Raw genomic sequence first — 115,343 nt, forward strand, 5'->3', positions numbered from 1 at the left:
GGCAACGGCGAAGGCAGTGCTCGAGGTTCGATACGCATGGGGTCTTGGGTAATCCGTGGAAAGTCAGGTCAGCCGCGCTCACCGAGCAGCCATTGCAGCTGCACTTCGTGCTGGCCGCGGTCGTCGGTGACGAACACCGTGCCTTCGCTGATCATCACGTCCCACTTGATCGTGCGCGGCATGTCCTTGGCCAGGGTTTCCAGCACCTCCTGCGGCACGGCGGCGATGTTCAGGTTCTTCAGCGACTTCACCGCGCCGACCACCTTGGTCTCCCAGACGCGCAGGCTGCCATAGGCCAAGAGGCTGGTGCGCTCGGTACGGCGCGAGCACCAGGTCAGACGCTCGGCGTCGGGCTGGCCGACTTCGATCCAGTGCAGGATGCGATCGTCCAGGCTCTTTTCCCACAGTGCCGCCTCATCGACGTCTGACAGACCGCGACCGAACGACAGGTTTTCGTTGTACCAGAGCGCGTAGGCCAGCAAACGCACGGCCATGCGCTCTTCGGTTTCCGAAGGATGGCGGGCGATGGTCTGACGGACGTTTTCGTAAACGCCTCGGTCGAGGTCGGTCAGGTTCAGTTCGAATTTGTAGGTGGTTGACGGCTGGGCCATAGGAAGGGCTTCGTGCTCGATGTAAAAAAAGTCCGCCAGTCTAACCGATCGCGACCGCCAGCGGCTGACCGTCGACCCGACCGCGCCGTGCGGTACCGGCTGGTCGCCGCCTGTGATACAACCCCCCGCTCTGCCCCGCCGCCATGGAACCGCGCATGTCTACGCCCAGCAAACCCCTCGCCGGCCTCAAGGTCATCGAACTCGGCACCTTGATCGCCGGCCCTTTCGCTTCGCGCATCTGCGCCGAGTTCGGCGCCGAGGTGATCAAGGTCGAATCCCCCGACGGCGGCGACCCGCTGCGCAAATGGCGCAAGCTCTACGAGGGCACTTCGCTGTGGTGGTTCGTGCAGGCGCGCAACAAACGCTCGCTGACCCTCAACCTCAAGCACGAGGCCGGGCGCGAGGTGCTCAAGCGCCTGCTCGCCGAGGCCGACATCCTGATCGAGAACTTCCGCCCCGGCGTGCTGGAAAAGCTCGGCCTGGGCTGGGACGTGCTGCACGCGCTCAACCCGCGCCTGGTCATGGTGCGCCTGTCGGGCTTCGGCCAGACCGGGCCGATGAAAGACCAACCCGGTTTCGGCGCGGTCGGCGAATCCATGGGTGGGCTACGCTACATCACCGGCTTCGAAGACCGCCCACCGGTGCGCACCGGCATTTCCATCGGTGATTCGATCGCCGCGCTGTGGGGCGTCGTCGGGGCGCTGATGGCCTTGCGGCACCGCGAAGTCAACGGCGGTGACGGCCAGGTGGTGGACGTGGCGCTGTACGAAGCCATCTTCGCCATGATGGAAAGCATGGTGCCGGAGTTCGACGTGTTCGGCTTCATCCGCGAGCGCACCGGCAACATCATGCCGGGCATCACCCCCTCGTGCATCCATACCAGCGCCGATGGCCGCCACGTGCAGATCGGCGCCAACGGCGATGCCATCTTCAAACGACTGATGCACGCGCTGGGACGCGCAGACTTGGCCGACGACCCAAGCCTGGCCAGCAACGATGGCCGCGACCTGCGCCGCGACGAGCTGTATGGGGTGATCGACCGCTGGGTCAACGGCCTGACGCTGGATGAGGTAATGCGCGCGCTGAACGCAGCCGAGGTGCCGGCCAGCCGCATCTACTCGGCCGAAGACATGTTCGCCGACCCGCAATTCCTGGCCCGCGACATGCTGTTGCAAGCCACCCTACCGGATGGCAAGCCGTTCAAGATGCCGGGCATCGTGCCCAAGCTGTCGGAAACGCCGGGTGGCGCCGAATGGGTAGGGCCGGCCTTGGGCGAACATACCGACAGCCTGCTGAGCGGGCTTGGCTTCGACGCAGCAGCCATCGCCGCGCTGCGCCGCGACGGTACGATCTGAGCACTGACGCCGAGCTTGAAACGCGGACAAAAGAAACCCCGGTCGCTGGGGAAAGACGACCGGGGTCGAAGCCAAAGCCAAGTTTGGGCTTTGCGTGGACGTCGGGCCGGCACCGGAGCCAAGTGCCGTACCGACGACCATTGATAAGTCTGACGGTGCGCTCAGGCGAAGGTTCCCTGCGGCACTTTGCATTGTTGCAACGCCGCGATCACGCAAGGCTGCAAGCGGCCTTCTGCGATCTGCAAGTCGCGGTGCAGACCGTCGACCAGGTCGACCAGCAGGCGTTGGTCCTGCAATTGGTGTTGGCTGACGGTGCGGCTCAGCGTCTGCTGGCCTTGGCTGTTGAGGACGGTGAGCAAGCGCTGGCCGCTGGCATCTTCTGCGCCGAGCTGGGTGTGGTAAGGCGTCAAGGCATCGTTGAGCAGTCTGCAGATTCGTTCCATCCGGCGTACTCGCTTGTTGTGTTGGATACAGGGTAGAGACCTGCAAGCGAAGCGGAAAGTTCGCGTGCCGCGCGCTAGAGCGGCGCTGTCGGCGTTGAGCGAGCGGCCTTGGCGAGTTTGCGCGCATGGCGCAATGCGTGGCTGAGCGCCGGGGTGGACAAGGGCCAGTGCAACTCCCCTACCACACACAAGCCCTGCTCACGCGCCAGGTGCGCCAAATCAACCTGCTTGGGCCGCGTTCGCCCTACGAACAGCAGAGCCGGGGCACGCGCTGCGCTGCGCAGTCGTTCGATCAGCGCCTTGGCCGGTTGCGCAGGCATGGTCTGGTCAAGAATGAGCAGGTCTGCGGGAGGGCCGGCACGCAACGACTGGGGGGCCAACAGGGGGTCGTCGAGCAGACGCACACGGTAGATTCCCTGCGCATTGCAGGCCTGGTGCAGGGCGATTTGGTGAAAGGGATGCTGCTGATGGATCAGGACGCTGAGCCGTTGCATGGATCGCTCCGCATGCCGCCTGCGCGGCGAGAAAGACGCGCCACTTTAGGAAAGCATCCGGGGTAGATATATAGGAAATTACTTAATCGGCGATCAGAAGCATCCCATACCCCAGAGTGGGTATGGGACGTCTGCTACCAGCGCAGCTCAAGAACCCGAGGCGCGACTGGCATCACCACACAGGGCGCATTACACCTATGTGTGGCAGCACCCGCTCCGAGGGTTGGAGCGGGTCTGATTACAGTGGCTTGCCGCGGTTGCCGTGCTGGCTGACGAAGGCCTGTACGGCCTTCAGATCGTTGGCCAACACCGTGCAACGCTCTTCCCGGCTGAACAGGTCGCTCAGGTGCGCCGGCAGTTCCAGGGCCTTGTCGACACCAGCCTGCTCCACCGCTTCAGGGAATTTCACCGGGTGCGCCGTGCCCAGCACCACCATCGGCGTGCTCAGGCTGCGACGGCATTCGCGCGCGGCATGCACGCCAATGGCGGTATGAGGGTCGAGTACTTCGCCGGTGCTGGCGAACACCGAAGCGATGGTTTCGCAGGTCTGCTCGTCGGTCACTGCCAGGGAATCGAACAGCTTGCGCGCTTCGGTCCAGCGGTCTTCTTCGACGCTGAATCCACCGCCTTGGCGGAAGTTGCCCATCAGGTCGGCGATGGCGGCGCCGTTGCGCCCGTGCAGGTCGAACAGCAGACGCTCGAAGTTCGACGAGACCATGATATCCATGGACGGCGACAAGGTGGCGTGCAGGGTTTCCTTGACGTACTGGTTGCCGCTCATGAAGCGGTGCAGGATGTCGTTGCGGTTGGTCGCGACCACCAGCTGGCTGATCGGCAGGCCCATGTTGCGCGCCAGGTAACCGGCGAAGATGTCGCCGAAGTTGCCGGTCGGCACCGAGAAGGCCACCGAACGTGCCGGGCCGCCCAACTGCAAGGCCGCGTGGAAGTAGTAGACGATCTGGGCCATGATCCGCGCCCAGTTGATCGAGTTGACCGCCACCAGGCGCGTGCCCTTGAGGAACGACTGGTCGGCGAAGCTGGCCTTGACCATCTCCTGGCAGTCGTCGAAGTTGCCCTCGATGGCGATGTTGTGGATGTTGTCGCCCAGGATGGTAGTCATCTGCCGGCGCTGCACTTCCGACACGCGCTGGTGCGGGTGCAGGATGAAGATGTCGACGTTGTCGCAACGGCGGCAGCCTTCGATGGCGGCCGAGCCGGTGTCGCCGCTGGTAGCGCCGACGATCACCACGCGCTCGTTGCGTTTGGCCAGCACATGGTCGAGCAAGCGACCCAGCAATTGCAGGGCGAAGTCCTTGAACGCCAAGGTCGGGCCGTGGAACAGCTCCATCACCCACTCGTTGCCGTCGAGCTGGCGCAGCGGTGCGACCGCCGAATGGGCGAAGGCGCCATAGGTCTCTTCGAGGATCTTCTTGAAATCGGCGTCGGCGATGCTGCCCTCGACGAACGGGCGCATCACCCGGAAGGCCAGCTCGTGGTATGGCAGGCCGGCCCAGGAGGCGATTTCCTCCTGGGTGAAGCGCGGCAGGTTTTCCGGCACGTACAGGCCGCCGTCGCTGGCGAGGCCGGCGAGCAGCACGTCTTCGAAGTTCAGGGCCGGCGCCTGGCCGCGGGTACTGATATAGCGCATGGGTGCAAACCTTTGGTGGGTGGCTGGCGTGTCACCGCAAGCGGCAAGGGGATCGATGTCGCCCTGGCACGCTGCGGCTGTCCGCTGCCACGAGTCTTCACGGTATGAAGCCTGCGGGCGGCGCTGCTTCGAATGCAGCTCGCAGCCCGAGGCTTGCCACTTAATTCAACTGTTCGACGCGAATGCGCACGACTTTGCCGACCACGTCCTGCAAGTCTTCGAGGGCGACGATGGCGTCGTCGATGCCTTTCTCGATCACGCGGTGGGTCAGCAGGATCATCGGCACCAGGCCGTCCTGCTCCTCGGCTTCCTTCTGCATGATCGATTCGATGTTGATGCCACGCTCGGACAGGATGCTCGCCACCTGGGCCAGCACGCCCGGGTGGTCCTTGGCCTGGATGCGCAGGTAGTAGGCGCTTTCGCAAGCCTCGATCGGCAGGATCGGGTGCGCCGACAGCGAATCGGGCTGGAAGGCCAGGTGCGGCACGCGATTTTCCGGGTCGGAGGTCATGGCGCGGACCACGTCGACCAGGTCGGCCACCACCGACGAGGCGGTCGGCTCCATGCCGGCGCCGGCACCGTAGTACAGGGTCGAGCCTGCGGCATCGCCGTTGACCATGACCGCGTTCATCACGCCGTTGACGTTGGCGATCAGGCGGTCGCTGGGGATCAGGGTCGGATGCACGCGCAACTCGATACCGGCCGCCGTGCTGCGCGCCACACCCAGGTGCTTGATGCGGTAGCCCAGGGCTTCGGCGTAGTTGACGTCGGCGGTGGTCAGTTGGGTGATGCCTTCGGTGTAGGCCTTATCGAATTGCAGCGGGATGCCGAAGGCGATGGACGCCAGGATGGTCAGCTTATGCGCGGCATCGATGCCTTCGACGTCGAAGGTCGGGTCGGCTTCGGCGTAGCCCAGGGCCTGGGCTTCGGCGAGCACGTCGGGGAAGGCACGGCCTTTCTCGCGCATTTCGGTGAGGATGAAGTTGCCCGTGCCGTTGATGATGCCGGCCAGCCAGTTGATGCGGTTGGCCGACAGCCCTTCGCGGATGGCCTTGATCACCGGAATGCCACCGGCCACCGCCGCTTCGAAGGCGACGATCACGCCCTTCTCGCGGGCCTTGGCGAAGATTTCGTTACCGTGTACGGCGATCAGCGCCTTGTTCGCGGTGACCACGTGCTTGCCGTTGTCGATGGCCTTGAGCACCAGGTCGCGGGCGATGGTGTAACCACCGATCAGCTCGATGACGATGTCGATCTCGGGGTTGCTGGCGATATCGAACACGTCTGCGGTAATGGGGGTACCGGTAATCTGGCAGTTCGGGTTGGGCGAGCGCATGGCGATCTGTGCCACTTCGATACCACGCCCGGCACGGCGGGCGATCTCCTCGGCGTTACGCTGAAGCACATTGAAGGTACCGCCACCGACGGTCCCCAACCCACAGATGCCTACTTTGACCGGTTTCACTGTGAACTCCCCATAGAACGGCCGGCGCCCTGCGCCGCCCGTGAAACGTGCCGTCGCCCCATAGCGACGGCGTGCTGAAATTATTTGGCCAGGGCCAGTTTGGCCAGTTGCGGCGCCGGCTGGTAGCCCGGAATCACCTGGCCGCTTTCGAGGACGATGGCCGGCGTGCCGTTGACGCCGATCGACTGGCCCAGCTCGAACTGCTTGCTGACTGGGTTGGCGCACTTGGCGGCCTTGATGTCCTTGCCCTCGACCATCTTGTCCAGCGCCGCACGGCGGTCGCTCGAACACCAGACCGCCTGCAACTGCTTGTCGCCGTCCGAACCCATGCCCTGGCGCGGGAAGGCCAGGTAACGGACTTCGATGCCCTGGCGGTTAAGCTCGGGCACTTCGGCGTGCAGCTTGTGGCAGTACGGGCAGGTGGTGTCGGTGAAGACGGTGATGTGGGACTTGGTTTCGCCCTTGGCTGGATAGATCACCATCTCGCCAGTCGGAATGCCGTTGATGAGCTTGGCGACGCCTTGGCGCTCGGTCTTCTCGGTGAGGTTGACCGGCTTGCCGTCCTTGATCTGGTACAGGTAGCCCTGCATGACGAACTGACCGTCGGGGCTGGCGTAGAGCACGCGGCCACCTTGCAGCTTGACTTCGTACAGCCCGCCAACGGGGCTGGCGGCCACGCTTTCCACGGGCACGTCCAGCTCGAGTGTTTGCAAGGTCTTGCGGATGGCCTGCTCAGCGCCTTGGTTGCTGTCGGCAGCGGCCGTCGCAGCTGGGGCCGCGACGGCAAAGGTGCTGGCCAGCGCCAAGGCGGCGGCAGCGAAAATCCGGGTCATGCGCATGGATACTCCTGAGATCGGACGGGGCGTGCGGGTGTGGCCTGCGCACCTGGCGCGACGACCAAGCGGCCCCTGCTACAAAACCGGCCAAGCCTACCACACTGCGCCCGCGCTGGCTGTGGCCGCTGGCGCCGCCTGGCCGAACATGAATTTCGCTCACCCTCGGGGGTGATGCTGGGCGTGCAGCTGTTGCAGGCGCGCTTTGGCCACGTGGGTGTAGATCTGTGTGGTCGACAGGTCGCTGTGGCCCAGCAGCATCTGCACCACGCGCAGGTCCGCGCCGTGGTTGAGCAGGTGGGTGGCGAAGGCGTGGCGCAGGGTGTGCGGCGACAGCGGCTTGTCGATGCCGGCCACCCGCGCATGGTGCTTGATGCGGTGCCAGAAGGTCTGACGGGTCATCTGCTCGCCGCGCAGACTGGGAAACATCACGTCGCTCGGCCTGCCATTAAGCAGTTCGGCGCGGCCGTCGCGCAGGTAGCGCTCGACCCAGACGATGGCTTCTTCGCCCATGGGCACCAGCCGCTCCTTGCTGCCTTTGCCCATCACGCGCAGCACACCCTGGCGCAGGTTGACCTGGTCGAGCGTCAGGCTCACCAGCTCGGTGACGCGCAGCCCGCAGGCGTACAGCACTTCGAGCATGGCGCGGTCGCGCTGGCCGATGGCCTCGCCCAGGTCTGGCGCACGCAGCAGAGCCTCGACGTCAGCCTCGGATAGCGATTTGGGCAGTGGCCGGCCCAGCTGAGGCATTTCCACCAACAGCGTCGGGTCGACCCCGATGTGCTTTTCCCGCAACAGGTAGCGATAGAAGCCACGCAGCCCGGAGATGAAGCGCGCGGTCGAGCGTGGCTTGTAGCCTTGATCGAGGCGCCAGGCCAGGTGATCGAGAATCAGCGGGCGGTCGGCATCGGGCAGTCGCACGCTACGCGCGTGCAGCCAGCCGTTGTACAGGGTCAAGTCGCTGCGGTAGGACGCCCGGGTGTTGTCCGACAGGCCTTTTTCGAGCCAGAGGGCGTCCAGGAATTGGTCGATCAGAGGATGTTCGAGGGTGGGCATGGCAAGAAGCTAGAAACCGAATAGCTGACGAGTGTTTCACAGGGCAACCGCCTTGTCTGCCTTGCCGGTATATACGTGCAGTAAGAACCGTAACCCAAACGTGCCCATGACAAGCTGGCCGCTGGTAGCCCGTAGGAGTCGAGCGGCTTCTAGTAATGGACGCAAGGTGCTATGTCAATGCACCGGAGGTTCGTCGACGATCTGCACGTTGAATGCATAGTGCCGACCCGTTTCGTCTATGCCGACTTCGTAAGTGACGGTTTGACCCTCACGAAGCTGCTGACCGACTTCGGGCAGTAAGTCCACTTCTTGCGCTGCCGGCTCGGTCGCTAAGCCGGGAACTGCGAGTGACAGGTCTGGCTCGACATCTTTTCTGGACATGATGGCATCTCCATGCGGCACGCCCTCGTTCGAGCGTGTCTCGGATGGGCAAGGGATGGACATTACTTGATCAGTTGAACCTGGGCAGCCTGCATACCCTTTTGGCCTTTTTCAGCGATGAAGCTCACCTTCTGGCCTTCTGTCAAACTTCTGAAACCGTCCGCTTCGATCGCTTTGAAGTGAACGAACAGATCCTCACCATCGCCCGCTCGCGTAATGAACCCATAGCCTTTCTCATCGTTGAACCACTTCACGGTTCCTTCTTCTCTATTGCTCACGTCGCTCACCTTTGTCGTCTGAAGATCGGATAGCTGACAGCGTCGATGCCAGGCATCGTCCAGCCGTATGCAATCCTGCGCTCGAAGCGACCAGGCAGCTACTGGCATTTTTATCAGTCCAATCACGCGGCTTTGGCAGCGACGAGCAGATGTCGAACCTAGGGCAGCACGGGCACCGGCCGCTTGTCCTCGTCGATGGCGACGAAGCTGAACACGCCGTGGATCGCCCGCTCGCGGCCATCGAGGTACATGTTCTCGACGAACACATCCACTTGCACCTGCAGGCTGGTGTTACCGACCTTGACCACCGTGCCCACCAATTCGACGATGGTGCCCGCCGGGATCGGGTGCTTGAAGTCGATGCGGTCGGTGGACACGGTCACCAGCGGCAAACGGCAGAAGCGCGTGGCGGCGATGAACGACACTTCGTCCATCCAGGCCAGCGCGGTGCCGCCGAATAGGGTGTTGTGGTGGTTGGTGGTGCTCGGAAACACCGCTTTGGTCACACGGGTGACCGACAGCTCGGTGCGGCGTTGGATTTCCTGCTCTCGGGGAGTGGTCATGGGCTATTCCGTGTTAGGTAGGCGGGCCAATGGTGATTGGGGCTGCTTTGCAGCCCATCGCGGCTAAAGCCGCTCCTACAGGATTGTTGGAGTGATTGGGGGCCGCGATGGCTGCAAAGCAGCCCCGATTGCTTAACTGACCGGCATTAGGCCATTGGCCGCGTTTTCGTGCGTCGGTCGTCAGGCAAATCGCGCCCACAAAAAAGCAGCCCGGAGGCTGCTTTCTCTTTCGCATGGCAACCTGGGTTGCCGGTCAAACTGCACTCAGGACAGTTTTTCCTTGATGCGAGCTGCTTTACCGGACAGGTCACGCAGGTAGTACAGCTTGGCTTTACGCACGTCACCACGACGTTTCACGGCCATGCTGTCGATCTGCGGGCTGTAGGTCTGGAAGGTACGCTCAACGCCCACGCCGCTGGAGATCTTGCGCACGGTGAAGGCGCTGTTCAGACCGCGGTTACGCTTGGCGATGACGACGCCTTCGAACGCCTGCAGACGGGAACGCTCGCCTTCCTTCACTTTGACCTGGACGACAATGGTGTCGCCCGGTGCGAAGGTTGGGATTTCCTTGCTCATCTGCTCGGCTTCGAGCTGCTGGATGATCTTGTTGGTCATGCTGTGCTCCTAAGATGGATAACTTTATCCACCATCGATACGTTAACTATCGTTCCGCTCGCGGAGGTATTCCTCGAGCAGCTTTTTCTCTTCTCCAGAAAGTGAGCGACTTTCCAGAAGATCGGCGCGTCGGTCGAAGGTCCTACCTAAGGACTGCTTCAAGCGCCACTGCCGGATGTGTGCATGGTTGCCGCTGAGCAACACGTCGGGTACACGCTGATCCGCATACACCTCAGGTCGGGTGTAGTGCGGGCAATCGAGCAGGCCATCGGTGAAGGAGTCTTCCTCCGCCGAGCCTACATGCCCTAAAGCTCCGGGCAGCAGCCGTGTAACCGCATCGATCAGGACCATGGCTGGCAGCTCGCCACCAGACAGTACATAGTCGCCAATCGACCACTCTTCATCGACATGAGCTTCGATGAAACGCTCGTCGATGCCTTCGTAACGACCGGCGATCAGGATCAACGATTCCTGTTCTGCCAGGTCTTTGACCGCTTGCTGAGTCAGCGTGCGGCCTTGTGGCGAGAGGTAGATCACTTTCGCCGCTGCTCTGGTCGCCTGCTTGGCGTTGGCCAAGGCATCCTCCAGAGGCTTGATTTTCATCACCATCCCCGGACCACCCCCGAAAGGCCGATCGTCCACCGTATGGTGACGATCCGTGGTGTAGTCCCGCGGATTCCAGCAGGTCAGTTGCAACAGGCCCTGCTTCACCGCGCGGCTGGTAATGCCGTACTCGGTAATGGCCGAAAACATCTCGGGGAACAACGTGATGACGTCTACGCGAAGGTTACCCATCGTTTAGAAGTCCGCGTCCCACTCGACCCGCATCACACCGGCTTCGAGGTCGATGGCCAGCACACATTGCCGCGTATAGGGCAACAGACGCTCGCGATCATCCAGGCTGCCTGCGCAAGGCTTGACCACTACTACATCGTTGGCGCCGGTTTCCAACAGGTGATCGACCTTGCCGAACAATTGTTCGTCTTGGTTGATGACGCTCAGACCGACCAACTGGTACCAGTAGTACTCGTCGTCGTTCAAGTTGGGCAAAAGGCTGCGCGAGATACAGATCTCGTAACCGCTCAGAAGACGCGCTTCGTCACGATCGTCTAGCCCTTTGAGTTTCGCGACCAGGTCCTTTTTATTGGAACGGCCACTCACCAGCTCGACCTGCTTGACCGACCCTTCGCGCCGAAGCGTCCAGTGGCGGTAGTCCAACAGGTTTTCAATCGGATCGGTAAAGGAAAAGACCTTCACCTCGCCGCGAACGCCGTGAACCGAAAAAATCTTGCCAACGACGATCAGGTCGTCAGCCTTTTCTGGCGTCGCGTTCATACGGTTCAGGCTGCAGCCTTGGCCGCTTCCTTCAGCAGCTGAGCAACACGCTCAGACGGCTGCGCGCCGACGCTCAACCAGTGAGCAACGCGATCTTCTTTCAGGGACAGGCGAACTTCCTGACCACGAGCGACAGGATTGAAGAAGCCAACCTGCTCGATGTGCGAGCCGTCACGCGGGTTGCGCGAGTCGGTTACGGTCAGTTGGTAGAATGGGCGCTTTTTGGAGCCGCCACGGGCAAGACGGATGGTTAGCATTGAACATCGTTCCTGTAGTCGGTGCTGCAAATCGTGATCCTTTCAGGCACACGGGCGCCCGAAAGGCCGCATATTCTCAAGGAATACACGGACATTTGCAAATGCCTTTTGCATCGAGCAAAGGCCTGCATGACGATCTGCACGGTAAACTGCCTGCCGGGGCGGGCAGCGATGACCCCGCCGAAACGGGGGGTTCCGGGCCTGGCGGCGAACCACCAGCGCCCTGAATGGGTTACAGCTTCGGCATGCCACCACCGGGCATCATGCCGCCCAGGCCACGCATCATCTTGGCCATGCCACCTTTGGTGGAGAATTTCTTCATCATTTTCTGCATTTGCTTGTGCTGCTTGATCAGCCGGCCGACGTCCTGCACCTGGGTGCCGGAACCCAAGGCGATGCGGCGCTTGCGCGAGCCGCTGATCAGCTCGGGGTCGCGGCGCTCGGCCGGGGTCATGGAGCTGATGATCGCGTCCATCTGCTTGAACTGCTTCTCGGCGGCGCCCTGGGCGTTGCCCATCTGCGACAGGTTGACCCCACCGATGCTCGGCAGCTTGTCCATCAGGCCGCCCAAGCCGCCCATGTTCTTCATCTGTTGCAGCTGGTCGCGGAAGTCTTCGAGGTCGAAGCCCTTGCCCTTCTTCAGCTTCTTGGCCAGCTTGTCGGCCTTGGCCTTGTCGATGGTCTGCTCGGCCTGCTCGATCAGGCTGAGCACATCGCCCATGCCGAGGATGCGCGAAGCGATGCGGTCGGGGTGGAACGGCTCGAGCGCGTCGCTCTTCTCGCCCATGCCGAGGAACTTGATCGGCTTGCCGGTGATGGCGCGTACCGACAGCGCCGCCCCGCCACGGGCGTCGCCGTCGACCTTGGTCAGCACCACGCCGGTGAGCGGCAGCGCTTCGCCGAAGGCCTTGGCGGTGTTGGCGGCATCCTGGCCGGTCATGGCGTCGACCACGAACAGGGTTTCGACCGGCTTGACCGCGGCGTGCAGGGCCTTGATCTCGTCCATCATGTCGGCGTCCACGTGCAGACGGCCGGCGGTGTCGAGGATGACCACGTCGATGAACTTGAGTTTGGCTTCACGGATCGCCGCTTCGGCGATGGCCACCGGCTTCTGCGACAGGTCCGAGGGGAAGAAGGTGACGCCTACTTCGTTGGCCAGGGTTTCCAACTGCTTGATCGCCGCCGGGCGATAGACGTCGGCCGAGACCACCATCACGCTCTTTTTCTTGCGTTCCTTGAGGTGGCGGGCCAGCTTGCCGGCGGTGGTGGTCTTGCCCGCGCCCTGCAGGCCGGCCATGAGCACCACGGCAGGCGGTGCGGCGTTGAGCGCCAGCTCTTCGTTGGCCGCGCCCATCAGGCTTTCGAGTTCGGCCTGGACGATCTTGACGAAGGCCTGGCCCGGCGTGAGGCTGCGCGAGACTTCGGTGCCGACCGCGCGTTCCTTGACGCTGTTGACGAAATCCTTGACCACCGGCAAGGCCACATCGGCCTCGAGCAACGCCATGCGCACTTCGCGCAGGGTGTCCTTGATGTTGTCTTCGGTCAGCTTGGCCTTGCCGGTAACGTGGCGCAGCGTCTGTGACAGGCGGTCGGTCAGGTTTTCGAACATGGTGATCCTTTCAGGCCCAGTTAAAGCCGAGGGTGGTCAGGCGTCCGGGGGCAAGGTGGACATGCCCGAGGCGCAGCAAGCCGGCGATTATAGCGCAGACCTGGGATCACGCACAGCGTACAGCCGACAGACATGCCCTTCACTGATCCAGCCCCCGTAAGGCGTGCGCAGCGCCGGCGCAGACTTCCTTGCCCGCTACCTTCTATGCCACACTCCGCTTCTTTCAGGGCTTGGCTCCCAGGACTTATGCTCTCTTCACCCAGCCTCATCCCCAATCTGCTCGCCGCTGGCCTGTACCTACTCGCCACGCTCTACCAGGCCTCACGCATCCGCCAGGGCACGCTGGCCGACAAACGCCTGCTGGGCCTGTTCGGCGTGCTGGCCGTGCTCGCCCAGAGCGGCGCACTGTTCTTCCAGCTGATCACGCCCCTGGGCCTGAGCCTGGACTTCTTCAGCGCCGCCAGCCTGATCGCCGTAGCGGTGATCGCCCTGACCCTGCTCGCCTGCCTGAGCATTCCGGTGGAAAACCTGCTGGTGCTGCTGTTCCCGCTCGGCGCCATCACCGCCCTGATGTCGCAGTTCGCGCCGGCCGGCACCGTGCCACTGATCAACGAAGAGCCGGGCATCCTGGCGCACATCCTGCTGTCGATCCTGGCCTACGGCCTGTTCACCATCGCCGTGTTTCAGTCGCTGCTGCTGTTGCTGCAGGACCACCAGCTCAAGCACAAGCATCCGTCCGGGCTGATCCGCAACTTCCCGCCGTTGCAGACCATGGAAAGCCTGCTGTTCGGCTTTCTCTGGGCCGGCTGGATCCTGCTCAGCGCCTCGCTGCTCTCGGGCTGGCTGTTCCTCGACAACCTGTTCGCCCAGCACCTGGCGCACAAGACCCTGCTCTCCTGCGTGGCCTGGGTCGTGTTCGGCGTGTTGCTGTGGGGCCGCACCCGCCTAGGCTGGCGGGGCCACAAGGCCATCCGCTGGACCCTGGCCGGTTTCTGCCTGCTGATGCTGGCCTACTTCGGCAGCAAGCTGGTACGTGAATTCATCCTGCATATCTGACGATCGCCCATGACCACCCTGCCGCCTGCCACCCTGTACGGCATGCTCGCCCTGGCGCTGCTCTGGTCAGCGCTGTTCACCGCTGTCGACACCGCCCGACGCGCGCCAAGCGCCAGCGCAGACGACCAGCGCCCGCAGCCTGCCCTGCCCGCGCAGGCGCTGGTGTTCGGCGCGTCCCTGGGCAAATGGCTGGTCCTCTGCCTGGCCTGCCTGCTCGGTTACCGCCGGGCCGGCGAACAAGGTTTCTGGCTGGCTGGGCTGTGTGCAGCCCTGGTGCTGCTGGTGCTGGCCGAATACCTGCCGCGACGCCTGGCACGCCGCCATACCGTAGCCTGCCACAGCCTCGGCACGCACCTGCTCAAACCCCTGCTGGTGGTCATGCAACCCCTGGCCTGTGTGCTCGACGTTTGTGCCCGCCTGGCGCTGCTGCCGTTCAAGCGGGCGGCGCAAGCCCGTGATGCGACAGGGCTTGCGCAAGACGACGCGCTCGAAGAGGAGCCACTGCCAGTGCCCAAGCGCACGGGCCTGAGCGATAGCCTGCAAGCCCTGGCGCGGGTCACCGTGCAAGACATCCTGATTCCGCGCAACGAAGTCGACGGCATCAACCTGGACGATCCCCTCGAGCTGATCGACGCTCAATTGCGCGCCAGCCGCCATACCCGCCTGCCGGTGTTCCACGCCGACATCAACCAGATCGAGGCCGTGCTCAACGTCAAGTTGGTCAGGCACCTGCTCGATGCCGGGCAGTTGTGCAAGGACAGCCTGCGGGCAGCGTGCCATGCCCCCTACTTCATCCCCGAAACCACGCCCCTGCACTTGCAGTTGCTCAATTTCCACAAGCAGCAGCGGCGCATGGCGACCGTGGTCGACGAATACGGCGAGGTGCTGGGCATCGTCACCCTGGAGGACCTGCTCGAAGAAGTGGTCGGTGAGTTCGAAAACGAGCAGACCCTCGAAAACCCGCACATCGCCCTGCAAGACGACGGCCGCTTCCTCATCGACGGGCCGACCCCACTGCGCGAGATCAACCGTTGCCTGGGCTGGCACCTGCCCTGCGACGGTGGCCCGAAGACCCTGAACGGGCTGATCACCGAAGCGCTGGAAAGCATTCCGCAAAGCGCGGTATGCCTGAGGATCGGCAAGCATCGCCTGGAGGTCTTCGAGACCGAGGACAATTGCGTCAGCAAGGTGCTGGTCTGGACTGCTGAGCGCTAGCTATACTCGGCCCACGCTTATCCAGCCCTGCCGTCCCGCCCGCTACCCGCACCCGGCGCCCCACGGCCAGCCCGCTTCGCTGACGCCCGTACGGTCCTGCTTCAATACCCCGAACAGCACCCACCCGCCCCCATCCATCTGGGCTATCGTCAGTTCGGCGAGCACGACAACAACAATACGCTCCGGCCTTCGCCCACCCGCGCCCGTCTTGCCTTGTCGCAACACGCCTGTGGGTAGATCCGCGTAGCGAATCCGACCGTCAGGGACCTACTCGATGACCATCAGCGACACCTCCGTCCGGCCGTCCGCGCCAGTCAACTCACCTGCCCGCGTGGCGACCGCCAGCTTCATCGGCACTGCCATCGAATTCTACGATTTCTACGTCTACGCCACCGCCGCAGCGCTGGTGATCGGGCCGATCTTCTTTCCGTCCGGGTCCGGCACGGTGCAGATGCTGGCGGCCTTCCTCACCTTCGGCATCGCCTTCCTGGCCCGCCCCTTGGGTTCGGCGCTGTTCGGCCATTTCGGCGACCGCATCGGGCGCAAGTCGACCCTGGTCGCCTCGCTGCTGCTGATGGGGGTATCCACCACCCTGATCGGCGTGTTGCCAGGTTATGACAGCATCGGCGTATGGGCGCCGATCCTGCTCTGCCTGCTGCGCTTCGGCCAAGGCCTGGGCCTGGGTGGCGAATGGGGAGGCGCAGCCTTGCTGGCGACCGAGAACGCACCAGCGGGCAAACGTGCCTGGTTCGGCATGTTCCCGCAACTCGGCCCGTCGATCGGCTTTCTCGCCGCCAACGGTCTGTTCCTGACCCTGGCGCTGCTGCTGAGCGACGAACAGTTCCGCTCGTGGGGCTGGCGCATTCCCTTCCTGCTCAGCGCAGCGCTGGTGCTTGTGGGCCTGTACGTACGCCTCAAGCTCGAAGAAAGCCCGGTGTTCGCCAAGGCCGTGGCGCGCCAGGAGCGAGTCAAGCTGCCGGTGGTCGACCTGTTCGCCCACTACTGGCGCCCGACCCTGCTCGGCGCCGCCGCCATGGTGGTGTGCTATGCGCTGTTCTACATCTCGACGGTGTTTTCGCTGAGTTACGGCGTGACCACGCTGGGCTACAGCCGCGAAACCTTCCTCGGCCTGCTGTGCCTGGCCGTGGTCTTCATGGCCCTGGCAACGCCGCTGTCGGCCTGGCTCAGCGACCGCTATGGGCGCAAGCCGGTGTTGATCGTCGGCTGTCTATTGGCCGTGGTGTCAGGCTTCACCATGGAACCGCTGCTGACCTCGGGCTCGACCACGGGCGTGGCGCTGTTCCTGAGCCTGGAACTGTTCCTGATGGGGGTGACCTTCGCGCCCATGGGCGCCTTGCTGCCCGAACTGTTCCCGACCCATGTGCGCTATACCGGCGCCTCGGCCGCCTACAACCTGGGCGGCATCGTCGGGGCGTCGGCGGCACCGTTCTTCGCGCAAAAGCTGGTGAGCATGGGCGGTTTGAGCTGGGTCGGCGGGTACGTGTCGGCGGCGGCAGTGCTTAGCCTGATCGCGGTACTGTGCCTGAAGGAAACCCGCGACACCGAGCTTTAGGCCGAACCGGCACGAGGCGTTGCACCTGGTGCCGGTGATTCGGACGAGTTTCAGAACTCGACGTTGACCGCCTGCGCGGCGCGGGTCGCCTTGGCCCGCGCAGCCTCGACCGACTCGTCACGCGCCAGACACACGCCCATGCGCCGCTGGCCGTCGATCTGCGGTTTGCCGAACAGGCGCAAGACGGTGTCGGGCTCGCTCAGGGCTGCGCCCAGGTTGGCGAAGGCGGTCTGGGTCGAGGTGCCCTGGGGCAGGATTACCGCCGAGGCCGACGGGCCGAACTGGCGCACTACTGGAATGGGCAGGCCGAGGATGGCCCGGGCGTGCAGGGCGAACTGCGACAGGTCCTGGGAAATCAGGGTCACCAGGCCGGTGTCGTGCGGACGCGGCGAGACTTCGCTGAACCACACCTGGTCGCCCTTGACGAACAGTTCCACGCCGAACAGGCCACGCCCGCCCAGGGCATCGGTCACCGCCTTGGCCACGTGCTGGGCGGCGGCCAGGGCCGTTGCGCTCATCGCCTGGGGCTGCCACGACTCTTGATAGTCGCCCTTTTCCTGACGGTGGCCGACCGGCTCCAGGAAGGTGGTGCCGCCCACATGGCGCACGGTCAGCAGGGTGATTTCGTAGTCGAAGTCGATGAAGCCCTCGACGATCACCCGCCCGCCGCCGGCACGGCCGCCTTCCTGGGCATAGGTCCAGGCGCTCTGCAGGTTAGCGTCGCTGCGCAGCAGGCTCTGGCCCTTGCCCGAGGAGCTCATCACCGGCTTGACCACGCACGGATAGCCAACGTCGGCCACGCCCTTGGCGTAGTCCTCGTAGGTGTCGGCGAAGTGGTAGGGCGAGGTGGGCAGGTCCAGCTCTTCGGCGGCCAGGCGGCGAATGCCTTCGCGGTTCATGGTCAGCTGGGTGGCGCGGGCGGTGGGCACCACGTTGAAGCCTTCGCTCTCCAACTCCACCAGGGTGGCGGTGGCGATGGCTTCGATTTCCGGGACGATGTAGTGCGGCTTCTCCGCCTCGATCACTGCGCGCAACGCTACGCCGTCGAGCATGTTGACCACATGGCTGCGGTGCGCCACCTGCATGGCCGGGGCATCGGCGTAGCGGTCGACGGCGATCACTTCCACGCCCAGGCGCTGCAGCTCGATCACCACTTCTTTGCCCAACTCGCCACAGCCACAGAGCAGTACACGGGTCGCGGTCGGCGACAAGGGGGTTCCGATACGGGTCATCACAGGTTCTCCAGGTGGATAGCGACGCTCGCCCAGGGGCGAACGCGGGATGCGAAAGTATGGATGTCGCTTATGACAAGGCCGCGCCACGCCGCGCGCGCCAGGTCATGGCCAGCCACACGGCGGTGACGCCCGCGAACTTGGAAGCCATGGCCGTGCCGATCACGGCGGGCGTCAGCGCACCGATCATGCCGAAGAAAATCAGGGTGTCGACCGGAATGCTCAGCGCCGAACTCAACCACAGACGGTCACGCAGCGGGCGACGGGTGATGCTGAAGACCAGCCAGTCGATCAGTTCGGAGATGAAGAACGCCGTGGCACTGGCCAGGGCGATGGCAGGCTCGGAAGTGACGTACGACAGCACCAGCGCCGCCAACATGGCCAGCAGCGCGCCATGGCCGTAGCGGGTCTGCACCATGTCGCGCAGGATGAACACCAAGCCACCCCAGGCGGACCAGATCACGTCCAGGTGCGGGGCACTGGAGAAGGCGAAGTTGATCAGCACGACGCTGCCGATGTAAGCGATGAGAAAGAGCATGCACGTAGACCTTCGGACAAGCCGCACAGGGTACTAAATTTCCCTGGGCAATGCAGCCGGCCCGGGTTGCGGTGGCGTTGCGCATCGACTGGCGACAAAGGGTGAAGCGAAAGCTGGGCAGCTCAGGAGAACACCAACCCTGCCGCGACCGCCCGCTCATGACACATCACCAAGACTGCCCGCCGCTCGTCATCGTCCATCTTCGACCAGCGAGCGATCTCCGCGACGCTGCGCTGGCACCCGGTGCACACGTCTTGCTCGTCCAACGCGCAGATGTTCACGCATGGCGAAGCCACCGGCCGCTCACTCATCGTCGGCCACCAGCTCGGTGGCATAGCGCTGGGCGTTGCTCACGTAATGCGCGGCGCTGGCTTCGAGCATCTGTTTCTGCGCGTCGGTCAATTCGCGCACCACCTTGCCGGGCGAGCCCACCACCAGCGAACCGTCGGGGATGTCCTTGCCTTCGGGAATCAGCGCGTTGGCGCCGATGATGCAGTGCTTGCCGATGCGCGCGCCGTTGAGGATCACCGCATTGATGCCGACTAGGCTGTAATCGCCGACCGTGCAGCCGTGCAGCATGGCCTTGTGGCCGATGGTCACGCCCTTGCCCAGGGTCAAGGGCGAACCCGGGTCGGTGTGGATCACCGCGCCATCCTGCACGTTGCTATCCTCGCCGATGTCGATCAGCTCGTTGTCGCCGCGCAGCACGGCGTTGAACCAGACGCTGGCGCGCGCTTGCAGGCGTACGTTGCCGATCAGCGTGGCGCTCGGCGCCGTCCAACTGGTGGGGTGGGCTTCGACCCGCAACGGGCCCAGGCGGTAGCGCATAAAAGTGTCCTCAGGTTGCACGGCTGGCGGGTGGTCCCGCTCAGATAGGGGTGAAGCGCGCAGGCGGCTCATGCAGGCTGATGCCGGCGTCGAACAGCAGGTTGACCAGTTCGACGATCATGATCGCCGACAGCCCCCAGATCTTGTAGCCGCCATAACGGTAGCTGGGTACGTACCAACTGCGGCCCTGATAGTCGATGCGATGGGTGTGCTCGCGCGGGTCCTGGGCGAAGAAGGCCAGCGGCACGCTGAACACGGCGGCGATTTCAGCGTCGTTGGGCCGGTAGTCGACGTAATCGGGAATCAGCCCGACGAATGGCGTCACCTTCAGACCGTGCAGCGAAATCAACGGGCTCAGCGGACCAAGCACTTCCACCAGCCCGGGCGGCAGGCCGATTTCCTCTTCGGCTTCGCGCAATGCGGTGAAGACCAGGTCGGGGTCTTCCGGGTCGCGCCGGCCGCCGGGAAAGGCAACCTCCCCGCCATGGGTGGAAAGGCCTTGGGCGCGCAGGGTCAGGACCAGTTCGGGCGCTTCGCCGCGGGTGATGGGCAGCAGCACCGCCGCTTCCGGGAAACGACGGTCCGTTTCCACGGTGACGGGGGTATGGCTGCCCATTCGGCGAACAAGCTCGTCCAACATTTACGCACTCTCGGTTGCATGGCCTTCCCAGCATGATGCACCAAAAGCCGTCGGCCGCCCAAGCCCTGGCAAGGCCCGCTTGCCGAGCCTGCCTGCGGCGCGCCAAGATAACCGCACTTTCGAACGACGGCCATCGACATGAATTTTTGCAGCGCCTGCGGCAACCCGGTGATCCAACGCATTCCCGAAGGCGACAGCCGTTTGCGCTTCGTGTGCCCGAACTGCCACACCATCCATTACCAGAACCCCAACATGGTCGCCGGCGTGCTGCCGATCTGGGGCAGCCAAGTGCTGCTGTGCCGCCGCGCCATCGAGCCGCGCCGCGGCTTCTGGACGCTGCCGGCCGGCTTCATGGAAAACGGCGAGACCCTCGAACAAGCCGCGCGCCGCGAAACCGAAGAAGAAGCCTGCGCGCGGGTCGGTGCGGCCAACCTTTACCAGCTGTTCGACCTGCCGCACATCAACCAGGTGCACGTGTTCTTTCGCGCCGAACTGCAAGACCTGGATTTCGCCGTCGGCGTCGAGAGCCTGGAGGTGCGCCTGTTCGAAGAGCACGAGATTCCCTGGGACCACTTGGCGTTTCGTACCGTGGCGCGCACCCTGCAGTGCTACTATCGCGACCGCATCGAGCAGCACTACCCCGTGGTCCATGAATACGTGCAGCCGATGAACCTCGCCTCTGCCAACCCTCTTTCCCGGGAATAACGTTTCATGCGTCGCTTGCTCGCCGTGCTCTGCCTGTGCCTGACCTCGACGGCCCAGGCCGCCTTCACCGAAGTCATCATTCGCAAACCGCTGACACCCGCCGCCGCGCCTGCGGTGCGGCCAGCCGCGGCGGTGGACAAGATCCTGGTGATCAAATCCGAGCGCCGCCTGCAACTGCTCAGCCGCGGCGAGCCGCTCAAGACCTACCGCATCTCCCTGGGCAAGCAGCCCAAGGGCGCCAAGCTGCGCGAAGGCGACAAACGCACGCCCGAAGGCTTCTACTGGATCGACTGGCGCAAGAACAGCAGCCGCTACAACCTGGCCATGCACGTCTCCTACCCCAACGTCGCCGATGCCGCGCGTGCCAAACAGGAAGGTGTGTCGCCCGGCGGCATGATCATGATCCACGGCACACCGATCGACGAGCAGTACCCGGAGTGGTACTTCCACACCCTGGACTGGACCGAAGGCTGCATCGCCATGCGCAATGCCGACATGCGCGAGGTCTGGAGTTTGGTCAAGGACGGCACCATGGTGGAAATTCGTCCGTGACCCTGTGGTCTCGACGTGATCGTGAAGAAAACGCCTACAGGCTTTGCACATCTGCCTGACACCTCATGTAGGTGAGGTACGGCAGCGCGCCGGCGATCTGCACTCATAGACTTTTGCGAACAAAACGTACTGACACGTACGCCGTTTGCGGAGTCGAGCGATGTTCAAAGCAACCCGTTTGTGCGCACAGCTAGGCTTGACTGCGCTGCTATTGGGTTTGACGGTCGCACCCTCGACCCGGGCCGAAGATCTCGCCACGCGCCTGCTGCGCGAACAACAGCAGACGTTGCAGACCGAACAGGCGCGTCAACGCCTCGAGCGCTGGCAACGCCGACACGCGCCTGCCGAAAACGATCCCGAACCTCCTCAACGCACCGATACCCAGTGTTGGTACCACACAGGCATTCGCCTGCACGGCAACCGACGGTTCGATGAGCGAACGCTGCGCCAGGCGCTGCAACCCTTGCTCACCGCCTGCATAGGCGTCGAAGGCATCAACCGGATACTGCGCGCGTTGACCCAGCGTTATGTGGCAGCCGGCTATCCGACCAGTCGACCGACGCTGTCCAGCCAGCCCGAAGATGGCGCGCCGCTCGACATTCTCATCGACGAAGGCTTCGTCGAACGCATCGAATTGGCCGATCCCACCGCCGCAATGTCGCTGCGCGGCGCCTTTCCCGGTGTCCTCGGCGAACCGCTGTACCTGCCCGACCTCGAACAGGGCCTGGATCAGCTCAATCGCCTGCGCGCCTTCGAATTCGGCCTCGACGTGCTGCCAGGCGAGCTGCAAGGCGGATCGCGGATACGCCTGCACAACCGACAGCCCGACAAGCGCTGGCACCTGGACGCCAAGCTCGACAACCGCGGGACGGCACTCGGCGGCCGGCATCGACTCAATCTCACGCTCGGCCTGGACAGCCCGCTGGGGCTCAATGGCGACCTGCGCCTGTATGCGCAGCGACTGGTGTTCCAGGCGCCGGGCCAGAGCCTGGCCTGGGGCGGCTCCTACAGCCTGCCGTACGGGGCCTGGACCTTCGCCGGCTTCGTGGCGCAGACCCACCACGAAACGCCCATTCCACACACACGCCTGCGCAGCAACGGCGACACCCAGCTGCTGGGCCTGAATGTCGAACGGATGCTCTGGCGTGGGCAGCGCGGTTTGCTCAGCAGTGGCCTGCGCGTATCGCACAAACGTTTGCACAGCGATCTGAACGGCTGGCGCATCGACGTGCAGAGCCCGCAACTGTTGACCGCCGACCTTGGGGTGAACCTGCTCTGGCGCGGCACCGGCCTGTGGTACGCCTCGCTCGGCCTAGGCTACGGCCAAAGCGTCAGCGACGATCCCAAACGCCGTGGCGCCGCGCCGCGCTTCAACCAGTACCGCGCCAGCCTCCTGCACCGCCGGGCACTATCGGCCGACGCCAGCCTCAGCCTGCAAAGTCAGATAGACGCCCAATACAGCCCCGATCCACTGCCAGCCATCGAACAGTTCGCCCTCAACAGCGACACCGCCGTACGCGGCTTTCGTGAACGCAGTGTGGCTGGCGCCAGCGGCCTGAGCTGGCGCAACGAGCTCAGCCAGACCTTCTCGCTCGCTCGATGGCCTGGCCTGGCGGCACGCCCCCATGTGGCCCTGGACATCGGCTGGGCGCGCCATCATCGCGCCGCCCATCTCCAGCGTCGCCAGGGCGAGGTCGATTCGCAGCGGCTGATCGGTGCGGCCGTGGGCTTGGACCTGCAACTGTCTGCCAAGCAGCAGCTGCGCCTGCGATACCAACGCGCCTTGCACGCCAGCGACCTTTCCCGCCATGCCCTGGAGCCCGGCTTCTGGTCCGTGGAGTGGCAACTGAACCTCTGATTCACCCACAAGAGAGCATCACCATGAATGAAGCCCGAGCATCCTTGAGCCGCCGCCCCGACGTACTGCGCTGGACCATCTTCCTGTGCCTGGCCAGCCCTGGGGTCGGCATCGCTGCCGATGCCCTGCAAGCCGTCGGCGGTCCCGGTGGCACACCGTTGATAGACCTGGGTCATGGCGTACCGGTAATCGACATCGTCGCGCCCAATACCAACGGCCTGTCGCACAACCAGTTCCTCGATTACAACGTCGGTCAGGCGGGGGTAGTGCTGAACAATTCGCTGAGCGAGGGGCAGTCGCAACTGGCCGGCGCCCTGGCCGGCAATGCGCAGTTCCAGGGCCAGGCGGCGTCCACCATCATCAACGAAGTGGTCAGCCGCAATGCCTCGCTGGTCGCCGGCACCCAGGAAATTTTCGGCCGCCCTGCCGACTACATCCTGGCCAACCCCAATGGCATCACGGTCAATGGCGGGCACTTCATCAATACGTCGCGGGCCAGTTTCCTGGTCGGCACCCCGGTCATCGAAGACCAGCGGCTCAAACGTCTCGACACCCTGGAGGCCACCGGCCAGTTGCATGTGCAGGAAGGTGGCATCAACCAAAGCGGCGGCGCGCTGGACCTGATCGCGCCGAAAGTGACGAGCAGCGGCCAGTTGCTCGTGGGCGGCGACCTCAACGTGCTGGTCGGACGCAACCGTCTGGCCAGCGATTCGCTCGAGGTGCTGGAGCATCTGCCTGGCGAAGCGGGCAGCGTCGATGCCAGCCTGTTCGGTGCCATGCACGCGGGACGTATTCGTATCATTTCCACGGCCGAGGGCGCCGGCGTGCGCATGGGCCCTACGCAAGCGATCGCGGACAAGGAACTGACCGTGCGTTCGGCCGGAGCCTTGACCGTGGAGGGCAGCGACCGCGGCTACAGCCGCTTGCAGGTGAGCGACGGCGACCTGACGTTGGTGGCCGCCGACGACCTGCACTTGAGCGCGGTCAGCGGCAGCGCACGCACGATCGAGGTCGCGGCCGGCAAAGCGCTGACCCTCGACGGCAAGATCCGTGAAGAAATCAGCCGCAGCCGCGACGAGTGGGACAAGAAGGCATGGTTCGTCACTACCGAAACCTACAGCAAGCAAGACACCCGTACCCGTCGCACGCACTTCGGCGTGATGCTCACCGCCAAAGACGACATCAACCTGCGCGCCGGCGGCGACATGCGCCTGACCGGCAGTGAACTGGAGGCCGCCGCCCAACTGCGACTGGAAGCCGGTGGCCAGCTCGACCTTCTCGCCGCCCGCGACAGCGACCGGCAGCAGAGTCAAGTTCGCCACCGCAAGCACCTGTGGCGCGGCGACAGCGACAGCGACCAGTACCGGGAAACCGCTGCGCCCAGCGTGCTCGAAGGCGCCAATGTGCAGCTCGGTGCAGGCGGCGACGTGCACATCACCGGCAGCCAGGTGCTGAGCAAAAACGATCTGCAGATCAGTGGCCGCCAGGTGCAGATCGACGCCCAGCGTCTCAACGAGCGTGACCAGAGCCGCGACTATAGGGGGGACCTGGTGTCCGGCACCTTCTTCGGAGACCGCCAGGGCCATGACGGCGACGCTGGAAAGATGGTCGGCAGTAAAGTCCGCGCAGGGGGCGTGCTGAAGGTCAGCGCCGAGCAGGCTGGCATCAGCGGCAGTGAAGTGTTCGGCGAAAAGGACGCGCTGCTGCACAGCACGGTAGGTGCGCTGGACGTGACGGCGGCCATCGGCGAAAGCACCCAGACCCGCACCGCATCGAGCAGCAAGCTGTTCGGCGCGCTGGGCAACAGCAGCGCGCGCACCGACCGCGTACAGCAGGTGCTGTCGAGCGACATCCACTCGCGCACCAATCTGCGCCTGGCCAGCGCCGGCGACCTGCGTATCGAAGGCGCCCGCCTGCATGCCGACCAGCAGTTGACGGCCGAGGCCGGCGGCGACCTGAGCATCGTCAGCGCAGCGAGCCGCAGCGACAGCCAGCAAAGCGAGCAGCAACGCCGCTTCACCGCGCACGCCAAACAGACGCGTGAGGCCGAGGGGGAAAAAGCCGGCTCGCGGCAGTTCGATGCGGGGGTCGGCTATGAGGTGGCGAGCACGGAAAAAGACAGCAATGCCACCCGGCAGACCGCCAGCGAGCTCAGCGGTGCCAGCGTCGCGCTGCGCAGCGGTAGCACCCTGCAGGTCAAAGGCTCGAAGGTCAGCGCCGAACAGGGCGATCTTACCCTGGCCGGACAACAGGTCGACCTGGGCGTGACGCGCAACGACAGCAGCGAACTCACCACACGCACCGAAAGCGGCGGCGGCCTGAACGTGACCGGAGGAATCGACCGGCTCGGCAGCGCGTTCCACGGCAAGCGCGACCAGACCACCACCGAACACAGGCAGAGCCTGGTCCAGCGCAGCGAGCTGAGCGCAGGCGGCGAAGTCCGCATCGATGCGACAGATGTGCTCAACGAGGCCACCCTGATCAAAACCGGCTCCAACCTGAAAGTGGTTGCCGAACGGGTGGAGAACCGCGCGGCGGACGACATCGAGCACACCGACACCCGTACCCAGAACTGGAACGCCAGCCTTGGCGCGAGCCTGGAGTACCGCGACATCACCCGGCCCATCGAACGCCTGGTGCAGGGCGAAGAAGCGGCGCGGTTCCAGCAGGCATCTCCCGAGGATGCGATGGCGCCACCCAGCATCGGCGCCGACGCCACGCTCGCCCACGTCAGCAGCCAGCGCCTGGACACCCAAACCACGGCGCAAGTGACCGAGCTGGACGCAGGCGCCATCGCGCTCAAGGCCGACACTCTCTCCGACGTCGGCACCACCTACAAGGCCAGCACTGGTCAGGTGGCGATCGATGCACAGCAACATCATCTGCTTGCCGCGCACGACAGCCGGACGGTCATCGACGACACGCTGAAGGTCGACGGCGGCCTGCGCGTCGATACCAGCACCGGCACCGACGTCAACGTGCGCGTCACAGGTGCGGTGGAAAAGGACCGCAGCCACCTCGCCACGCGCACCGCCAAGGTTGGCAGCTTGCAGGGGCAAAACGGTATCCAGGTGCAACTGGGTAGTGATGGCCTGTACGAAGGCACACGCCTGGACGGCGGCGACGGAACGATCCTGATCGAAAGCGCAGGCCCATTGACGGTCAGCGCCGCCAGCGACTCGGTAGACAAGACCAGCAGCGAGCTCGACGCCAGTTTGTGGAGCAAAGGGGGCAACAATCCTGCCAAGACCGGTCTGGACGCCCGCGTCTATGGCGATTACGCCACCCACCAGTCCAGCGACCGCAAAGCCCAAGTCGCGCAGCTCGACGCCAAAGGCGACGTGACCTTGCGCAGTGGTGGCGACCTGACCCTCGAAGGCGTGAAAATCGGGCGCCGCGAAGCGCCGGTCGGCGAAGTGACGCTCGACAGCGCTGGTGTGCTCAAAGCCGTAGCCGCCTACGACACGCACCAGGCCAAGGGCAACGTCCTCGGCGGTGGCCTGGAGCTGGCAGGCTCGCTTGGCGCGAGCAGCGCAGGCGCGCTGGGCGGCCACCTGACCTCGGGCAAGGTCGACGAAGATAGCCGAACTGCCCAGGACCCGAGCGTGCACAGCCGTGGCACCCTGACCGCCGCCAGCCAAGCCCGCGAAGACCAGGCCATCCACCTGCAAGGCTTGCAGGTCAATGCTCAGGCACTGGCGCTGGAGGCTGCCAAAGGCGGTGTCCTGGCCGAGGCTTCGAACAACTATGACCGGCGCGACAACCTGGCGATCACCGCCGGCGCCGGTTTCAATCTGAGCAAGGCTGCCCTGGCGGCCGACGACATACGCGGCCTGCATGGTCGGGTCAAGGTCGAGCTGGACAAGCGCGACAACCTGACCTGGAACGACAGCGCCTGGCGTGCCGACCAGGTGACCCTGAACAGCGCCGGCGCTACCCGCATCGAGGGCGTACGCGTCGAGGCCGAACGCATCGGCGGCACCATCGACGGCAACCTGACGGTCGCCAGCCGCAAGGATCATGTCGACAGTACCCACGTGCAAGTGGATGCGCGCTTGAGCCATGAGAAGAACCCGCAGGGCTACCTAAATGCCGCCACTTCTCTGGCGGGGCCGGCGGGCGGCAAAGTCGAGGAGAAAGCCGGCTCGCTCCTGAGCACGATCGACCCTGGCCTTTCGCCGACGCTGAAGGTCGATGCCACGCGCATCGCCCGCGACAGCGTGGCCCAGCAAAGCGGGCTCAAAGGCAGCGAAGGTATCGCCTTGAGCGTAGCCGGCGACACGCAACTGGTCGGCGCCCGTCTCCAGGCACCACGCGGCAGCGTCGACCTGGGCGGCAGCGCCATCACCCAGCAGACCCTGCGCGGGCAGGACTACCGCCGCGACGTCGGCATCGATGTGTCCAACTCGGCGCCCGATCTCGGCACGGCCATCGCCGAGTTCGCCAAGCACAAAGGTGCGGCAGACGGCGAAAACGCTCTGGACCTGGGCCTGCTGCGTACCAGCGGATACAACCGTGACGGCGAATGGGCCGCTTCGATCCAGCAGCAAACCGGCAAACCCTGACCTCTACCGGCAAACGACCAACGGCCCCTAGCAGGCCGTTGGCGTTTCTAACAGCAAGGCTGACGTCACAAAACCATCATACTGCGGCTCTACAGTCGCCCTTCTCCCCCCTTCATAGGAAAAAGGACACCCGATGAGTCGAGCAAGTGGCGACAGCGTGGATCGCAACAGTAGTGGCAACCTCAGCCTGGACCGAATCATGGACGCTCGCCTGAGCCGGCGCAGCGTGCTGCACGGCAGCCTCGGCGCCGCTGTCGCCATGATCGCCGGCGTGGGGCTGGGTGGCGGAGCCATGGCCCATGCTGCAGAACCTGCCTTCGCTCGTCGACCACTCGGCTCTGCCGCTGCTCGACCCGTGGCGCTGGGCTTCGAATCCATCCCCGGCTCGCGCACCGACGGCTGTGCCGTAGCAGCGGGCTACAGCGCCTACGTGCTGGCACCCTGGGGCACACCGCTCAACGAGCGCGGCCGTCCCTGGCAGCGCGACGGCAGCAACAGCGCCGCCGACCAGGCCAACGCCATGGGCATGCACCACGACGGCATGCACTTCTTCCCCATCGACGGCAGCGCCGAGGACGGCCTGCTGGCGATCAACTTCGAATACATCGACCCCGCCGCCCTGCACCCGGCTGGCCCTACCACCACGGCCGACGGCAAGCGCCCGGTCGAGGAGGTGCGCAAGGAAATCAACGCCCACGGCGTGGGCGTGGTGCGTTTGAGCAAGCGCCAGGGGCGCTGGCAAGTGGTCGAAAACCACCCGCTCAATCGCCGCTTCACCACCGCCTCGCGCATGCTCATCGCCGGCCCACTGCGCGGCAGCGATCATGTGAAAACGCGCTATTCGCCGGACGGCAGCCAGTGCCGCGGCACCAACAACAACTGCGGCAACGGCCATACGCCCTGGGGCACCTACCTGACGTGCGAGGAGAACTGGCCGGCTATCTTCGTCAACACCGCCACCCTCAGCGCCGACCAGACGCGTCTGGGGGTGTCCACCAGCACCGGGCAGTACCGCTGGGAAAGCGCGGCGGGCGCGGCCGACGAGGACCAGGACGAGTTCGCCCGCTTCGACATCACGCCTCGCGCTGCCCAGGCCACCGAGGACTACCGCAACGAAGCCAGCACCTACGGCTACATCGTCGAAATCGACCCCTACGACGCGCGCACCCTGGCCACCAAGCGCACGGCCCTGGGGCGCTTTCGCCACGAAGGCTGCTGCCCGGGCCTGGCCCAGGCCGGCAAGCCGCTGGTGTGGTACATGGGCGACGATTCCAACAACGAGTACCTGTACAAGTACGTCTCCGCTGAGCCCTGGGACCCAGCCGACGCCAATCCGGCCGATCGACTGGCCACCGGGGCCAAGTACCTGGACCACGGCACGCTTTACGTCGCCCGCTTCGATGCCGATGGCAGCGGTCTGTGGCTGCCGCTCGAGCCCGCCAGCCCCAGCACAGACGGCAGCACGCTGGGCGCACGCTTCGGCGACTTGGCGGGCATTCTGCTCGATACCCGCAGCGCCGCCGATGCCGTGGGCGCCACACCCATGGACCGTCCCGAATGGACTGCCGTCAACCCGCTCAACGGCGACGCCTATGTGACCCTGACCAACAACAGCGTGCGCAGCGCCGAACAGACCGATGCCGCCAACCCCCGTGGGCCGAACCGCCACGGCCACATCGTCCGCTGGCACGATGCAGACGATCAGCGCAGCTTCACCTGGGATATCTTCGTATTCGGCGCCAATGCCACGGGCGATACCGAACTCAACCGTTCGGGGTTGACCGCGCTCAACCAGTTCGCCAGCCCCGACGGCATGCGCTTCGATAGTCGCGGCGTGCTGTGGTTCGAGACCGACAACAGCGAAGCGAGCGTGGCCGACCACACCAACGACCAGTTGCTGGCCGTGGTGCCGCAGCGCCTGGTCGATGCGGCGGGCAGGCCGGCCTCGATCAACCCTGGCAACCAGGCCGAGCTGCGGCGTTTCTTCGTCGGCCCCAACGGCTGCGAAGTGACCGGCATCGCCTTCACGCCCGACAACAAGACCTTGTTCGTCAACATCCAGCATCCAGGCAACTGGCCCTACGGGGACAGGGCCACCGAGCCGACCCCAGCCGGGCAGCGCGTACGGCCGCGCTCGGCGACGGTGGTCATCCAACGCGACGACGGTGGGGAGATCGGGACGCTATGAGCTGACGCTGCCCAGTGGAGTGCATCGCAGCGGTGCAAATCCATCAGGCTGGCCGAGATCGGGCTGGCGCTGGCCGAGCCTGAACGGACACCGGCGCTGTTGCTGAACATGCTCACAGACTTTGCGCAATACATCAGCTGCGTGCTGGACGACTACCAGGCGCAGAGCCAAGGGGGAATGCGCTTTCGTCGCCCGTGCCGAGCACGTCCGAAACGACGTCGCAGGCTTTTGCCCAAACGTTGCTGTTCTACAACACGCCGGCGGTCTCGGGCACTGAATTCGCTGTGTACGAACAGGCCGGGGCTACCCAGGCCTTACTCTTGACGCTACCCGAGCGAGATCCACCAGAGTCTTCGCGCTTTTCGGCAGACAATGGGCGCAGGCCAATGCGCAGAAGGTCGAACAGCGGACTTCGCTCGAGACGCTCCGGACATTGCAGGCCGAGGAGCTGGATCACACCCTCGAAGAAATCAAGAGCGCATGGCAGGCGGCCGAAGAGCACGTGCAGGAAATCGAGGAACTGACCAATACCAGTTTCTGGAGCTTTGCCAATCCTCGTCCGGACGGTCCGTTCTGATGGCGTTTGCATGACAGCGAGCGCTGTCTTCGGGGATCAGAAGTCCAGCAGGCGCCAGACTTCGTAGGCAGGGGTTTCGTACGGGTGGTGGGCTTTCAACGCGGCGATCGCCTGAGCGATCAGCGCATCGGCCACCACCAACTCGACCTTCCACTCCTCCACCCGTTCGACCTGGCCCTGCCGCCCGGCGAACGGCTGGCTGCCGTCCAGCGGGCGGAACTGGCCATGACCCAGAGTTTGCCAGGCACAGCGGTCATAGCTGCCGATGTGTCCGCCGCCGGCGGCGAACACAGCAGTCTTGACCGCTTCGACGTGGCTGTCGGGCACGAAGAAGGCCAGCTTGTACACCCCTTAGTCCACCCACACCCGCGCATTGCGGAACATGCGCATGAGGGCTGCGTCTTCCTGCCAATCGTCCGGGCGCCAGGAGTTCTGCACTGCGCGGAAGACCCGCTCAGGGTGCGGCATCATGATGGTCACACGGCCGTCTAGGCTGGTCAGGCCGGTGATCCCGCGCGGCGAGCCGTTGGGGTTGGCCGGGTAGGTTTCGGTGACCTTGCCATGGTTGTCGACGAAGCGCAGCGCCACGCAACCCGAGGCATCGGCCAGCTGCAGAGCCTGCTCGCTGGCGAACTCGGCATGGCCTTCACCGTGGGCGATGGCGATCGGCATGCGCGAGCCGGCCATGCCATCGAGGAAGATCGAGTTGGACTTCTGCACCTCGACCATGGCCACACGGGCTTCGAACTGCTCGGAACGGTTGCGCACGAAGTGCGGCCAGTGCTCGGTGCCGGGAATCAGCTCGTGCAGGTTGGACATCATCTGGCAACCGTTGCACACGCCCAGGGCGAAGCTGTCGCTGCGGGCGAAGAAAGCCTGGAAAGCGTCCCGCGCACGGCTATTGAACAGCGCCGACTTGGCCCAGCCTTCGCCGGCGCCCAAGACGTCGCCGTAGGAGAAGCCGCCGCAGGCGACCAGGCCCTTGAAGGCTTCGAAGTCGACGCGACCGGCGAGGATGTCGCTCATGTGCACGTCGATCGCAGCGAAGCCGGCACGGTCGAAGGCCGCAGCCATTTCCACCTGACCGTTGACGCCCTGCTCGCGCAGGATCGCCACCTGCGGACGGATGCCTTTCTTGATGTACGGCGCGGCGATGTCGTCGTTGACGTCGAAGCCCACCTTGACCGACAGGCCGGGGTTGTCTTCTTCGAGCAGCGCGTCGAATTCCTGGTCGGCGCACTCGGCGTTGTCGCGCAGGCGCTGGATGCGGTAGCTGGTTTCGGCCCACTGGCGCTGCAAGCTGGAACGCTTGCCGCTGTAGAGCACGTCATCGCCCAGGCGCACGTAGATGTCGTTGTTGTTGATCGGCTGGCCGATGACTGCGGCGCAGTTCTCGCCCAGGCCCGCTGCACTGAATTGGCTCAGCACCACCGGGGTGGAATCGCGACGCACCTGGATCACCGCACCCAGCTCTTCGTTGAAGAGCACGGCGCAGGCCTTGTCGGCGCTGCCGGTGAGGGTCTTGAGGTCGAGGTTCACGCCGCAGTGACCGGCGAAGGCCATCTCCAGCACGGTGGTCATCAAGCCACCGTCGGAGCGGTCGTGGTAGGCCAGCAGGTGGCCGTCGGCGTTGAGGCCCTGGATCACCGCGAAGAAGGCCTTGAGGTCTTCGGCGTTGTCGACGTCGGGAGCCTTGTCGGCCAGCTTGCCGTGGGTCTGCGCCAGGATCGAGGCGCCCATGCGGTTCTGGCCGCGGCCCAGGTCGATCAGGATCAGGTCGGTTTCGCCCTTGTCCATGCGCAGCTCTGGGGTCAGGGTCTTGCGCACGTCGGTGACCGGGGCGAAGCCGGTGATGATCAGCGACAGCGGCGAGGTCACGCTCTTGTCGACGCCGTCCTCGTTCCACTGGGTCTTCATGGACATGGAGTCCTTGCCGACCGGGATGGTGATGCCCAGCGCCGGGCACAGCTCCATGCCCACGGCCTTGACCGTGTCGTACAGACGCGCGTCTTCGCCGGGGTGGCCGGCGGCGGACATCCAGTTGGCCGACAGTTTGATATCGGACAGCTTGGCGATGGGCGCGGCGGCCAGGTTGGTCAGGGTTTCGCCAATGGCCATGCGCCCGGACGCCGGGGCGTCGAGCAGGGCCAGCGGGGTGCGCTCGCCCATGGCCATGGCTTCACCGGTGTAGACGTCGAAGCTGGTGGCGGTGACGGCGCAGTCGGCAACCGGCACCTGCCACGGGCCAACCATCTGGTCGCGGGCGACCAGGCCGGTGATGGTGCGGTCGCCGATGGTGATCAGGAAGCTCTTGCTGGCCACGGCCGGGTGGTGCAGCACGCGCTGCAGGGAGTCTTCCAGTTCCAGGGCCGCCGGATCGAAGGCATCGCCCAGTTCCGCTTCGCGGGTGGCCGAACGGTGCATGCGCGGCGGCTTGCCGAGCAGCACGTCGAGCGGCATGTCCACCGGTGTGTTGGCGAAGTGGCGGTCGGTGACGGTCAGGTGCGGCTCGGCGGTCGCCTCGCCGACCACGGCGAACGGGCAGCGCTCGCGTTCGCAGATGGCCTGGAAGCGCTCGAAATCGACGGCGCTGACGGCCAGCACGTAACGCTCCTGGGACTCGTTGCTCCAGATTTCGTGCGGCGCCATGCCCGGCTCGTCGTTGGGCACGTCGCGCAGCTCGAAGCGCCCACCGCGGCCGCCGTCGTTGACCAGCTCCGGCAAGGCGTTGGAGATGCCGCCGGCGCCCACGTCATGGATGAAGGCGATGGGGTTGTGCTCGCCCAACTGCCAGCAGCGGTCGATGACCTCCTGGCAGCGGCGTTCCATTTCCGGGTTTTCGCGCTGGACCGAGGCGAAATCGAGGTCGGCCGAGCTGGCGCCGGTGGCCACCGACGAGGCGGCGCCGCCGCCCAGGCCGATGAGCATGGCCGGGCCACCGAGCACGATCAGCTTGGCGCCGACGGTGATTTCGGCTTTCTGCACGTGGTCTTCGCGGATGTTGCCCATGCCGCCGGCGAGCATGATCGGCTTGTGGTAGCCGCGTACTTCGTCGCCGTGTGGCGTGGCGATGGACTGCTCGAAGGTGCGGAAGTAGCCGGTCAGGGCCGGACGGCCGAACTCGTTGTTGAACGCAGCGCCGCCGAGCGGGCCCTGGATCATGATGTCCAGGGCGTCGACGATGCGCTCGGGCTTGCCGTAGGCCTGTTCCCACGGTTGGGCGAAGCCCGGGATGCGCAGGTTGGACACGGTGAAACCGGTCAGGCCAGCCTTGGGCTTGGCCCCGCGGCCGGTGGCGCCTTCGTCGCGGATTTCGCCGCCGGAACCGGTGGAAGCGCCGGAGAACGGCGCGATGGCGGTCGGGTGGTTGTGCGTCTCGACCTTCATCAGGATGTGCACAGGCTCCTGCACCGCGCCGTACTCACGGCTGTCCGGGTTGGGGAAGAAGCGCCCGGCGACGTTGCCGACGATGACCGAAGCGTTGTCCTTGTAGGCCGACAGCACGCCTTCGCTGTGCATCTGGTAGGTATTCTTGATCATGCCGAACAGGCTTTTTTCCTGGGCCTGACCGTCGATGTCCCACGTTGCGTTGAAGATCTTGTGCCGGCAGTGCTCGGAGTTGGCCTGGGCGAACATCATCAGTTCGATGTCGTTGGGGTTGCGCTCCAGGTTCTGGAAGGCGTTGACCAGGTAGTCGATCTCGTCGTCCGCCAGGGCCAGGCCCAGGTCGACGTTGGCTTGCGCCAGGGCCGCGCGGCCACCGCCGAGCACGTCCACCGAGGTCATCGGCCGGGGCTGGGCGTGGCTGAACAGGTCGGCGGCGTCTTCCAGGCGGGCCAGCACGCGCTGGGTCATGCGATCGTGCAGCTCGGCCGCGACCTGCTGGGCCTGGGCCTCGCTCAGGTCCCCGGCGACGTAGTAAGCGATGCCCCGTTCCAGACGCTGGATGCTCTGCAGGCCGCAGTTGTAGGCGATGTCGCTGGCCTTGCTGGCCCAGGGCGAAATGGTGCCCAAACGTGGCACCACCAGGAACAGACGGCCTTCGGGCGCCTGTACCGCGACGCTCGGTCCGTACTTGAGCAGGCGACCCAGCACCTGCTGCTGGTCGGCGCTCAACTCGCCGTCGACATCGGCAAAGTGGGCGAATTCGGCATACAAACCGGTAACAGCGGGGACTTTCTGGCTCAGTTGCTCGAGTAACTTACCGTGGCGAAAGGCAGAAAGGGCAGGAGCGCCGCGCAGGATCAACATCGTCGGGACAGCCTCAAGAAGGGGTGTGCTTGGAGGCCGGGCATTCTAGCCTAAGTCAATGGGAATCGGCACCCGCCATAGGGCAGAAAGCGCTGTCCGGTCGCTTGCCAGGGGCATCTGCCCCACGTTCGGGGCGCTATGAAACGGGCGCTGCCGGGCCACATGCGGCGCTATCAGACAACATCGGCGTTGTCGAGATATGGCGAAACCGGCCCTTTGCGTATACTGCACCCCATGTTCGCCCACACTGCTTTGCGCCAGCGCTGCGCCAAATGGCTCATCGCAACCGGACTCTTCCTGATGCTCGCTGCCTGTGTTGAAAAACCCAGCACGCTCGAGCGTGTCAAGGAAGACGGCGTGCTGCGCGTCGTCACCCGCAACAGCCCGGCCACCTATTTCCAGGACCGCAACGGCGAAACCGGCTTCGAATACGAGCTGGTCAAGCGTTTCGCCGACGAGCTGGGGGTGGAATTGAAGATCGAGGCCGCCGACAACCTCGACGACCTCTTCACCCAGCTGAGCCAGCCTTCCGGCCCAGTCCTGGCCGCTGCAGGCCTGGTCAGCAGCGCGCAGCGCAAGACTCAGGCGCAGTTCTCCCACCCTTACCTGGAAGTCACGCCCCAGGTGATCTACCGCAACGGCCGCCCGCGCCCGACCCAGCCCAGCGGCCTGGTGGGCAAGAAGATCATGGTGCTCAAGGGCAGCAGCCACGCTGAACAGTTGGCCGAGTTGAAAAAGCAGTATCCGGCCTTGGAATACGAAGAATCCGACGCCGTCGAGGTGGTCGACCTGCTGCGCATGGTCGACGAAGGCCAGATCGACCTGACCCTGGTCGACTCCAACGAACTGGCCATGAACCAGGTGTACTTCTCCAACGTGCGCGTGGCCTTCGACCTGGGCGAAGCCCGCGACCAACGCTGGGCCGTGGCCGCCGGCGCGGACACCAGCCTGCTCGACAAAGCCAACGCCTTCCTCGACGAAGCCGAAAAGAACGGCACGCTGCAACGCTTGAAGGAACGCTATTACGGACACGTCGACGTGCTTGGCTACGTCGGCGCCTATACCTTCGCCCAGCACCTGCAGCAACGCCTGCCCAAATACGAGAAGCAGTTCAAGGCCACCGCCAAGACCGAACAGGTCGACTGGCGCCTGCTGGCCGCCATCGGCTACCAGGAATCGATGTGGCAGCCGGAGGTCACCTCCAAGACCGGCGTGCGCGGTCTGATGATGCTGACTCAGCGCACGGCCCAGGCCATGGGCGTATCCAACCGCCTCGACCCGCGCCAGAGCATCATGGGCGGCGCCAAGTACTTCATGCTGGTCAAGGACCAGCTCGACGACAGCATCAAGGAGCCGGACCGCACCTGGTTCGCCCTGGCCGGTTACAACGTCGGCAGCGGCCACCTGGAAGACGCCCGCACCCTGGCCAAGCGCGAAGGCCTGAACCCGAACAAGTGGCTGGACGTGAAGAAGATGCTGCCGCGCCTGGCGCAGAAGCAGTGGTACAGCAAGACCCGCTATGGCTACGCCCGTGGCGGCGAACCGGTGCATTTCGTGGCCAACATCCGCCGCTACTACGACATCCTGACCTGGGTGACGCAGCCGCAGCTCGAAGGCCAGCCGGCCGATGCCAACCTGCACCAGCCGGGGATCAACAAGGACAAGCCGGCGGAGCAGCCGGCCCAGCGCTAGTTAGCCCCAAAGAAACGCCTGTTCCCTGGAAACGCACTGGCCTATGTATGGGAGTGGCCGATTCGGCCCTCCGATTAGCCACCATGGCCTGCGCAGCAGGCCTGATACCTGCGATCGGTATTTGCCGGACGCTCAACGATGCCTGAGTTAGGGCGGCGACGCCGCCCATCGCGGCTGAAGCCGCTCCAACAGGGGGTGCCCTGTAGGAAACTCCAGGATCGTGCCGGGTCTTAAAGCGACCACACCTGTGTAGGAGCGGCCGGTTCGGCGCTCCGATTCAGCCGCGATGGCCTGCGCAGCAGGCCTAATGGCCGTGACACTTCCCGAGTCCCGTAGCGGCCAGCTGTTTGACACGGCCAAGCTCTTCAGCGAAAGCTCTGGGAAGGTTTGACCGGGGGAAGAATATCCATACCGAGACGATTGCGGCGATTGCCTCAGCCACGTGCCCGTCGCGCCTTGAAGAACGCACTCAGCACCTCCCCGCACGCCTCCCCCAACACCCCGCCTTCGACCAGCACCCGGTGGTTGAGAAACAGCTGGTCGAAGAAACGCCCCTGGCTCTGCACCACCCCGGCCTTCGGCTCGCTGGCGCCGAACACCACGCGGGCGATGCGCGCGTGTACGATCAGCCCCGCACACATGCTGCACGGCTCCAGGGTCACGTAGAGGGTACTGCCGGGCAGCCGGTAGTTGCCGGCGGCATGGGCCGCAGCGCGGATGGCGACCATCTCGGCGTGGGCGCTGGGGTCGCTGTCGAGGATCGGCCGGTTGAAGCCGGCGCCGACGACTTCGCCGTCCTGCACCAGCACCGCACCCACCGGCACTTCGCCAAGGGCCGCGCCTTGTGCGGCGAGGTCCAGCGCCAGGCGCATGAAGTCCTGGTCGCGGCTGCGATCGATGATCCGGTTACGCATCAGACCACCGCGATCGCGGCCATCAGGCCGGTTTCCATGTGGTCGATGACGTGGCAGTGGAACATCCAGGTGCCGGGGTTATCCGCGACCAGCGCCACCTGTGCGCGTTCGTTCTTGCCCAGTAGGTAGGTGTCGGTGAACCAGGGCTCGCGGATGTCGTGGCGGTTGGAATTGATGACCTTGAAACTCATGCCATGCAAATGGATGGGGTGTTGGTACTGGGTCATGTTCTTCAGTTCGAAGATGTAGCTCTTGCCCTTCTGCAAGGTGGCAATGGGGCGGTCGGCGCAGGTCTTGTCGGTGATGTCCCAGGCCTGGCCATTGATCTGCCACAGGCTGGGTGGGCGGCCGTCTTCCACGCCTACCGAGACTTTGCCGGCCCACTCGAAGTTGAAGTTGAGCTTCTCGGCGTTGGCCAGGTCCGGTTCGGCGATGGGATTGGGCGGCAGCGCCGGCGGCCAATCGCTGGGCGCTTGGCTGCTGGCGACCGAGCGCAGGGTGCCCAGGCGCACGAAGCCATCGCGCAGGGAAATCTCTTCGCCCGCTTCAGGAATGCGGATGGCCAGGCAGATGCGCATACCCGGGCCCAGCCAGTAGTCGTCGTCCAGCGGGCGTGGCGTGATGGGATTGCCGTCGAGGGCATAGATGCGCGCTTCGCAATTGCCCTTGAGGTTGATGCGGTAGGTCCAGGTATTGTCCAGGTTCAGCAGGCGCACGCGCACCACCTGCCCGGCTGGCAGTTCGCTGACCGCATCGGCCTTGCCGTTGATGGTGATCAGGCGCCCGGCGGTGCCGTTGCGCGCCGCTTCGCGCGGCACGCTGAAAGGCATGAAGGCGCCCTGCTCGTCGACGTGCCAGGTTTTCAGGCTCAAGGTGCGTTCGTGCAGGAAGCCGGTAGGGTCGCGTTCCTCGACGATCAGCGGCCCGACCAGACCGCGGCCGAGCTCTTCCGAGCTGCTGACGTGGGGGTGGTACCAGTAGCTGCCGGCGTCCGGTACGCGGAACTTGTAGTCGAAGTATTCGCCCGGCTTGACCGGCAACTGCGACACATAGGGCACACCATCCATTTCCAGCGGCAGGCGAATGCCGTGCCAGTGGATGGTGGTCTCGACCGGCAGGTGGTTGATGAAGCGCACGCGCAGCCAGGTGCCCTGGCGCACTCGCAACTCGGTGCCCGGCGCCGAAGGCCCGAAGGCCCAGGCCTGGGTGATGTGCCCTGGCACCAGTTCCACGTCCAGGGGCGCTGCGATCAGTTGATAGTCGTGCCCGGCGTTCTCGTCTTCGACCCGGCCCAGCCAGTAGCGCGTCGCCCCTCCGGCGCCCAGGCCCACCACTGCCAGACCGGTGAGGCCCGTAAGAATCTGTCGACGGGTAAAGGACATTGCAGCGGGCACCTCGTAAAACGCAATCAGTCTGCCAGCATGGCCGGCGCTCAAGGGCGAATACGATACACCTGCATTTGCGAAAGATTAAGTGAAGCCTGCGCCATGTACCTACTCGGGGAAGTGCTGCTTGGCGATCTCCACGACTTCTTCCTGAGTGATGGGCGCCAGCGCGGCCACGGCCCACAGGTCGAACGCCGGGTAACCGCGCTGGATCGGCAGCACCATGTCGAAACCGGCCGCCTGCAGTGAGCCGGTCAGCACGCGTTTGGTGAAGCCGCAGCGGTGGGCCATGTACAGGTTGCCGTTGGCCATGGCCGGGCGATGGCCGTAGAGGATGTCGATGGGCGCGATGGGGCCGGCCGGCGAACGGTAGGCTTCGTCGGTCAGCTTGTCTTCGGCGACCAGCGCGCACACCGATTGCAGGTCCGGGCAGGTGACCACCACGAAGCCGCCCGGTTTGAGCACGCGCTTGAACTCGGCCAGGGCCACCGGGACTTCATGAGGGTACAGGTGCTCGATGTTGTGGCTGGAAAACACCGCATCGACCGAAGCGTCGGCGACCTGCGACATGTCGGTCATGGTGCCGATCAGGTCCGGGTTGACGCTCTGGTCGATGTCGAAACGCAGCTCGTGCCAATCGGCGGAGGCGAAGCCCGGCGTGGTGCCGCTCTTGTTCTTGGGACCGCAACCTACATGCAGGAAGGTTTTCACAATCGGCTACTCGCGCGGGGTGGCAAGGAAAGGATGGACGCGACAGTCGGTCCATACTTGGACAGCGCCGCGTTCCGCGCACACTAGTGCGCCGCGCCCAGGCGGTCAAGCCAGCGCAGAACGCCGCAGATTCGTTCCCTACCGCTCATCCGAAACCCCCCGATAGGCATTTTCGAAGGCTGCCACCCACCGCCAGGCAACCCGCGCCGTTACAAGCTCAGCCTATAGATAGCTTGCTTTTTATAACCAAAAAGCAGCAAACAGCAAAACGCCATCAAAAAAGATTCTTAATGTTTCGCAGGCCCATGTCGCTAAACGACTGGGAGGCCACCAAATGTCCTGCCCAAGGCTACGGCGACAACGCTGGCAGCGCACTAAAACCCTAGACAGGATGCGTTCATGAGCTACATCTCTTCGTTGACTCCAGCGCAAGTCGCTGCCTTGAGTACGACCACGATCGCCGGGCTGGCAACCCAGGACGTCGCGGCGCTGAGCACCGCTCAGCTCGCCCAGATGACCACCGCGCAGATCGCCGTCATCACCAAACCCAACATCGCCGTACTGTCCACCAGCCAGTTGCCGGCCCTGACCACCGCACAGATCGTAGCCCTGACCACCGCCCAGGTGAGCGCGCTCAAGGCCACCCAGGTCACCGCCCTGACCACGACCCAGGTCGCCGCCCTGGAAACCGCCGATGTCGCCGCCCTGCCCGCCACGCTGCTGGCCAGCCTGACCACCGCGCAGACCGCCGCACTGACCACCGCGCAAGTAGTGGCCCTGACCACGGCGCAAGTGGCCGCCTTGAAGACCACGCAAGTGGCCGCCCTGACCACCACACAAGTGGCGGCTCTGGAAACCGCCGATCTCGGTGCGCTGACCACTGCCGGCGTCGTGGCCCTGACCACCGCCCAGGTGGCTGCCCTGACCACGGCCCAGGTCGCCGCGCTCAAGGTCGCCCAGGTGGCGGCGCTGGAAACCGCCGACGTCGCCGCCTTGACCACCGCGCAGGTGGTGGCCCTGACCACGGCCCAGGTGGCTGCGCTCAAACCCGCGCAAGTCGCGGCCCTGACCACTACGCAAGTGGCGGCCATGGAAGCGGCCGACGTCGCCGCCCTGCCCGCCACGAGCATCGCGGCGCTGACCACCGCACAGATCGCTGCCCTGACCACCGCGCAAGTGGTGGCCTTGACCACGGCCCAGGTCGCTGCGCTCAAGCCCGCGCAGGTCGCAGCCCTGACCACCACGCAGGTGGCGGCCTTGGAACCGGGCGACCTGGCCGCGCTGACCACCGCCGGCATCGTTGCCCTGACCACCGCGCAAGTCGCCGCGCTGACCACCGCGCAAGTCGCGGCGTTGAAACCGACCCAGGTCACGGCCATGGAAACCGCCGACCTCGCTGCGCTGACCACGGCCCAGGTCGTCGCCCTGACCACCGCTCAAGTCGCGACCCTGACCACCGCGCAAGTGGCCGCCTTGACCACCGCGCAAGTGGCCGCCCTGGGCACCGCCGATGTCGCTGCGCTGACCAACGCCAGTGTCGTAGCGTTGACCACGGCGCAAGTCGCCGCCCTCACCACCGCCCAGGTCGCCGCGCTCAAGGCCACACAGATCGCGGCGATGCAGACCGCCGACGTCGCCTCGCTGACCACGGCCCAGGTCGTCGCCCTGACCACCGCACAGATGAGCGCCTTCACCGCCGCGCAAGTGGCGGCGCTGACCACCGCACAGGTCGCCGCTCTGGAAACCGCCGACCTGGCCGCCCTGCCGGCCACCAGCATCGCAGCCCTGACCACGGCGCAGACCGCTGCGCTGACCACCGCCCAGGTCGTGGCCCTGACCACTGCCCAGATCGCCGCGCTCAAACCTGCCCAGGTCGCGGCCTTGACCACGACCCAAGTGGCTGCCCTGCAAACTGCGGATGTGGCATCGCTGACCACCGCTGGCGTGGTCGCCCTGACCACCGCCCAGGTCGCGGCACTGACCACCGCCCAAGTGGCCGCCTTGAAGGCGACCCAGGTCGCCGCGCTGGAAACCGCTGATGTCGCCGCGCTGACCACCGCCCAGATCGTCGCCTTGAGCACGGGCCAGGTCGCCGCCTTGACCACCGCCCAAGTGGCCGCGCTGACCACCACCCAGGTGGCTGCGCTGGAAACGGCCGACATCGCCGCCTTGCCGGTCAACAGCGTGGCCGCGCTGACCACTGCGCAAACCGCTGCCCTCACCACCGCCCAGGTCGTGGCCCTGACCACCGCCCAAGTCGCCGGCCTGAAGGCGACCCAGGTCGCCGCCTTGACCACCACCCAGGTCGCCGCCCTGCAGCCCGCCGACGTGGCTTCGCTGAGCAACGCCGGCGTCGTGGCCCTGACCACCGCACAGGTCGCTGCACTGACCACCGCCCAGGTCGCCGCGCTCAAGCCGACCCAGGTCGCAGCCATGGAAACCGCCGATGTCGCGGCCCTGACCACCGCACAGGTGGCAGCCCTGACCACGGCACAAGTCGCGGCACTGACCACTGCCCAAGTGGCCGCGCTGACCACCACGCAAGTCGCGGCCATCGTCACCGCCGACATCGCCGCGCTGAGTGCGGCCAGTGTCGTGGCCCTGTCCACCGCGCAGGTCGCCGCACTCACCACCGCCCAGGTCGCGGCGCTGAAGCCGGCCCAGGTCGCCGTCTTGCAGACCGTCGACGTCGCGGCTTTGACCACGGCCCAAGTGGTGGCATTGACGACCGCCCAGGTCGCGGCACTGACCACCGCGCAAGTCGCAGCCCTGACCACCACGCAAGTGGCGGCCATGGAAACCGCCGACATCGCCGCCCTCACCGTCGCCAGCGTCGGGGCGTTGACCACTGCGCAGACCGCCGCATTGACCACGGCCCAAGTCGTGGCCCTGACCACCGCCCAGGTGGCCGCACTGAAACCGACCCAGGTCGCCGCCTTGACCACCACCCAGGTCGCGGCGTTGCAAACCGTCGATGTGGCGGCGCTGTCCACTGCCGGCATCGTCGCCCTGACCACCGCGCAGGTCGCAGCCCTGACCACCGCACAGGTGGCCGCGCTCAAGCCGACCCAGGTCGCGGTGATGGAAACCGCCGACGTGGCCGCGCTGACCACCGCGCAAGTCGTGGCGCTGACCACGGCGCAGGTGGCGGCCCTCAAACCGACGCAAGTCGCCGCGCTCACCACTACGCAGATCGCCGCGCTGGAGACCGTCGATGTCGCCGCACTGACCACCGCACAAGTGGCGGCGCTGACCACGGCGCAAACCGCCGCCCTGACCACCGCGCAAGTGGCGGCGCTCAAGCCGACCCAGCTGGTGGCATTGGGTACCGCTGACGTGGCTGCGCTGACCACCGCCCAGGTGGTGGCCCTGACCACCGCCCAGGTGGCCGGACTCACCACGGCCCAGGTTGCGGCACTGACCACCACCCAAGTGGCCGCGCTGGAAACCGCCGACGTCGCCGCACTGAGCGTAGGCAGCGTCGCCGCCCTGACCACGGCGCAGACCGCCGCGCTGACCACCGCGCAAGTGGTGGCCCTGACCAGCGCCCAGGTGGCCGCATTGAAACCGGCCCAGGTGGCTGCCTTGACCACCACGCAAGTGGCGGCCCTGCAGCCGGGCGATCTGGTCGCGCTGACCACCGCTGGCGTCGCCGCCCTGACCACCGCTCAGGCAGCTGCCCTGACCACGGCCCAGGTCGCCGCGCTCACCGCCACCCAGGTAGGCGCCCTGACCACTGCCGATGTCGCCGCGCTGACCACCGCGCAGGTGGTGGCACTGGGCACCGGCCAGGTCGCCGCCTTGACCACCGCCCAAGTGGCGGCCCTGACCACCACGCAAGTGGCGGCCCTGGAAACCGCTGACCTCGGCGCGCTGACCACGGCCGGCATCGTCGCCCTGACCACCGCGCAGGTCGCGGCCTTGACCACCGCCCAGGTCGCTGCCCTGAAGCCGACGCAGATCGCTGCGATGCAGACCGTCGACGTCGCCTCGCTGACCACGGCCCAGGTCGCTGCCCTGACCACCGCGCAGATGGGCGCCTTCACCACCGCGCAAGTGGCAGCGCTGACCACCGCGCAAGTGGCGGCCCTGGAGACCGCCGACCTGGCCGCCCTGCCGGCCAACAGCATCGCGGCCCTGACCACGGCGCAGACTGCCGCGCTGACCACCGCCCAGGTGGTGGCCCTGACCACCGCCCAGGTAGCCGCGCTCAAGCCGGCCCAGGTCGCGGCACTGACCACCACGCAAGTGGCGGCCTTGGAAACGGCCGACGTCGCAGCGCTGACGACCGCCGGCATCGTCGCCCTGACCACCGCGCAAGTGGCGGCACTGACCACGGCGCAAGTCGCCGCGCTCAAGCCCGCACAGGTCAGCGCATTGGAAAACGCCGACCTCGCCGCCTTGACCACCGCGCAAGTGGTGGCTTTGACCACGGCCCAGGTCAGCGCGTTGAAAGCGACCCAGGTCGCCGCCATGACCACCACGCAAGTGGCGGCCCTGGAAACCGCAGACCTGGCCGTGCTGAGCAACGTGCAGCTGGCCGCGCTGACCACCGCGCAGGTCGCGGCCTTGACCACTGCACAGATCGGCGCGCTGAAACCGGTCCAGATCGCCGCGCTGGAGACGGCCGACGTGGCCGCCCTCACCACCGCCCAGGTCGTCGCGTTGAGTACCGCCCAGGTCGCCGCGCTGACCACCGCGCAAGCGGCTGCGCTGACCACCACGCAAGTGGCCGCGCTGGAAACCGCTGACGTCGCCGCGCTGTCGCTCACCAGCATCGCCAGCCTGACCACCGCGCAAACCGCCGCCTTGACCACCGCCCAGGTGGTGGCGCTCGGCACCGCGCAGGTCGCGGCGCTCAAGGCCGGGCAGATCGCAGCCCTGACCACCACGCAAGTGGCGGCCATGGAAACCGCCGACATCGCCGCGCTCACCGCGCCGCAGATCGTCGCCCTGACCACCGCGCAAGTCGCGGCGCTGACCACCGCGCAGATCGTCGCCCTCAAGCCGACCCAGATCAGCGCGTTGGAAACCGCCGATGTCGCGGCCTTGACCACCACGCAGATCGCCGCCATCGAGACCGCCGACATGGCGGCACTGACCACTGCGCAAGTGGCGGCACTGACCACGGCCCAGGCCGCGGCCATGACCACCGCGCAGCTGTCGCACCTGTCGATGAACCAGGTCGATGCCTTCACTTCGGCGCAACTGCAAGCGATGAGCGCCACGCAGATCGATGCCCTGGCGCTGTCCACACCGCTGGTGCTCGACCTCAACGGTGACGGCGTGCAGACCCAGCACCTGCGTGCCGGGGTGCAGTTCGACCTCAACGCCGACGGCCATAAGGAAACCACCGGCTGGGCCAGCGGCGGCGACGGCCTGCTGGTGCTCGACCGCAATGGCGACGGCCAGGTCAACGACGGCAGCGAACTGTTCGGCTCGTCCTTCCGCCTGCCCGACGGCTCGCTGGCCAAGGACGGTTTCGAAGCGCTGACCAGCCTGGACAGCAACCACGACGGCGTGGTCAACGCCAGCGACACGCTGTTCTCGGCCTTGCAGGTGTGGGTCGATCGCAACAACGACGGCGTCACCGATGCCGGCGAGCTGCACAGCCTGCGCGACCTGGGCATCACCCAGTTCAACCTGGATGCGCACAAGACCGCCGAGCTCAACCACGGCAACCTGATCGGTCTGAACGGCAGTTTCGAAACCAGCGACGGCCAGAGCCACACCCTGGCCGACGTGTGGTTCCGCACCGACGGCAACGGGGCGCAATCGATCGACCTGACCCAGCTCGACCCGCAAGCGGTAGGTGCCCACGCTTTGGGCCACCTGGATCTGGCGGCCGACGGCGGCCAGGCCACCACCCTGACCGTCGATGCGGCGGCGGTGGCGGCCCTCGGCCAGGCGGGCCAGGTCGATGCCGGCAACGGCGCGGCGGCACCGGTGCAGATGATCGTCGACGGCAATGCCAACGACACCTTGAACATTACCGGCGATGCCGGCCAGTGGCAGGCGGCGGGCACCACCGAGGTGAACGGCGCGAGCTACAACGTGTTCAACGACGGTGACGTGCAATTGCTGGTGGCGACCGACGTGCAGACTTGGATTCACTGACCGTCGGTGTTAAACCTTGACTGACCGGATACCGGGCTCGAAAGAGCTCGGTATTTTTTTATACGGAGCTGTTCTTATTCGGAGACAGTAGCGTTCATGCCTACCGATCCTTTTCCTCCACTCGAGCTCGACAGCCTGTTGGCCACCAGCCTGCACGCGATCGAACGCGTGGCCCTGGAACCGATGCAACTGCTCGACATCGCCGAGCGGCTCAATGCAGCGCAACGCCCGCACGATGTGGCCGCGCTGTACCGACACTGGCTGCAGCACTGCCAGTCGGCGGTCAACTACATCGTCCAATTCAACCTCGGCGCGACCCTGACCCTGTTGGGTCAACTGGACGCCGCCGAACAGGCGTACCGCGCCGCCATCGCGCAGAATCCGCGCTTCGCCCAGGCCTGGTTCAACCTCGGCGCCTTGCAGGAACGTCAGCAGCAGCCACAACGGGCCTTGACCACCTGGCAATCGATGCTCGACGAGCAGTTGGTCGACACCGGCGAAAGCCGTGAGCTGTACCTGATGACCTGCAACGCCATTGGCCGCCTGAGCGAAGAAACCCGGCAGTTGCAGGCGGCCGAGCGCGCGCTGCAAGCGAGCCTTGCCGCCGATCCTCGGCAACCCAAGGTCATCCAGCACTGGGTGCACCTGCGTCAGAAGCAATGCGTGTGGCCGACCTATGCGCCGCCGGCCGGCCTCAGCCAGGGCGATCTGCTCAAGGCGTCTTCGCCCCTGGCGTTACTGGCGGCCAGCGACGACCCGGGCTTGCAACTGGCGGCGGCCATGCGTTTCGTGCGCGACCGGGTGAAGGCGCCGGGCACGGCTTTGGCGCCTGGCGGTGGTTATGGCCACGGCAAGTTGCGCATCGGTTTCCTGTCTTCGGACTTCTGCCTGCACGCCGTATCGCTGCTGACCGTGGAGCTGTTCGAGCTGATCGACCGCGCGCAGTTCGAGGTCTACGGCTTTTGCTGGAGCCGCGAGGACGGCTCGCCCCTGCGCGAGCGGGTCAAGCGGGCGATGGACCACTTCGTGCGCATCGATGCGCTGGACGACGCCGGCGCGGCGCGCTGCATCCGCGAACACGAAATCGACATTCTCATCGACCTGCATGGCCTGACCGCTGGCGCCCGCCCGGACATTCCCGCCTGGCGCCCGGCGCCGGTGCAGATCACCTACCTGGGCTTTCCCGGTACCACGGGCCTGCCCGGCATCGACTATGTGATCGCCGACCGCTACCTGATTCCCGACAGCGAACAGCCCTATTACAGCGAAACGCCGCTGTACCTGGCGCAGATCTACCAGTGCAGCGACCGCCAGCGACCGGTGGCCGAGCTGCCCAGCCGCGCCGCGTGCGGGCTGCCCGAGGATCGCTTCGTGTTCTGCTCGTTCAACAACAACTACAAGTTCAACGAGGCGATGTTCGACTGCTGGCTGCGCATCCTCCAGCGCAGCCCGAACAGCGTCCTGTGGCTGCTGGCCGACAACCCCTGGGCCCAGGCCAACCTGTGCGCCCGCGCCGCCGACCGTGGCGTCGACCCGCAACGCCTGCTGTTCGCCCCGCGCGTGGCACCGGCACAGTATCTGGCGCGCTATGCCGCCGCCGACCTGTTCCTCGACACCTACCCGTTCAATGCGGGCACCACGGCCAACGACGCGCTGTGGATGGGCCTGCCGGTGCTGACCCGCTCCGGGCGCACCTTCGCCTCGCGCATGGCCGGCAGCCTGTTGACGGCATTGGGATTGCCCGAGCTGATCTGCGATTCGTTGCAGGCGTACGAAGACCGCGCCGTGGCGCTGGCCGGGCAGGCGGGCGAACTGGCGACCTTGCGCGAGCGCTTGCGGTCAGGGCGGGAGGCGTCGGCGCTGTTCGACACGCCACGTTTCGTGCGGGATTTCGAGGCGGCGTTGAAGCAGGTGGCACCGGGCGTGCGGTAAGACGCTGGGCGATCCGGGCAGATACCGTCTCGACGCTGCGAGCGCGCCTGCGCGGCGGGCGTCAGGACGGTATCGACGGCTTCACTCCTCGACGTTCATGTATTCCTTGGCCCAGCGGATGTAGTCCTCCGGCTGGGTGTAGGTGTGCGACAGCTCGGTAGCGCTGAGGTTTTCCGACTTGCTCTGCTTCTGCTGGCCGCGCTGCAAGCGCAGGCAGTCGTAGGTCGCCTTAATGGCGGCGAAGTAAGCGGCATGGCCATCGACCACGATACGCACGCCCAACTCGGCCAGGCGCTGGTCGTCGCGCAGGTTCGGGTTGCCGTAGCTGACCAGCATCAGTGGCACGCTCAGGTGCCGGGAGATCTGCTCGAGGTGGGCGAAATCCTTGATGCCGACCATGCAGATGCCATCGGCCCCGGCCTTTTGGTAGCTCTGCGTACGGTGGATGACTTCCTCGGTGCTGAGCACGCCGGCGTTGGTGCGGGCGATCACCGCCATGGCCGAGTCCACCCGCGCCTCGATGGCGGCGCGGACCTTGCCGGCGCCCTCCTCGACGGTGATCAGGTCGGTCGACTTGCGCCCGAACTGCGCGGGCAGCAGCGTATCTTCGATGGTCAGCGCGCTGACCCCGGCACGCTCCAGCTCGACCACCGTGCGCATGACGTTCAGGGCGTTGCCATAGCCATGGTCGGCATCGGCGAGGAACGGTAGTTGTGCGACGCGACCGATGCGCGTGGCCTGCTCGACGAACTCGCTGAGGGTGATCAGGGCGAAGTCCGGCGCGGCCAGCACCTGCAACGAAGCGACCGAGCCGCCGAGGATTCCGACTTCGAAGCCGAGGTCGGCCGCGATGCGCGCGGACATGGGGTCGAAGACCGAGGCGGTGTGGTAGCACGCGTTCGAAGCGAGCAACTCGCGGAACGCCAAACGCAGATCGTGGTGGGAAGCCTTGGGCATGATCACTCCGCTAGTACGTCAAATATTAACTGGCTCCCAGAGCCGGCCTTGCCGACCTGTTCCAATCATTGCCATGAGAAGCACTCCATGCGTCGCATGCAGGCAGGGAATAGAAAGCGTGGGATGCTGTGTCGAGAAATACTGCGGCAATACGCTGCACCAAGGTGGTGCGAAGCCAGGTATTCCGCCTGTTGGGCGCTGCCAAGATAGCACGCGGCCAGGTTTCCAAGAATGAAAGCCGCTATGCCGATCATGCATAGGGGATGCATGTTTTACATAGATAGCTATGTAACTCGGGATACAATTCGTTGTCGTGGAGCCCGGTAGCTCTTCTTTTCCAGGCTTGTCTGAAAAAGTTTTCACCTCGCCGGTTTTCAACGCGATGTGGGAAAGTCTCAGGACTTCGGACAGCGCCTTCTCTGCATGCAAAGGTAAACCGTGACCACTGCCCTTCCCGATTCCGCGCTGCGCACCGTGCTCACAGCGCTGATGCTGGCCATTTTTCTGGGTGCGTTGGACCAGACCATCGTGGCAGTGTCCTTGCCGGCCATCTCCACCGATTTCAACGACGTCGGTCTGCTCGCCTGGGTGATCTCGGGGTACCTGGTGGCCATGACCGTGGCCGTGCCCATCTACGGCAAGCTCGGCGACCTGTACGGGCGGCGGCGGATGATCCTGACCGGCACCGCCGTGTTCACCCTGGCGTCGATCGCCTGCGCGCTGGCGCAGAACATGGAGCAACTGGTGGTGGCGCGTGTGCTGCAAGGGGTGGGCGCCGGCGGCATGGTTTCGGTCAGCCAGGCGATCATCGGCGACTACGTGCCGCCCCGCGAACGCGGGCGCTACCAGGGTTATTTCAGCAGCATGTACGCCCTGGCCAGCGTCGCCGGGCCGGTGCTGGGCGGTGGGCTGACGGCCTATCTGTCATGGCACTGGGTGTTCTGGATCAATCTGCCGCTGGGCTTGGTGGCACTGTGGGCTCTGCACCGTGCGCTGGCCGGCTTGCCGGTCACGCGGCGCCAGGCCCAGGTCGACTATCCGGGCGCGCTGCTGATGATCCTCGGCCTTGGCAGTTTGCTGCTGGCCATCAGTTTGGTCGGCCACGGTCAGGATTGGCGCTCGCTGCCGGTGCTGGGGTTGTTCGCGGGGGCCGGCATCGGGCTGTCGCTGCTGCTGGCCCATGAACGGCGCTTCCCCGAACCGCTGCTGCCGCTGGGGCTATTCCGCAACCGGGTAGCGGTGTTGTGTTGGTGCGCGATCTTCTTCGCCAGCTTCCAGTCCATCTCCCTGACCATGCTCATGCCGCTGCGCTACCAGGCGATCACCGGCGCCAGCGCCGACAGCGCGGCCCTGCACCTGCTGCCGCTGGCCATGGGCCTGCCGCTCGGCGCCTTTACCGGCGGGCGCCTGACCACGCGCACCGGGCGCTACAAGCCGCAGATACTCGCAGGCGCCGCGCTGATGCCGCTGGCGATCCTGGGGATGGCGTTCAGCGCACCGCAGTCGGTCTGGCCGAGCGCGTTGTTCATGTTGATGGCGGGAGTGGCCGGCGGTCTGCAATTCCCGACCTCACTGGTCGGTGCGCAGAGCGCCGTGGCCAGGCAGGACATCGGCGTGGCGACCAGCACCACCAATCTGTTCCGCTCGTTGGGTGGCGCAATGGGGGTGGCGATCGTCTCCACGCTATTGCTGGCGCTGTTACAACAAGGCGGCATCACGCTGTTGGGCGACCCGCTGCTGGGTAGCCTGGGCGACAGCCCGGTGGACGCGCAGACGCAACAGCAGTTGCTCAAGGTGTTTCGTCAGGTCCTGCTGAGCAGTGCGGCAGTGGCGCTGTTGGCCCTGGCGGCGGCCATAGCGCTGCCGGATCGGCAACTGCGCGGCCATTGAGATGAAGGTGGCTCGACCTCACCCAGGAAACTCTGCCCTCACAAACCTTCACAAATCACCGTTTGCGCAGGGCCGGGCTCAAGCGCAGCATGTCCAGCCCGGCATCCACCCATTTTTCCGCATCGCCGAGCAGGTCGAAGCTGTCGGGCAGCAGCAACCAGCTGCCCAGCAAACCATCGACATAGGCGAACAGCACCACGGCGGCCTGTTCGGGGTCGAGGTCGGCGGGCAATTGCCCACGGCGCATGGCATTGTTCATGGCAGCGATCATGCCGCGGTGGCAGTCCAGCACGGCGTGCTGGCGCTGCTGGCGAATCTCGCACATGTCGTCGGTGAACTCGCACTTGTAATGCAGAATCTCATTGATGCGCCGAGTCCGGGCGTCCATCACCAGCTCGCGACACACCTGCAACAGCAGCTTGCGCATGCAGCCGAGGGGGTCGACCTCGTCCTCGCTCTCGCTGGCCCGGGCCAGGTGGTCGTGGGTTTCGTGCAGCATGTCGAGCAACGCCTGCACCAGCTCGGCCTTGTTGTTGAAGTGCCAATAGATGGCACCGCGGGTGACGCCGGCCAACTGGGCGATATCGGCCAGGGTGGTGCGCGCCACGCCACGGCGGTAAAAGGCTTTTTCCGCAGCCTCGATGATCTGGGCGCGGGTTTCCTGGGCTTCTTCTTTGGTACGACGGACCATGGCAGCACATACCTCAATCAGGTTCCGAGCCAAAACGACGACGCGGGATCTGCCGGAGCGCCTCTAACGTGCGTCTTCCGGAACTGAATTCTTCGGCGTGCGAGGGCAATCGATTGCCGCCGCACGGTATTTACAAACAACCATGAACGTAAGTATATTCCTTAGCAAGCTATTTATCCAACCGGTAGCCTTTTCGTAAAACCCTACCTATTACCCTCGAGCTCTCCTGCTCTTGCGATCCGAGGATCCCCATGCACTTCAAGCCAGCTGTCACCGCTCTGGTTTCCGCCGTCGCCCTGGCCACATTGCTCAGCGGCTGTAAGAAAGAAGAGGCGCCGCCAGCTGCGCAGGCTCCTCAGGTCGGCGTCATCACCCTGCAACCGCAAGCCTTCACCCTTACCCAGGAACTGCCGGGCCGTACCACGGCCTTCCGCGTGGCCGAGGTACGGCCTCAGGTCAACGGCATCATCCTCAAGCGTCTGTTCAAGGAAGGCAGTGACGTCAAGCAGGGCCAGCAGCTCTACCAGATCGATCCAGCGGTGTACGAGACCACCCTCGCCCAGGCCCAGGCCAACCTGCAGGCCGCGCGGTCGCTGTCGGGTCGTTACAAGCAGTTGATCGACGAACAGGCCGTCAGCCGTCAGGAGTACGACGACGCCAACGCCAAGCGCCTGCAAGCCGAAGCCACCTTGAAGAGCGCGCAGATCGACCTGCGCTACACCAAGGTACTGGCACCGATCAGCGGCCGCATCGGGCGCTCGGCCTACACCGAGGGTGCCTTGGTCAGCAACGGCCAGGCCAACGCCATGGCCACCATCCAGCAGCTCGACCCGATCTACGTCGATGTCACGCAATCCACCGCCGAGCTGCTCAAGCTGCGCCGGGATCTGGCCAGCGGCCAGTTGCAGAAGGCCGGTGATAACGCCGCCGAAGTGCAGCTGGTGCTCGAAGACGGCAGCCTGTTCCAGCAGAAGGGCCGCCTGGAGTTCTCCGAAGTGGCGGTCGACGAAACCACCGGTTCCGTGACCCTGCGCGCGATCTTCCCCAACCCCGACCACACCCTGCTGCCCGGCATGTTCGTGCACGCGCGGCTGCAGGCCGGGGTCAACGCCAACGCCATCCTGGCGCCGCAGCAGGGCGTGACCCGCGACCTCAAAGGCACGCCGACCGCACTGGTAGTGAACAAGGACAACAAGGTCGAGCTGCGCGAGCTCAAGGCCAACCGTACCCTGGGCAGCGACTGGCTGATCGAGGAAGGCCTCAATCCGGGCGACCGCCTGATCACCGAGGGCCTGCAATACGTGCGTCCTGGCGTCGAGGTGAAGGTCAGCGAAGCCACCAACCTGAAGAAGTCCAACGACCCCGATCAAGCCAAGGCCGGCAACGCAGACGCCAAAGCGGAGTAAACCATGTCGAAGTTCTTTATCGATCGCCCGATCTTCGCGTGGGTGATCGCCTTGGTGATCATGCTGGTCGGCGCCTTGTCGATCTTCAAGTTGCCGATCAACCAGTACCCCAGCATCGCGCCGCCGGCCATCGCCATCGCCGTGACCTACCCGGGCGCTTCGGCGCAGACCGTGCAGGACACCGTGGTGCAGGTCATCGAGCAGCAGCTCAACGGCATCGACAACCTGCGTTATGTGTCCTCGGAAAGTAACTCCGACGGCAGCATGACCATCACCGCGACCTTCGAGCAGGGCACCAACCCCGATACCGCGCAGGTCCAGGTGCAGAACAAGCTCAACCTGGCCACCCCACTGTTGCCGCAGGAAGTGCAGCAGCAGGGTATCCGTGTGACCAAGGCGGTGAAGAACTTCCTCATGGTCATCGGCCTGGTGTCCGAAGACGGCAGCATGACCAAGGACGACCTGGCCAACTACATCGTCTCGACCATGCAGGACCCGATCTCGCGCACCTCGGGCGTGGGCGACTTCCAGGTGTTCGGTGCGCAGTACGCCATGCGCATCTGGCTCGATCCGGCCAAGCTGAACAAATTCCAGCTGACCCCGGTGGACGTGCGCACGGCGGTCACCGCGCAGAACGTGCAGGTATCTTCCGGCCAGCTCGGCGGCCTGCCTGCGGTACCCGGCACGCAGCTCAACGCCACCATCATCGGCAAGACCCGCCTGCAAACCGCCGAGCAGTTCGAGAAGATCCTGCTCAAGGTCAACAGCGACGGCTCTCAGGTACGTCTGCGTGACGTCGCCAAGGTCGGCCTGGGTGGCGAGAACTACTCGGTCAGCGCCCAGTTCAACGGCAAGCCGGCTTCGGGCCTGGCGGTCAAGCTGGCCACCGGCGCCAACGCCCTGGACACCGCCAAGGCGCTGCGCAAGACCATCAGCGACCTGGAACCTTTCTTCCCGCCTGGGATGAAGGCTGTGTTCCCGTACGACACCACCCCCGTAGTCACCGAGTCGATCAGCGGGGTGATCCACACCCTGATCGAGGCCGTGGTGCTGGTGTTCCTGGTGATGTACCTGTTCCTGCAGAACTTCCGCGCCACCGTCATCACCACCATGACCGTGCCGGTGGTGTTGCTCGGGACCTTCGGCATCCTGGCCGCCTTCGGTTTCAGCATCAACACCCTGACCATGTTCGCCATGGTCCTGGCCATCGGCCTGCTGGTGGACGACGCCATCGTCGTGGTGGAAAACGTCGAGCGGGTGATGTCCGAAGAAGGGCTGCCGCCCAAGCAGGCGACCAAGAAGTCCATGGAGCAGATCCAGGGCGCCCTGGTGGGTATCGCCCTGGTGCTTTCGGCGGTACTGCTGCCGATGGCCTTCTTCGGCGGCTCGACCGGTGTGATCTACCGGCAGTTCTCGATCACCATCGTCTCGGCCATGGGCCTGTCGGTACTGGTCGCGCTGGTGTTCACCCCGGCGCTGTGCGCCACCTTGCTCACGCCACTGAAAAAGGGCGAGCACCACGTCGCCAAAGGCGGCTTCTTCGGCTGGTTCAACCGCACCTTCGACCGCAGCGTGCAACGCTACGAGCGCAGCGTCGGCTTCATCCTGCGCCGCAAGATCCCGTTCCTGCTGGCCTATGCGCTGATCGTGGTCGGCATGATCTGGCTGTTCACCCGCATCCCGGCCGCGTTCCTCCCCGAAGAAGACCAGGGCGTGCTGTTCGCCCAGGTGCAGACCCCGGCAGGCTCCAGTGCCGAGCGCACCCAGGACGTGGTCGATCAGATGCGCGCCTACCTGCTCAAGGACGAAGCCGACACCGTGTCGTCGGTGTTCACCGTCACCGGCTTCAACTTCGCCGGTCGCGGGCAGAGTTCGGGCATGGCCTTCATCATGCTCAAGCCGTGGGGTGAGCGCAGCGCCGAGAACAGCGTGTTCGGCCTGGCCCAGCGCGCCCAGCAGCACTTCTTCAGCTTCCGCGACGCCATGGTGTTCGCCTTCGCCCCGCCGGCGGTGCTGGAACTGGGTAACGCCAGCGGCTTCGACGTGTTCCTGCAAGACCGCGCAGGCGTGGGCCACGAGAAACTCATGGAGGCGCGCAACCAGTTCCTGGCCAAGGCTTCGCAGAGCAAGATCCTGGCTGGCGTGCGCCCCAACGGTCTGAACGACGAGCCGCAGTACCAGCTGATCGTCGACGACGAGCGCGCCAGTGCGCTGGGTGTGACCATCTCCGACATCAACAACACCCTGTCGATCGCCTTGGGCGGCAGCTACGTGAACGACTTCATCGACCGCGGTCGGGTCAAGAAGGTGTACATCCAGGGCGAATCCAGCGCTCGGATGAGCCCTGAAGACCTGCAGAAGTGGTACGTACGCAACGGTCAGGGCGAGATGGTGCCGTTCTCCTCCTTCGCCAGCGGCGAGTGGACCTACGGTTCGCCCAAGCTGTCGCGCTACAACGGTGTGGAAGCGGTCGAAGTGCTCGGCACCCCAGCGCCTGGCTACAGCACCGGCGAAGCCATGGCCGAGGTCGAGCGCATCGCCGGCGAGCTGCCGGACGGCATCGGCTATGCCTGGACCGGCATGTCGTACGAGGAAAAGCTCTCGGGTTCGCAGATGCCGGCACTGTTCGCGCTGTCGATCCTGTTCGTCTTCCTCTGCCTGGCGGCGCTGTACGAAAGCTGGTCGATCCCGATCGCGGTCGTCCTGGTGGTACCGCTCGGTATCATCGGCGCGCTGATCGCCACCAGCCTGCGTGGGCTGTCCAACGACGTGTACTTCCTGGTCGGCCTGCTCACCACCATCGGCCTGGCGGCGAAGAACGCGATTCTGATCGTCGAGTTCGCCAAGGAACTGCACGAACAGGGCCGCAGCCTGTACGACGCCGCGATCGAGGCGTGCCGCATGCGTCTGCGCCCGATCATCATGACCTCGCTGGCGTTCATCCTCGGCGTGGTACCGTTGACCATCGCCAGCGGCGCGGGCTCTGGCAGCCAGCACGCCATCGGTACCGGTGTGATCGGCGGCATGATCAGTGCGACCGTGTTGGCCATCTTCTGGGTGCCGCTGTTCTTCGTCGCCGTTTCTTCGCTGTTCGGCAGCAAGGAACCGAAAAAAGACGACACCCCCGACAATCCTGAAACTCCACGTTATGAGGCTGGGCAATGACCAAGTCGCTGTTGTCCCTGGCGGTCACCGCCTTCATCCTGGGCGGCTGCTCGCTGATCCCCGACTACCAGCGCCCCGAAGCGCCGGTACCGGCACAGTTCCCGCAGGGGCCGGCGTATTCGCCGGCCGAATCGGCCAACGTCGCCGCCGCCGAACAAGGCTGGCGCCAATTCTTCACCGACCCTGCGCTGCAACAGCTGATCCAGACGTCGCTGGAAAACAACCGCGACCTGCGGGTGGCGGCGTTGAACATCGACGCCTACCGCGCGCAGTACCGCATCCAGCGCGCCGACCTGCTGCCAGCCGTGTCGGCTGACGGCGCCGGTACGCGCCAGCGCTTGCCGGCCGACCTGTCGACCACCGGCCAGTCGGCCATCACCAGCCAGTACTCGGCGACCCTGGGCGTGAGCGCCTACGAACTCGACCTGTTCGGCCGGGTGCGCAGCCTCAGCGAGCAGGCCCTGGAAACCTACCTGTCCAGCGAAGAGGCACGGCGCTCCACGCAGATCGCCCTGGTGGCCAGCGTGGCCAACGCCTACTACGCCTGGCAGGCCGACCAGGCCCAGCTCAAGCTGACCCAGGACACCCTCAAGGCGTACGAGCAGAGCTTGAGCCTGACCCAGCGTGCCAGCGACGTGGGTGTGTCCTCAGCGCTCGACCTGAGCCAGGCGCGCACCGCCGTGGAAGGCGCGCGCGTCAAGCTGGCGCAGTACCAGCGCCTGGTCGCGCAAGACGTCAACAGCCTGGCCGTGCTGATCGGCACCGGCATTCCGAACAACCTGCCCGAGCCGCTCAAGCTCGACGCCGACCAGTTGTCCGAAGTGCCCGCCGGGTTGCCCTCGGACCTGCTGCAGCGCCGTCCGGACATCCAGGAAGCCGAGCACCTGCTCAAGGCCGCCAACGCCAACATCGGTGCGGCGCGCGCGGCCTTCTTCCCGCGCATCAGCCTGACCGCCAACGCCGGCACCCTGAGCCCGGACATGGGCGGGCTGTTCAGTGGCGGTTCCGGCACCTGGCTGTTCCAACCGCAGATCAGCCTGCCGATCTTCAACGGGGGTGCGCTGCGCGCGAGCCTGGACTACGCGAAGATCCAGAAGGACATCAACGTCGCCCGTTACGAGAAGACCATCCAGACCGCCTTCCAGGAAGTCGCCGATGGCCTGACCGCGCGCAAGACCTACAAGGAACAGTTGCAGGCCCAGCGCGACCTGGTGGCCGCCAACCAGGACTACTACCGCCTGGCCGAGCGCCGCTACCGCATCGGCATCGACAGCAACCTGACCTTCCTCGACGCCCAGCGCTCGCTGTTCAGCGTGCAACAGGCGCTGATCACCGACCGGCTGTCGCAGCTGACCAGCGAGGTCAACCTGTACAAGGCCCTCGGTGGCGGCTGGTATGAGCGTACCGGCGAAGCCAATCGGCAAGCCGCTCGCTAAGCCTGTGACTGGCCCGTCCCATGCGACGGGCCAGTGTCTTTCAAGAGCCCTATCCGTAATCTCGAAGACGCCCTGGCGCGCGCTTGCGCTGCCCCCTCCCCCTGCTAATCCGTGCACTTCCTCCAGCATCCGGGCAAAATGAACCAACTGGAACATTCCGTTCGGTAATCGCCCCCTTCCGTTCACGTGCAATTGTCCTGCCCTGCCCTGCGCAGCACCATCGGCGTGGCCCGTACTGCCGCCCATCGACCTGGTAAAGGTCCAGGTTCGACAGCGACGTACCGCCGCACCGATAACAACAAGAGATCTTCGACAGATGAACACTTCGCACCCTGCACGCCACCTGCTGCCTGGCCTGTTGGCCGTGTCTTGCAGCCTGCCGGTCCTGGCCGTCGAAAGCGGTTTTCTGGAGGACGGCAAAGCCTCGCTGAACTTGCGCAACTTCTACATCAACCGCAACTTCGTCGACCCCGACAATGCCCAGAGCAAGGCCGAGGAATGGACGCAAAGTTTCATTCTCGATGCCCGCTCCGGCTTCACCCAGGGCGCCGTCGGTTTCGGCGTGGACGTGCTGGGCCTGTATTCGGTCAAGCTCGATGGCGGCCGTGGCACGGCGGGCACGCACCTGTTGCCCGTCCACGACGACGGCCGCCCGGCGGATGACTTCGGCCGCCTGGGAGTGGCATTCAAGGCCAAGGTGTCGGAAACCGAATTCAAGGTCGGCGAATGGATGCCACTGCTGCCGATCCTGCGCGCCGACGATGGCCGTTCGCTACCGCAGACCTTCCGTGGCGCGCAGATCGCCTCGCGCGAGATAGCAGGGCTCAGCCTGTATGGCGGCCAGTTCCGCGGCAACAGCCCGCGCAACGATGCCAGCATGGACGACATGTTCCTCAACGGCCGCCCGGCCGCCACCTCCGACCACTTCAACTTCGCCGCCGGCGAGTACGCCTTCAACGACAAGCGCACGCTGGTCGGCCTGTGGCATGCCCAGCTCAAGGACATCTACCAGCAGCAGTACCTGAACCTGCAACACAGCCAGCCCATCGGCGACTGGACCCTGACGGCCAACCTCGGTTACTTCATCGGCCAGGAGGACGGCAGCGCACGCGTCGGCGACTTGGACAACCGCACCGCCTCGGGCCTGTTCTCGGCACGCTACCAAGGCCACACCTTCTATGTCGGCCTGCAAAAGGTCAGCGGCGACGATGCCTGGCTGCGGGTCAACGGCGCCAGCGGCGGTACGCTGGCCAACGACAGCTACAACTCCAGTTTCGACAACGCCAAGGAACGCTCGTGGCAGGTGCGCCACGATTACAACTTCGCCAGCCTCGGCGTGCCGGGCCTGACCCTGATGAACCGCTACATCAAGGGCGATCACGTGCAGACGGCGGTGGTCGACGACGGCAAGGAGTGGGCACGGGAAAGCGAACTGGCCTATGTGGTGCAGTCCGGCGCGCTCAAGGACCTGGCGCTGAAGTGGCGCAACTCCACCATGCGTCGCGACTACAACACCAATGCCTTCGACGAAAACCGACTGATCGTCAGCTATCCGCTGAGCTTGCTGTAACCGCTGCGGCGCCCGTACCCAGTGCGGGCGCACGGCAACCGGCCATGTTCGGTGCGCTGTGCACAGCGGTCAAAAGCCTTCATCCCGCCGCAGCCCGCGCGGCGCCTGCGCAGCCTGCCACCCTGCAGATACCCTGCGACCCGCTATGCTCAGCGCTCTCTGGACAACCTCTCGAGGCGCGCATGAAAACCTTGGTCGACCACCTCAGCCAGTACGCCGGTTACCACCGCGACCGGCGCAACCTGTTCAGTCATTTCCTCGGCATTCCGCTGATCGTTCTGGCCGTGGCCATCCTGCTGTCACGCCCCGGTGTGTCGGCGGCTGGGCTGTGGCTCTCGCCCGCCCTGCTGGCGGTGCTGGGGGCCGCGCTGTTCTACCTGCGCCTCGATCGGCGCTTCGGCCTGGCCATGAGCGTGCTGCTGGGCCTGTGTCTATGGGCCGGGCAGGCGCTGGCGCGGCAGCGTACCGGCCTGTGGCTGGGCAGCGGTGTGGGCTTGTTCGTGCTGGGTTGGGCGATCCAGTTCGTCGGACACTACTTCGAGGGGCGCAAGCCGGCCTTCGTCGACGACCTCAGCGGCCTGATCGTCGGGCCGCTGTTCGTGGTGGCGGAAGTGGCGTTCATGCTCGGCTGGCGCCGTGAGGTGCAGCATGCCGTGGAGGCGGTGGCCGGCCCGGTTGCGTGAACCTGAGGCCAGCACCCTGTTGAAGCGGCCGGTTCGGCACTGCGATCAGTCGTCGATCTCGTCCCACACCGACTCGGCCAGGTGGAACGTGGCGTTGGCCGCAGGAATGCCGCAATAGATCGCGCTCTGCATCAGCACTTCCTTGATCTCCTCGCGGGTCACGCCGTTGTTGGCGGCGGCGCGCAGGTGCAGTTTGAGTTCGTCGTTGCGGTTCATGCCGATCAGCATGGCGATGGTGATCAGGCTGCGGGTATGCCGCGGCAAGCCGGGGCGGGTCCAGATGTCGCCCCAGGCGTGGCGGGTGATCATGTTCTGGAATTCGCCGTTGAAGTCGTTCAGCTTGTCCAGGCTGCGGTCCACATGGGCATCGCCCAGCACCTCGCGGCGCACCTGCATGCCGGCCTCGTAGCGTTGTTGCTCGTCCATGGAAAGTCCTCAGCAGGCTTGCAGGAAGGTCAGCACGCGCTGGGTGAAAGGCGCGCCCACCTCGACATTAGACAGGTGCGCCGCTGGAAACTCGACGAACTGCGCCCCGGCGATCTGCGTTTGCAGGAAGCGCCCATGCGAAGGTGTGGTCACCGCATCCTCGCCACCGGCCACGATCAGGGTCGGCACCGTGATCCGCGCCACCTGCTCGCGGTAGTCGGCGTCGCGCACCGCCGCGCAATTGGCGGCGTAGCCCTCGGGCGAAGTGGCGGCGAGCATCTGGGTGATGCGCTGAGCCTGGGCCGGCTGCGCCTGTACGAACGCAGGGGTGAACCAGCGCGCCAACGAGGCTTCGCCCAGATCGCGCATGGCCTGCTCGCCGCCTTTGCGCACCGTATCGATGCGTGTGTTCCACACCTCGGCCGTACCGATCTGCGCAGCGGTGTTGCACAACGTCAGGCTGAGCAGGCGTTCACTGGCGTTGATACCCAACCATTGGCCGATCAGGCCACCCATGGACAGGCCGACGAAATGCGCCTTGGCGATGTCCAGCGCGTCCAGCAGCGCCAGCACGTCGGCGCCCAGCTGGGCGATGCTGTAGGGCCCCGCCGTGACCAGCGAAGCACCATGCCCGCGGGTGTCGTAGCGCAGCACGCGGAAATGCTCGCGCCACACTGCCACCTGGGCGTCCCACATGCCCAAGTCGGTGCCCAGGGAATTGGACAGCACCAAGACCGGAGCCCCTTCGGGCCCCTCCAATCGATGATTCAGTACGCCATCGGCCAATTGCACATGCGCCACAGCGGTCTCCTTCAGGCAATGAAACGTTGATGTTCGGCCACAGCGCGCGCCACCCAGACGCGGGCCTGGCCAAGGTAATGGGCGGGGTCGAGCATGCGGTCCAGCTCATCGGCAGACAATTGCTCGGCCACCTGTGGCTCTTCGCCCAGCACTTCGCGCAGATGCCGCCGCTCGGCGACCGCACGCTGGCAGCATTGCTCCAGCAGGTGGTGGGCGCGGTCGCGGCCCAGGCGTTGGGCGAGGACGATGCTGACGGCTTCGGCCAGCACCAGACCTTGCGTGAGGTCGAGGTTGCGGCGCATGCGCTCGGCGTCGACTTCCAGGCCCTCGGCGATGGCCTGGGCATGGCGCAAAGCGCCGGACACCAGGCAGCAGATCTGCGGCAGGGTTTCCCACTCGGCGTGCCACAGACCAAGGCTGCGCTCGTGCTCCTGGGGCATGGCGGCGAACAGCGTCGAAACCAGGCCCGGCACGCGCGTGGCAGCGCCGACCAGCGCCGCCGCGCCCACCGGGTTGCGCTTGTGCGGCATGGTCGAGGAGCCGCCCTTGCCCGGTGCCGAAGGCTCGAACAGCTCGCCCGCTTCGGTCTGCATCAACAGGCTCACGTCACGGCCGAACTTGCCCAGGCTGCCGGCGACCAAACCGAGCACCGAGGCAAACTCCACCAGGCGATCGCGGTGGGTGTGCCAGGGTTGCTCGGGTAGGCCCAGGTGCAGTTGCTCGGCCAGGGCCTCGGCCACCGGCAAGGCCTTGCTGCCCAAAGCGGCCAGGCTGCCCGAGGCACCGCCGAACTGCAGCACCAGCAGCCGCGGGCGCAGTTCGCGCAAGCGCTCGCGATGGCGGGTCAACGCGCCCAGCACGCCGGCCAGCTTCATGCCCAGGGTCACCGGGGTGGCATGTTGCAGCCAGGTGCGCCCCACCATGACCGTGTCGGCGTGCTGCAAGGCGCGTCCGGCCAGGGTGTCGGCCAGCTGGGCCAGGTCCGTTTCGATCAGTTCAAGCGCCACGCGCAGTTGCAACACCAGGCCGGTGTCCATCGCATCCTGGCTGGTGGCGCCCAGGTGTACGTAGCGCTCGGCCTCGGCCACCCCGCTGGCCACCACCTTGCCCAATGCCTTGACCAAGGGAATCGCCGAGTTGCCTGCGCTGCATATGGCCTCGGCCAACGCACCCACGTCATATCGCTCGGCCTTGCACGCGGCCTCGATGGCCGGCACCGCGCTGGCCGGCACCAGCCCTACCGAGGCTTGGGCACGGGCCAGCGCCGCCTCGAAATCGAGCATGCCTTGCAGGCGACCCTGGTCGGAAAACACCGCGCGCATGGACGCGGCGGTGAAGTAGGCGTCGAACAGGCGGTTGTCCGCGTGCGAGGTCATGGTCGCTCCTTAGTGATCGTCGTGCAGGTACGCGGCCCGTTTGGGCAGGCGCAGGCTGAACAGGAAGGCCACGGCCATCATGGCGGTGACGTACCAGTAAAAGGTGTTTTCGATGCCCATCGACTTGAGGTTCAACGCCACGTACTCGGCCGAGCCGCCGAACACGGCGTTGGCCACCGCGTACGCCAGGCCCACGCCCAGGGCGCGTACCTGCGGCGGGAACATCTCGGCTTTGACCAGGCCGCTGATCGAGGTGTAGAGGCTGACGATGCACATCGCCACCGTCACCAGAGCGAAGGCCAGCCACGGGCTGGTCACGGTTTTCAGTGCCAGCAGCAGCGGCACGGTGAACAGCGTACCCAGCGCACCGAACAGCAGCATCGAATTACGTCGGCCGATACGGTCCGACAGCATGCCGAACAGCGGCTGCATGAGCATGAACAGGAACAGCGCGCCGGTCATCACGTAGCTGGCGTCCTTTTTCGGCATGCCAGCGGTGTTGACCAGAAACTTCTGCATGTAGGTGGTGAAGGTATAGAAGATCAGCGAACCGCCGGCGGTATAGCCGAGCACCGTGACGAACGCTGCGCCGTGGTTGCGGAACAGCCCGCCTATGGAGCCGGCGTCCTTGTCCTGACGGGTCTCGGCGCTGCTGGTCTCTTCCAGCGAGCGGCGCAGCATCAGCGAAATCACTGCCGCCACTGCGCCGACCACGAACGGAATGCGCCAGCCCCAGGCGCTCAGTTCCTGTTCGCTGAGCAGTTGTTGCAGAATCACCACCACCAGCACCGCCAGCAGTTGGCCACCGATCAGGGTCACGTACTGGAACGAGGCGAAGAAGCCGCGCTGGCCGCGCAGCGCCACCTCGCTCATGTAGGTGGCGGTGGTGCCGTACTCACCACCGACCGACAGGCCCTGGATCAGGCGCGCCAGCAGCAGCAACGCGGGTGCCCAGGTGCCGATGCTGGCGTAGGTGGGCAGGCAGGCGATCATCAAGGAACCGGCACACATCATCAGCACCGAAATCATCAGGGAGTTCTTGCGCCCGTGGCGGTCGGCCAGGCGGCCGAAGATCCAACCGCCGATGGGCCGCATCAGAAAGCCCGCAGCGAACACGCCGGCGGTGTTGAGCAACTGTACGGTGGGGTCGTCGGAGGGGAAGAAGGCCGGGGCGAAGTAGATGGCGCAGAAGGCGTAGACGTAGAAGTCGAACCATTCCACCAGGTTTCCCGATGAGGCGCCGACGATGGCGAAGATGCGTTTTTTGCGCTCTTCGCCGGTGTAGTGGGGGGTAGTCATGGGCAGAGTGCTCCTGAAGGGTCACAGGTAAGTCTAGACATACCCAGTTACAAGCTTGTTCAACGATGCCGCTTGGCTTGGGCCGCTGGCTTATCTTCGGTACGAGCGATCTCGCTCCTCAAGACTGCCATTGCGGATACCCGAAGCTGTGCGACGCTTGGCTCAGGCGGCTTGGCCGCCCATCGCGGCTGAAGCCGCTCCTACAGGCTAAGAGCAGTTAATGCCGCTCTCGTACTGTAGGAGCGGCTTTAGCCGCGATGGTCGGCAACGCCGGCCCAATGGCCTTGACCCCGATCACCCAGGATCAACGCAGTACCTGGCTTAGGGCGGCTTAGCCGCCCATCGCGGCTGATCGGAGCGCCGACCCGGCCGCTCCTACAGTCGAGTGAAAGGTGAAAGACGATTGACGCCTATGACACCCGCTCGATGGCCAGGGCCAAGCCCTGGCCGACACCCACACACATCGTCGCCAGCGCCTTACGGCCGCCGCTTTTCTCTAACTGATGCAACGCCGTCAACACCAACCGCGCGCCGCTCATGCCCAGCGGGTGGCCCAAGGCGATCGCGCCGCCGTTGGGGTTGACCTGGGGCGCATCGTCGGCCACCCCCAGCTCGCGCAACACTGCCAACCCTTGGCTGGCGAACGCTTCGTTGAGCTCGATGACGTCGAAGTCGGCCATCGCCAAGCCCAGGCGCTCGGTCAGCTTGCGCACCGCAGGCACCGGGCCGATGCCCATCACCCGTGGCGCCACGCCGGCGCTGGCCATGCCCAGCACTCGTGCGCGCGGCGTCAGGCCGTGGCGCTTCACCGCGTCGGCCGACGCCAGGATCAGCGCGGCGGCGCCATCGTTGACGCCCGAAGCGTTGCCGGCAGTGACCGTCTTGTCCGCACCGTTGACCGGCTTGAGCCGGCCCAGTGCGTCAAGGGTGGTGTCCGGACGCAGATGTTCGTCCTGGGTGACCACCGTCTCGCCCTTTTTATGGGCGACGCGCACCGGCACGATCTCTTCGGCGAAGAACCCGGCCGCCTGCGCCGCCGCAGCCTTCTGCTGGCTACGCAGGGCGAAGGCGTCCTGGTCGGCGCGCGACACCCGGTGCTCGTCGGCCACGTTGTCGGCGGTCTCGGGCATCGAGTCGACGCCGTACTGCCGTTGCATCGCCGGGTTGACGAAGCGCCAGCCGATGGTGGTGTCTTCGAGCTTCATGCTGCGCGAATAGCCGCTTTCGGCCTTGCCCATCACGAAGGGCGCGCGCGACATCGACTCCACGCCCCCGGCGATGGCCAGCTCCATTTCGCCGCTGGCGATGGCGCGGAAGGCCGTGCCGATGGCGTCCATGCCCGAAGCGCACAGGCGGTTGAGGGTCACGCCGGGAACGCTCGGCGGCAGGCCCGCCAGCAGCAGCGCCATGCGCGCCACGTTGCGGTTGTCTTCGCCGGCCTGGTTGGCGCAGCCGAAGAACACTTCGTCGAGCTGCGCCCACTGCACGCCCGGGTTGCGTTCGATCAGCGCCTTGAGCGGCACTGCCGCCAGATCGTCGGCGCGCACGCTGGCCAGGGCACCGCCGAAGCGACCGATGGGGGTACGGATGGCATCGCAGATGAATACGTCACGCATCAGGCTTCTCCTGGCGCTTGGCCGTGGGCGGTGGCCGTGCGCGCTTCGAGGTCGCGCAGGGCAGCAAGCTCTACATCGCTGGGCGCTTCGGTGGTCTGCACATCGTCGGCGAAACGAATCGCCCAGCCGGTGGCGGCGATGATCTGCTCGCGGGTCACGCCGGGGTGGATGGAGGTGACCACGAACTCATGGCTGCCGGCTTCGGGCTGCAGGATACACAGGTCGGTGATGATGCCCACTGGCCCTTCGCCGGGCAGGCCGAGACGCTGGCGCGAGTCGCCGCCTTCGCCGTGGCCGAACGAGGTGATGAAGTCGAGCTTCTCGACGAACGCCCGTGGCGACTGCTTGAGGATGATCAGCACCTGCTTGGCGGACCCGGCGATCTCCGGCGCGCCCCCTGCCCCCGGCAGGCGCGTGCGCGGCGCATGGTAGTCGCCGACCACGGTGGTGTTGATGTTGCCGAAACGGTCGACCTGGGCGGCACCGAGGAAACCCACATCGATGCGCCCGCCTTGCAGCCAGTAGCGGAAGATCTCGCCGGTCGGCACCACCGTGTCGGCGGTCTCGGCCAGTTCGCCGTCGCCGATCGATAACGGCAGCACGCTGGGCTTGGCGCCGATGGGGCCGGATTCGTAGATCAGCACCACATCGGGCGACGAGGTCAGGCGCGCCAGGTTGGCGGCCTTGGACGGCAAGCCGATGCCGACGAAGCACACCGCGCCGTTGCGCAGGCGCCGCGCGGCGGCGATGGTCATCATTTCGGACGTGGAGTAGCTCATTGCGCGGCCTCCGAGGTGCTGGCCAGGCGGGCCTTGAATTCATTGAAATCGGCAGTGCCGTGGATGTACGTGTCGATCCAGGCGGTGAAGGCTTCGCGGCTGCGGCCGATCGGGTCCCAGTCCTGGTAGAAGCGGTTGTCGCGCTCGTAGTAGCCGTGGGCGTAGGACGGGTGCGCGCCGCCCGGCACCAGGCATACCGCGCTCAGTGCCCAGGTAGGCAGCACGCAGGCGTTCATCGGCGCCTGCAGGTCGTCGACGATTTCCTCGACGGTGACGATGCAGCGCTTGGCCGCCAACGCCGCTTCCTTCTGCACACCGAGAATCCCCCACAGCAGCACGTTGCCCTTGCGGTCGGCCTTCTGCGCGTGGATCACCGTGACGTCGGGGCGTACCGAGGGCACTGCGGCCAGCACTTCGCCGGTGAACGGGCAGGTGACGCGCTTGATCAGCGGGTTGACCTTGGGCAGGTCGGAACCGGCGTAGGCGCGCAGTACCGCGAACGGCAGGCCCGAGGCGCCGGCGACGTAGGCGTTGGCCAGGTCCGCATGGCTGTGCTCTTCGATCTCCAAGGCATGCGGCCACTGCTTTTCCACCGCGTCGCGCAGGCGGTGCAGCGAGCCTACGCCCGGGTTGCCGCCCCAGGAAAAGATCAGCCGCTTGGCGCAGCCGGCGCCGATCAGCTGGTCATAGATCAGGTCGGGGGTCATGCGCACCAGGGTCAGGTCCCGCTTGCGCTGGCGAATGAGCTCGTGGCCGGCGGCGCTGGGGATCAAGTGTGTGAAGCCCTCCAGCGCGACGGTGTCGCCGTCGTGGACGAACTGCTTCACGGCCTCGTGAAGCGAAAGGATTGCTGCCATTGGAGACTCCTGGTCAGGAAGCGTCGATGCGGTGGGCAGTGCGCGTGGGCAACACTGCGATGGGCTCAGAGTAAGGAGCCGGGCCAGGCCTTTACAATCCGATAATCGTATATTTGGGCGATTATCGAACGGTATGTATCGATTCAGGCCTGTCCGATGAATGAGGTTTCACGTGGCATCCGCGTGGCTGACCAACCCCTTGAGCACCACGCCCAAGGCAGCGAGGGCCGCCGGCACCAGCAAGGCCGTGAGCACCTGCGTGAAGCTCCAGCCCAGGCCCAGCAGCGTCGCCCCACTCCAGGCGCCGAGGATGGCGCCGAAGCGGCCGATGCCCAACATCCACGACACGCCCGTGGCGCGGGCCTGGGTCGGGTAGAAGCGCGCCGCCAGCGACGGCATGGCCGATTGCGCGCCGTTCACGCACATGCCGGCGACCAGCACCAGCGTCGCCAGCAGCGCCATGTTGCCCAGGCTCTGGCCCACTGCGTAGGCGAAACCGCCGGCCAACAGGTAGCAGAGGCCGATGACCCTGTGCGGGTTGTAACGGTCCATCGCCCAGCCCACCACCACCGCGCTGAGTACCCCGCCGAACTGGAACAGAGCGCCGATGAACGCGGCCTGCTCCAGGCTTGCGCCGCTGTCGCGCATCAGCGTCGGTAGCCAGCTGGTGAGCAGGTAGACGATCACCAGGCCCATGAAATAGGTCAGCCACAGCAACAGGGTCCCGACCCCATAGGTGCCCGAGAAGATCACCGCGAAGACATTGCGCGCGGCCACGGCCTTCTGCTCCGGTACGCTGAAGCCTTGAGCCTGCGCGACCAGGGCCGGGGCGATCGGCGCCAGGGTCTTGCGCACCTGCTCGGTGCCGCGCTTACGCACCACCAGGAAGCGCGCCGACTCCGGCAACCACAGCACCAGCGCCAGCACCAGCAGCAAAGGCAGCACCCCGCCCAGCACCAGCAGGCTGTGCCAGCCGTAGGCCGGAATCAGCTTGGCGGAGACGAAGCCGCCGCCGGCCATGCCCAGGTTGAAGCCACAGAACATACTGGTCACCAGCAACGACTTGAGCCGTTCGGGGGTGTACTCCGAGAGCAAGGTGGTGGCGTTGGGCATACCCGCCCCCAAGCCCAATCCAGTGAGAAAACGCAGCATCAGCAATTGGTCGACCGAGGTGGCGTAGGCCGAGGCCAAGCTGAAGCCGCCGAACACCAACACGGCGCCAATCAGCACACCGCGGCGGCCGAAGCGGTCAGCCAACGGCCCGGAGCCCAGTGCGCCGAAGACCATGCCGATCAAGGCCGCACTCATCACCGGCCCCAGGCTGGCACGGTCGATGCCCCATTCCTGGGACAGCGCCGGGGCGATGAAGCCCATGGCCGCCGTGTCCAGCCCGTCGAGAAAGACGATCAGAAAACACAGCAGCACCACCCGCCACTGATAGCGCGACAGGGGTTGCTGGTTGATCAGGCGTTGTACATCGAGGATCTGCCCGGCAGGCGCGGGGGCTTTGTCGAAATTCAGGGTCATGAGGTCGTCCAGACGGTGCGCACAAACGGACGCCTGCACTGTCGGCAGTGCAGCCGTGGGGAATGGATGTGGTGCAACCTTTGGCTAGACGGGATGCGGGGGCACGGCGGGCGCACACGGCCGCAGCAGCGAAGCAGTCGTTTTCATGGAGGGTTCTCGCCTGTTGTTATTGTGCGGTCGGCGGGGCCGACCGATACGAGCAACAGTAATCAGCGAGCACGAAGGGCGCAATTGATGCGCCCAGAGTGTGTGCGGTTACCGAACGCTAAACGCCGGGCAGGGCTTGCTGGTGCTGTGCGTTTCAGCCGAACAACTGGGTGCACAGGTCCTGGCTGGTGGCCAGCAGGATGGGCAGGAAACGCTGCTCCAGCTCACTGCGGCTAACCCGGCCCACGTGGGTGCTGACGTTGAGCGCGGCCAGCACCTGCCCGGAGGCGTCGTAGATGGGCACGGCGATCGAACGCAGGCCTTGCTCAAGTTCCTGGTCGACCACGCAGAAGCCCTGCTCGCGCACCTGCTGGATGCAGGCGAACAGCGATTCGGCGTCATGCAGGGTGCGGCTGGTGCGGGCCTTGAGGTCGGCGCGTTCGAGGTATTCGCGCAGGCTGGCATCGTCCAGCGCCGCCAGCATGATCCGGCCCATCGACGTGCAGTAGGCCGGCAAGCGCCCGCCAACGGACAAGTCGACCGAAATCAACCGCTCGACCGTGGCCGAACGGGCGATATACAGGATGTCGTCGCCTTCCAGAGTGGCCATGTTGGCCGCTTCGTGGAGTTTTTCGCTGATGCGGTCGAGGTACGGCTGCGCCGAGACTGCCAGCGGCGTGGACGACAGGTAGGCGTGCCCCAGGGTCAGCACTTTGGGCAACAACGAATAGGTACGCCCGTCGGTGGTGGCGTAGCCGAGCTTGATCAGCGTGTGCAGGCAGCGCCGCACGGCGGCTCGGGGAATTTCCGTGCGGTGGCTGATCTGGGCGATGGTGAGGTGGCGTTTGCGTTCCTGGAAAGCCTGGATCACCGCCAGGCCGCGGGCCAGCGACGTCATGAAATCCGGATCGCCGGTGAACGCCTGAATGCGTTTGGCCGCCGAGGCCACGATGGGCGGTGCGAGCGCTGCGCTGGCGGCACGCAGGGAATTTGCGCCTGCGCTGTCGAGGGTTTCTTCGCTCATGGACTTGCCTCAAAAAACGGTGCTTTGTGCGATTATCGAACAAGCGGCCGATAATCGCAATTGACCGCCGACACGTTTGCTTATACCTTTCCATCTGCCCATGTGGCTTCTTTGGAGAGACTGGTCAGGTACCCACCGTGGAAGCTTCAAGGCAGCGGCCTCGCCTCTCAGCGAGGCCGTTTTCATTTATATCGACCACCGAACTTTCCTACTGCCCAAGTGCTCCAAGGTAGTGTCGATAAAAGTTTCGTAAACGGCTGTTCCGTTGGACAGCGCGCCTGCCACTTCACATGCATCGCGCCCTGTTCGAGCTTAGGATTTGCTTAGCCGGCAACTTGGTTATAATCTCGCCGTCTTCATCGCTCGATGTCAGACTTTGTTCGATCGACCACCTGTATTGACCGGCTTTGCCACCTGCCCCCCTTCTCCGGCCCGACCAAGCCGGCGGGCGCCCCGGTGAGCGGCAGCCCCAGACAAGCTTCAACCTGACGTTACGGCAGCGCGACGTCCCCAGGTCCGTAACCGACAGGCACTTACGCAACTGTCGTCGACCGGGATATAACTTTTCATTGGCAGGTATTGTTGTGACAAAAGATGAACTGCGCGCCGAACTTGAGCGCCAGGCCGAACGTTTTACCGGACTCTATGGTGGCGAAGTCACCACGTACGCCGCGCAACCGGAACCGGAACGCAAACCGTGGCGCAAACGCACCACCATCCACGATCAGGCCTTCGCCGAAGAGCTCGACAAGATGGAAAAGGAATTGCGTGGCGAGGGCGTCGAGAAGCGCTGATGCCCCGCTGACAGCAGCGAGGCGACCCGCAACGGCACATTGATGTGACCTGGCGCAAGATTTTAGAGTCAAAGCGGGTGCTTCGAATCTCTGGTTTTTCTGGCATAATCCGGCCCCCTTTCGACCGCCAGAAAACTTTTCATGATTGATTTATTCAGCGGACTGGATGCCTGGGTAGCCGTGAGCTTGGTGCTTGCGCTGACCTTTGTGCTCGCTTTCGAGTTCATCAATGGCTTTCATGACACCGCCAACGCGGTAGCCACCGTCATCTACACCAAAGCCATGCCGCCGCACCTGGCGGTGTTCTTCTCGGGGGTGTTCAACTTCCTGGGAGTGCTGCTCGGTGGGGTGGGCGTGGCCTACGCGATCGTCCACCTGCTGCCGGTGGAACTGCTGATCAACGTGAACACCGGGCATGGATTGGCCATGGTCTTCTCCCTGCTCGCCGCAGCCATCGCCTGGAACCTGGGCACTTGGTACTTCGGCATTCCCGCTTCCAGTTCGCACACGCTGATCGGCTCGATCCTCGGTGTGGGCCTGGCCAATGCCTTGATCAACCACATCCCGTTGGGCGACGGCGTCAACTGGCAGAAAGCGATCGACATCGGCCTGTCGCTGGTGTTCTCGCCCCTGGCCGGCTTCATCGTCGCCGCCCTGGTGCTGCTGATGCTCAAGCGCTGGCGGCCGCTGTCGAAAATGCACAAGACCCCGGAACAGCGGCGCAAGCTGGACGACAAGAAGCACCCGCCCTTCTGGAATCGCCTGGTGCTGGTGATCTCGGCCATGGGCGTGAGCTTCGTGCACGGTTCCAACGACGGCCAGAAGGGCATCGGCCTGATCATGCTGGTGCTGATCGGCATCGTGCCTTCGCAGTTCGTGCTCGACCTGGGCAGCAGCACCTACCAGATCGAACGCACCCGCGACGCCACCCTGCACCTGAGCCAGTTCTACCAGCGCAACGCCGACACCCTCGGCGAGTTCCTGGCCCTGGGCAAGGCCCCAGCCGGCGACCTGCCAGGCCAGTTCAGCTGCGATCCCAAGCAGACCGAACCGACCATCAGCGCCTTGCAGCGTTCGCTCAAAGGCGTGACCGACTATCACGACCTGGGCGCCGAGAAGCGCGTGGAAGTGCGTCGTTACCTGCTGTGCCTGGACGACACCGCGAAGAAGGTCGGCAAGCTGCCGGGCCTCGAAGCGCGTGAGCGTGCCGACCTCGACAAACTGCGCAAAGACCTCACCGCCACCACCGAGTACGCGCCCTTCTGGGTCATCGTCGCGGTCGCCCTGGCCCTGGGTCTGGGCACCATGGTCGGCTGGAAGCGCGTGGTCCTCACCGTCGGCGAGAAGATCGGCAAGCAAGGCATGACCTACGCCCAGGGCATGTCGGCGCAGATCACCGCAGCCTGCGCCATTGGCATGGCCAACGTGTTCAGCCTGCCGGTATCGACCACCCACGTGCTGTCCTCGGGTGTGGCCGGCACCATGGTCGCCAACAAGAGCGGCCTGCAAGGCGGCACCATCAAGACCATCCTGCTCGCCTGGGTCCTGACCCTGCCCGCCACCGTGGCCTTGTCCGCCGCGCTGTTCTGGCTGGCGACGCGCTTCATCGGCTGATCGCCCTATGCGGTATGCGATAAGGCGCCCTCAGGGGCGCCTTTTTCGTAGGTGGATGAAAAAACCGGCGACACACCCGCTTTCTGCTTTTTTCTGGCCATCGAGGCTCAAGCTCAAGGCATTGCTGGCCGATACCCTCAGGCCATCGCTGCGCAGCGCGCAGGCGGCAACCACTCGACACATAAGCCCAGCGGACCCGAGCACGCCATGCGCAAAAGCCTTCGATTCAGCCACAAGATCCTCCTTGCCGCGTCACTGATCGTGATCGTCGCCTTCAGCCTGTTCACCCTGTTCAACGACTATCTGCAACGCAACGCCATCCGCGAAGACCTGGAGAGCTACCTGGCCGAGATGGGCCAGTCCACCGCGACCAACGTCAACAGCCTGTTCGACGGGCGTATCCGCATGGTCGACAACCTGGCGCAGAACATCGCCCAGGCACCGGCCGAGGCCGCTACCCTGCTCGGCCAGCCGGCGCTGACCTCGAGCTTCCTGACCGTCTACCTCGGCCAGGTCGACGGCCGCTTCACCGTGCGCCCCGACGCCAAGATGCCCGACGGCTACGACCCGCGCATCCGCCCCTGGTACAAGGACGGCATGAGCGCCAACGGTGCCATGCTCACCGAACCCTACATCGACCTGACCACCCAGAAGATGGTCATCAGCATCATCAGCAAAGCCGCGACCAACGTCGGTGTGGTCGGCGGCGACCTGGCCCTGGACGGGCTGGCCAAGATCATCAACGCGCTGAACTTCGGCGGCATGGGCTATGCCTTCTTGGTCAACGACCAGGGCAAGATCCTCGTGCACCCGCAACAGGAGCTGGTGATGAAGTCGCTGGGCGACCTGTTCCCCGGCCAGGCACCGAAGCTGAGCCAAGACCTCAGTGAGGTGCAGGAAGCCGACGGCCAGAGCCGCCTGCTCAGCTTCACGCCGATCAAGGGCCTGCCCAACGCCAACTGGTATGTGGGCCTGTCCATCGACAAGGATCAGGCGTTCGCCATGCTCAGCACCTTCCGCACCTCGGCGGTGATCGCCACCCTGGTGGCGGTGGTGATCATCATCGCCCTGCTCGGCCTGCTGATTCGCGTACTGATGCAACCGCTGCACGTCATGACCCGCGCCATGGAAAACATCGCCGAGGGTGAAGGCGACCTGACCCGCCGCCTGGATATCCAGCACCACGACGAATTCGGCATCCTGGGCAATGCCTTCAACCGCTTCGTCGAACGGATCCATAGCTCGATCCGCGAAGTGTCGTCGGCCACCGAGCAGGTCAACGAAGTGGCCCTGCGGGTTATCAGCGCCTCGAACTCGTCGATGAGCAACTCCGACGAGCAGAGCAACCGCACCAACAGCGTGGCCGCAGCGATCAACGAGCTGGGCGCCGCCGCCCAGGAGATCGCCGGCAACGCGGCCCTGGCTTCGCAGCACGCCAGCTCCGCACGGGTACTGGCCGAAGAGGGCCAGCAGGTGGTGGAGCGCAACATCCAGGCGATGACGCGTTTGTCCGACTTGATCGTCACCTCCAGCGCCCACATCGAAACGCTCAACGGCAAGACCGTGAACATCGGGCAGATTCTCGAAGTGATCACCAGCATCTCTCAGCAGACCAACCTCTTGGCGCTCAACGCCGCCATCGAAGCGGCGCGCGCGGGCGAAGCCGGTCGCGGTTTCGCCGTGGTGGCCGATGAGGTGCGCAACCTGGCGCACCGCACCCAGGAGTCGGCGCAGCAAGTTCAGGGCATGATCGAAGAACTGCAAGTCGGCGCGCGCGCTTCGGTGGACACCATGGACCAGAGCCAGCGCCACAGCCAGGAAAGCGTCGAGATCGCCAACCAGGCCGGCGAACGCCTGGGCAGCGTAACCGGGCGTATCGGCGAGATCGACGGCATGAACCAATCGGTGGCCACCGCCACCGAAGAGCAGACCGCCGTGGTCGAGGCGATCAACGTCGATATCAGTGAGATCAACATGCTCAACCAGGAAGGCGTCGAGAACCTGCAGGCCACCCTGCGCGCCTGTGCCGACCTGGAACAGCAAGCCAGCCGCCTCAAGCATCTGGTCGGCACGTTCAGGATCTGATGCCGCCCCGCCGTGGTGCCGCGTCGCGCGCGGGCCACGGCGTCCGGAACACAATCCGCCGTAGACCAAGGTTTAGCGCCAAACCCTTGATCGCACAGGTCGATCGAACAAACCCCTCCTTTCCAAGGTCAACCTTCAAGCGTGTTCTGTAACGGTGTGTTACAGCCGTAGGCCAGGACCGAAGATGATCCCGGAGGGATACCGATCGTGCACATTGCTGACATCACCATGTTCTACGCCCCGGCAAGCGGGGGCGTACGGACGTACCTTGATGCCAAACACCGACGCCTCGACGCCATGTCCGGCGTGCGTCACAGCTTACTCATCCCGGGGGCGTCGGCCAGCGAAGACAACGGCGTCTACCAGGTGCCGGCCATGCCCCTGCCGTTCGGCAAGGGCTACCGCTTTCCCGTACGCCTGGCGCCGTGGTGCAACACGCTGCGCACCTTGCAGCCCGACCTGATCGAAGTCGGCGACCCGTACCTCACGGCCTGGGCCGCGCTCGAAGCACGGCGCCAGCTCGATGTGCCGGTGATCGGCTTCTACCATTCCGACCTGCCGCTGCTGGTCAGCAACCGCATGGGCAACTGGTTCACGCCCAATGTGGAGGCTTACGTCAGCAAGTTGTACGGCAACTTCGACCGCGTCCTGGCGCCGAGCCAGGTGATGGCCGACAAACTCACCCGTCTGGGCGTCAAGGACGTGCACGTGCAGCGTCTGGGCGTGGACTTGAACATGTTCAACCCCTCGCACCGCGACACGCAGCTCAAGGCCCGTCTGGGTATTCCCGACACCACGCGCCTGCTGGTCTTCGCCGGTCGTGGTTCGCGGGAGAAGAACCTGCCGGTGCTGCTCGATTGCATGCGCCAACTGGGCAGCCGCTACCACTTGCTGCTGGTGGGCTCGAGCATGCCGGCCAACGTGCCGGACAACGTCACGGTGATCAACCAGTTCTGCCCGCCCCAGGAAGTCGCCAATCTGCTGGCCAGCGCCGATCTGCTGGTGCATGCCGGTGACCAGGAGACCTTCGGCCTGGTGATCCTCGAAGCCATGGCCAGCGGCACGCCGGTGGTGGCCGTACGCGCTGGGGCCTTCAGCGAAATCGTGCGCGAAGACTGTGGCCGCCTGTGCGCGCCGAACGATGGCCGGGCCATGGCCGTCACCGTGCATGAGGTCTTCGAAGAGGGCGTACGCAAGCTCGGCGCCCAGGCCCGCAGCCATGTGGAGCAACAGTATTCGTGGACCAGCGTGGTCAACGGCCTGCTCGACCACTACCAGGCCGTGCTCGGCCATCAGCCAATGGTGCGTGCCCATGCGTGAGCCTTCGCCCAACCCGCCCAGCGTGATGCTGGTGCTGCACGATGTGGCGCCGGAAACCTGGCCCGATTACCGCCCTTTCGTCGAAGCGGTCGATGCGCTGGGCAATGTGCCCATGACGTGGCTGGTGGTGCCGGACTTCCACCACCGCAACGCGCTGCAACACGCCCCCGATTTCTGCCGGCTGATGGACAGACGCCTGGCCAAAGGCGACGAGCTGGCCCTGCACGGCTTCTATCATGCCGATGATGGCCCGGCGCCGCGCACGCCGCGCGAGCTGTTCATGCGCCGGGTGTACACCCATGAAGGTGAGTTCTATGGTCTGGACCAGTCGCAGGCGCTGCATCGATTGCGCGAAGGGCTACAACTGTTCGAGGCACAAGGTTGGCCGGTGGCCGGCTTCGTTGCCCCGGCCTGGCTGATGAGCGAAGGTACACGCCAGGCCTTGCGCCAACTGCCGTTGCGCTACACCAGCACGCCACAGCACTTGTACCGTCTGCCGGATTTCGCTGCCATCGACGCCCCTGGGCTGGTGTGGAGCGCGCGCAGTGCCTGGCGGCGCGGCATGTCCAAGGTGATCAGCGACTGGCAACGCAAGCGTCTGGCATCGGCCGATACATTGCGTCTGGGGCTGCACCCGGTAGACATGCGCCACCGCTCGTCCCGCGACTATTGGATGAACACCCTGCGCGAGCTAATGGCTCAGGGCCGAGAGCCTGTGACCAAATCCGTCTGGCTCGATCGCCAGCTCGCCTCATGACACGTTGGGTCTGGCTGGGGCTGGCCGTGCTGCTGGCGCTGGCCGTCCCGATGTTTCTCGGTGGCAGTGAACTGCTGCCACGCCTACGCAGCTTTCCGTCCGGTTTGCTGGCCAGTCTGCTTGGCATGATCGTGCTGTGCTGGGTGATCAATGCCTGGCGCCTGCGCTTGCTGCTCGGCCAGCAGGGTGCGCACTTGGGCCGGATCCGCAGCGTAGGCGTGTTGATGGCCACCGAGTTCGCCATCTGCACCACACCCGGCGGCAGCGGCGGCCCATTGGCGCTGATCGCCCTGCTCAACCGCGAAGGCATCGGCGCGGCGCGCAGCGGTGCGGCGTTCGCCATGGACCAGCTCAACGACTTGCTGTTCTTTTTCTGCGCCATGCTGGCGATCGCCGGCTATGCGGTGTTCAACCGCCTCGGCCATAGCCAGCAGACCATGCTGATGGGTAGCGCGCTGATGCTGTGCGCGGCCTTGGCGTCGTTGTTGGCACTGATGCGGTGGCGGCGGCAAGCCATGCGCTGGAATGGGCGGGTGCTGCGCCGCGTTGGCCTGTCGGCGGCGCGCCAGCGACGTTGGGCACGCAAACTGCTGCGCTTCCTGCATGCCCTGGCACAGACCTGGCGGTTGCCCAAACGCACGCTGGCATTGGTGTTCGCCCTCACCTGCGCGCACTGGAGCCTGCGTTTCAGCGTCATGTACCTGGTCCTGCAAGGGTTGCAGGCCAACCTGGGCTGGATACCGAGTTTTCTGGTGCAGATGTTGGCCTTGAGCGCCGGCCAGTTCAGTCTGCTGCCAGGTGGTGCCGGAGCTGCCGAACTGACCTCGGCCACCCTGCTGACGCCTCTGGTGGGCAGCTCCACGGCGGCGGCGGCGATCGTCATCTGGCGGGCGATCACCTACTACTTCTATCTGCTGGCCGGTGGGCCGGTGTTCGTCTGCCTCCTGGCGCGCCCGCTGTTGCAACGCGGGCGTCGCCAGACCAGCTGAGCCTCAGTCGAAGACCACGGTCTTGTTGCCGTGTACCAGCACGCGATCTTCGAGGTGGTAGCGCAGACCGCGGGCCAGCACCATCTTTTCCACGTCGCGGCCAAAACGCACCATGTCTTCGATGGTGTCGGCGTGGCTGACACGCACCACGTCCTGCTCGATGATCGGACCTGCGTCCAGCTCTTCGGTGACGTAGTGGCACGTTGCGCCGATCAGCTTCACGCCGCGCAACGAGGCCTGGTGATACGGCTTGGCACCGACGAACGACGGCAGGAAGCTATGGTGGATGTTGATCACCCGCTCGGCGTAGTCCTGGCATAGCTGGGGCGGCAGGATTTGCATGTAGCGCGCCAGTACCACGACATCGGCGCCATGCTCGGCGACCAGGCGCGAGACTTCGGCGAAGGCCGGCTGTTTGTTCTGCGGATCGACCGGCACATGGAAGAACGGAATGCCGTGCCACTCGACCATGCTGCGCAGGTCGTTGTGGTTGGAGATCACGCAAGGAATGTCGCAATCGAGCTCATCGGTATGCCAGCGATGCAACAGGTCAGCCAGGCAGTGCGATTCGCGGCTGGCCATCAGCACCACACGCTTCTTCTGCGCCGAATCGGTGATCCGCCACGTCATGGAGAACTCTTCGGCGATCGGCGCGAACGCTTCGCGCAAGGCTTCGATACCGAACGGCAGGGTCTCGGCACGGATTTCGTGACGCATGAAGAACCAACCGCTCTGCTCATCGGAGTGGTGACTGGCTTCATTGATCCAGCCGTTGTACAACGCCAGGAAATTACTGACCTTGGCCACGATACCGACACGGTCGGGGCACGCGATCACCAAACGGTAGGTGCGCATCAAACAGACTCCAGAACTTCGCAAAGGCGGCGATTGTAGCGGCATGCAGGGAAAAACGCAGTAAGCATCGTCGCCCGGCGACGGCGGGCTTTTGCGCCACGGGCAATGTGTTGAACGAACACAGGCGGCGAAGGGTCGGCCGATAATTAAAAATTTTTTTACCAAATACATCGCCCTGTGTTTGCTTTGAAATATGCAGCCAGCAGCGTTAGTTGTTTACTTGCCCCTGACGCGTGTCTATTATTGCCCCACTGTCTCCCACAATTGTTATCCAAGGAACGTCCCATGTCCCTGATCAACGAATACCGTGCCACCGAAGAAGCCATCAAAGAACTTCAAGCGCGCCTGGCCAATCTCTCGCAAGATGACAAGCTGAAAAAAGAGCTGGAATTCGAAGGCAAACTGCGCGCACTGATGGGTGAATACTCCAAGTCGCTGCGCGATGTCATCGCCCTGCTCGATCCCGATGCGAAAATCAGCAAAGCGCCACGTGGCGCGGCCAAGCCAGCGACCACCAAACGCGCGCGCAAGGTCAAGCAATACAAAAACCCACACAATGGCGAAGTGATTGAAACCAAAGGTGGCAATCACAAAACCCTGAAAGAGTGGAAAGCCAAGTGGGGTGGTGACGAGGTCGAAGGTTGGTCGACCCTGCTGGGTTGATTCTCCGTCTAGTACTTGCTCGATCGAAAACGCCAGCACTCGCTGGCGTTTTTTTATGGCCTTTAAATACCGACGGCGTTACAGCGCATAGCGCTCTTGCATGCTCAGCGCATGGGCTTGCCAGGCCTGCAGCACACGCCGTCCGCCCTCGTCCGCCGTGGCGAGGCTGCCCTGCAACGCCTGCTGGAAGTCGCCCAAGGTAGTGGGCGCGCCCGCTTGCGGTTGGATCAGGCGCTGTTGGCAGAAGGCATACCAGCGCTGACGTTCCTGCTCGTTCAAGGTGGCGGGAAAGTTGCGCGCGCGGTAGCGGAACAATAGTTCCGGCAGACGCGCATCGTCGAACATCCATTGTCCCTGGCCGAGTTGCTGCGGATCCAAGGCACGCACTTGCTCGCACAAACGTCGATCCCGTTCACCGATGAAACCGTCATATAACTGCTGCTCAGGATCTTCATTGACTTGAAAATCTTGCGCGCTATACATCGGCGCGAGTTTGTCTTGCCAATGCGCCTGTTGCCGAATCAATGCGTCGGCGCGTTGCAGATACAGCCCGCGATCAATGCCCAAACGCTGCTCATCCTCAGTGCGCAACACCGACAGCGGTGCCAGGACCGGACAGCGATTGATCTGCACCAGTTTGAGCGGCACCGGTAGTTGATCGGCGCCCAAGTCTTCGCGGCGGGTGTATAAACGCCGACGCAGTTCGTCAGGACTTTCCTGCAACAACGGCAGAATGTCCTGATGTAAATCGCAGACTATCAGTGCATTCCGATTGCTCGGGTGCCACGCCAAGGGCAAAACCACGCCCAAGTATTTGCGCTGGGCCGAGAAGCGCCCGGATATATGTACCAGCGGCTGCAACAGCCGAATCTGTTCCAGCACCTTGTGCTTGCTGCGCAGTTCGAACAGCCAGTTGTACAACTTCGGTTGGCGGTCGCGAATCAAGCGTGCCAGCGCCAAGGTGGCGCGTACGTCCGACAACGCTTCGTGGGCATGGCCGTGGTCGATGCCATTGGCGCGGCTGAGCAGCTCCAGGCGCAGGCTGATGCGCCCGTCCTGTTCGGGCCAGTTCAGGCCTTCGGGGCGCAAGGCGCAGGCGGTGCGCACCAGGTCGATGAGGTCCCAGCGGCTGTTGCCGCCCTGCCACTCGCGGCCATAGGGATCGAAGAAATTGCGGTAGAGGCTGTAGCGGGTCACTTCGTCGTCGAAGCGCAAGGTGTTGTAGCCGGCGCCGCAAGTGCCCGGACGCGCGAGTTCGGCGTGTACGCGGGTCATGAACTCGGCTTCGCCCAGGCCTTCGTCGGCCAGGCGCTGGGGGGTGATGCCGGTGACCAGGCAGGCGACCGGGTGCGGCAGAATGTCGTCGCTCGGGCGGCAGTACAGGCTGATCGGGGCTTCGATCTCGTTGAGGTCGAGGTCGGTGCGGACCCCGGCCATTTGCAGGGGGCGGTCGCAGCGCGGGTTGATACCGGTGGTTTCGTAGTCGTGCCAGAAGATGCTGGAGCTCACGGGGTCTTCCTGTCAGTAGGTCGACCCGAGTCTAGCGGTGCGCAGGTGCCCGCGGCGAGGCCTGCGTCAGGCCGAGGCGCCGATCTGGCGGAAGGTGAAGAACTCCTGCAAGGCCAGGACGAAGGAATCGTAGTCGCGCGGCGCCTGCAACAGCATGAAACCGGAATTGTAGTGGCCTGGGGTTTCGTCTTCCTGGCACCACACGCAACTGGCGGTCAGATTGATGAACTGTTCGCCGCCGCCCTTGAGCGGCACGCGGATCTGCAATTCGAAATCCGGGCCGACCATCAGCGGCAGTTCGCTGATCAGCATCAGGCCGCTTTCCGAGACGTTGCCCAGGTAACCCAAGGAGTAGCCAGTGATGCGGTTGAAGACTTCCAACACGCGTTGCAATTCGTGGCGTTCGATTTGTCGGGCAGTGAACATGGCGTTTATGGCTTTCCTACGTGAGGCCAGGAAAACTCGCGACTGGCAGGTGGGTTGCAATCATCCGAAGAAACGATCCATTGGGTATAGCAGATAAAGCAGGGGGTTCACCATCACCGTTCAGCGCCAGGTCATACCGGGTACTGGCCTGGCCACCGCCGCTTCGGCAGGTCGGTAGTGGCCCAGGCGTTCCAGTGTCTCCAGACGCGCAGCCGCGCGGTAGGCGTATTCGTTGCCCGGGAAGCGCTGGATCAGGTACTGGTAGGTCTGCGCCGCATCGACGTACAGCTTCTGCCGTTCCAGGCACTGCCCGCGCAGCAACGAGACCTCTGGATGGATGAACGGTCGTGCCCGGCTGGTGCGGTCGACCTGCGACAGCTCAAGCATCACACGCGCGCAGTCGCCGCGGTCGTAGGCACGGTAGGCGTTGTCCAGGTGATGGTCCATCGACCAGCGGGTGCAGCCGCCGAGGCCGGCCAGCGCGGCCAGCAGGATCAGGGTTCGCATGGGCATTCTCCTTTGATGGCCACTGTATCGGCGGGCAACGGCAAATCTTCACACAGCGCTGCCACCTTGCGCATGTCGCCTCCGGCACGCGGCGACCGCAGCCCTGCCTGGCACCCACACTCGGCAGGTAGTGCAACCGAACGATGACTACAGCCCGATTGAGGAGTAGCCTCTCGCTGCGCTTCACTATAGGAGTCTATGCATGACCATCCGCCGTACCAAAATCGTCGCCACCCTGGGCCCTGCCAGCAACTCGCCGGAAGTGATCGAACAATTGATCCTCGCCGGCCTCGACGTGGCGCGTCTGAACTTCTCCCACGGCACGCCCGACGAGCACAAGGCTCGCGCGCGGCTGATCCGCGAAATCGCTGCCCGCAACGGTCGCCACGTGGCACTGCTCGGCGACCTGCAAGGGCCGAAGATCCGTATCGCCAAGTTCAGCGACAAGCGCATCGAGCTCAAGGAAGGTGACCGCTTCACCTTCTCCACCGCGCACCCGCTGACCGAAGGCAACCAGAGCATCGTCGGCATCGACTACCCCGACCTGGTCAAGGATTGCGGCGTGGGCGACGAGCTGCTGCTCGACGACGGCCGCGTGGTCATGCGCGTCGAAACCGCGACCGCCGATGCCTTGCATTGCGTGGTGCTGATCGGCGGCCCGCTGTCGGACCACAAAGGCATCAACCGCCGCGGCGGTGGCCTGACGGCACCGGCCCTGACCGAAAAGGACAAGGCCGACATCAAGCTGGCTGCGGAAATGGACCTCGACTACCTCGCCGTGTCCTTCCCGCGCGACGCCAAGGACATGGAATACGCGCGCTCGTTGCGTGACGCATCCGGTGGCAGCGCCTGGCTGGTCGCCAAGATCGAACGCGCCGAAGCGGTGGCCGACGACGAGACCCTCGACGGCCTGATCGCCGCCTCCGACGCCGTCATGGTCGCCCGTGGCGACCTGGGCGTGGAAATCGGCGACGCCGAGCTGATCGCCATCCAGAAGAAGATCATCCAGCACGCACGGCGCAACAACAAAGCGGTGATCGTCGCCACGCAGATGATGGAGTCGATGATCCAGAACCCGATGCCGACCCGCGCGGAAGTGTCGGACGTGGCCAACGCCGTCCTGGACAACACCGACGCGGTGATGCTCTCGGCCGAAAGCGCCGCCGGCGCCTACCCCATCGAAGCGGTCAAGGCCATGGCGCGCATCTGCCTGGGCGCGGAGAAACATCCGACCAGCCAGAAGTCCAGCCACCGCCTGCACACCACCTTCGAGCGCTGCGACGAAAGCATCGCCCTGGCGGCGATGTACACGGCCAACCACTTCCCCGGCGTCAAGGCGATCATCGCCCTCACCGAAAGTGGTTACACGCCGCTGATCATGTCGCGCCTGCGCTCGCACGTGCCGGTCTATGCGCTCTCGCCGCACCGCGCTACCCAAGCGCGCACCTCGATGTTCCGCGGTGTGTACCCGATCGCCTTCGACCCTGCTGCCCTGCCGGGCGACAAGGTCAGCCAGGCGGCTGTGGACGAGCTGCTGCAGCGCGGGCTGGTGCAGCAAGGCGACTGGGTGATCCTGACCAAGGGCGACAGCTACCACACCATCGGCGGCACCAACGGCATGAAGATCCTGCACGTGGGCGACCCGCTGGTCGGCTGATGCAGGTGTTGTGACGACAGCGCCCTGTCAGCAGTAAAGACCGCTCCCCGGAGCGGTCTTTTTTTGCCCGCTCGCCGGTGGTTTCGCCAGGCGAGCGATATGTAGCGCGCCGCGTTGGCGCCCTTGCCCTTCAATCGACGCTCCCCTGTATGGAGCGTTCCCCATGAGCATCAGTGCAACCCAGTGGCTCAGCCGCTTGCGTGTCGACATCATCTCCAACTCCAACCGCGTCTATGCCAATGGCCGGCAACAAGTGGCGGTAGCCGTCAGCCTGACCCCGCGCGACGGCCAGACGATCAGCGCCGAGCAGCTCGACAGCGTCACCCTGTTCGAGATTGACGACGACGGTCAGTATCGCTCGCTGGAGCACGAACTCGTGGCGCATCCCACGCGCGACCCACGTTTCGATTACTTCAATGCCTCGGGTAGCGCGCCGCACCCTGTGCTCGACGCCAGCAGACAAACCCGGCGCCGTACCTTCTACCTCAGCTCGACGCGCCCGGGCGGCTCACTGAGCACAGTCTACGCAGGGGTGTACATCGATGCACAAACCCTGTTCGTGACCGATACCGCACCGTTCAAATCGTCGATCGTCGTCGAGTCGGTGGCACCACCCACAGCGCACCGGTCGATGTTCGCCTTGGCCATACAACCCAAGGAAACCTACAAAGAGGCCTCGGACAGTTACTGGGACGACGAGATCGAAGAGCAGATCGGCCTGTTCGGTTTCGCCGCACCAGGGCAAAGGATCGTCGACAGCATCGCCCACGGTACGGCTGCCGAAATACCGTTTTACGAGCGCCATGGCTGGGACAACGTGTTGATTTCCTTCGAACTGACCAACGACTACAGCTCGACCACCACGATCACCGTCTATCAGCCCGACCGATACGTGGACCAACACGGCTCCAGCCCCAGCCCCCACCACATGGTCCTGGACCTCTACCACCGGCGTTTCTACCGAAAGCATCGCAACGACCTGAGGTCCGATGTCAGCGCATGGACACTGATCGACCAGCATGGCAACGGCTATCGGGTCGATTTCCTGGCGCTCGCGGACGGCAGATCGGTCGACTTCCGCATCATCGACAACGAGCGCTGAAACGGCCCTGGAGGTTCACATGCCGACACTGCATACCCAGGCCAGCAACTTCACGGACTTCGTGAAGACGGGCGTCGATGCCCGCACCGGCCAATTCACGCTCGCCCTGGCCCTGCCCTTGCCGCCCGCCAATCAGCTCGCTGGGCCGGCCGCGTCTTTGAGCCTGTCGTTCAGTACGCTCGCCAGCACGATCGACCAAGGCTACGGCCTGGGTTGGAACCTGGGGTTGTCGGAGGTGGACCTGGACCAGCACAACCCTCGCTTGAGCCTGGGCTCGGGCGACCGCTACGCCATCGACCTGTCCGGTTCGGGAATGGCGGTCGGCGAGTCGCTGCGCTTTCTCGACCTCAAACTCGAAACCGTCATCGTCACCTGGCAAGACGACGCCAGCTTGCGAGTGGACAAGAAGTCGGGCGAAAGCGAAGTGCTGCGCAAACCGCACAGCGACAGCAGCCGTTACCTGCTCAGCGAACTGCGCTCGCCCGAGGGCCGCCGGCTGTACTTCGAGTGGCAACCGTTCGGTGACGGCGGTTCCACCTTGCAACAGGTGCGCGATGAACGACGCACCCTGCTGGAGCTGGCGCACAGCGATGACAAAGTGGTCATCACCCTCAATCCACAGACCTCGGCGGCGGCAGTGATCGAGTTGCACCTGAGCAACCAGTTGCTGACCCATGTCTACCTGCCGGAGGTGCCGCAGCCCGTTGCCATCGAATACGATGCGATCGCCTCGGGCACTGCCCAACTGTACCTGCCCGTCAAGGTGCAAAGCCCTTTGGGCGCGTGCGACATCCTGCACTGGGCCACCGATGAGGACGCGCACCGCCTGCCAACCGGCGCGCCATTGCCCAACCTGCCCAGGGTCAGTACCTGGCTGCATTCGAGCGGCATCCCACACAACGCGCTCGACCATGCGTACACCTGGATCGGCGAGCATAATTTCCTGGGTTATGGCAGCGATCAGGCGTTCGACTGGCAGTCGGGACGCGACAACCTGTATCAGGTCGACAGCGATTACCGCTATCAAGTGGTCGAAACCCTGAGCGATGGCGAGGGGCGGCCACTGGGGCGCATCGAACGGGTCTGGGATCGCTTCCACCTGCTGGTCAGCGAAGCGCATCGTCTGGGCGATTGCGAAGTGCTGACCACGACCCGCCACGGCATGGACCCGACCCTCGACTGGGCGCAGCAGCCGCCCTGGTGCCAGCTGCCCCACGAGGTCTGCACCACCTACATCGACCATGCGCACACTGACGCTAGACGCAGTGAGACCACCACGTATCGCTATGACGCCTTCGGCAACATCGTGCAGATGGTGTACCCGACCGGCATCGAGGAGCTCAGTACCTACTACCCAGCGGCGGGCGCCGAGGGTTGCCCGGCCGATCCGCTGGGCATGGTGCGCTGGCTGCGCAAGAAGGTCGTGCGCCCCGCGCAACCGAGCAGAGGCGCGCCGACCCTGAGCACGACCTACTCCTATCAGTCCGTGGCGTCCCTGCTCGAGGCTGCGGCCGACCATGTAGTCATCGCCAGCGAAACGCTGCTCGACGAGGAAGACGAGCGGGTTCTGGAGCACAGCGCCTATGCCTATGTGTCGACGCCGGGGCCGCACTACGGTCGTTTGCAACAAACTGCGGTAACGCTCAACGGCAAGACCACGACGACCCGTTGCGACTATCTCTTGGGCGAGGAGGAACTGGTGACCACCCTCACCACCCTCGGCTTCGAAGACGATGAATCGACCCGCTTGAGCAAGGCCTCGGCGCAGGCGCTGCTTAGCGGCCAGACTCTATGGGAGCGCAGCGAAAGCGCTAGCCTCACGCGCTATGCCTACGACTCGATCGGACGCATCGTACGTACGACCCATGCAGCCGACAGCCCTTATCAAACCGAGCAATTGGCCCGTTACCACCTCGGCGACGAGATCGCCCTCGCCTTGCAGGCCGACAACTGCCTGCCATCCCTGGTCGAGCACCTGGATGTGAGCGGACGCTGTCGGCGCCAGTGGCTCGATGGCGACGGCCGCGTGCTCAGGATCGAATTGCAAGACCTCGATCACGCGCCAGACCGCTTCCGTGAAGTGTCGCGAACCGACTACGACGCGCTGGGCCGAAAAATCCGCGAGACCGTGCAGGACTGGGTCGGGGAGGACGAAACCGCTGCGTTGGCGCTCACCTCTACCCAGCACTTCGACGATTGGGCGCGCATGGACCTGAGCGTCACCCCCGACGGCGTGCACAATCACCTGCGTCACGACCCGGTCGCCCTGTGCAGCGAGCAGTGGCAAAGCCACGGCGACTTGCTCGGCCCGCGGTTGCAGACCCTCTTCAACGTGGCCGGCAGCCCCATCGAGCAACGCCAATTCGACACCGACGGCCACCTGGTCCGTAGCCTCGTCCTGCTACGCGATGGCCTGGACCGAATCGTCGAGGAGCAGGTGCTCCTTCCTGGCAGCGCACCACGGGTCACACGGATGCGCCATGACCACTATTCACGCCTGGTCGAGAAACGTCTGGCGGACGGCACCGTACTGAACTGGCAGTTCGCAGCGCACAGCGACGGCCAGCACCCCGAATCGATCACGCTGACCGCAGCTCAGGAGGTAGCACCATGAACCCTTCGATGACAGTGCTTGGTAGGCAAACCTTCGACGGCCTGGGCCGTCCGTGCAGCGTGGAGATCGCCGGGCGCCTCACCCACTACGCCTACCTGCCGGGCCAATTGCCACCGCAGTCCAATACCCTGGCCGATGGTCGACGCGTGGCATTCACCTACGAGCCGCACCTGGGCGACGCCCTGCTCAGCAGTGAAGCCGAGGGGCAACCGATCGAGCGCCTGGCCTATCACCCGACCTTGGGCGTCCCCATCGAGGCCGAAGGCGAGCTGGGCACCCGCCGCTGGCAATTCTCGGCCGGCGGCCGCATGCAAACGGAACAATGGCAAGTCGAGGGCGAGGACCACTTGACCCGCTGGCAGCATTCGCTGGGCGGGCGACCCTTGAGCCTGGTAGACAGCGCAGGCACGCGCCATGAACGCCAATACGATGCGCTCGGTCGGATCAGTGTGTTGACCTCGGGCGCTGTTCGAACCCACTTCACTTACGATGCGTTTTCCCGCCCAGGGACCATCACCAGCCAGGACACGACATCCGACAAACGCTTGAGCAGGACCTTCGGCTACGACGCCATGGGCCGTCCATCGTCCATCCTGTTCAGCGCCATGGCCGAGGGCGAACCCCATACCCTCGAGCAGACCCTGGAATACTCCGGGCTCGACCAACTGGTCTCGCGCCGCTGGTTCGAGGCGCAGCAGCCGTGTGGCGAGGAACGTTTCGAATATGACGCGCGCGGACGCCTGACGCATTACAGCGCCACCCCGGAGGCCGGTGTACAGGACCCGTTCGGCAACCTGTTGGTCGAACAGCGCTTCACGTTCAACGCCTTGGATGGCTACCGCGAAGTGCTCAGCCTGTATGCCGACGGCAGCCAGGACCATGCCCTGTTCAGCTATGCCGAGCACGACCCCAGCCAGCCCGTGGCGATCAGCCACAGCCACCCGAGCTGGCCGGCACGCATCACCCTCAGCTACGACGCCTGCGGCCGCCTGATCGCCGACAGTCTAGGCCGACAGCTCGAATGGGACGCACAGGGGCGCTTGCGCAAGGTCACGCTGGGCGGGCGAAGCTGCGAGTACCGCTATGACACCAGCGGCCGCGTCTGCGACAGGCTGGTCGATGGCGAGCTGCGGCGCAGTTTCTTCAGCGGGGCGCAACTGACCCACGAACGCCAGGGCGAGCACTGCCTTGCCCTGCACGGCGACGACCAAGGCCTGTTCGCCCTGACGCGTATCGCCGAAGGGGTGCGCCAGGCACGCTTGCTCGGCTGCGACGTTCAGGGCAGCGTTCGTCTGCAATTCGACGCAAGCGCCGAGCGCTGCATGTACAGCGCGCACGGCGTCACCGGCCTGGCCGAGGCCAATCTCCCCTTCGGCTTCGCCGGCGAACGTTGCGAGCCGCTGACCGGCTGGTACATCGCCAATGGCTACCGCCCCTACGACCCTTTGTTGATGACTTTCCTCACCCCTGACAGCGAAAGCCCGTTCGGCCGCGGCGGCATCAATGCCTATGCCTATTGTGGCGGTGACCCGGTCAACCGCACCGACCCCGACGGCCACAGCTGGATCACCTGGACCGCAGCCGGTATCGGTCTGGGGTTGGCGGCCATCACCACGGCCGCTTCGCTGGGCAGCGTGCTGCCTGCCGTCGCGGCGCTGGCTGGCGGTGCCGGGCTCAACATCACAGCGGCGCTGGCCGTCAGCAGCGCGGCACTCAACGTCGTCTCGCTGGGTACCGGGGCCGCTGCGCTGGCGCTCGAAGCAAGCGGTAGGGATCAGCAGGCGGCCGGCGTGTTGGGCTGGATCTCGCTGGGCAGCGGCATCGCCGGCGCCTTGACCGGCATGGCGCCGAGCGTGATCCGCAGTGCGGTGCGGCTACGCAACGCCTCGGGTCAGGCAGCCAGCCGGGCGACCGGCTTCAAGCCGTACAGCATCGGCCCGGGAGGCAACACGCGGCCTGCCAGCGTGCTGTTCGGCACCGGCCCGCGCAAGGAGGACGTCGCCTTCATCCCCAGCCTGTTCGGCGAAGGCAATGCCGCACTGGTGACCCATGGCAACCTGCTGGGCGACTTGATGAACACCCAGGGCCTGGCCGACAAGGCCGCCAACGTCGCACGCAGCGTGCTGGTGCCTCGACTGGCCGAGATGGGTTACGAGCCGGGACGCAAGGTGGTGTTGCTGTCGTGCTGGGGCGGCAGGAGCGGCGCGGCGCAAAGCATCGCCAACGTGCTGGGCAGGCCGGTGGAAGCCTATGACGAAATGCTGTTCATCCGCAGTGTGGCCTCGTTGCAGACGGCCCGATCGGTGGGGCCGACGCTCCAGTCGACCAACGTCCCCATGTACCAGGCGCCGCTGTGGAGCCGCTGGTTCGACAAGGCCCACTTCGCCAATACCAACAAGTACCGCCTCGCCTCACCCAAGCTCTACCTGCCGCAATAGCCCTGCGTGCGCCCTGCCTCAGGCATGTTCGACGAAGCTGTCGGCCAGCACCTGGTTTCTGGGCACGCCGGCGATGAACAGCCGGTGTGCGAGACGCTCGACGAAGGCCGGCGCTCCGCACAGCAAGGCGAGGGTCTGGCGGGAAGCAGGGCGCAGACTGGCCAGCGCCGCGTCGAGATCTGTATGCAGCAGGCAGACGCTGTCGATGCCGGGGGTGCGTTGCAGGACAGGCGCCAGGTAATGGCCAGCCGCGTCGTGCGCCACGTGCAGCAAGGTGATGCCTGCCTGGTGCCCCTGGCGCAGCGCTTCCCGCGCTACGCCCCACAGGGGCGCCAGACCGGTGCCCGCGGCCAGCAACCAGAGCGGCCTGTCCTGCCAGTCGGGGTCGTAGTGCAGCGCGCCGCCGCTGAGCTCGCCCAGCCCTACCCAATCACCGCTTTTCAAGCAGCGTGCACGGTCGCGAAAGGCCCCGGAGTGCCGACAGTCGATGTGAAACTCCAACGCATCGTCCTCCCCTGGCAGGCTGGCGAGCGAATAGGGTCGTGCCACCGAGCCCAGCCACAGCATCAGATGCTGCCCGGCCCGATAACGCAATGGCCGCTCGGGCCGCAGGCGCAGACGCAACACATCGCCCAGCCAGTCGGCCGCATGCACGTGCGCGGGCTGGCCGTCGCGCGCAGGGTCGAACACGGCGACGCGCAGGTCGCCGATGACTCGGCATTGGCAGGCCAGGCGCCAGCCGTCCAGGCGCTGCGCGGCGGACAGCGCATCGGGACGGGCATCGCCCGGCTCGCCTTCGAGGCAACGCACCAGGCAGGCATGGCAGCTCCCGGCGCGGCAACTGTAGGGCACGTTCAGACCCTGCTGGTTGAGGGCGTCGAGCAGGTTGCTGCCGTCGGGCACGGACCAGCGGTGGGTGCCGGCGCAGAGTTCGGGCATGGCCAATGGTCTCCAGTGACAAGACGCACAGCATGGCACGAGTGCGTGGCAAAGGCTGCCTGGCGAGGCGATGGGCGCGGATGTTTCACACAGACAGGTGCGCTATAATGCCGCGCCTTTTTCCGTGGCGGCCCGACCAGCCGACACTTCCTGCAAGGCGCTTCGGCCCGCTGCACCCGACCGTCGAAGGCCTTACGAATGTTCCCGTCCTAGAGAGGAGCGCGCTGCATGACCGTGATCAAGCAGGACGACCTGATTCAGAGCGTCGCCGATGCCCTGCAATTCATCTCGTACTACCACCCCGTCGATTTCATCCAGGCGATGCACGAGGCCTACCTGCGTGAAGAGTCGCCCGCCGCGCGCGACTCCATCGCCCAGATCCTGATCAACTCGCGCATGTGCGCCACCGGCCACCGGCCGATCTGCCAGGACACCGGTATCGTCACCGTGTTCGTGCGCGTGGGCATGGACGTGCGCTGGGACGGCGCCACCCTGAGCGTCGACGACATGATCAACGAAGGCGTGCGCCGCGCCTACAACCTGCCGGAAAACGTCCTGCGCGCCTCGATCCTGGCCGACCCGGCCGGTGCGCGCAAGAACACCAAGGACAACACCCCGGCGGTGATCCACTACTCCATCGTGCCCGGCGACAAGGTCGAAGTGGACGTCGCAGCCAAGGGCGGCGGTTCGGAGAACAAGTCGAAGATGGCCATGCTCAACCCGTCCGACTCGATCGTCGACTGGGTGCTCAAGACCGTGCCGACCATGGGCGCCGGCTGGTGCCCACCGGGCATGCTCGGCATCGGCATCGGCGGCACCGCCGAGAAAGCCGCGGTGATGGCCAAGGAAGTGCTGATGGAATCCATCGACATCCACGAACTCAAGGCCCGCGGCCCGCAGAACCGCATCGAAGAGATCCGTCTGGAACTGTTCGACAAGGTCAACCAACTGGGCATCGGCGCCCAGGGCCTGGGCGGCCTGACCACCGTGCTCGACGTCAAGATCATGGACTACCCGACTCACGCCGCCTCCTTGCCGGTGTGCATGATCCCCAACTGCGCGGCCACCCGCCACGCGCACTTCGTGCTCGACGGCTCCGGCCCTGCCGAGCTGGAAGCGCCGTCGCTCGATGCCTACCCGGAAATCGTCTGGGAAGCCGGCCCGAGTGCCCGCCGCGTCGACCTCGACAGCATCACCCCGGAAGAAGTGGCCAGCTGGCAACCGGGCGAGACCATCCTGCTCAACGGCAAGATGCTCACCGGCCGCGACGCGGCGCACAAGCGCATGGTCGAGATGCTCAACCGCGGTGAGGAACTGCCGGTCGATCTGAAGGGCCGCTTCATCTACTACGTAGGTCCGGTCGATCCGGTCGGCGACGAAGTGGTCGGCCCTGCCGGCCCCACCACCGCCACGCGGATGGACAAGTTCACCCGGCAGATCCTCGAACAGACCGGCCTGCTGGGCATGATCGGCAAGTCCGAGCGCGGCCCGACCGCCATCGAGGCGATCCGCGACAACAAGGCCGTGTACCTGATGGCAGTCGGCGGCGCCGCCTACCTGGTGGCCCAGGCCATCCGCAAGTCCAAGGTGCTGGCCTTCGCCGAGCTGGGCATGGAAGCGATCTACGAGTTCGAGGTCAAGGATATGCCGGTGACCGTGGCCGTGGACAGCAAGGGTGAATCGGTGCACATCACTGGGCCTGCGCTGTGGCAGGGCAAGATCGCCCAGAGCCTGGCGGTGGAAGTGCAGTAAGCGCAGGCATCGCGAAAGAACCGCGCCCTCACCGGTGCGGTTTTTTTTCGCCTGCGTATCGCGCCTTGCGCCCAAGTCGCGCCGGACAGTGGCGACAGGGAAAGCCTCTGGCCCTTCCCCGCGCTTGGCGTACGTGGGCCGTGTACGGGTCGGCAAGGATCGAGACAATTGCCGGGCCGTCATCGGGTATCCGTTGTGACGGTAGATCAGGCCGGCAACGCCTTGACCCAGAACGATACGATCTTCTCCGACGCTTGGGCCTCGTCCAGGTCGCGCCAGGCATGACGGGTGCGCAGCGAGGGTTCATGGAGGAAGCCGCGATTGCGCCAGAAGCCTTGCAGAGGCTTGTAGTCGGTAGGTCGCAGCGGGTGCCCCGAGGGCCGCTCGACTGCGCAGAACGCGCAGTAGTCGAACTCGGCCAGCTTGTGCGCGTAGGACTCGCGCTCGATGAAGAAGCGCACCCCCAAGCCTTGGTTGCGGTACTCGGGCAGCACCAGCGACCCGCCGAAGTAGTACACCGCGTTCGGATCGCGGCCATGTTCGAGGAACGGCTGCTGGAACTCGGCCGAATGGTCTATCAGCGGCAATCCGGTGGAGGCGCCCACCACCTGCCCTCGATCCAGGGCCAGCACCAGCAGGCTGCGACCCGAGCGGGCGTAGCCGGCGAGGTAGTCGGTTTCGTATGCCAGGGAGCCGTCGTAGAGGTAGGGAAATTCGCGGAACACCGTCAGGCGCAGGCGAGCGAGGTCATCGATGTAGGGCGCGATCGCGGCGCCATGCAGCAGGCGGATTTCCATGCGAGTTGGTGGTTTTCCCGATGTGGATGGCGCGCTCGGCTAAGCCGGGCCTGAAGGGAAACCCTATCATCCGGTCGTTGCCCCGCCCTTTCCCGTACACGACAGGAACTTTGCCATGACCGCTACGGACCTTGTCCATGCCTACTACGCCGCGCTCGATGCCGGCGATTTGCCTAGCCTGCTCGCGCTGCTCAACGAAGACGTGATCCACGACATCGACCAGGGCGAGCGGCAGATGGGCAAACGTGCGTTCGCCGCCTTTATGGACGAGACCAACCGCTGCTACCGCGAGCGCTTGGACGACCTGGTGGTGATGCAGAACGCCGAGGGCAACCGCGCCGCCGCCGAGTTCACCGTGCACGGCCAGTACCTGGAGAGCGCCGAAGGCATGCCGGCGGCCAAGGGCCAGACCTATGTGCTGTCGGCCGGCACGTTCTTCTACATCCACTGCGGCAAGATCGCCCGGGTCAGCCACTACCGCAACCTCAACGACTGGCTCGAACAGGTGAGCTGACGCGCGTGAGCGTCAGGCTGGCGCTGCGGCGTAGGTCGGCGCGTTTAACTACGGCGGTCGAACAGGTTGGCCACCAAACGGTCAAGCCAGCCCCACAGTCGCTGCTTGACGCGTCGCCACAGGGGCCGGGCGCGCCAGCCGGCCAGGTCGACCTCCAGGCTGGAGGCGAAATCGCGCTGGAAGCTGGCCGCCACCTGGGCGGTGAGCACCGGGTCCAGGCTTTCGATGTTGGCTTCGAGGTTGAAGCGCAGGTTCCAGTGGTCAAAATTGCAGGAGCCGACACTGACCCAGTCGTCCACCAGCACCATCTTCAAGTGCAGGAAGCACGGCTGGTATTCGAAGATCTTCACCCCCGCGCGCAGCAGCCGCGGGTAGTAGCGGTGGCCGGCATAGCGCACTGCCGGGTGGTCGGTGCGCGGCCCGGTCAGCAGCAGGCGCACATCGACCCCGCGCTGGGCGGCGCGGCGCAACGAGCGGCGCACGCCCCAAGTGGGCAGGAAATACGGTGTGGCCAACCAGATGCGCCGCTCGCCGGTGTTCAGTTCGCGCACCAGCGAACGCAGGATGTCGCGGTGCTGCCGGGAATCGGCGTAGGCCACCCGACCCAGGCCATGGCCCACCGGCGGCGTGCGCGGCATGCGCGGCAGCCCCTGCTCCGGGCGCCAGGCGGTACGCCGCTGGTTGGCCTGCCACTGGCGGTCGAACAGGGCCTGCCAGTCGCTGACGATGGGGCCTTGCAGGGTCACCATCACTTCGTGCCACTCGCTGGTGGCTTCGTTCGGCACCCAGAATTCGTCCGTTACCCCGGTGCCGCCCACCACGGCCCAGGTTTGGTCGACCAGCAGCAGCTTGCGGTGGTCGCGGTACAGATTGCGCACGCCGCGCCGCCAATGGATGGGGTTGTATTCGCGCAGGTCGACCCCGGCCGTCAGCAGTCGCTGGCGCAAGGGACGGCCGAAGGCCTGGGCGCCATAGCCGTCGAACAGGCAACGTACCCGCACGCCACGCCGCGCCGCTGCTTCCAGGGCTTCCACCACCGCCTCGGCACAGGCGCCCGCCTCGACCAAGTACAGCTCCAGGTCGATTTGCGCCTGCGCGCCGGCGATGGCCTCGAGCATGGGTGGAAAGAACGCGGGGCCGTCGATCAGCAGTTCGAACTGGTTGCCTTCGCGCCAGGGAAACACCGGGCCGGGCATGTCAGCGCGCCGTGAAGATCAGCACCGCATTGACCGGCACCGACGGGTTGATGGCCTTGAGCTTGGCGAAGGTGCGCAGGCGCTCCAGGCCAGGCAGCAGGTCGTAGTCGGCGGCACGCAGCACCAGCGGTTCGAGGGTCACCACCTGGAAGCGGCGCTCGTCCAGGCGCGTGGCCAACAACGGCGCGTCGTAGGTGTGCGACTTGCCGTGCATTTTCACCGTCACCGGCAGGCGCAACTCGATCTGCGCGCCGTTGGCCAGGTCGTTGAGCGGTTGCAGGTCGATCTGCGTCTTCACCGTGGCGTCGGCGAATCGCTTCACTTCGAACAGGCCGTCGCGCATCTGCTCGTCGAGCAGCGGCGTGCCGCTGCTGACCGAGTCCATCTCGATGCGCAGGCCGGCCACGCCTTTGCGATCGACCGCACCGTGCAGCACCAGGAAGCGGTGCACGTCGACCTGCTCGCCGTTCTTGCCGGTCACGAACGACACGCGCGACGACTCGCCGTCCAGGTGCCAGTTGGCGTGGGCGGGCAGGCAGAACAGCATGCACAGGGCAGGAAGCAGACGCGACAATCTGAACATGTGGGATCTCTGCAAAAGATCGCAACATTACCCGGCCATCCACAGGGCAGCAAGCCGCACTCCCTGCTCCCCTGCGCAGCTCCCGCAGACGCTGCGGCCTTCTCCCTGCGCCAGGGCTCGGCACCGCGCCGACCTGTCACGCAAGCATCACCAAAGCTTCATGGCCGTGACACCGCCTCTGCCTAGCCTGACCTCGCCCCCTACACCGCCGCCCGACCGGCCGCCCGGCTGGCACATGGAGACGCGTCATGACCTGCATCGCCCGTTCCGCCGACACCGCCCCCGAACGTCGCCTGCACGCCGAGCGCCTGATCGGCACGGCCGCCCTCGCCGAGGCCCAGGCCCTGCGTTTCGAGGTCTTCAGCCAAGCCTTCACGGCGCGCCTGCATGGCGCCGAGCACGGCCTGGACAGCGATGCCTTCGACCCGCACTGCCAGCACATTGGAGTGCGCGATCTGGCCAGCGGCAGACTCGTCGCCACCACGCGCCTGCTCGATCACCGAGCCGCCACCCGCCTGGGACGGTTCTACAGCGAAGAAGAATTCAGCCTGCACGGGCTGCGCGAGTTGCAGGGACCGATCCTGGAGCTGGGCCGTACCTGCGTACATCCGGCCTATCGCAACGGCGGCACCATCGCCGTGCTCTGGAGCGAGTTGGCCGAGGTGCTCAACGAGGGCGGCTACCGCTACCTGATGGGCTGCGCCAGCATTTCCATGCAGGACGGCGGCCTCCAGGCCCACGCGGTGATGCAGCGTCTGCGCGAGCGCTACCTGTGCACCGAGCACCTGCGCGCCGAACCGAAGAAGCCTTTGCCGAACCTGGCCGTGCCGGGCAACGTCATCGCCGAACTGCCGCCGCTGCTCAAGGCCTACATGCGCCTGGGCGCGAAGATCTGCGGCGAACCCTGCTGGGACGAAGACTTCCAGGTCGCCGACGTGTTCATCCTGCTCAAGCGCGACGACCTCTGCCCGCGCTACGCGCGCCATTTCAAGGCCGCCGTGTAATGGGCCGCCTGCGCATCGTCATGCGCTTGGCGCGCCTGCTGCCGGTGCTGGCCCTGGGCGGTGCCATGGCCGCCGCCATCGCCCTGGCCGAGCGGCTGGGCCTGCGACCCTCGCTCGCCCGGCGCCAGCGCTGGACCCAGGCCTTCATGCGGCGCTTGGCAGCAGCTCTGCCCTTCGATGTGGAAGTCACTGGCCAATTGCCAAAGCGGCCCATGCTGTGGCTGAGCAACCATGTGTCGTGGACCGACATCCCCTTGCTGGGCATGCTCATGCCGCTGTCGTTCCTGTCCAAGGCCGACGTGCGCCACTGGCCGCTGGCCGGCTGGCTGGCGAGCCAGGCCGGAACTTTGTTCATCCGCCGTGGCGCGGGTGATGCGCAAGGCCTGCGCACGCAGATCGGCCGTCAATTGAGCGCCGCACGGCCGCTGTTGATCTTCCCCGAAGGCACTACCGGCACGGGCCGAGCATTGCGCCCCTTCCACGGTCGTCTGCTGGCGGGCGCGATCGACACCGGCACACCGGTGCAGCCGGTTGCCATCGAATACCGACGCAACGGCGCGCCGGACGACGTGGCGCCGTTCGTGGGCGAAGACGAGCTGCTCGGGCACCTGTTGCGGCTGTTGGCGCTGCCGCGCGCACAGGTGCGCATCCACCTGCTCGAACCGATCGCCAGTGCCGGCGTGGAACGCGCCGTGCTGGCTTGGCAGGCGCAGCAGGCAGTGCAGCAGGCACTGTTCGGACGAACGTCGAATGCCGTCAGAAAACGCTCACACGCCTGCGCGGCCTGAGCGGCCTGAGCGGCAGAGCCAGACGTGCCCCTGGCGCGCTGCAAGCCAGGGTCAGGCTTGGGGCGTTTCGGCCTGCACCTGCGCCACGAACGCCTGCAACTGCGGATAGAACGCGTGGAAATCGTCGGTCAAAGGGGCGTACAGCGCCTGCAACTCGGCACTCACACCCAACAGCCCCTCGGGCCGCGACAGGCGCCGGGCGATCCCCCTGAACACCTGTTCCAACACCGGAAAATCCGCATAGCTGCCCAGCCAGTCGTCCGCCGCCATGGACGGCGCCATGCGCGCCAGCCGTTCGGGCAGCGCGGGTTCGGTGAGCAGCACGCCGTACACCCGGTGAGTGAATTCGCCCAGGGGTCGGTCGGCGTAGGCAGACCAATGCCGCGCCAGGCAATGGTCGAAGAACACGTCCAGGGCAATTCCGGCGAAGCGTCGTCGCTCGCGGGGGAAGCGATCCAGCGCGGCGCGCACCAAGGGATGGCTGTCAGTGAACGAATCGATACGCCGGTGCAAGCGAATCGCTCGCTCCAGCACTGGCGGGAAGCGCCCGTGCAGGTCGCCTTTGACGAAATCCCCGTACAGACTGCCGAGCAGTTGCTCAGGCGCGTCGCCGCCAAGATGAAGATGGGCTAGGTAGTTCATGGCGGCAGCTTAGCATTTATATCGTTATAACCCGATATAGCGATTTATTTGGAACTTGGTGCGGATCGGTATTTCCATATCGATATACAACGATTTATATTTCGTCACATTCCGATATTTAGTAAAGCCGATACGAGTCCGTTGCCGTGCCCCTCGATCTCGACGACATCATCAAAGCCCTGGCCCACCCGGTACGCCGCGACATTCTCGCCTGGCTCAAAGATCCGGCCATGCAGTTTCCCGACCAGTACCACAGTACCGAGCATGGCGTGTGCGCCGGGCAGATCGACCAGCGCTGCGGGCTGTCGCAATCGACCGTCTCGGCGCACCTGGCCACCTTGCAGCGCGCGGGTCTGATCAGCAGCCGCAAGATCGGCCAATGGCACTTCTTCCAACGCGACGAAGCCACGATCGAGACCTTTTTCCAAGCCTTGGCCGAGCAGCTTTGACGCATGCATGTCCACCCCCTCCCACGCCTCGAAGGTAATCCCATGACCACGCTGTTCGATCCCATCACCCTAGGCGACCTCGAGTTGCCCAACCGCATCATCATGGCGCCGCTGACCCGCTGCCGCGCTGACGAAGGCCGCGTGCCCAATGCGCTGATGGCCGAGTACTACGTGCAGCGCGCCAGCGCCGGCCTGATCCTGAGCGAAGCGACGTCGGTCACGCCCATGGGCGTCGGCTACCCACAGACCCCCGGCATCTGGAACGACGAACAGGTACGCGGCTGGAGCAATGTGACCAGCGCGCTGCACGCCGCCGGTGGGCGCATTTTCCTGCAACTGTGGCACGTGGGGCGCATTTCGCACCCGCTGTACCTCAATGGCGAGCTGCCAGTGGCGCCGAGCGCCATCCAGCCGGCCGGGCACGTCAGCCTGGTCCGCCCCTACGCCGACTTCCCGACCCCTCGCGCCCTCGAGACCGAAGAAATCGCCGACATCGTCGAGGCCTACCGCGTCGGTGCCGAGAACGCCAAAGCCGCCGGCTTCGATGGTGTGGAAATCCATGGCGCCAACGGCTATCTGCTCGACCAGTTCCTGCAGTCGAGCACCAACCAGCGCACCGACGCCTATGGCGGCTCGCTGGAAAACCGCGCACGGCTGCTGCTGGAGGTGACCGATGCGGTCATCGGCGTATGGGGCGCGGGCCGTGTGGGCATGCACCTGTCGCCACGGGCCGACCTGCACGACATGGGCGACGCCGACCGCAGCGAAACCTTCACCTACGTGGCGCGCGAGCTAGGCAAGCGGGGCCTGGCGTTCATCTGCTCGCGGGAAAAAGAAGCCGCCGACAGCCTCGGCCCACAGCTCAAGGAAGCGTTCGGCGGCCCGTACATCGTCAACGAGAAATTCGACAAAGCCAGCGCCAATGCGGCCCTGGCAGCCGGCACCGCCGATGCGGTGGCCTTTGGCGTGCCCTACATCGCCAACCCGGACCTGCCCGAGCGCATGGCCAAGGACGCACCGCTCAACGAGCCGCACGGCGACACCTTCTACAGCCACGGGCCGGTGGGTTACATCGATTATCCACGGCTGTAAGGCGAAACGCGCAGGCACCAGTCGAGCGCTTGCCTGACGCTCGCCGTTTGCCGGCAAGCGGCGCCTGAGGTTATCGAAACGACTAAGCCATCTTTTCGGGCACCGAGAAGATGGCTTCTTACGTGAATCGTTTCACCCGCGTAAAAATCGGATAAAACGCACCAATGGAGTCGATCAAGAACAAAAAAGCGTAATTGGTACACTCGTTCAGATTTGTACAAACTGCCACTACTTGTAGAACTTTACCCAAAAGGCCTAGTCGGACCCCCTACTTTAGTAATGGACCGACCATGACCTACGTCAATGCAAACGTCGCCGAAGTAGGCTACGGCCAGGCTCCACTGCCTTTCCCTGCCACGCGCTTCGACGATCTCGCCGCCCTGTTTCAGGCCCCCCCATTCGAAGCGCTGGTGCTCACCGCCGGGCTGGATGAAACCCGGCGCCTGCTGCGTGCTTTGCGCACCCCCGACAGTCCCTATGCGCTGACGCCGATCTACACCCTGCATGACCAAGATGCCTGGATACGGGCCCTGGCCGACGGTCCAGTGCCGGGCCAACAGCGCGTGCTCGACGAGCAGGTGCGCCTGCACCGCGAACGCTTGGCGCTGTTCAATCAGGGACGACCCGCGCAAGGCGCCGAAGCCCTGTTGCTCGCTTACCTGTGGTTGCGCACGCCCGGCCGGCTCGAGCCGCTGCGCGACCCGGGCAGCCCGCAGCATTACGACTACCCCCTGGCCCGTGCGCTGGGCGGCGAGGCGCTCAACAGCCAGGCGCTGGTGCGTACTCTGGCCCAGCGCGGTTGGTTGCAGAGCGTGAGCCTGTGCGACCGCATCCGCCTGTGCCGGCGTTGCGGCAGCGGCATGCTCAACTACGTCGATGTGTGCACCGAATGCGCCTCGCTGGACATCCAGCGCCTGGCTTCGCTGCACTGCTTCACCTGTGGCCATATCGGCCGTCAGGGCGACTTCCTCAAGGACGGCGCGCTGGCCTGCCCCAACTGCCTGAGCCGTTTGCGGCACATCGGCAGCGACTACGACCGCCCGCTGGAAAACTACACCTGCAACCAATGCCAGGCGTTCTTCATCGATGCCGACGTGCAGGCCCGCTGCCTGGATTGCGGCGAGCAGCATGCGCCGGATGCCTTGCAGGTGCGCGAGCTGCGCGCCTATCAGCTGTCGGAAAACGGCCGTCTCGCCGCACGCCAAGGCTTGGAGCGCAATGCCCCACCGTTGCTGGACGGCATCGCGATGATCGGCGATGAAGCCTTCCGCACCCTGCTCGACTGGCAACTGGAATTGATCGAGCGGCACCAGGCGCCGCGTTTCGCCCTGCTCGGCATGCGCTTCAAGCACCTGAGCCGCGTCATCGAGCGTCTCGGCCCGCAACGCGGCCATGCGCTGCTCGATGCGCTGATCGAGCGTATCCAGGTGGCCATTCGAGATACCGATCGCTGCACCCGCACCAGCGAAGAACAGCTCTGGTTACTGCTGATGTACACAGATGCCTCTGGCCTGCAACGCGTGGTCGAACGGCTCAATGCCATCAGCGATCTGTTCGTCGGCCAGGACCTGCAAGACATCGAGTTGCGCACTACGGCCTGCCTGGCACCCGAGGGCGTGCTTGAGAAAGAGAACGCCCAACTGTTGATGGCGCGCCTGGCCGGAGAGCTGGGATGAACGCCTTGGCCGAACACTGGCAGACCTGGTTCGCCGAGATGCAGGGGCCTGACGGCCACTGGCGACTGTTCCTGATGGTGTTCCCCTACTTCCTGCTGTTGGAAGTGCCGCTGAACCTGCTGGTGCTGCTCGGCACCCTGCGCTGGTTCGTGCGCCAGCGCAGCGCCGTGCCGGTACTGACGCCCTGGCATCCGCGGGTGTCGATCATCATCACCTGCTACAGCGAGGGCAAAGACGTCGAGCTGACCTTGCGCAGCCTGGTCGAACAAATCTACCCCGGGGTGATCGAGATCATCCCGGTGATCGACGGCGCCAGCGCCAACACCCTGACCACCGAGACGGTGCGCCGCTACAAGCGCACCCAGCGCCTGCCCGGCAACCGCCTGCTGCGCCCCATCGCCAAATGGCAGCGCGGCGGGCGGGTGTCGTCGCTCAACACCGGTTTGAGCTTCAGCCAGGGCGAAATCGTTATCAACGTCGATGGCGATACCTCGTTCGACAACGACATGGTCACGCACATGGTGGCGCACTTCCGCGATCCGGCCGTGCCCGCCGTGGCTGGCAGCCTGCGGGTGCGCAACGCCGCGCAGTCGCTGGTGGCACGTATCCAGGCGCTGGAATACCTGCTGTCGATCCACATGAGCAAGATCGGGCTGGCCGAATGGAACCTGGTGAACAACGTCTCCGGCGCATTCGGCGCGTTTCGCCGCAGCTTCCTCGAACAGATCGGCGGTTGGGACACCCACACGGCCGAAGACCTCGACCTGACCTTGCGCATCAAGAGCTATTTCCGCCGCTACAAGCTGCGCATTCCCTTCGAGCCGCGCGCGATCGGCCACACCGACGCGCCAGCCACCTGGAAGGGCTTTTTGCAACAGCGACTGCGCTGGGACGGCGACCTGTTCTTCATCTACGCCCGCAAGCACCGCCACGCCTTCAATCCGCAACTGGTCGGCTGGCCGAACTTCCTCATGCTGCTGGTCAGCGGTCTGTTCTTCCAGCTGATGCTGCCGCTGATCATCGTCGGCTACAGCGTGGTGGGCCTGCTCATCCTGCCGACCACGGCCTTCGTGTTCTTCTCGCTGCTGATCTATGGCCTGTATCTGGTCATGGCCAGCGCGCTCTACCTGGCCATGCTGTTGATGGTCAGCGAACGTCCACGCCAGGACCTGCGCCTGGCCTGGATCCTGCCCGTGTATCCATTGGCCATGTACCTGTTGCGCTGCTGGAGCGTGGTGGCACTGCTCAACGAGTTGCTGCGCCGTGGCCACGAAGAATCCAGCATGGCGCCCTGGTGGGTGCTCAAGCGTGCCAGACGCTTCTGACAAGACGACTCCTCACATGACTTCGATCCGTATACCTGCCGCCAGGCCGCTGGCCTGCTGCCTGGCGTTACTGGCCTGGCCCGCGCTGGCCATGGCCCAGCCGCTGACCCTCGAACAGGCCCTGCAACGCGCGGGCGACGGTGCCGGCGTGCAGTCGGCCAGCGAACAACTGCAAGCGCGCTATGCCGTCCACGAACAGCGCCAGAGCGAAAGCGGCTGGGAGATGTTCGGCAATGCCACGGTGGGCCGCTACCACGAACTGGTCACCGAAGACCTGCGCAACGACTACTACGGCCGCAGCCTTGCCGTAGGCGTGCGCTACCCACTGCTGGGCAGCCTGCGCAAGCGCCTCGACGCCCTGCACGACAGCGCGCGCGACGCCAGCCTGGCGCGGATCGAACAGGGCTACCGCCGCGCCCAGCAACGCCTGGCGGTGCGCAGCGCCTACGCCGACTGGTGGCGCGCCCGAGAAGAACAGCGTGTGTGCGAGGGCGTCGATGCCGTGGCCCGCGAGGCCAATGCGCAGATGGCGCAACGCCTGGCGCAGCACTGGGTCCTGCCCTCCGATGCACAGCTGGTGCGCAGCCAATGGCAGGCGATCGGCGACCGTTGCGCGTTGCAGCGCGACCTCCTCGAAGACGTGCGCGCCAGCCTCGCCAGCCTCGGTGTGCCGTTGCAAGCCGGTGACACGCCGCAGGCCCAGGCCCTGGCCGACCGGCCCGAGCCGCTGCAAGCCTGGGAGCCGCAGTTGCAGCACAACCCACGCATCGCCGGGCGCGACACCGAGCTGGCCAGTGCCGAGCAGCGCCGTAAGCAGCCGTGGTACAGCGCGGTCGACGCCTACTTCAATCTGTCGCAGTCCTTCGAACAACGCAGCGGCGCAGCCGACAACGGCAGTGGCCTGGCCGTGGGCGTGACGTTCTCGGCGCCGGTCGACCTGCTCGGCTACGGCTCGGCGCGCCAGCGCGAAGGCGAAGCGCGCTATCAGGCGGCGCTGCAAGCGCGCGAACAGGCACAAGGCGAGCTGCTGCGCGAAGTGGGCAAGGTGATCGCCCAGCAGCGCCGCAGCGTCAACGAATACCAACGCCTCAGCCAGCGCCGCCAGGGGCTGAGCACGCTGCTCGACGAGCGGCGCCAGCGCCGCGATTTCGATGCGGGCCAAGCCGCGATGGCCCTGCAACAGGCACAGATCGACGACTACAACGCCCGCTTCGCGCAGATCGCGGCCTGGCACCGGGTGTGGTTGCAGGAGTCGGCGCTGCGCCTGTTCGGCGACGACAGTCCGGCCTTCGACGCGCTGCTGGGCAGCAGCCGCGCGCACTGGCAGGCCAGCGGCGAGCGTGCCGACTCCGCCCGCCCCGCCTGGCGCCAAGGCGTGTACATCTGGGACAGCCAGGCACTGCTCGACCCGGCCCGTCGGGCGCGGGAGCTCGCGCAATTGCGCAGCGCCGGTTTGCGCGAACTGAACGTCGGGCTCGCCAGCCGCCAAGTCGCGGCGTCGGCCACCCATGGACAGTTGCAGGCACTGCTCGAGGCGGCTCACGGTCAGGGCCTGCGGGTCAACCTGCTACTGGGCGATCCAAGCTGGATTCAAACGGCGCATCGACCTGGCCTGATCGCCTTGATCGGCCAGTACGCCGACCTGCCCTTCGACGGCCTGCACCTGGATCTGGAGGTCGAGCAGTTGGGTTGGCCGGTGCCCGACGCCCACGTGCGCGAGTGGCTGTCGACCCTGCGCGAAGCCAAGGCGGCCAGCCCCTGGCCGCTGATGCTGTCGGGCCATCCGCGCTGGTTCGAAGACCAGAACGCTGGCGCCAATTGTGTGCCCTGCACCTTGCAGAACCTGGGCGTGACCCAGGTCAGCCTGATGATCTACACCCGCGCCGCCGACAAGAGCGCCCAACGCGCACTGGACATCGCCCAGCGTTGGCCCGCCCTCGAGCTGCGCCTGGCGCAAAGCGTCGAAATCGATCAATCGCCACGCATCAGCTGGGCCGGCAGTTCGGCCGCAGACCTGCGCCAGCAGGCGACGCACTGGCGCCAAGCGCTGCAACCGGCCGGCCTGAGCGGCATCGACTGGCAATCCTGGACCGACTTTCCGAGAAACAAATGAAAATCCGATTCGATAGCCCCAAGGAGCACCACCCCACCCAGGACAACGGCATGCAGGTGCTGTACGCGCCCGGCAAACGCCTGGCCTTCCGCTTGCGCTGGTACCTGATCGTGCTGCTGATCCTGATTCCGCCGGCATGGCTGGCCGCGCGCTACGGTCTGGACCTGATCCGCGTCGAAGCGCCGGCGCTGGTGCGCCTGCCGACGCTGGAGGTGCGCGCCATGCAACCTGGGCAGATCGCCGAGTTCAAGGTGCAGGTGGGCGACCACGTGCAGCCTGGTGCGCCGCTGTTGCAGATGGACAACCCCGAATGGCGCCTGCGCCTGAACCTGCTGCAAGGCCAGGACGAGGCGGTAGTGGCGGGCTCGCCCGAAGTCGTCTCGCGCAACCGCCAGGTGCTGCAACGCCTGGTCGACCGTGCGGCGCAGCGGGTGCGCGAAGTCCGTGGTTTGCTCGCCCGCCAGGCCGCGACCCAGGGCGAACTGCTCGACGCGCAGAACCAATTGGACAACCGCGAGGCCGAGCGCCTGGCCTGGGAGCGCAGCGTGACCGGCGGCAGTAGCGACCTGCGTTACCAACAGCAGCAGCGCCGCGAAGCGCATTGGTTGCAACAGCGCCTGCAGCAGATGCAGGTCACGGCGGCAGAGGCGGCGCGGGTCGCCGAAGTGGTCGCCGCACCCGGCGAGAACGTTGGCCCCGGTACGCTGCTGATGCGCCTGGAACGTACCGGACCCGCGCAGCTGTGGGTCTACCTCGACCCCAAGGATGTGCGCTATTCCACGCCCGGCACGCCGCTGGACGTACGCTTGCCCGACGGCAGCTGGACGCATGCCACGGTAATCAACCCGGCCGAAAGCGCCAACCCCTTGCCGAGCGATCTGCGCAAACCGTTCAGCAGCCCGACCCGCGGCCTGATGGTGCCGGCCAGTTTCGACACGGCGCTCGACTCGGCCTGGCGGATCGACTCCCTGCCGGTCCGCGTACGCTTCGTCCGCGACGACTGGAGGACCTGGTTCGGCCTGGACGTTTGACGCCGCACGTAGGGCGGTTCGCCGAGCCGCCCCGCTTGGGGGCAGTTCGCTTTTACAAGCAAACGCCGATGTGCAGGCGTTTCCTGGGTAGGTCGCACCGAGCACCGGCGCTCGGCTGCAAAGCGGCCCATCGTGCCTCGACGCCGGGCTTCAAGGCCGTGCGTTGATCTGCTGCTGGAGATTCTGCACCTGGCTCTGCAAGGTGTTGAGCGAGCGGGTGGTCTGTCCGCGGAACGCATCGAACTCCTGTACCGACGCACCGCCGTTCGAGGCGGGTCGATTGTCGGCCTGGCTTTTGAGCACAAGCACGTCTTGCGTCAGGCTGTCGATGGCGGCTTGCTGATCACCCTGCTGCTTGAGCGCGGCGACTTCGCCGCTCAGGTTCTTCAACTGCACTTCCAGTTTGCCCGTGTCGGCCTGTGCGGCCTTGAGCGCGCTCAGCTGGGCGTCGATCGCCTTGAGCTGGGCCGCCAGCTGGTCCTGCAACGCGCTGGCAGCCTGTTGCTGCTGGCGGGCCTCGGCCAGCACCTGCTCCAGACGCTTGTCCAGATCGCCCGTCTGACCGGCGACGCCCTGCTGCTGCTTGCTCTGTTCGGCGAGGCTGGCCTGCAACTGGCGCAGTTGCTGCTGCAAGGTTTCGTTCCCGGAACTGACGTTCGACTCGCTGGCCGCGACCTTGCCGCTGATCGCTTGCAGACGCCCGGCCGCCTCTTCGCTGATGCGGGCGAAGGATTCCTGGGTGGCGACCAACTGCCGTTCGAGCATCGAGATCTGTTGCGCACTCCACCAACCCAGGCCCGCCAAGGCAATGAAGGCAGCGCACAGCAGTGTCCAGAGCAGGCCGGTGCTGGCCGGGCGCGTGGCCTTCTGGCGGCTGCGGGCCACGCGGGCGGGCAGCAGTTCGTCGTCGTCGCGGGTGCCGGCACGCAGGCTCGGGACGTGGTCTAGGGTGTCGGGTTCGTCGTTGCGCATGGCGGTTTCAACTGGGGTGGAGGCATGGAGGCGAGAGTATAAACCGCAGCGTCCTGTCCGTTGCGAACCACGAGGCCGGTGCAGGCCGGGCTTGGGCGGCGGCCTGCCGGCAGGGCAAGCCGCGTGCGCTCATCGCAGGTCTGGTTGGATGCTGACCTGCCACCAGGCACAGAACTCGTCCAACGCGCTCCATAGGGTTGTTTTAGGCCGATACTCCAGATGCTGGCGCGCTCGGCCGATGTCGAGGGTGAAGTCGCGGCAGTCGCGCTTGACCGCCGCGCGCGTGCTGCGCGGCTCGGGCTGCCCCGGCCAGGCCAGGCACGCCGCCTCGGCGAGCACCGCCCGGGCATAGGCCGGACCGGGCGCACGATAGCGCGTGGCCTGGGGCAATTGCAGCCGGCGCATGACGTAGTTGATCGCGTCCCACAGCGGCACGGGTTGGCCGTTGCCGATGTTGTAGGCCTGGCCCAGCGCCTGGGCGTCGACGAACAGCGCGCTCAGCAGGGCGTCGTTGAGGTTGTGCACACTGGTGAAGTCGACCTTGTTCAAGCCGTTGCCGATGATCGCCAGGCTGCCCTGACGCTGGCGCTCGATCCAGGCCGGAAACAGCCGGGTGTCGCCCGCGCCGACCACCGGGCTGGGGCGTAGCACGAGCACTTCCAGGCCGAACTCGCCGGCACCGAAGACTTTCTGCTCGGCCACTTGCCGGGTCGCCGCATAGTGGTCGTGGAAACGCCGCGGCAGCGGCGCTTCGCGCACGTCTAGCAGCCCCGGCCGGTCGCCGTACAACGCCGCGGACGAAAGGTGCACCAGGCGCCGCACATGCTCCTTCAGGCAGCCTTCGACGATGTTTTCGGTGAGCACCACGTTGCCTTGGTGGAAGTCCTGATAGTGCCCCCAGGTGCCGACCGCGCCCGCGCAATGCACCACGATGTCGATGCCCTGGCAGACGCGCCGGGCCACTTCGGCATTGCCCAGGTCGCCGGGAATGAATTGCGCGCCGCGCTTGACCAGATGCGCCACGGCGTCGGCGCGACGCCCGTTGACCCGCACGTCCAGCCCCTGTTCCAAGGCAAAGCGGGCGAAGCGTCCGCCGATGAAACCGCTTGCGCCCGTGACCAGAATTCGCATGTAAGACTCCGCCTTGCCAGATTTCAGATGCAACTGACGCTGCCCGCGCCTACAAGGGCACCAGCCAGACCGACGCCGAGCGGCGCAGGTGTTCGGTCAGTTGGCCGAGCAGTTGCCCGCCGCTGCGCCAATGATGCCAGTAGAGCGGCACATCGATGGGCGTGTCGGCGCATATTTCCACCAGCGTGCCCTGCGCCAGTTGCGCGCTGGCCTGCAATTCGGGCACCAGGCCCCAGCCCATGCCGGCTTCGAGCAGACGCACAAACCCCTCCGAAGACGGGCACAAGTGGTGCAGGAAACCGCCTTCGATGCCCAATGAAGCCAGATAGCGGTGCTGCAGGAAATCGTCGGGGCCGAAGACGATGCCCGGCGTGCGTGCCAGACGCGCGGCCTGGAAGCCTTGGGCAAAGTGCCGAGCCATGAAATCGGGGCTGGCCAGCGCACGGTAGCGCATCGCCCCCAGGGCCAGGCTGCGCGCACCGGCCACCGGCCGCTCGCTGCTGCACAGGCTGGCGGCCACTTCGCCAGCGCGCATGCGTTTGAGGCCCACCTCCTGGTCCTCCACCACCAGGTCGAACAGCACCCGCTGCTCGGTGCTGAACGCGCCCACCGCCTCGGCCCACCAGGTCGCCAGGCTGTCGGCGTTGAGCGCGATGCGCAGGCGTTCGGGCAGGCCGTGCTCGTCCAGCGCCGGCACCTGACGTTGCAGATCGCGCTCAAGCAGGCGCACCTGTTGCACATGGTTGAGCAACTGCCGGCCGACTTCGGTGGGCTCGGGCGGCAAGGCGCGGATCAGCACCGGTTGCCCGACCCGCGCTTCGAGCAGCTTGATGCGCTGGGAAACCGCCGATTGCGACAGGCCCAGCGCTTGCGCGGCGCGTTCGAAACCGGCCTGTTCGATCACCGCCGCCAAAGCGGACAACAGTTTGTAGTCGAACATCGATTTACCTAATGACTGATGAGCATTATTTGTTTTGCTTATACCCTGCCGCTGCGCACAATCGCCAGCCTTCCTTTTAGGCAAATCCGCGCGCAGCTTGCCTGCGCGCCTGTGGAGAACGATCGCGATGTGGCAAAGCTATGTGAATGGCATCTTGGTGGCTTTGGGCCTGATCATGGCCATCGGTGCGCAGAACGCTTTCGTACTGGCGCAGAGCCTGCGCCGCGAGCATCACCTGCCGGTCGCTGCGCTGTGCATCCTGTGCGACGCGCTGCTGGTGGCGGCCGGGGTGTTCGGCCTGGCCACGGTCCTGCTCAGCAGCCCTACCCTGCTGGCGGTGGCGCGCTGGGGCGGCGCGGCATTTCTGCTCTGGTACGGCATCAAGGCGCTGCGCAGCGCCTGCTCGGCGCAGAGCATGGAGCGCCAGCAGAGCCAGGGCAGCCGGTCGCGGCGCGCGGTGCTGTTGAGCGCCCTGGCGGTGACCTTGCTCAACCCGCATGTGTACCTCGACACGGTCTTGCTGATCGGCTCGCTGGGCGCGCAGCAATCGGTGCCAGGTGCCTATGTGGCGGGTGCGGCAAGTGCGTCGCTGCTGTGGTTCTCGACCCTGGCCCTGGGCGCGGCCTGGTTGGCCCCGTGGCTGGCGCGCCCGACCACCTGGCGGCTGCTCGACCTGATGGTGGCGGTGATGATGTTCAGCGTGGCTGCGCAACTAATCTTTGCCTGAGCCCTAGCGGTCATGCCCGGGCCAGGGCCGCGCAACCGCTATTCCCTATACTTGTCGCGTGGTTATGCGTGGGGGCCGGTGCTATGATCGACCGCTTGCGTCGCAAAGGGTAAAGACCCGCCGGCGCGATGAGGCCGCCCGTGATCGGCCTTGCGTCCATCGCAAATAGACCCGAATGAGGAGAATCAACCATGGCTTTTGAATTGCCGCCGCTGCCCTACGCCCACGATGCCCTGCAGCCGCACATCTCCAAGGAAACGTTGGAGTTCCACCACGACAAACACCACAACACCTATGTCGTGAACCTGAACAACCTGATCCCGGGCACCGAATTCGAAAACAAATCCCTGGAAGAGATCATCAAGGCCTCTTCGGGCGGCGTGTTCAACAACGCGGCCCAGATCTGGAACCACTCGTTCTACTGGGAATGCCTGGCGCCAAACGCCGGCGGCCAACCGACCGGCGAGCTGGCCAAGGCCATCGACAGCGCCTTCGGCTCCTTCGACAAGTTCAAGAAAGAGTTCACCAAGACCTCCGTCGGCACCTTCGGCTCCGGCTGGGGCTGGCTGGTGAAGAAAGCCGACGGCTCCCTGGCCCTGGCCAGCACCATCGGCGCCGGCTGCCCGCTGACCAGCGGCGACACCCCGCTGCTGACCTGCGACGTCTGGGAACACGCCTACTACATCGACTACCGCAACGTCCGTCCGAAGTACGTCGAGGCGTTCTGGAACCTGGTCAACTGGGACTTCGTCGCCCAGCAGTTCGCAGGCAACACCTTCAAGGCCTGAGCCCTCAGCCCGCCTTGAACGAAAAAACCCGGCCAGCGCCGGGTTTTTTTTGGCCATCCAAACAGGTGCCCCGCTTGCTCACTGGATAGGCGGCGCTACTCTGGGAGTTCTGGACGTCTTCGAGAATGGATTCAAGTTTCGACGCCGCGCAACCGATAAAAGACGGGACGATTCGCCGCCATCAAGGTCGTAATCGGTACTGCATGGAGCCAATAGTGCGCCACCCTGGTTGATGGCAGAATGCCGCCAGACGCACGGACTAAGGAAACCCCATTGAAGCTGGAATTTCGGCACAGCTTGACCATCAAGTTGCTCAGGGTCGTGTTGCTCTCGGCGCTGGGCGTGGGCGTGGTCTTAAGTTGTGCGCAGATCGTCTACGACGCCTACAAGATGCGCCAGGCCGTCAGCGACGACGCCCAGCGTATCCTCGACATGTTCCGCGACCCTTCCACCCAGGCGGTGTACAGCCTGGACCGCGAGATGGGCATGCAGGTCATGGAAGGGCTGTTCCAGGACAGGTCCATGCGCATCGCCTCCATCGGCCACCCCAATGAAACCTTGCTCGCCGAAAAAAGCCGCCCGCTACGCGACACCTCGATGCGCTGGCTCACCGACCTGATCCTGGGCCAGGAGCGCACCTTCAGCACGCAGCTGGTCGGCCGAGGGCCGTACAGCGAGTACTACGGCGACCTCAACATCACCCTCGACACCGCCGCCTACGGCGAGGCCTTCATGGTCAACGCCGTGGTCATCTTCATCGCCGGTGTGCTGCGCGCCCTGGCCATGGGCCTGGTGCTGTACCTGGTCTACCACTGGCTGCTGACCAAACCGCTGTCGAAGATCATCGAGCACCTCACGCAGATCAACCCCGACCGCCCCAGCCAGCACCAGATCCCGCCGCTCAAGGGCCATGAGAAGAACGAGTTGGGTATCTGGGTCGATACGGCCAACCAGTTGCTGGCCTCCATCGAGCGCAACACCCACTTGCGCCATGAAGCCGAGAACAGCCTGCAACGCATGGCCCAGTACGACTTTCTCACCGGCCTGCCCAACCGCCTGCAATTGCAACAGCAACTGGACAAGATCCTGGGCGACGGCGGCCGCCTGCAACATCGCGTGGCGGTGCTCTGTGTCGGTCTGGACGACTTCAAGAGCATCAACGAACAATTCGGCTACCAGGCCGGCGACCAACTGCTGCTGGCTCTGGCCGACCGCCTGCGCGCCCACAGCGGCCGGCTTGGCGCCCTGGCCCGCCTCGGCGGCGACCAGTTCGCCCTGGTCCAGGCCAACATCGAGCAGCCCTACGAGGCAGCCGAGTTGGCACAGTCGATCCTCGACGACCTCGAGCAACCCTTCGAGCTCGACCAGCAGCCCATCCGCCTACGCGCCACGGTCGGCATCACCTTGTTCCCGGAAGACGGCGATAGCACCGAGAAGCTGCTGCAAAAGGCCGAGCAGACCATGACCCTGGCCAAGACCCGCTCGCGCAACCGCTACCAGTTCTACGTCGCCAGCATCGACAGCGAGATGCGTCGGCGCCGCGAACTGGAAAAGGACCTGCGCGAGGCCCTGCCGCGTCAGCAGTTGTATCTCGTGTACCAACCGCAGATCAGCTACCTCGATCATCAGGTGGTCGGTGTCGAAGCCTTGCTGCGTTGGCAGCACCCGCAATTGGGGCTGGTGCCGCCCGATCAGTTCATCCCGCTGGCCGAGCAGAACGGCTCGATCATCGCCATCGGCGAATGGGTGCTCGACCAGGCCTGCCAGCAACTGCGCGAGTGGCATGACCAGGGCTTTGCCGAACTGCGCATGGCGGTCAACCTGTCGACCGTGCAGTTGCACCACAACGAGCTGCCGCGGGTGGTCAACAACCTGTTGCAGCGCTACCGCCTGCCACCACGCAGCCTCGAACTGGAAGTCACCGAGACGGGCCTGATGGAAGACATCGGCACCGCCGCCACGCACCTGCTGAGCCTGCGCCGCTCCGGCGCGATGATCGCCATCGACGATTTCGGCACCGGATATTCGTCGCTGAGCTACCTCAAGTCCTTGCCGCTGGACAAGATCAAGATTGACAAGAGCTTCGTGCAGGACCTGCTCGACGACGACGATGACGCCACCATCGTTCGCGCCATCATCCAGCTCGGCAAGAGCCTGGGGATGCAGGTGATCGCCGAAGGTGTGGAGACTGCCGAACAGGAGGCCTACGTCATCGCCCAAGGCTGCCATGAGGGTCAGGGCTACCACTACAGCAAACCCCTGCCCGCCCGCGAGCTGACCGCCTTCCTGCGCCAGCGGCAGCGCAATCGGGCGACGCTGCCCTGACTGCGCCCGCCATTACCAGCAATTACGCGCCGCCCCTTTACAGCGAATGCAAATCTTTCGCATGATGTCGCGTTTTCGCGTGCGCCAGGCCCTGTTTCGTACAGCGTCGGCACACCTGTCCAACCCACGACGCAGGAAGACCGATAATGATTCGTATGCCTCTGGCCTCCGCCAGTCTGTTGGCCATGGCCATCGCGCTGGCCGGTTGCGGTGAAAGCAAAGACGACAAGGCCGCAGCGCCCCAAGCCCAGGCGCCTGCTGCAGCCAGTACGCCTGCCGCCGCGCCCGGCGCGGTCGACGAAGCGGCGGCCCAGGCCGTGGTCAAGCACTACGCCGACATGGTCCACGCCGTCTACAGCGACTCGCTGAGCACGGCCAAGACCTTGCAGAGCGCCATCGACGCCTTCCTCGCCACGCCCAACGACGCCACCCTCAAGGCCGCCCGCGAAGCCTGGTTCGCCGCGCGCGTTCCTTACCTGCAGAGCGAGGCCTTCCGCTTCGGCAACACCATCATCGACGACTGGGAAGGTCAAGTTAACGCCTGGCCGCTGGACGAAGGTCTGATCGACTACGTCGACGCCGGCTACGAACATGCCCTGGGCAACCCGGCCGCCAGCGCCAACATCATCGCCAACCCCGAGATCCAGGTGGGCGAAGAGAAGATCGACGTCAAGGAGATCACTCCCGAGAAACTGGCCAGCCTCAACGAGCTGGGCGGTTCGGAAGCCAACGTCGCCACCGGCTACCACGCCATCGAATTCCTGCTCTGGGGCCAGGACCTCAACGGCACCGGTCCAGGTGCCGGCAACCGTCCGGCGTCGGACTACCTCGAAGGCGAAGGCGCCACCGGTGGCCACAACGACCGCCGCCGCGCCTACCTCAAGGCCGTGACCGATCTGCTGGTCAGCGACCTGGAAGAGATGGTCGGCAACTGGGCACCGGGCGTGCAAGGCAACTACCGCGCCACTCTGGAAGCCGAGCCTGCCAACGACGGCCTGCGCAAGATGCTGTTCGGCATGGGCAGCCTGTCGCTGGGCGAACTGGCCGGCGAGCGCATGAAGGTGTCGCTGGAAGCCAACTCGCCGGAAGACGAGCATGACTGTTTCAGCGACAACACCCACTGGTCGCACTTCTACGACGCCAAGGGCATCCGCAACGTCTACCTGGGCGAGTACACCCGTCCCGACGGCAGCAAGCTGACCGGCCCGAGCCTGTCTTCGCTGGTCGCCAAGGCCGACCCGGCCACCGACGCCACGCTCAAGGCCGACCTGGCCGCGACCGAAGCGAAGATCCAGGTGATCGTCGACCACGCCCTGAAAGGTGAGCACTACGACCAACTGATCGCCGCGGACAACACCGCCGGCAACCAGATCGTGCGCGATGCCATCGCTGCGCTGGTCAAGCAGACCGGTGCCATCGAACAGGCCGCCGGCAAGCTGGGCATCACCAACCTGAATCCAGATACGGCCGATCACGAATTCTGATCCCGCGTCCGCGCTTCAGCGAAGCGGCCTTCGGGCCGCTTTTTGCTGCGCAGCTTCCTACCTCGTTAACACCAGTTTCATCTGCCAATTGCAAATTGCTCTTATTCAAACATCCCCAGCCTGCTAAGCTTGCCCGCCGGTTTTCAGCCTGAACTCAGGATCGTGGATGTCCCTGCTCCGTCTTTCTCCCCTGCTGCTGGCCACCGTTCTGGCCGCCTGTGACGACGCGCCGCGTTTCACCCAGGCCGAGCCGGGCGAGGCGTTGTCCGGTGGCAAGACCACGGTGTCGCGCAGCGATCGCAATGCTTTTTCCCTGCCGTCGGCGAACCTTACGCCCGAGCGGCGGCTGGATTTCGCCGTGGGCAACAGCTTCTTCCGCAACCCTTGGGTGATCGCCCCCTCCACTACCACGGCGCGTGACGGCCTGGGGCCGTTGTTCAACACCAATGCCTGCGTCAACTGCCACCTGCGCGACGGTCGCGGCCACCCGCCCGAAGCCGATGCCAGCAACGCCGTGTCGATGCTGGTACGCCTGTCGATCCCCAACCAGCCGCCGTTCATGAAGGAGATCGAGCGCCTAGGTGTGGTGCCTGAGCCGGTCTATGGCACGCAGTTGCAGGACATGGCCATCCCCGGCGTGCGCCCCGAAGGCAAGGTGCGGGTGCGCTACGACACGCACAGCGTCGCCTTCGCCGACGGCCACACCGTGGAGCTGCGCACCCCACGGTTGCAGATCACTCAGCTCGGCTACGGCCCGATGCACCCCGACACGCGCTTCTCGGCGCGCATCGCCCCGCCGATGATCGGCCTGGGCCTGCTCGAAGCCATTCCCGAGGCCGACATCCTGGCCAACGCCGACCCGGACGACCGCAACGGCGACGGAATCCGCGGCCGGCCCAACCGGGTGTGGGACCAGGCGCAGCAGAAGACCGTGCTCGGCCGCTTCGGCTGGAAGGCCGGCCAGCCCACGGTCGAGCAGCAGAACGTGCACGCCTTCGCCGGCGACATGGGCCTGACCACCACCCTGCAACCGCTGGACGACTGCACCCAGGCGCAGACCGACTGCCGCAACGCGCCCAACGGCGATGGTGCCGACGGCGAAAAGGAAGTCAGCGACAACATCCTGCGCCTGGTCACGTTCTATACCCGCAATTTGGGCGTGCCGGCCCGGCGCAAGGTCGACGCGCCGCAGGTGCTGGCCGGCAAGAACCTGTTTTTCGAGGCCGGCTGCCAGGCCTGCCACACCCCGCAATTCACCACCGCCGCCAACGCCGACGAGCCAGAACTCGCTGGTCAGACGATCCGCCCCTACAGCGATCTGCTGTTGCACGACATGGGGCCGGGTCTGGCCGACGACCGCAGCGAGTTCGCCGCCGGTGGCCAGGATTGGCGCACGCCCCCGCTGTGGGGCATCGGCCTGACGAAAGCCGTCAGCGGCCACACTCAGTTCCTTCACGACGGGCGCGCCCGCAACCTGCTCGAAGCCGTGCTCTGGCACGACGGCGAAGCGGCGTCGGCACGCCGGCATGTACTGACCTTCGATGCCGAGCAGCGCGCCGCGCTGCTGGCGTTTCTCAACTCACTCTAAACACGCGCAAGGAGCCGGGCATGTTCCGACCCAAACTGTTGTTCACCAGCCTCGCCGCACTCGCCCTCGGGGCCTGCGCGCCGCAGGACCCGCAAGCCGTCACCTCGGCCGCCATCGCCAAGCAGGTGATCCTGCCGACCTACAGCCGCTGGGTCGAAGCCGACCGGCAATTGGCCGCCAGTGCCCTGGCCTTCTGCGAAGGCAAGGAATCGCTGGACAAGGCCCGTACCGACTTCCTCAGCGCGCAGAAGGCCTGGGCCGAACTGCAACCGCTGCTGGTCGGCCCTCTCGCCGAAGGCAACCGCCCATGGCAGGTGCAGTTCTGGCCCGACAAGAAAAACCTGGTCGGCCGTCAGGTCGAGCAGCTGGTCAACGGCGACAAGCCGGTCGATGCGCAGACCCTGGGCAAATCCAGCGTCGTGGTGCGCGGCCTGTCGGCCTACGAGTACATCCTCTTCGACAGCAAGCCGGACATCGCCAGCGCCGAACAGAAGGCCCGCTACTGCCCGCTGCTGGTGGCCATCGGCGAACACCAGAAAGCCTTGGCCGAAGAGATCCTCAAGGGCTGGAACAGCACCGACGGCATGCTTTCGCAGATGACCAAGTTCCCCAACCAGCGCTACGCCGATTCCCACGAGGCCATCGCCGACCTGCTGCGCGCCCAGGTCACCGCCCTGGACACCCTGAAGAAGAAGCTCGGCGCACCGATGGGCCGGCAGAGCAAGGGTTACGTGCAACCGATGCAGGCCGAAGCCTGGCGCAGCCACGCCTCGATGAAGAGCCTGGAGGCCAGCCTCAAGGCGGCCCAGGCGGTCTGGCAAGGGGTCGACAACAAGGGCCTGCGCGGCCTGCTGAGCAAAGACCAGGACGCCTTGGCCAAGCAGATCGACGAGGCCTACGCCAATTCGATCAAGCTGCTCGAAGCCAACCAGAAGAACCTCGACGAACTGCTCGCCGACGATGCCGGCAAGCAAACCCTGAACCAGATCTACGACAGCCTCAACGTGGTCCATCGCCTGCACGAAGGCGAACTGG

Annotated in this window: 95 protein-coding genes and 1 pseudogene (2 of these 96 only partly in view); 47 read left to right on the forward strand and 49 right to left on the reverse strand. The window is 65.3% G+C overall.

Features of this window, described 5'->3' with window-relative positions:
* Positions 1–38, reverse strand: partial view of a single-stranded-DNA-specific exonuclease RecJ gene (recJ, locus tag ACSMEV_RS19110; protein WP_296263366.1) — the start only. 1,672 nt of this gene lie to the left of the window's left edge; 38 of the gene's 1,710 nt are visible here — the first part of the coding sequence; the start codon lies at positions 36–38; its stop codon lies off the left edge, out of view.
* Positions 39–68: 30 nt separating this feature from the next.
* Entirely contained in the window at positions 69–611 is a 543-nt protein-coding gene (locus tag ACSMEV_RS19115; protein WP_459206529.1) for a YaeQ family protein, read from the reverse strand.
* 143 nt (positions 612–754) lie between these two features.
* Between ACSMEV_RS19115 and ACSMEV_RS19120 the strand changes: the two genes are divergently transcribed.
* The gene (locus tag ACSMEV_RS19120) at positions 755–1,966 is read left to right on the forward strand and encodes a CaiB/BaiF CoA transferase family protein (RefSeq protein ID WP_459206530.1); all 1,212 of its coding nucleotides are present in this window, start codon (positions 755–757) and stop codon (positions 1,964–1,966) included.
* 161 nt (positions 1,967–2,127) lie between these two features.
* Here the strand turns inward: ACSMEV_RS19120 and ACSMEV_RS19125 are convergent, their stop codons facing one another.
* From ACSMEV_RS19125 to ffh, 14 genes are all read right to left on the reverse strand, one after another.
* Positions 2,128–2,409, reverse strand: coding sequence for a DUF3509 domain-containing protein (locus ACSMEV_RS19125; protein ID WP_459206531.1), 282 nt, complete (start codon positions 2,407–2,409; stop codon positions 2,128–2,130).
* Between the two features lie 74 nt (positions 2,410–2,483).
* Positions 2,484–2,903, reverse strand: a complete 420-nt coding sequence (locus ACSMEV_RS19130; RefSeq protein ID WP_459206532.1) for an ANTAR domain-containing protein — start codon at positions 2,901–2,903, stop codon at positions 2,484–2,486.
* Positions 2,904–3,141: 238 nt separating this feature from the next.
* A complete protein-coding gene (gene thrC / locus ACSMEV_RS19135) occupies positions 3,142–4,551 on the reverse strand; it encodes a threonine synthase (protein ID WP_459206533.1) in 1,410 nt (469 codons plus the stop codon).
* 160 nt (positions 4,552–4,711) lie between these two features.
* On the reverse strand, positions 4,712–6,016 hold the full coding sequence (locus ACSMEV_RS19140) for a homoserine dehydrogenase (RefSeq protein WP_459206534.1): 1,305 nt from the start codon (positions 6,014–6,016) through the stop codon (positions 4,712–4,714).
* Positions 6,017–6,096: 80 nt separating this feature from the next.
* Positions 6,097–6,855, reverse strand: a complete 759-nt coding sequence (locus tag ACSMEV_RS19145) for a DsbC family protein (protein ID WP_459206535.1) — start codon at positions 6,853–6,855, stop codon at positions 6,097–6,099.
* Between the two features lie 153 nt (positions 6,856–7,008).
* A complete protein-coding gene (gene xerD / locus ACSMEV_RS19150; RefSeq protein WP_459206536.1) occupies positions 7,009–7,905 on the reverse strand; it encodes a site-specific tyrosine recombinase XerD in 897 nt (298 codons plus the stop codon).
* A 174-nt stretch (positions 7,906–8,079) separates the two neighbouring features.
* Complete coding sequence (locus ACSMEV_RS19155) at positions 8,080–8,286, reverse strand: hypothetical protein (protein ID WP_459206537.1); 207 nt, start codon at positions 8,284–8,286, stop codon at positions 8,080–8,082.
* Positions 8,287–8,348: 62 nt separating this feature from the next.
* Positions 8,349–8,564: a cold-shock protein gene (locus ACSMEV_RS19160; RefSeq protein WP_459206538.1), complete on the reverse strand. Its 216-nt coding sequence runs from the start codon at positions 8,562–8,564 to the stop codon at positions 8,349–8,351.
* A gap of 158 nt (positions 8,565–8,722) precedes the next feature.
* Positions 8,723–9,127: an acyl-CoA thioesterase gene (locus tag ACSMEV_RS19165; protein WP_459206539.1), complete on the reverse strand. Its 405-nt coding sequence runs from the start codon at positions 9,125–9,127 to the stop codon at positions 8,723–8,725.
* Positions 9,128–9,391: 264 nt separating this feature from the next.
* Positions 9,392–9,742 (reverse strand): 50S ribosomal protein L19, encoded by a 351-nt coding sequence (rplS, locus tag ACSMEV_RS19170; protein ID WP_296263352.1) that lies wholly within the window; start codon positions 9,740–9,742, stop codon positions 9,392–9,394.
* Positions 9,743–9,784: 42 nt separating this feature from the next.
* Positions 9,785–10,537 carry a tRNA (guanosine(37)-N1)-methyltransferase TrmD gene (gene trmD / locus ACSMEV_RS19175; RefSeq protein ID WP_459206540.1) on the reverse strand — a complete coding sequence of 251 codons (753 nt, stop codon included), beginning with the start codon at positions 10,535–10,537 and terminating at the stop codon, positions 9,785–9,787.
* Between the two features lie 3 nt (positions 10,538–10,540).
* Positions 10,541–11,077, reverse strand: a complete 537-nt coding sequence (gene rimM / locus ACSMEV_RS19180) for a ribosome maturation factor RimM (protein ID WP_314488262.1) — start codon at positions 11,075–11,077, stop codon at positions 10,541–10,543.
* Positions 11,078–11,082: 5 nt separating this feature from the next.
* A complete protein-coding gene (gene rpsP, locus ACSMEV_RS19185; RefSeq protein WP_296263346.1) occupies positions 11,083–11,334 on the reverse strand; it encodes a 30S ribosomal protein S16 in 252 nt (83 codons plus the stop codon).
* 232 nt (positions 11,335–11,566) lie between these two features.
* On the reverse strand, positions 11,567–12,943 hold the full coding sequence (gene ffh, locus ACSMEV_RS19190; RefSeq protein WP_459206541.1) for a signal recognition particle protein: 1,377 nt from the start codon (positions 12,941–12,943) through the stop codon (positions 11,567–11,569).
* 246 nt (positions 12,944–13,189) lie between these two features.
* Between ffh and ACSMEV_RS19195 the strand changes: the two genes are divergently transcribed.
* From ACSMEV_RS19195 to ACSMEV_RS19205, 3 genes are all read left to right on the forward strand, one after another.
* On the forward strand, positions 13,190–13,999 hold the full coding sequence (locus tag ACSMEV_RS19195; protein ID WP_459206542.1) for a cytochrome C assembly family protein: 810 nt from the start codon (positions 13,190–13,192) through the stop codon (positions 13,997–13,999).
* Positions 14,000–14,008: 9 nt separating this feature from the next.
* Complete coding sequence (locus tag ACSMEV_RS19200) at positions 14,009–15,214, forward strand: transporter associated domain-containing protein (protein ID WP_459206543.1); 1,206 nt, start codon at positions 14,009–14,011, stop codon at positions 15,212–15,214.
* Between the two features lie 274 nt (positions 15,215–15,488).
* Positions 15,489–16,787, forward strand: coding sequence for an MFS transporter (locus ACSMEV_RS19205; protein ID WP_459206544.1), 1,299 nt, complete (start codon positions 15,489–15,491; stop codon positions 16,785–16,787).
* Positions 16,788–16,837: 50 nt separating this feature from the next.
* On the opposite strand, the gene purT is transcribed toward ACSMEV_RS19205, so the two are convergent.
* The 5 genes from purT to ACSMEV_RS19230 all read right to left on the reverse strand — a co-directional run bounded on the left by purT (position 16,838) and on the right by ACSMEV_RS19230 (position 20,025).
* Entirely contained in the window at positions 16,838–18,019 is a 1,182-nt protein-coding gene (purT, locus tag ACSMEV_RS19210) for a formate-dependent phosphoribosylglycinamide formyltransferase (protein WP_459206545.1), read from the reverse strand.
* Between the two features lie 70 nt (positions 18,020–18,089).
* Positions 18,090–18,557 carry a VUT family protein gene (locus ACSMEV_RS19215; protein WP_459206546.1) on the reverse strand — a complete coding sequence of 156 codons (468 nt, stop codon included), beginning with the start codon at positions 18,555–18,557 and terminating at the stop codon, positions 18,090–18,092.
* 122 nt (positions 18,558–18,679) lie between these two features.
* Entirely contained in the window at positions 18,680–18,868 is a 189-nt protein-coding gene (locus ACSMEV_RS19220) for a DUF1289 domain-containing protein (RefSeq protein ID WP_459206547.1), read from the reverse strand.
* Positions 18,861–19,385 (reverse strand): gamma carbonic anhydrase family protein, encoded by a 525-nt coding sequence (locus ACSMEV_RS19225; protein WP_459206548.1) that lies wholly within the window; start codon positions 19,383–19,385, stop codon positions 18,861–18,863. Before ACSMEV_RS19225 ends, ACSMEV_RS19220 begins: the two co-directional genes overlap by 8 nt.
* Before the next feature lie 40 nt (positions 19,386–19,425).
* The gene (locus ACSMEV_RS19230; RefSeq protein ID WP_459206549.1) at positions 19,426–20,025 is read right to left on the reverse strand and encodes a CoA pyrophosphatase; all 600 of its coding nucleotides are present in this window, start codon (positions 20,023–20,025) and stop codon (positions 19,426–19,428) included.
* Positions 20,026–20,163: 138 nt separating this feature from the next.
* Here ACSMEV_RS19230 and ACSMEV_RS19235 point away from each other — a divergent pair, with 138 nt between their 5' ends.
* From ACSMEV_RS19235 to ACSMEV_RS19260, 6 genes are all read left to right on the forward strand, one after another.
* Complete coding sequence (locus ACSMEV_RS19235; RefSeq protein ID WP_459206550.1) at positions 20,164–20,730, forward strand: NUDIX hydrolase; 567 nt, start codon at positions 20,164–20,166, stop codon at positions 20,728–20,730.
* Positions 20,731–20,736: 6 nt separating this feature from the next.
* Positions 20,737–21,282 carry a L,D-transpeptidase family protein gene (locus ACSMEV_RS19240; RefSeq protein ID WP_459206551.1) on the forward strand — a complete coding sequence of 182 codons (546 nt, stop codon included), beginning with the start codon at positions 20,737–20,739 and terminating at the stop codon, positions 21,280–21,282.
* A 160-nt stretch (positions 21,283–21,442) separates the two neighbouring features.
* Complete coding sequence (locus tag ACSMEV_RS19245) at positions 21,443–23,140, forward strand: ShlB/FhaC/HecB family hemolysin secretion/activation protein (RefSeq protein WP_459206552.1); 1,698 nt, start codon at positions 21,443–21,445, stop codon at positions 23,138–23,140.
* A gap of 23 nt (positions 23,141–23,163) precedes the next feature.
* Complete coding sequence (locus tag ACSMEV_RS19250; protein WP_459206553.1) at positions 23,164–27,705, forward strand: hemagglutinin repeat-containing protein; 4,542 nt, start codon at positions 23,164–23,166, stop codon at positions 27,703–27,705.
* A 133-nt stretch (positions 27,706–27,838) separates the two neighbouring features.
* Complete coding sequence (locus ACSMEV_RS19255) at positions 27,839–29,893, forward strand: PhoX family protein (RefSeq protein ID WP_459206554.1); 2,055 nt, start codon at positions 27,839–27,841, stop codon at positions 29,891–29,893.
* A 433-nt stretch (positions 29,894–30,326) separates the two neighbouring features.
* On the forward strand, positions 30,327–30,470 hold the full coding sequence (locus ACSMEV_RS19260) for a hypothetical protein (RefSeq protein WP_459206555.1): 144 nt from the start codon (positions 30,327–30,329) through the stop codon (positions 30,468–30,470).
* A 36-nt stretch (positions 30,471–30,506) separates the two neighbouring features.
* On the opposite strand, the gene ACSMEV_RS19265 is transcribed toward ACSMEV_RS19260, so the two are convergent.
* Together ACSMEV_RS19265 and purL are read right to left on the reverse strand one after the other, a co-directional pair.
* Positions 30,507–30,818 carry an NGG1p interacting factor NIF3 gene (locus ACSMEV_RS19265; protein WP_459206556.1) on the reverse strand — a complete coding sequence of 104 codons (312 nt, stop codon included), beginning with the start codon at positions 30,816–30,818 and terminating at the stop codon, positions 30,507–30,509.
* 3 nt (positions 30,819–30,821) lie between these two features.
* A complete protein-coding gene (purL, locus tag ACSMEV_RS19270; RefSeq protein ID WP_459206557.1) occupies positions 30,822–34,721 on the reverse strand; it encodes a phosphoribosylformylglycinamidine synthase in 3,900 nt (1,299 codons plus the stop codon).
* 234 nt (positions 34,722–34,955) lie between these two features.
* Here purL and mltF point away from each other — a divergent pair, with 234 nt between their 5' ends.
* Positions 34,956–36,413: a membrane-bound lytic murein transglycosylase MltF gene (mltF, locus tag ACSMEV_RS19275; protein WP_459206558.1), complete on the forward strand. Its 1,458-nt coding sequence runs from the start codon at positions 34,956–34,958 to the stop codon at positions 36,411–36,413.
* A gap of 434 nt (positions 36,414–36,847) precedes the next feature.
* Here mltF and tadA read toward each other — a convergent pair whose 3' ends face one another.
* The 3 genes from tadA to ACSMEV_RS19290 form a co-directional block, all read right to left on the reverse strand.
* Positions 36,848–37,327 (reverse strand): tRNA adenosine(34) deaminase TadA, encoded by a 480-nt coding sequence (tadA, locus tag ACSMEV_RS19280; RefSeq protein WP_459206559.1) that lies wholly within the window; start codon positions 37,325–37,327, stop codon positions 36,848–36,850.
* Positions 37,327–38,709 carry a multicopper oxidase family protein gene (locus ACSMEV_RS19285; protein WP_459206560.1) on the reverse strand — a complete coding sequence of 461 codons (1,383 nt, stop codon included), beginning with the start codon at positions 38,707–38,709 and terminating at the stop codon, positions 37,327–37,329. Before ACSMEV_RS19285 ends, tadA begins: the two co-directional genes overlap by 1 nt.
* Positions 38,710–38,820: 111 nt before the next feature.
* Positions 38,821–39,423, reverse strand: a complete 603-nt coding sequence (locus ACSMEV_RS19290) for a class I SAM-dependent methyltransferase (RefSeq protein WP_459206561.1) — start codon at positions 39,421–39,423, stop codon at positions 38,821–38,823.
* A gap of 399 nt (positions 39,424–39,822) precedes the next feature.
* Between ACSMEV_RS19290 and ACSMEV_RS19295 the strand changes: the two genes are divergently transcribed.
* Positions 39,823–45,540, forward strand: a complete 5,718-nt coding sequence (locus ACSMEV_RS19295) for a hypothetical protein (RefSeq protein WP_459206562.1) — start codon at positions 39,823–39,825, stop codon at positions 45,538–45,540.
* Positions 45,541–45,636: 96 nt separating this feature from the next.
* Positions 45,637–47,472 carry an O-linked N-acetylglucosamine transferase, SPINDLY family protein gene (locus tag ACSMEV_RS19300; protein WP_459206563.1) on the forward strand — a complete coding sequence of 612 codons (1,836 nt, stop codon included), beginning with the start codon at positions 45,637–45,639 and terminating at the stop codon, positions 47,470–47,472.
* A gap of 81 nt (positions 47,473–47,553) precedes the next feature.
* Here the strand turns inward: ACSMEV_RS19300 and ACSMEV_RS19305 are convergent, their stop codons facing one another.
* On the reverse strand, positions 47,554–48,429 hold the full coding sequence (locus tag ACSMEV_RS19305; RefSeq protein ID WP_459206564.1) for an isocitrate lyase/PEP mutase family protein: 876 nt from the start codon (positions 48,427–48,429) through the stop codon (positions 47,554–47,556).
* 438 nt (positions 48,430–48,867) lie between these two features.
* On the opposite strand from ACSMEV_RS19305, the gene ACSMEV_RS19310 reads away from it, so the two are divergent.
* Positions 48,868–50,319, forward strand: a complete 1,452-nt coding sequence (locus ACSMEV_RS19310; RefSeq protein WP_459206565.1) for an MDR family MFS transporter — start codon at positions 48,868–48,870, stop codon at positions 50,317–50,319.
* Between the two features lie 55 nt (positions 50,320–50,374).
* Here ACSMEV_RS19310 and ACSMEV_RS19315 read toward each other — a convergent pair whose 3' ends face one another.
* Positions 50,375–51,010, reverse strand: coding sequence for a TetR family transcriptional regulator (locus ACSMEV_RS19315; protein WP_459206566.1), 636 nt, complete (start codon positions 51,008–51,010; stop codon positions 50,375–50,377).
* A 251-nt stretch (positions 51,011–51,261) separates the two neighbouring features.
* On the opposite strand from ACSMEV_RS19315, the gene ACSMEV_RS19320 reads away from it, so the two are divergent.
* From ACSMEV_RS19320 to ACSMEV_RS19340, 5 genes are all read left to right on the forward strand, one after another.
* Positions 51,262–52,416: an efflux RND transporter periplasmic adaptor subunit gene (locus tag ACSMEV_RS19320; protein WP_459206567.1), complete on the forward strand. Its 1,155-nt coding sequence runs from the start codon at positions 51,262–51,264 to the stop codon at positions 52,414–52,416.
* Positions 52,417–52,419: 3 nt separating this feature from the next.
* The gene (gene ttgB, locus ACSMEV_RS19325; RefSeq protein WP_459206568.1) at positions 52,420–55,581 is read left to right on the forward strand and encodes a multidrug efflux RND transporter permease subunit TtgB; all 3,162 of its coding nucleotides are present in this window, start codon (positions 52,420–52,422) and stop codon (positions 55,579–55,581) included.
* Complete coding sequence (locus ACSMEV_RS19330) at positions 55,578–57,017, forward strand: AdeC/AdeK/OprM family multidrug efflux complex outer membrane factor (RefSeq protein WP_459206569.1); 1,440 nt, start codon at positions 55,578–55,580, stop codon at positions 57,015–57,017. Before ttgB ends, ACSMEV_RS19330 begins: the two co-directional genes overlap by 4 nt.
* A gap of 316 nt (positions 57,018–57,333) precedes the next feature.
* Positions 57,334–58,587, forward strand: a complete 1,254-nt coding sequence (locus ACSMEV_RS19335) for an OprD family porin (protein WP_459206570.1) — start codon at positions 57,334–57,336, stop codon at positions 58,585–58,587.
* Positions 58,588–58,769: 182 nt separating this feature from the next.
* On the forward strand, positions 58,770–59,270 hold the full coding sequence (locus ACSMEV_RS19340; RefSeq protein WP_459206571.1) for an Mpo1 family 2-hydroxy fatty acid dioxygenase: 501 nt from the start codon (positions 58,770–58,772) through the stop codon (positions 59,268–59,270).
* A gap of 45 nt (positions 59,271–59,315) precedes the next feature.
* Here the strand turns inward: ACSMEV_RS19340 and pcaC are convergent, their stop codons facing one another.
* The 9 genes from pcaC to pcaR all read right to left on the reverse strand — a co-directional run bounded on the left by pcaC (position 59,316) and on the right by pcaR (position 69,122).
* Positions 59,316–59,696 carry a 4-carboxymuconolactone decarboxylase gene (gene pcaC / locus ACSMEV_RS19345; protein WP_459206572.1) on the reverse strand — a complete coding sequence of 127 codons (381 nt, stop codon included), beginning with the start codon at positions 59,694–59,696 and terminating at the stop codon, positions 59,316–59,318.
* A 9-nt stretch (positions 59,697–59,705) separates the two neighbouring features.
* Positions 59,706–60,497, reverse strand: a complete 792-nt coding sequence (gene pcaD, locus ACSMEV_RS19350) for a 3-oxoadipate enol-lactonase (RefSeq protein WP_459206573.1) — start codon at positions 60,495–60,497, stop codon at positions 59,706–59,708.
* Between the two features lie 11 nt (positions 60,498–60,508).
* Positions 60,509–61,873, reverse strand: a complete 1,365-nt coding sequence (locus tag ACSMEV_RS19355) for a 3-carboxy-cis,cis-muconate cycloisomerase (RefSeq protein ID WP_459206574.1) — start codon at positions 61,871–61,873, stop codon at positions 60,509–60,511.
* 9 nt (positions 61,874–61,882) lie between these two features.
* The gene (locus tag ACSMEV_RS19360; protein ID WP_459206575.1) at positions 61,883–63,172 is read right to left on the reverse strand and encodes an MFS family transporter; all 1,290 of its coding nucleotides are present in this window, start codon (positions 63,170–63,172) and stop codon (positions 61,883–61,885) included.
* 410 nt (positions 63,173–63,582) lie between these two features.
* The gene (gene pcaF, locus ACSMEV_RS19365; RefSeq protein WP_459208385.1) at positions 63,583–64,791 is read right to left on the reverse strand and encodes a 3-oxoadipyl-CoA thiolase; all 1,209 of its coding nucleotides are present in this window, start codon (positions 64,789–64,791) and stop codon (positions 63,583–63,585) included.
* Positions 64,788–65,567: a CoA-transferase subunit beta gene (locus tag ACSMEV_RS19370; protein ID WP_459206576.1), complete on the reverse strand. Its 780-nt coding sequence runs from the start codon at positions 65,565–65,567 to the stop codon at positions 64,788–64,790. The genes pcaF and ACSMEV_RS19370 overlap by 4 nt, the downstream gene beginning before the upstream one ends.
* The gene (locus ACSMEV_RS19375) at positions 65,564–66,424 is read right to left on the reverse strand and encodes a CoA transferase subunit A (RefSeq protein WP_459206577.1); all 861 of its coding nucleotides are present in this window, start codon (positions 66,422–66,424) and stop codon (positions 65,564–65,566) included. Before ACSMEV_RS19375 ends, ACSMEV_RS19370 begins: the two co-directional genes overlap by 4 nt.
* Positions 66,425–66,592: 168 nt before the next feature.
* On the reverse strand, positions 66,593–67,951 hold the full coding sequence (locus tag ACSMEV_RS19380; protein WP_459206578.1) for an aromatic acid/H+ symport family MFS transporter: 1,359 nt from the start codon (positions 67,949–67,951) through the stop codon (positions 66,593–66,595).
* A gap of 301 nt (positions 67,952–68,252) precedes the next feature.
* On the reverse strand, positions 68,253–69,122 hold the full coding sequence (gene pcaR, locus ACSMEV_RS19385; protein ID WP_459206579.1) for a pca regulon transcriptional regulator PcaR: 870 nt from the start codon (positions 69,120–69,122) through the stop codon (positions 68,253–68,255).
* Between the two features lie 584 nt (positions 69,123–69,706).
* Between pcaR and ACSMEV_RS19390 the strand changes: the two genes are divergently transcribed.
* From ACSMEV_RS19390 to ACSMEV_RS19420, 7 genes and pseudogenes are all read left to right on the forward strand, one after another.
* Positions 69,707–69,916 carry a hypothetical protein gene (locus tag ACSMEV_RS19390; RefSeq protein WP_313738657.1) on the forward strand — a complete coding sequence of 70 codons (210 nt, stop codon included), beginning with the start codon at positions 69,707–69,709 and terminating at the stop codon, positions 69,914–69,916.
* 141 nt (positions 69,917–70,057) lie between these two features.
* Positions 70,058–71,530: an inorganic phosphate transporter gene (locus tag ACSMEV_RS19395; protein WP_459206580.1), complete on the forward strand. Its 1,473-nt coding sequence runs from the start codon at positions 70,058–70,060 to the stop codon at positions 71,528–71,530.
* 207 nt (positions 71,531–71,737) lie between these two features.
* Positions 71,738–72,757 (forward strand): annotated as a pseudogene (locus ACSMEV_RS19400) (HAMP domain-containing protein); the annotation flags it as partial.
* A gap of 93 nt (positions 72,758–72,850) precedes the next feature.
* Positions 72,851–73,615: a methyl-accepting chemotaxis protein gene (locus tag ACSMEV_RS19405; protein ID WP_409522250.1), complete on the forward strand. Its 765-nt coding sequence runs from the start codon at positions 72,851–72,853 to the stop codon at positions 73,613–73,615.
* Between the two features lie 198 nt (positions 73,616–73,813).
* On the forward strand, positions 73,814–74,935 hold the full coding sequence (locus ACSMEV_RS19410; RefSeq protein WP_459208386.1) for a glycosyltransferase family 4 protein: 1,122 nt from the start codon (positions 73,814–73,816) through the stop codon (positions 74,933–74,935).
* Complete coding sequence (locus tag ACSMEV_RS19415; RefSeq protein ID WP_459206581.1) at positions 74,928–75,692, forward strand: DUF2334 domain-containing protein; 765 nt, start codon at positions 74,928–74,930, stop codon at positions 75,690–75,692. The genes ACSMEV_RS19410 and ACSMEV_RS19415 overlap by 8 nt, the downstream gene beginning before the upstream one ends.
* Complete coding sequence (locus ACSMEV_RS19420; RefSeq protein WP_459206582.1) at positions 75,689–76,681, forward strand: lysylphosphatidylglycerol synthase transmembrane domain-containing protein; 993 nt, start codon at positions 75,689–75,691, stop codon at positions 76,679–76,681. The genes ACSMEV_RS19415 and ACSMEV_RS19420 overlap by 4 nt, the downstream gene beginning before the upstream one ends.
* 3 nt (positions 76,682–76,684) lie before the next feature.
* Here ACSMEV_RS19420 and purU read toward each other — a convergent pair whose 3' ends face one another.
* Positions 76,685–77,536 carry a formyltetrahydrofolate deformylase gene (purU, locus tag ACSMEV_RS19425; protein ID WP_459206583.1) on the reverse strand — a complete coding sequence of 284 codons (852 nt, stop codon included), beginning with the start codon at positions 77,534–77,536 and terminating at the stop codon, positions 76,685–76,687.
* A gap of 285 nt (positions 77,537–77,821) precedes the next feature.
* Between purU and mvaT the strand changes: the two genes are divergently transcribed.
* Entirely contained in the window at positions 77,822–78,199 is a 378-nt protein-coding gene (gene mvaT / locus ACSMEV_RS19430; RefSeq protein ID WP_296263256.1) for a histone-like nucleoid-structuring protein MvaT, read from the forward strand.
* Positions 78,200–78,277: 78 nt separating this feature from the next.
* Here mvaT and sbcB read toward each other — a convergent pair whose 3' ends face one another.
* The 3 genes from sbcB to ACSMEV_RS19445 all read right to left on the reverse strand — a co-directional run bounded on the left by sbcB (position 78,278) and on the right by ACSMEV_RS19445 (position 80,641).
* Positions 78,278–79,708 (reverse strand): exodeoxyribonuclease I, encoded by a 1,431-nt coding sequence (gene sbcB, locus ACSMEV_RS19435; RefSeq protein WP_459206584.1) that lies wholly within the window; start codon positions 79,706–79,708, stop codon positions 78,278–78,280.
* Between the two features lie 66 nt (positions 79,709–79,774).
* Positions 79,775–80,134 carry a PilZ domain-containing protein gene (locus ACSMEV_RS19440; protein ID WP_313738650.1) on the reverse strand — a complete coding sequence of 120 codons (360 nt, stop codon included), beginning with the start codon at positions 80,132–80,134 and terminating at the stop codon, positions 79,775–79,777.
* Between the two features lie 120 nt (positions 80,135–80,254).
* On the reverse strand, positions 80,255–80,641 hold the full coding sequence (locus ACSMEV_RS19445; protein ID WP_459206585.1) for a tetratricopeptide repeat protein: 387 nt from the start codon (positions 80,639–80,641) through the stop codon (positions 80,255–80,257).
* 202 nt (positions 80,642–80,843) lie between these two features.
* Between ACSMEV_RS19445 and pyk the strand changes: the two genes are divergently transcribed.
* The 4 genes from pyk (at position 80,844) to ACSMEV_RS19465 (ending at position 88,452) form a co-directional block, all read left to right on the forward strand.
* On the forward strand, positions 80,844–82,298 hold the full coding sequence (pyk, locus tag ACSMEV_RS19450; protein ID WP_459206586.1) for a pyruvate kinase: 1,455 nt from the start codon (positions 80,844–80,846) through the stop codon (positions 82,296–82,298).
* A gap of 163 nt (positions 82,299–82,461) precedes the next feature.
* The gene (locus tag ACSMEV_RS19455; protein WP_459206587.1) at positions 82,462–83,400 is read left to right on the forward strand and encodes a hypothetical protein; all 939 of its coding nucleotides are present in this window, start codon (positions 82,462–82,464) and stop codon (positions 83,398–83,400) included.
* A 19-nt stretch (positions 83,401–83,419) separates the two neighbouring features.
* The gene (locus ACSMEV_RS19460) at positions 83,420–86,014 is read left to right on the forward strand and encodes an RHS repeat domain-containing protein (protein WP_459206588.1); all 2,595 of its coding nucleotides are present in this window, start codon (positions 83,420–83,422) and stop codon (positions 86,012–86,014) included.
* Complete coding sequence (locus tag ACSMEV_RS19465; protein ID WP_459206589.1) at positions 86,011–88,452, forward strand: RHS repeat domain-containing protein; 2,442 nt, start codon at positions 86,011–86,013, stop codon at positions 88,450–88,452. The genes ACSMEV_RS19460 and ACSMEV_RS19465 overlap by 4 nt, the downstream gene beginning before the upstream one ends.
* A gap of 18 nt (positions 88,453–88,470) precedes the next feature.
* On the opposite strand, the gene ACSMEV_RS19470 is transcribed toward ACSMEV_RS19465, so the two are convergent.
* The gene (locus ACSMEV_RS19470) at positions 88,471–89,391 is read right to left on the reverse strand and encodes an iron-sulfur-binding ferredoxin reductase (protein ID WP_459206590.1); all 921 of its coding nucleotides are present in this window, start codon (positions 89,389–89,391) and stop codon (positions 88,471–88,473) included.
* A gap of 228 nt (positions 89,392–89,619) precedes the next feature.
* Here ACSMEV_RS19470 and ACSMEV_RS19475 point away from each other — a divergent pair, with 228 nt between their 5' ends.
* Positions 89,620–91,143 carry a fumarate hydratase gene (locus ACSMEV_RS19475; protein ID WP_459206591.1) on the forward strand — a complete coding sequence of 508 codons (1,524 nt, stop codon included), beginning with the start codon at positions 89,620–89,622 and terminating at the stop codon, positions 91,141–91,143.
* Between the two features lie 206 nt (positions 91,144–91,349).
* On the opposite strand, the gene ACSMEV_RS19480 is transcribed toward ACSMEV_RS19475, so the two are convergent.
* Positions 91,350–91,940: a GNAT family acetyltransferase gene (locus ACSMEV_RS19480; RefSeq protein WP_459206592.1), complete on the reverse strand. Its 591-nt coding sequence runs from the start codon at positions 91,938–91,940 to the stop codon at positions 91,350–91,352.
* Between the two features lie 115 nt (positions 91,941–92,055).
* Between ACSMEV_RS19480 and ACSMEV_RS19485 the strand changes: the two genes are divergently transcribed.
* Positions 92,056–92,454 carry a ketosteroid isomerase-related protein gene (locus ACSMEV_RS19485; protein ID WP_459206593.1) on the forward strand — a complete coding sequence of 133 codons (399 nt, stop codon included), beginning with the start codon at positions 92,056–92,058 and terminating at the stop codon, positions 92,452–92,454.
* A gap of 44 nt (positions 92,455–92,498) precedes the next feature.
* On the opposite strand, the gene ACSMEV_RS19490 is transcribed toward ACSMEV_RS19485, so the two are convergent.
* Together ACSMEV_RS19490 and ACSMEV_RS19495 are read right to left on the reverse strand one after the other, a co-directional pair.
* Positions 92,499–93,650 (reverse strand): phospholipase D-like domain-containing protein, encoded by a 1,152-nt coding sequence (locus ACSMEV_RS19490; protein ID WP_459206594.1) that lies wholly within the window; start codon positions 93,648–93,650, stop codon positions 92,499–92,501.
* A 1-nt stretch (position 93,651) separates the two neighbouring features.
* Positions 93,652–94,233 carry a YceI family protein gene (locus tag ACSMEV_RS19495; protein ID WP_459206595.1) on the reverse strand — a complete coding sequence of 194 codons (582 nt, stop codon included), beginning with the start codon at positions 94,231–94,233 and terminating at the stop codon, positions 93,652–93,654.
* A gap of 248 nt (positions 94,234–94,481) precedes the next feature.
* On the opposite strand from ACSMEV_RS19495, the gene olsB reads away from it, so the two are divergent.
* Complete coding sequence (gene olsB / locus ACSMEV_RS19500) at positions 94,482–95,237, forward strand: L-ornithine N(alpha)-acyltransferase (protein ID WP_459206596.1); 756 nt, start codon at positions 94,482–94,484, stop codon at positions 95,235–95,237.
* Positions 95,237–96,025: a lysophospholipid acyltransferase family protein gene (locus ACSMEV_RS19505; protein WP_459206597.1), complete on the forward strand. Its 789-nt coding sequence runs from the start codon at positions 95,237–95,239 to the stop codon at positions 96,023–96,025. The genes olsB and ACSMEV_RS19505 overlap by 1 nt, the downstream gene beginning before the upstream one ends.
* A gap of 51 nt (positions 96,026–96,076) precedes the next feature.
* Here the strand turns inward: ACSMEV_RS19505 and ACSMEV_RS19510 are convergent, their stop codons facing one another.
* Entirely contained in the window at positions 96,077–96,667 is a 591-nt protein-coding gene (locus ACSMEV_RS19510) for an acyl carrier protein phosphodiesterase (RefSeq protein ID WP_459206598.1), read from the reverse strand.
* A gap of 146 nt (positions 96,668–96,813) precedes the next feature.
* Here ACSMEV_RS19510 and ACSMEV_RS19515 point away from each other — a divergent pair, with 146 nt between their 5' ends.
* The 6 genes from ACSMEV_RS19515 (at position 96,814) to ACSMEV_RS19540 (ending at position 104,353) form a co-directional block, all read left to right on the forward strand.
* Positions 96,814–97,116, forward strand: coding sequence for an ArsR/SmtB family transcription factor (locus tag ACSMEV_RS19515; protein ID WP_459206599.1), 303 nt, complete (start codon positions 96,814–96,816; stop codon positions 97,114–97,116).
* A 42-nt stretch (positions 97,117–97,158) separates the two neighbouring features.
* Positions 97,159–98,208, forward strand: coding sequence for an alkene reductase (locus ACSMEV_RS19520; protein ID WP_459206600.1), 1,050 nt, complete (start codon positions 97,159–97,161; stop codon positions 98,206–98,208).
* A gap of 290 nt (positions 98,209–98,498) precedes the next feature.
* Complete coding sequence (locus ACSMEV_RS19525) at positions 98,499–99,884, forward strand: TackOD1 domain-containing metal-binding protein (protein WP_459206601.1); 1,386 nt, start codon at positions 98,499–98,501, stop codon at positions 99,882–99,884.
* Complete coding sequence (locus ACSMEV_RS19530) at positions 99,881–101,209, forward strand: glycosyltransferase family 2 protein (RefSeq protein WP_459206602.1); 1,329 nt, start codon at positions 99,881–99,883, stop codon at positions 101,207–101,209. Before ACSMEV_RS19525 ends, ACSMEV_RS19530 begins: the two co-directional genes overlap by 4 nt.
* Positions 101,210–101,225: 16 nt before the next feature.
* Positions 101,226–103,322: a TolC family protein gene (locus ACSMEV_RS19535; RefSeq protein WP_459206603.1), complete on the forward strand. Its 2,097-nt coding sequence runs from the start codon at positions 101,226–101,228 to the stop codon at positions 103,320–103,322.
* On the forward strand, positions 103,319–104,353 hold the full coding sequence (locus tag ACSMEV_RS19540) for an HlyD family secretion protein (protein WP_459206604.1): 1,035 nt from the start codon (positions 103,319–103,321) through the stop codon (positions 104,351–104,353). Before ACSMEV_RS19535 ends, ACSMEV_RS19540 begins: the two co-directional genes overlap by 4 nt.
* 150 nt (positions 104,354–104,503) lie before the next feature.
* On the opposite strand, the gene ACSMEV_RS19545 is transcribed toward ACSMEV_RS19540, so the two are convergent.
* From ACSMEV_RS19545 to ACSMEV_RS19555, 3 genes are all read right to left on the reverse strand, one after another.
* Positions 104,504–105,325, reverse strand: a complete 822-nt coding sequence (locus tag ACSMEV_RS19545; protein WP_459206605.1) for an ATPase — start codon at positions 105,323–105,325, stop codon at positions 104,504–104,506.
* Between the two features lie 129 nt (positions 105,326–105,454).
* On the reverse strand, positions 105,455–106,456 hold the full coding sequence (locus tag ACSMEV_RS19550; RefSeq protein WP_459206606.1) for an NAD-dependent epimerase/dehydratase family protein: 1,002 nt from the start codon (positions 106,454–106,456) through the stop codon (positions 105,455–105,457).
* 49 nt (positions 106,457–106,505) lie between these two features.
* The gene (locus ACSMEV_RS19555; protein ID WP_459206607.1) at positions 106,506–107,396 is read right to left on the reverse strand and encodes a LysR family transcriptional regulator ArgP; all 891 of its coding nucleotides are present in this window, start codon (positions 107,394–107,396) and stop codon (positions 106,506–106,508) included.
* A gap of 127 nt (positions 107,397–107,523) precedes the next feature.
* Here ACSMEV_RS19555 and ACSMEV_RS19560 point away from each other — a divergent pair, with 127 nt between their 5' ends.
* From ACSMEV_RS19560 to ACSMEV_RS19585, 6 genes are all read left to right on the forward strand, one after another.
* The gene (locus tag ACSMEV_RS19560; protein WP_459206608.1) at positions 107,524–108,123 is read left to right on the forward strand and encodes a LysE/ArgO family amino acid transporter; all 600 of its coding nucleotides are present in this window, start codon (positions 107,524–107,526) and stop codon (positions 108,121–108,123) included.
* Positions 108,124–108,314: 191 nt separating this feature from the next.
* The gene (locus tag ACSMEV_RS19565; RefSeq protein WP_459206609.1) at positions 108,315–108,911 is read left to right on the forward strand and encodes a superoxide dismutase; all 597 of its coding nucleotides are present in this window, start codon (positions 108,315–108,317) and stop codon (positions 108,909–108,911) included.
* Positions 108,912–109,184: 273 nt separating this feature from the next.
* Entirely contained in the window at positions 109,185–111,236 is a 2,052-nt protein-coding gene (locus ACSMEV_RS19570; RefSeq protein WP_459206610.1) for a putative bifunctional diguanylate cyclase/phosphodiesterase, read from the forward strand.
* A 146-nt stretch (positions 111,237–111,382) separates the two neighbouring features.
* The gene (locus tag ACSMEV_RS19575) at positions 111,383–112,720 is read left to right on the forward strand and encodes an imelysin family protein (protein WP_459206611.1); all 1,338 of its coding nucleotides are present in this window, start codon (positions 111,383–111,385) and stop codon (positions 112,718–112,720) included.
* Positions 112,721–112,886: 166 nt separating this feature from the next.
* Positions 112,887–114,308 carry a di-heme oxidoreductase family protein gene (locus ACSMEV_RS19580; RefSeq protein WP_459206612.1) on the forward strand — a complete coding sequence of 474 codons (1,422 nt, stop codon included), beginning with the start codon at positions 112,887–112,889 and terminating at the stop codon, positions 114,306–114,308.
* 20 nt (positions 114,309–114,328) lie between these two features.
* Positions 114,329–115,343: the 5' portion of an imelysin family protein gene (locus tag ACSMEV_RS19585; RefSeq protein WP_459206613.1), read on the forward strand. The gene runs 50 nt beyond the window's last position; 1,015 of the gene's 1,065 nt are visible here — the first part of the coding sequence; the start codon lies at positions 114,329–114,331; its stop codon lies off the right edge, out of view.

Source organism: Pseudomonas sp. MLB6B (assembly GCF_054508135.1).

Bases quoted from the DNA above. Each gene is read 5' to 3' on its own strand.
- ACSMEV_RS19230 (WP_459206549.1), bottom strand. From the start codon at position 20,025: ATGTTGGACGAGCTTGTTCGCCGAATGGGCAGCCATACCCCCGTCACC.
- ACSMEV_RS19490 (WP_459206594.1), bottom strand. From the start codon at position 93,650: ATGCCCGGCCCGGTGTTTCCCTGGCGCGAAGGCAACCAGTTCGAACTG.
- purL (WP_459206557.1), bottom strand. From the start codon at position 34,721: ATGTTGATCCTGCGCGGCGCTCCTGCCCTTTCTGCCTTTCGCCACGGT.
- pcaR (WP_459206579.1), bottom strand. From the start codon at position 69,122: ATGAGCGAAGAAACCCTCGACAGCGCAGGCGCAAATTCCCTGCGTGCC.
- rpsP (WP_296263346.1), bottom strand. From the start codon at position 11,334: ATGCTAACCATCCGTCTTGCCCGTGGCGGCTCCAAAAAGCGCCCATTC.
- ACSMEV_RS19475 (WP_459206591.1), top strand. From the start codon at position 89,620: ATGACCGTGATCAAGCAGGACGACCTGATTCAGAGCGTCGCCGATGCC.
- ACSMEV_RS19525 (WP_459206601.1), top strand. From the start codon at position 98,499: ATGACCTACGTCAATGCAAACGTCGCCGAAGTAGGCTACGGCCAGGCT.
- ACSMEV_RS19485 (WP_459206593.1), top strand. From the start codon at position 92,056: ATGACCGCTACGGACCTTGTCCATGCCTACTACGCCGCGCTCGATGCC.
- ACSMEV_RS19125 (WP_459206531.1), bottom strand. From the start codon at position 2,409: ATGGAACGAATCTGCAGACTGCTCAACGATGCCTTGACGCCTTACCAC.
- purU (WP_459206583.1), bottom strand. From the start codon at position 77,536: ATGCGCACCTACCGTTTGGTGATCGCGTGCCCCGACCGTGTCGGTATC.
- ACSMEV_RS19540 (WP_459206604.1), top strand. From the start codon at position 103,319: ATGAAAATCCGATTCGATAGCCCCAAGGAGCACCACCCCACCCAGGAC.
- ACSMEV_RS19495 (WP_459206595.1), bottom strand. From the start codon at position 94,233: ATGTTCAGATTGTCGCGTCTGCTTCCTGCCCTGTGCATGCTGTTCTGC.
- ACSMEV_RS19130 (WP_459206532.1), bottom strand. From the start codon at position 2,903: ATGCAACGGCTCAGCGTCCTGATCCATCAGCAGCATCCCTTTCACCAA.
- olsB (WP_459206596.1), top strand. From the start codon at position 94,482: ATGACCTGCATCGCCCGTTCCGCCGACACCGCCCCCGAACGTCGCCTG.
- rplS (WP_296263352.1), bottom strand. From the start codon at position 9,742: ATGACCAACAAGATCATCCAGCAGCTCGAAGCCGAGCAGATGAGCAAG.
- xerD (WP_459206536.1), bottom strand. From the start codon at position 7,905: ATGCCCACCCTCGAACATCCTCTGATCGACCAATTCCTGGACGCCCTC.
- ACSMEV_RS19375 (WP_459206577.1), bottom strand. From the start codon at position 66,424: ATGGCAGCAATCCTTTCGCTTCACGAGGCCGTGAAGCAGTTCGTCCAC.
- ACSMEV_RS19550 (WP_459206606.1), bottom strand. From the start codon at position 106,456: ATGCGAATTCTGGTCACGGGCGCAAGCGGTTTCATCGGCGGACGCTTC.
- mvaT (WP_296263256.1), top strand. From the start codon at position 77,822: ATGTCCCTGATCAACGAATACCGTGCCACCGAAGAAGCCATCAAAGAA.
- thrC (WP_459206533.1), bottom strand. From the start codon at position 4,551: ATGCGCTATATCAGTACCCGCGGCCAGGCGCCGGCCCTGAACTTCGAA.
- ACSMEV_RS19455 (WP_459206587.1), top strand. From the start codon at position 82,462: ATGAGCATCAGTGCAACCCAGTGGCTCAGCCGCTTGCGTGTCGACATC.
- ACSMEV_RS19535 (WP_459206603.1), top strand. From the start codon at position 101,226: ATGACTTCGATCCGTATACCTGCCGCCAGGCCGCTGGCCTGCTGCCTG.
- ACSMEV_RS19575 (WP_459206611.1), top strand. From the start codon at position 111,383: ATGATTCGTATGCCTCTGGCCTCCGCCAGTCTGTTGGCCATGGCCATC.
- ACSMEV_RS19420 (WP_459206582.1), top strand. From the start codon at position 75,689: ATGACACGTTGGGTCTGGCTGGGGCTGGCCGTGCTGCTGGCGCTGGCC.
- ttgB (WP_459206568.1), top strand. From the start codon at position 52,420: ATGTCGAAGTTCTTTATCGATCGCCCGATCTTCGCGTGGGTGATCGCC.
- ACSMEV_RS19330 (WP_459206569.1), top strand. From the start codon at position 55,578: ATGACCAAGTCGCTGTTGTCCCTGGCGGTCACCGCCTTCATCCTGGGC.
- pyk (WP_459206586.1), top strand. From the start codon at position 80,844: ATGACCATCCGCCGTACCAAAATCGTCGCCACCCTGGGCCCTGCCAGC.
- ACSMEV_RS19315 (WP_459206566.1), bottom strand. From the start codon at position 51,010: ATGGTCCGTCGTACCAAAGAAGAAGCCCAGGAAACCCGCGCCCAGATC.
- ACSMEV_RS19195 (WP_459206542.1), top strand. From the start codon at position 13,190: ATGCTCTCTTCACCCAGCCTCATCCCCAATCTGCTCGCCGCTGGCCTG.
- ACSMEV_RS19555 (WP_459206607.1), bottom strand. From the start codon at position 107,396: ATGTTCGACTACAAACTGTTGTCCGCTTTGGCGGCGGTGATCGAACAG.
- ACSMEV_RS19225 (WP_459206548.1), bottom strand. From the start codon at position 19,385: ATGCGCTACCGCCTGGGCCCGTTGCGGGTCGAAGCCCACCCCACCAGT.
- ACSMEV_RS19565 (WP_459206609.1), top strand. From the start codon at position 108,315: ATGGCTTTTGAATTGCCGCCGCTGCCCTACGCCCACGATGCCCTGCAG.
- ACSMEV_RS19215 (WP_459206546.1), bottom strand. From the start codon at position 18,557: ATGCTCTTTCTCATCGCTTACATCGGCAGCGTCGTGCTGATCAACTTC.
- ACSMEV_RS19300 (WP_459206563.1), top strand. From the start codon at position 45,637: ATGCCTACCGATCCTTTTCCTCCACTCGAGCTCGACAGCCTGTTGGCC.
- ACSMEV_RS19380 (WP_459206578.1), bottom strand. From the start codon at position 67,951: ATGACCCTGAATTTCGACAAAGCCCCCGCGCCTGCCGGGCAGATCCTC.
- ffh (WP_459206541.1), bottom strand. From the start codon at position 12,943: ATGTTCGAAAACCTGACCGACCGCCTGTCACAGACGCTGCGCCACGTT.
- ACSMEV_RS19340 (WP_459206571.1), top strand. From the start codon at position 58,770: ATGAAAACCTTGGTCGACCACCTCAGCCAGTACGCCGGTTACCACCGC.
- ACSMEV_RS19305 (WP_459206564.1), bottom strand. From the start codon at position 48,429: ATGCCCAAGGCTTCCCACCACGATCTGCGTTTGGCGTTCCGCGAGTTG.
- ACSMEV_RS19440 (WP_313738650.1), bottom strand. From the start codon at position 80,134: ATGTTCACTGCCCGACAAATCGAACGCCACGAATTGCAACGCGTGTTG.
- rimM (WP_314488262.1), bottom strand. From the start codon at position 11,077: ATGAACGCGACGCCAGAAAAGGCTGACGACCTGATCGTCGTTGGCAAG.
- ACSMEV_RS19250 (WP_459206553.1), top strand. From the start codon at position 23,164: ATGAATGAAGCCCGAGCATCCTTGAGCCGCCGCCCCGACGTACTGCGC.
- ACSMEV_RS19405 (WP_409522250.1), top strand. From the start codon at position 72,851: ATGAGCAACTCCGACGAGCAGAGCAACCGCACCAACAGCGTGGCCGCA.
- ACSMEV_RS19220 (WP_459206547.1), bottom strand. From the start codon at position 18,868: ATGAGTGAGCGGCCGGTGGCTTCGCCATGCGTGAACATCTGCGCGTTG.
- ACSMEV_RS19205 (WP_459206544.1), top strand. From the start codon at position 15,489: ATGACCATCAGCGACACCTCCGTCCGGCCGTCCGCGCCAGTCAACTCA.
- mltF (WP_459206558.1), top strand. From the start codon at position 34,956: ATGTTCGCCCACACTGCTTTGCGCCAGCGCTGCGCCAAATGGCTCATC.
- ACSMEV_RS19445 (WP_459206585.1), bottom strand. From the start codon at position 80,641: ATGCGAACCCTGATCCTGCTGGCCGCGCTGGCCGGCCTCGGCGGCTGC.
- ACSMEV_RS19415 (WP_459206581.1), top strand. From the start codon at position 74,928: ATGCGTGAGCCTTCGCCCAACCCGCCCAGCGTGATGCTGGTGCTGCAC.
- ACSMEV_RS19560 (WP_459206608.1), top strand. From the start codon at position 107,524: ATGTGGCAAAGCTATGTGAATGGCATCTTGGTGGCTTTGGGCCTGATC.
- ACSMEV_RS19115 (WP_459206529.1), bottom strand. From the start codon at position 611: ATGGCCCAGCCGTCAACCACCTACAAATTCGAACTGAACCTGACCGAC.
- ACSMEV_RS19200 (WP_459206543.1), top strand. From the start codon at position 14,009: ATGACCACCCTGCCGCCTGCCACCCTGTACGGCATGCTCGCCCTGGCG.
- ACSMEV_RS19480 (WP_459206592.1), bottom strand. From the start codon at position 91,940: ATGGAAATCCGCCTGCTGCATGGCGCCGCGATCGCGCCCTACATCGAT.
- ACSMEV_RS19465 (WP_459206589.1), top strand. From the start codon at position 86,011: ATGAACCCTTCGATGACAGTGCTTGGTAGGCAAACCTTCGACGGCCTG.
- ACSMEV_RS19505 (WP_459206597.1), top strand. From the start codon at position 95,237: ATGGGCCGCCTGCGCATCGTCATGCGCTTGGCGCGCCTGCTGCCGGTG.
- ACSMEV_RS19520 (WP_459206600.1), top strand. From the start codon at position 97,159: ATGACCACGCTGTTCGATCCCATCACCCTAGGCGACCTCGAGTTGCCC.
- ACSMEV_RS19460 (WP_459206588.1), top strand. From the start codon at position 83,420: ATGCCGACACTGCATACCCAGGCCAGCAACTTCACGGACTTCGTGAAG.
- ACSMEV_RS19285 (WP_459206560.1), bottom strand. From the start codon at position 38,709: ATGTCCTTTACCCGTCGACAGATTCTTACGGGCCTCACCGGTCTGGCA.
- ACSMEV_RS19470 (WP_459206590.1), bottom strand. From the start codon at position 89,391: ATGCCCGAACTCTGCGCCGGCACCCACCGCTGGTCCGTGCCCGACGGC.
- ACSMEV_RS19545 (WP_459206605.1), bottom strand. From the start codon at position 105,325: ATGCGCAACGACGAACCCGACACCCTAGACCACGTCCCGAGCCTGCGT.
- ACSMEV_RS19335 (WP_459206570.1), top strand. From the start codon at position 57,334: ATGAACACTTCGCACCCTGCACGCCACCTGCTGCCTGGCCTGTTGGCC.
- ACSMEV_RS19235 (WP_459206550.1), top strand. From the start codon at position 20,164: ATGAATTTTTGCAGCGCCTGCGGCAACCCGGTGATCCAACGCATTCCC.
- ACSMEV_RS19360 (WP_459206575.1), bottom strand. From the start codon at position 63,172: ATGACTACCCCCCACTACACCGGCGAAGAGCGCAAAAAACGCATCTTC.
- ACSMEV_RS19165 (WP_459206539.1), bottom strand. From the start codon at position 9,127: ATGACCACTCCCCGAGAGCAGGAAATCCAACGCCGCACCGAGCTGTCG.
- ACSMEV_RS19355 (WP_459206574.1), bottom strand. From the start codon at position 61,873: ATGACCTCGCACGCGGACAACCGCCTGTTCGACGCCTACTTCACCGCC.
- ACSMEV_RS19395 (WP_459206580.1), top strand. From the start codon at position 70,058: ATGATTGATTTATTCAGCGGACTGGATGCCTGGGTAGCCGTGAGCTTG.
- ACSMEV_RS19295 (WP_459206562.1), top strand. From the start codon at position 39,823: ATGAGCTACATCTCTTCGTTGACTCCAGCGCAAGTCGCTGCCTTGAGT.
- ACSMEV_RS19580 (WP_459206612.1), top strand. From the start codon at position 112,887: ATGTCCCTGCTCCGTCTTTCTCCCCTGCTGCTGGCCACCGTTCTGGCC.
- ACSMEV_RS19120 (WP_459206530.1), top strand. From the start codon at position 755: ATGGAACCGCGCATGTCTACGCCCAGCAAACCCCTCGCCGGCCTCAAG.
- ACSMEV_RS19320 (WP_459206567.1), top strand. From the start codon at position 51,262: ATGCACTTCAAGCCAGCTGTCACCGCTCTGGTTTCCGCCGTCGCCCTG.
- ACSMEV_RS19370 (WP_459206576.1), bottom strand. From the start codon at position 65,567: ATGAGCTACTCCACGTCCGAAATGATGACCATCGCCGCCGCGCGGCGC.
- trmD (WP_459206540.1), bottom strand. From the start codon at position 10,537: ATGGGTAACCTTCGCGTAGACGTCATCACGTTGTTCCCCGAGATGTTT.
- ACSMEV_RS19155 (WP_459206537.1), bottom strand. From the start codon at position 8,286: ATGTCCAGAAAAGATGTCGAGCCAGACCTGTCACTCGCAGTTCCCGGC.
- ACSMEV_RS19255 (WP_459206554.1), top strand. From the start codon at position 27,839: ATGAGTCGAGCAAGTGGCGACAGCGTGGATCGCAACAGTAGTGGCAAC.
- ACSMEV_RS19510 (WP_459206598.1), bottom strand. From the start codon at position 96,667: ATGAACTACCTAGCCCATCTTCATCTTGGCGGCGACGCGCCTGAGCAA.
- ACSMEV_RS19245 (WP_459206552.1), top strand. From the start codon at position 21,443: ATGTTCAAAGCAACCCGTTTGTGCGCACAGCTAGGCTTGACTGCGCTG.
- tadA (WP_459206559.1), bottom strand. From the start codon at position 37,327: ATGCGTAACCGGATCATCGATCGCAGCCGCGACCAGGACTTCATGCGC.
- ACSMEV_RS19530 (WP_459206602.1), top strand. From the start codon at position 99,881: ATGAACGCCTTGGCCGAACACTGGCAGACCTGGTTCGCCGAGATGCAG.
- ACSMEV_RS19145 (WP_459206535.1), bottom strand. From the start codon at position 6,855: ATGCGCATGACCCGGATTTTCGCTGCCGCCGCCTTGGCGCTGGCCAGC.
- ACSMEV_RS19240 (WP_459206551.1), top strand. From the start codon at position 20,737: ATGCGTCGCTTGCTCGCCGTGCTCTGCCTGTGCCTGACCTCGACGGCC.
- purT (WP_459206545.1), bottom strand. From the start codon at position 18,019: ATGACCCGTATCGGAACCCCCTTGTCGCCGACCGCGACCCGTGTACTG.
- pcaC (WP_459206572.1), bottom strand. From the start codon at position 59,696: ATGGACGAGCAACAACGCTACGAGGCCGGCATGCAGGTGCGCCGCGAG.